This window comes from Micromonospora sp. Llam0, from assembly GCF_003751085.1.
Taxonomy (GTDB): domain Bacteria; phylum Actinomycetota; class Actinomycetes; order Mycobacteriales; family Micromonosporaceae; genus Micromonospora_E.
In genome coordinates, this window is the sequence record NZ_RJJY01000001.1 from 5,636,952 (window position 1) to 5,752,294 (window position 115,343).

General features: G+C 69.3%; 107 protein-coding genes (2 of these 107 cut by a window edge). 42 read left to right on the forward strand and 65 right to left on the reverse strand.

Annotated elements, in window-relative coordinates:
- From EDC02_RS24565 to EDC02_RS40390, 6 genes are all read right to left on the reverse strand, one after another.
- Positions 1–584: the 5' portion of a hypothetical protein gene (locus EDC02_RS24565; protein ID WP_123603979.1), read on the reverse strand. Its footprint begins 457 nt before the window's first position; 584 of the gene's 1,041 nt are visible here — the first part of the coding sequence; the start codon lies at positions 582–584; its stop codon lies off the left edge, out of view.
- 284 nt (positions 585–868) lie between these two features.
- On the reverse strand, positions 869–1,210 hold the full coding sequence (locus tag EDC02_RS24570) for a hypothetical protein (protein WP_148083598.1): 342 nt from the start codon (positions 1,208–1,210) through the stop codon (positions 869–871).
- Between the two features lie 246 nt (positions 1,211–1,456).
- Positions 1,457–1,987 (reverse strand): hypothetical protein, encoded by a 531-nt coding sequence (locus EDC02_RS24575; RefSeq protein WP_123603981.1) that lies wholly within the window; start codon positions 1,985–1,987, stop codon positions 1,457–1,459.
- A gap of 259 nt (positions 1,988–2,246) precedes the next feature.
- Positions 2,247–4,328 carry a hypothetical protein gene (locus EDC02_RS24580; protein WP_123603982.1) on the reverse strand — a complete coding sequence of 694 codons (2,082 nt, stop codon included), beginning with the start codon at positions 4,326–4,328 and terminating at the stop codon, positions 2,247–2,249.
- Positions 4,329–4,481: 153 nt separating this feature from the next.
- Positions 4,482–5,000, reverse strand: a complete 519-nt coding sequence (locus tag EDC02_RS24585; protein WP_123603983.1) for a hypothetical protein — start codon at positions 4,998–5,000, stop codon at positions 4,482–4,484.
- Between the two features lie 219 nt (positions 5,001–5,219).
- Positions 5,220–5,906 carry a GGDEF domain-containing protein gene (locus tag EDC02_RS40390; RefSeq protein WP_158632283.1) on the reverse strand — a complete coding sequence of 229 codons (687 nt, stop codon included), beginning with the start codon at positions 5,904–5,906 and terminating at the stop codon, positions 5,220–5,222.
- Positions 5,907–6,560: 654 nt separating this feature from the next.
- Here EDC02_RS40390 and ltrA point away from each other — a divergent pair.
- A complete protein-coding gene (ltrA, locus tag EDC02_RS24595; protein WP_123603984.1) occupies positions 6,561–8,363 on the forward strand; it encodes a group II intron reverse transcriptase/maturase in 1,803 nt (600 codons plus the stop codon).
- Positions 8,364–8,561: 198 nt separating this feature from the next.
- Here the strand turns inward: ltrA and EDC02_RS24600 are convergent, their stop codons facing one another.
- The 20 genes from EDC02_RS24600 to EDC02_RS24690 form a co-directional block, all read right to left on the reverse strand.
- Positions 8,562–9,380, reverse strand: coding sequence for a MarR family winged helix-turn-helix transcriptional regulator (locus EDC02_RS24600; protein WP_123603985.1), 819 nt, complete (start codon positions 9,378–9,380; stop codon positions 8,562–8,564).
- 340 nt (positions 9,381–9,720) lie between these two features.
- On the reverse strand, positions 9,721–10,356 hold the full coding sequence (locus tag EDC02_RS40970; protein WP_199757751.1) for a hypothetical protein: 636 nt from the start codon (positions 10,354–10,356) through the stop codon (positions 9,721–9,723).
- A 170-nt stretch (positions 10,357–10,526) separates the two neighbouring features.
- Entirely contained in the window at positions 10,527–10,943 is a 417-nt protein-coding gene (locus EDC02_RS24610; RefSeq protein WP_123603986.1) for a hypothetical protein, read from the reverse strand.
- A gap of 103 nt (positions 10,944–11,046) precedes the next feature.
- Positions 11,047–11,481 carry a hypothetical protein gene (locus EDC02_RS24615; RefSeq protein ID WP_123603987.1) on the reverse strand — a complete coding sequence of 145 codons (435 nt, stop codon included), beginning with the start codon at positions 11,479–11,481 and terminating at the stop codon, positions 11,047–11,049.
- Between the two features lie 53 nt (positions 11,482–11,534).
- Positions 11,535–11,876: a histone-like nucleoid-structuring protein Lsr2 gene (locus tag EDC02_RS24620; RefSeq protein WP_158632284.1), complete on the reverse strand. Its 342-nt coding sequence runs from the start codon at positions 11,874–11,876 to the stop codon at positions 11,535–11,537.
- Between the two features lie 111 nt (positions 11,877–11,987).
- Entirely contained in the window at positions 11,988–12,614 is a 627-nt protein-coding gene (locus tag EDC02_RS24625; RefSeq protein ID WP_123603989.1) for a sigma-70 family RNA polymerase sigma factor, read from the reverse strand.
- A 182-nt stretch (positions 12,615–12,796) separates the two neighbouring features.
- Positions 12,797–12,943: a hypothetical protein gene (locus EDC02_RS40395; RefSeq protein WP_158632285.1), complete on the reverse strand. Its 147-nt coding sequence runs from the start codon at positions 12,941–12,943 to the stop codon at positions 12,797–12,799.
- Entirely contained in the window at positions 12,937–13,431 is a 495-nt protein-coding gene (locus EDC02_RS24630; RefSeq protein ID WP_148083600.1) for a hypothetical protein, read from the reverse strand. The genes EDC02_RS40395 and EDC02_RS24630 overlap by 7 nt, the downstream gene beginning before the upstream one ends.
- Before the next feature lie 408 nt (positions 13,432–13,839).
- A complete protein-coding gene (locus EDC02_RS24635) occupies positions 13,840–14,577 on the reverse strand; it encodes a hypothetical protein (protein ID WP_233606267.1) in 738 nt (245 codons plus the stop codon).
- Between the two features lie 417 nt (positions 14,578–14,994).
- Positions 14,995–15,942, reverse strand: coding sequence for a replication-relaxation family protein (locus tag EDC02_RS24640; RefSeq protein ID WP_123605119.1), 948 nt, complete (start codon positions 15,940–15,942; stop codon positions 14,995–14,997).
- A gap of 112 nt (positions 15,943–16,054) precedes the next feature.
- Positions 16,055–18,613 carry a type IV secretory system conjugative DNA transfer family protein gene (locus tag EDC02_RS24645; RefSeq protein WP_370461559.1) on the reverse strand — a complete coding sequence of 853 codons (2,559 nt, stop codon included), beginning with the start codon at positions 18,611–18,613 and terminating at the stop codon, positions 16,055–16,057.
- Positions 18,614–18,684: 71 nt separating this feature from the next.
- Complete coding sequence (locus tag EDC02_RS24650) at positions 18,685–20,505, reverse strand: VirB4 family type IV secretion system protein (protein WP_123603991.1); 1,821 nt, start codon at positions 20,503–20,505, stop codon at positions 18,685–18,687.
- A complete protein-coding gene (locus tag EDC02_RS24655) occupies positions 20,502–21,470 on the reverse strand; it encodes a PrgI family protein (protein WP_123603992.1) in 969 nt (322 codons plus the stop codon). Before EDC02_RS24655 ends, EDC02_RS24650 begins: the two co-directional genes overlap by 4 nt.
- Positions 21,467–22,381, reverse strand: a complete 915-nt coding sequence (locus EDC02_RS24660; RefSeq protein ID WP_123605121.1) for a hypothetical protein — start codon at positions 22,379–22,381, stop codon at positions 21,467–21,469. Before EDC02_RS24660 ends, EDC02_RS24655 begins: the two co-directional genes overlap by 4 nt.
- A gap of 12 nt (positions 22,382–22,393) precedes the next feature.
- Positions 22,394–22,774, reverse strand: coding sequence for a pilin (locus EDC02_RS24665; protein WP_123603993.1), 381 nt, complete (start codon positions 22,772–22,774; stop codon positions 22,394–22,396).
- 675 nt (positions 22,775–23,449) lie between these two features.
- Complete coding sequence (locus EDC02_RS24670) at positions 23,450–24,499, reverse strand: hypothetical protein (protein WP_233606269.1); 1,050 nt, start codon at positions 24,497–24,499, stop codon at positions 23,450–23,452.
- 1,043 nt (positions 24,500–25,542) lie between these two features.
- Complete coding sequence (locus tag EDC02_RS24675; protein ID WP_123603994.1) at positions 25,543–26,361, reverse strand: hypothetical protein; 819 nt, start codon at positions 26,359–26,361, stop codon at positions 25,543–25,545.
- A complete protein-coding gene (locus EDC02_RS24680; RefSeq protein WP_233606444.1) occupies positions 26,358–27,086 on the reverse strand; it encodes an ATP-binding protein in 729 nt (242 codons plus the stop codon). Before EDC02_RS24680 ends, EDC02_RS24675 begins: the two co-directional genes overlap by 4 nt.
- The gene (locus EDC02_RS41860; protein WP_233606270.1) at positions 26,980–29,442 is read right to left on the reverse strand and encodes an integrase; all 2,463 of its coding nucleotides are present in this window, start codon (positions 29,440–29,442) and stop codon (positions 26,980–26,982) included. Before EDC02_RS41860 ends, EDC02_RS24680 begins: the two co-directional genes overlap by 107 nt.
- Positions 29,439–30,203, reverse strand: coding sequence for a TnsA-like heteromeric transposase endonuclease subunit (locus EDC02_RS24690; RefSeq protein WP_199757752.1), 765 nt, complete (start codon positions 30,201–30,203; stop codon positions 29,439–29,441). The genes EDC02_RS41860 and EDC02_RS24690 overlap by 4 nt, the downstream gene beginning before the upstream one ends.
- A 267-nt stretch (positions 30,204–30,470) precedes the next feature.
- Between EDC02_RS24690 and EDC02_RS24695 the strand changes: the two genes are divergently transcribed.
- From EDC02_RS24695 to EDC02_RS39715, 11 genes are all read left to right on the forward strand, one after another.
- Positions 30,471–31,394: a hypothetical protein gene (locus EDC02_RS24695; RefSeq protein WP_123603996.1), complete on the forward strand. Its 924-nt coding sequence runs from the start codon at positions 30,471–30,473 to the stop codon at positions 31,392–31,394.
- A complete protein-coding gene (locus tag EDC02_RS24700; protein ID WP_233606271.1) occupies positions 31,387–32,367 on the forward strand; it encodes a TRM11 family methyltransferase in 981 nt (326 codons plus the stop codon). Before EDC02_RS24695 ends, EDC02_RS24700 begins: the two co-directional genes overlap by 8 nt.
- The gene (locus tag EDC02_RS24705; protein ID WP_123603997.1) at positions 32,364–33,227 is read left to right on the forward strand and encodes a hypothetical protein; all 864 of its coding nucleotides are present in this window, start codon (positions 32,364–32,366) and stop codon (positions 33,225–33,227) included. The genes EDC02_RS24700 and EDC02_RS24705 overlap by 4 nt, the downstream gene beginning before the upstream one ends.
- Positions 33,224–33,769, forward strand: a complete 546-nt coding sequence (locus EDC02_RS24710; RefSeq protein ID WP_123603998.1) for a DNA cytosine methyltransferase — start codon at positions 33,224–33,226, stop codon at positions 33,767–33,769. Before EDC02_RS24705 ends, EDC02_RS24710 begins: the two co-directional genes overlap by 4 nt.
- Positions 33,738–34,511: a hypothetical protein gene (locus EDC02_RS24715; RefSeq protein ID WP_123603999.1), complete on the forward strand. Its 774-nt coding sequence runs from the start codon at positions 33,738–33,740 to the stop codon at positions 34,509–34,511. Before EDC02_RS24710 ends, EDC02_RS24715 begins: the two co-directional genes overlap by 32 nt.
- 184 nt (positions 34,512–34,695) lie before the next feature.
- A complete protein-coding gene (locus EDC02_RS41865) occupies positions 34,696–35,673 on the forward strand; it encodes a site-specific DNA-methyltransferase (RefSeq protein WP_255500593.1) in 978 nt (325 codons plus the stop codon).
- Positions 35,670–36,125: an XF1762 family protein gene (locus EDC02_RS24725; protein WP_233606272.1), complete on the forward strand. Its 456-nt coding sequence runs from the start codon at positions 35,670–35,672 to the stop codon at positions 36,123–36,125. Before EDC02_RS41865 ends, EDC02_RS24725 begins: the two co-directional genes overlap by 4 nt.
- Before the next feature lie 83 nt (positions 36,126–36,208).
- Entirely contained in the window at positions 36,209–36,487 is a 279-nt protein-coding gene (locus tag EDC02_RS24730; RefSeq protein ID WP_123604001.1) for a helix-turn-helix domain-containing protein, read from the forward strand.
- Between the two features lie 94 nt (positions 36,488–36,581).
- Complete coding sequence (locus EDC02_RS24735; RefSeq protein WP_123604002.1) at positions 36,582–38,048, forward strand: tyrosine-type recombinase/integrase; 1,467 nt, start codon at positions 36,582–36,584, stop codon at positions 38,046–38,048.
- A 272-nt stretch (positions 38,049–38,320) separates the two neighbouring features.
- Positions 38,321–39,175 (forward strand): TIGR02391 family protein, encoded by an 855-nt coding sequence (locus EDC02_RS24740; RefSeq protein ID WP_123604003.1) that lies wholly within the window; start codon positions 38,321–38,323, stop codon positions 39,173–39,175.
- Positions 39,176–39,423: 248 nt separating this feature from the next.
- Positions 39,424–41,562 (forward strand): hypothetical protein, encoded by a 2,139-nt coding sequence (locus EDC02_RS39715; protein ID WP_148083601.1) that lies wholly within the window; start codon positions 39,424–39,426, stop codon positions 41,560–41,562.
- 725 nt (positions 41,563–42,287) lie between these two features.
- Here the strand turns inward: EDC02_RS39715 and EDC02_RS24755 are convergent.
- The 17 genes from EDC02_RS24755 to EDC02_RS24835 form a co-directional block, all read right to left on the reverse strand.
- Complete coding sequence (locus tag EDC02_RS24755) at positions 42,288–42,713, reverse strand: Imm1 family immunity protein (RefSeq protein WP_123604006.1); 426 nt, start codon at positions 42,711–42,713, stop codon at positions 42,288–42,290.
- Positions 42,714–42,759: 46 nt separating this feature from the next.
- Positions 42,760–42,993 (reverse strand): helix-turn-helix domain-containing protein, encoded by a 234-nt coding sequence (locus tag EDC02_RS24760; RefSeq protein WP_123604007.1) that lies wholly within the window; start codon positions 42,991–42,993, stop codon positions 42,760–42,762.
- Between the two features lie 108 nt (positions 42,994–43,101).
- Entirely contained in the window at positions 43,102–43,359 is a 258-nt protein-coding gene (locus EDC02_RS24765) for a hypothetical protein (RefSeq protein WP_123604008.1), read from the reverse strand.
- Positions 43,360–43,681: 322 nt separating this feature from the next.
- Positions 43,682–43,933, reverse strand: a complete 252-nt coding sequence (locus EDC02_RS24770) for a hypothetical protein (RefSeq protein ID WP_148083602.1) — start codon at positions 43,931–43,933, stop codon at positions 43,682–43,684.
- 274 nt (positions 43,934–44,207) lie between these two features.
- On the reverse strand, positions 44,208–45,005 hold the full coding sequence (locus EDC02_RS24775) for an SAM-dependent methyltransferase (RefSeq protein WP_370461560.1): 798 nt from the start codon (positions 45,003–45,005) through the stop codon (positions 44,208–44,210).
- A gap of 116 nt (positions 45,006–45,121) precedes the next feature.
- Complete coding sequence (locus tag EDC02_RS24780; RefSeq protein ID WP_123604010.1) at positions 45,122–46,045, reverse strand: hypothetical protein; 924 nt, start codon at positions 46,043–46,045, stop codon at positions 45,122–45,124.
- Positions 46,042–48,612: a DEAD/DEAH box helicase gene (locus tag EDC02_RS24785; protein WP_123604011.1), complete on the reverse strand. Its 2,571-nt coding sequence runs from the start codon at positions 48,610–48,612 to the stop codon at positions 46,042–46,044. The genes EDC02_RS24780 and EDC02_RS24785 overlap by 4 nt, the downstream gene beginning before the upstream one ends.
- 241 nt (positions 48,613–48,853) lie before the next feature.
- Positions 48,854–49,681, reverse strand: a complete 828-nt coding sequence (locus EDC02_RS24790; protein ID WP_158632286.1) for a class I SAM-dependent methyltransferase — start codon at positions 49,679–49,681, stop codon at positions 48,854–48,856.
- A gap of 63 nt (positions 49,682–49,744) precedes the next feature.
- Entirely contained in the window at positions 49,745–50,227 is a 483-nt protein-coding gene (locus EDC02_RS24795) for a hypothetical protein (protein ID WP_123604013.1), read from the reverse strand.
- 367 nt (positions 50,228–50,594) lie between these two features.
- On the reverse strand, positions 50,595–52,115 hold the full coding sequence (locus tag EDC02_RS24800) for an ATP-binding cassette domain-containing protein (protein ID WP_123604014.1): 1,521 nt from the start codon (positions 52,113–52,115) through the stop codon (positions 50,595–50,597).
- Entirely contained in the window at positions 52,112–53,110 is a 999-nt protein-coding gene (locus tag EDC02_RS24805; protein ID WP_123604015.1) for a branched-chain amino acid ABC transporter permease, read from the reverse strand. The genes EDC02_RS24800 and EDC02_RS24805 overlap by 4 nt, the downstream gene beginning before the upstream one ends.
- Positions 53,107–53,967: a branched-chain amino acid ABC transporter permease gene (locus EDC02_RS24810; RefSeq protein ID WP_123605127.1), complete on the reverse strand. Its 861-nt coding sequence runs from the start codon at positions 53,965–53,967 to the stop codon at positions 53,107–53,109. The genes EDC02_RS24805 and EDC02_RS24810 overlap by 4 nt, the downstream gene beginning before the upstream one ends.
- Positions 53,968–54,009: 42 nt before the next feature.
- Positions 54,010–54,828: a class I SAM-dependent methyltransferase gene (locus tag EDC02_RS24815; protein ID WP_158632287.1), complete on the reverse strand. Its 819-nt coding sequence runs from the start codon at positions 54,826–54,828 to the stop codon at positions 54,010–54,012.
- A 14-nt stretch (positions 54,829–54,842) separates the two neighbouring features.
- Positions 54,843–56,027, reverse strand: a complete 1,185-nt coding sequence (locus EDC02_RS24820) for an ABC transporter substrate-binding protein (RefSeq protein ID WP_123604017.1) — start codon at positions 56,025–56,027, stop codon at positions 54,843–54,845.
- 33 nt (positions 56,028–56,060) lie between these two features.
- Positions 56,061–56,660: an ATP/GTP-binding protein gene (locus EDC02_RS24825; RefSeq protein ID WP_233606273.1), complete on the reverse strand. Its 600-nt coding sequence runs from the start codon at positions 56,658–56,660 to the stop codon at positions 56,061–56,063.
- Positions 56,657–57,064: a roadblock/LC7 domain-containing protein gene (locus EDC02_RS24830; RefSeq protein WP_123604019.1), complete on the reverse strand. Its 408-nt coding sequence runs from the start codon at positions 57,062–57,064 to the stop codon at positions 56,657–56,659. Before EDC02_RS24830 ends, EDC02_RS24825 begins: the two co-directional genes overlap by 4 nt.
- Entirely contained in the window at positions 57,061–59,433 is a 2,373-nt protein-coding gene (locus tag EDC02_RS24835) for a sensor histidine kinase (RefSeq protein ID WP_148083603.1), read from the reverse strand. Before EDC02_RS24835 ends, EDC02_RS24830 begins: the two co-directional genes overlap by 4 nt.
- Before the next feature lie 346 nt (positions 59,434–59,779).
- On the opposite strand from EDC02_RS24835, the gene EDC02_RS24840 reads away from it, so the two are divergent.
- The 3 genes from EDC02_RS24840 to EDC02_RS24850 all read left to right on the forward strand — a co-directional run bounded on the left by EDC02_RS24840 (position 59,780) and on the right by EDC02_RS24850 (position 61,762).
- Entirely contained in the window at positions 59,780–60,847 is a 1,068-nt protein-coding gene (locus EDC02_RS24840) for a helix-turn-helix transcriptional regulator (RefSeq protein ID WP_233606274.1), read from the forward strand.
- Positions 60,844–61,050 carry a DUF397 domain-containing protein gene (locus tag EDC02_RS24845; RefSeq protein ID WP_123604022.1) on the forward strand — a complete coding sequence of 69 codons (207 nt, stop codon included), beginning with the start codon at positions 60,844–60,846 and terminating at the stop codon, positions 61,048–61,050. Before EDC02_RS24840 ends, EDC02_RS24845 begins: the two co-directional genes overlap by 4 nt.
- Before the next feature lie 508 nt (positions 61,051–61,558).
- Positions 61,559–61,762 (forward strand): hypothetical protein, encoded by a 204-nt coding sequence (locus EDC02_RS24850; protein WP_148083604.1) that lies wholly within the window; start codon positions 61,559–61,561, stop codon positions 61,760–61,762.
- Positions 61,763–61,827: 65 nt separating this feature from the next.
- On the opposite strand, the gene EDC02_RS24855 is transcribed toward EDC02_RS24850, so the two are convergent.
- Positions 61,828–62,754, reverse strand: a complete 927-nt coding sequence (locus EDC02_RS24855; protein WP_123604024.1) for a bifunctional diaminohydroxyphosphoribosylaminopyrimidine deaminase/5-amino-6-(5-phosphoribosylamino)uracil reductase RibD — start codon at positions 62,752–62,754, stop codon at positions 61,828–61,830.
- The gene (locus EDC02_RS24860; RefSeq protein ID WP_158632288.1) at positions 62,754–63,902 is read right to left on the reverse strand and encodes a hypothetical protein; all 1,149 of its coding nucleotides are present in this window, start codon (positions 63,900–63,902) and stop codon (positions 62,754–62,756) included. The genes EDC02_RS24855 and EDC02_RS24860 overlap by 1 nt, the downstream gene beginning before the upstream one ends.
- Before the next feature lie 662 nt (positions 63,903–64,564).
- Here EDC02_RS24860 and fxlM (EDC02_RS24865) point away from each other — a divergent pair.
- The 7 genes from fxlM (EDC02_RS24865) to EDC02_RS39720 all read left to right on the forward strand — a co-directional run bounded on the left by fxlM (EDC02_RS24865) (position 64,565) and on the right by EDC02_RS39720 (position 73,227).
- A complete protein-coding gene (gene fxlM / locus EDC02_RS24865; protein ID WP_233606275.1) occupies positions 64,565–65,785 on the forward strand; it encodes a methyltransferase, FxLD system in 1,221 nt (406 codons plus the stop codon).
- Positions 65,786–65,831: 46 nt separating this feature from the next.
- The gene (gene fxlA / locus EDC02_RS24870; RefSeq protein ID WP_233606276.1) at positions 65,832–66,026 is read left to right on the forward strand and encodes an FxLD family lanthipeptide; all 195 of its coding nucleotides are present in this window, start codon (positions 65,832–65,834) and stop codon (positions 66,024–66,026) included.
- A gap of 99 nt (positions 66,027–66,125) precedes the next feature.
- Positions 66,126–69,242, forward strand: a complete 3,117-nt coding sequence (locus EDC02_RS24875; RefSeq protein WP_123604028.1) for a lantibiotic dehydratase — start codon at positions 66,126–66,128, stop codon at positions 69,240–69,242.
- Positions 69,239–70,396, forward strand: coding sequence for a lanthionine synthetase C family protein (locus EDC02_RS24880; RefSeq protein WP_123604029.1), 1,158 nt, complete (start codon positions 69,239–69,241; stop codon positions 70,394–70,396). The genes EDC02_RS24875 and EDC02_RS24880 overlap by 4 nt, the downstream gene beginning before the upstream one ends.
- The gene (locus EDC02_RS24885) at positions 70,378–71,337 is read left to right on the forward strand and encodes a thiopeptide-type bacteriocin biosynthesis protein (RefSeq protein ID WP_233606277.1); all 960 of its coding nucleotides are present in this window, start codon (positions 70,378–70,380) and stop codon (positions 71,335–71,337) included. The genes EDC02_RS24880 and EDC02_RS24885 overlap by 19 nt, the downstream gene beginning before the upstream one ends.
- 3 nt (positions 71,338–71,340) lie before the next feature.
- A complete protein-coding gene (locus EDC02_RS24890) occupies positions 71,341–72,495 on the forward strand; it encodes a hypothetical protein (RefSeq protein WP_123604031.1) in 1,155 nt (384 codons plus the stop codon).
- A gap of 246 nt (positions 72,496–72,741) precedes the next feature.
- The gene (locus EDC02_RS39720) at positions 72,742–73,227 is read left to right on the forward strand and encodes a hypothetical protein (RefSeq protein ID WP_148083605.1); all 486 of its coding nucleotides are present in this window, start codon (positions 72,742–72,744) and stop codon (positions 73,225–73,227) included.
- 218 nt (positions 73,228–73,445) lie between these two features.
- Here the strand turns inward: EDC02_RS39720 and EDC02_RS24895 are convergent, their stop codons facing one another.
- The 5 genes from EDC02_RS24895 to EDC02_RS24920 all read right to left on the reverse strand — a co-directional run bounded on the left by EDC02_RS24895 (position 73,446) and on the right by EDC02_RS24920 (position 78,629).
- Positions 73,446–73,931 carry an SAM-dependent methyltransferase gene (locus tag EDC02_RS24895; protein ID WP_233606278.1) on the reverse strand — a complete coding sequence of 162 codons (486 nt, stop codon included), beginning with the start codon at positions 73,929–73,931 and terminating at the stop codon, positions 73,446–73,448.
- Positions 73,932–73,951: 20 nt separating this feature from the next.
- Positions 73,952–75,292, reverse strand: coding sequence for a Tat pathway signal protein (locus EDC02_RS39725; RefSeq protein WP_148083606.1), 1,341 nt, complete (start codon positions 75,290–75,292; stop codon positions 73,952–73,954).
- Between the two features lie 448 nt (positions 75,293–75,740).
- A complete protein-coding gene (locus EDC02_RS24905) occupies positions 75,741–76,220 on the reverse strand; it encodes a GNAT family N-acetyltransferase (RefSeq protein ID WP_123604034.1) in 480 nt (159 codons plus the stop codon).
- The gene (locus EDC02_RS24910) at positions 76,217–77,110 is read right to left on the reverse strand and encodes a phosphotransferase (RefSeq protein ID WP_123604035.1); all 894 of its coding nucleotides are present in this window, start codon (positions 77,108–77,110) and stop codon (positions 76,217–76,219) included. The genes EDC02_RS24905 and EDC02_RS24910 overlap by 4 nt, the downstream gene beginning before the upstream one ends.
- A gap of 931 nt (positions 77,111–78,041) precedes the next feature.
- Complete coding sequence (locus EDC02_RS24920) at positions 78,042–78,629, reverse strand: hypothetical protein (protein WP_158632289.1); 588 nt, start codon at positions 78,627–78,629, stop codon at positions 78,042–78,044.
- A gap of 354 nt (positions 78,630–78,983) precedes the next feature.
- Between EDC02_RS24920 and EDC02_RS24925 the strand changes: the two genes are divergently transcribed.
- The gene (locus EDC02_RS24925; RefSeq protein ID WP_123604037.1) at positions 78,984–79,580 is read left to right on the forward strand and encodes an NUDIX hydrolase; all 597 of its coding nucleotides are present in this window, start codon (positions 78,984–78,986) and stop codon (positions 79,578–79,580) included.
- On the opposite strand, the gene EDC02_RS40400 is transcribed toward EDC02_RS24925, so the two are convergent.
- The 9 genes from EDC02_RS40400 to EDC02_RS24965 form a co-directional block, all read right to left on the reverse strand.
- Positions 79,558–80,445 (reverse strand): carbohydrate kinase family protein, encoded by an 888-nt coding sequence (locus EDC02_RS40400; protein WP_158632290.1) that lies wholly within the window; start codon positions 80,443–80,445, stop codon positions 79,558–79,560. The two genes, EDC02_RS24925 and EDC02_RS40400, sit on opposite strands and share 23 nt — an antisense overlap.
- Before the next feature lie 86 nt (positions 80,446–80,531).
- Positions 80,532–81,344 carry an endonuclease gene (locus EDC02_RS40405; RefSeq protein ID WP_158632291.1) on the reverse strand — a complete coding sequence of 271 codons (813 nt, stop codon included), beginning with the start codon at positions 81,342–81,344 and terminating at the stop codon, positions 80,532–80,534.
- Entirely contained in the window at positions 81,344–82,027 is a 684-nt protein-coding gene (locus tag EDC02_RS24935) for a hypothetical protein (RefSeq protein ID WP_148083607.1), read from the reverse strand. The genes EDC02_RS40405 and EDC02_RS24935 overlap by 1 nt, the downstream gene beginning before the upstream one ends.
- 2 nt (positions 82,028–82,029) lie before the next feature.
- Positions 82,030–83,361 carry a formyltransferase family protein gene (locus EDC02_RS24940; protein ID WP_123604039.1) on the reverse strand — a complete coding sequence of 444 codons (1,332 nt, stop codon included), beginning with the start codon at positions 83,359–83,361 and terminating at the stop codon, positions 82,030–82,032.
- A 4-nt stretch (positions 83,362–83,365) separates the two neighbouring features.
- Entirely contained in the window at positions 83,366–84,598 is a 1,233-nt protein-coding gene (locus EDC02_RS24945; protein ID WP_158632292.1) for a DegT/DnrJ/EryC1/StrS aminotransferase family protein, read from the reverse strand.
- A gap of 19 nt (positions 84,599–84,617) precedes the next feature.
- The gene (locus EDC02_RS24950) at positions 84,618–85,331 is read right to left on the reverse strand and encodes a hypothetical protein (RefSeq protein ID WP_148083608.1); all 714 of its coding nucleotides are present in this window, start codon (positions 85,329–85,331) and stop codon (positions 84,618–84,620) included.
- A 35-nt stretch (positions 85,332–85,366) separates the two neighbouring features.
- On the reverse strand, positions 85,367–87,502 hold the full coding sequence (locus tag EDC02_RS24955; RefSeq protein ID WP_233606279.1) for a radical SAM protein: 2,136 nt from the start codon (positions 87,500–87,502) through the stop codon (positions 85,367–85,369).
- Between the two features lie 132 nt (positions 87,503–87,634).
- Positions 87,635–88,468 carry an endonuclease/exonuclease/phosphatase family protein gene (locus EDC02_RS24960; RefSeq protein ID WP_123604042.1) on the reverse strand — a complete coding sequence of 278 codons (834 nt, stop codon included), beginning with the start codon at positions 88,466–88,468 and terminating at the stop codon, positions 87,635–87,637.
- Positions 88,465–89,568 (reverse strand): aldo/keto reductase, encoded by a 1,104-nt coding sequence (locus EDC02_RS24965; RefSeq protein WP_199757753.1) that lies wholly within the window; start codon positions 89,566–89,568, stop codon positions 88,465–88,467. Before EDC02_RS24965 ends, EDC02_RS24960 begins: the two co-directional genes overlap by 4 nt.
- A 247-nt stretch (positions 89,569–89,815) precedes the next feature.
- Here EDC02_RS24965 and EDC02_RS24970 point away from each other — a divergent pair, with 247 nt between their 5' ends.
- From EDC02_RS24970 to EDC02_RS24980, 3 genes are all read left to right on the forward strand, one after another.
- Positions 89,816–90,877, forward strand: coding sequence for a helix-turn-helix domain-containing protein (locus EDC02_RS24970; RefSeq protein WP_148083609.1), 1,062 nt, complete (start codon positions 89,816–89,818; stop codon positions 90,875–90,877).
- 378 nt (positions 90,878–91,255) lie between these two features.
- Positions 91,256–92,620: an MFS transporter gene (locus EDC02_RS24975; protein ID WP_123604044.1), complete on the forward strand. Its 1,365-nt coding sequence runs from the start codon at positions 91,256–91,258 to the stop codon at positions 92,618–92,620.
- Positions 92,572–93,774: a glycosyltransferase gene (locus EDC02_RS24980; RefSeq protein WP_123604045.1), complete on the forward strand. Its 1,203-nt coding sequence runs from the start codon at positions 92,572–92,574 to the stop codon at positions 93,772–93,774. Before EDC02_RS24975 ends, EDC02_RS24980 begins: the two co-directional genes overlap by 49 nt.
- A gap of 142 nt (positions 93,775–93,916) precedes the next feature.
- Here the strand turns inward: EDC02_RS24980 and EDC02_RS24985 are convergent, their stop codons facing one another.
- Complete coding sequence (locus EDC02_RS24985; RefSeq protein ID WP_233606280.1) at positions 93,917–94,273, reverse strand: hypothetical protein; 357 nt, start codon at positions 94,271–94,273, stop codon at positions 93,917–93,919.
- 683 nt (positions 94,274–94,956) lie between these two features.
- Between EDC02_RS24985 and EDC02_RS24990 the strand changes: the two genes are divergently transcribed.
- Positions 94,957–96,303: a restriction endonuclease gene (locus EDC02_RS24990; protein WP_158632293.1), complete on the forward strand. Its 1,347-nt coding sequence runs from the start codon at positions 94,957–94,959 to the stop codon at positions 96,301–96,303.
- A 200-nt stretch (positions 96,304–96,503) separates the two neighbouring features.
- Here the strand turns inward: EDC02_RS24990 and hemC are convergent, their stop codons facing one another.
- On the reverse strand, positions 96,504–97,427 hold the full coding sequence (hemC, locus tag EDC02_RS24995; RefSeq protein ID WP_123605131.1) for a hydroxymethylbilane synthase: 924 nt from the start codon (positions 97,425–97,427) through the stop codon (positions 96,504–96,506).
- Between the two features lie 253 nt (positions 97,428–97,680).
- On the opposite strand from hemC, the gene EDC02_RS39730 reads away from it, so the two are divergent.
- A complete protein-coding gene (locus EDC02_RS39730) occupies positions 97,681–97,896 on the forward strand; it encodes a hypothetical protein (RefSeq protein ID WP_148083610.1) in 216 nt (71 codons plus the stop codon).
- Between the two features lie 71 nt (positions 97,897–97,967).
- Here the strand turns inward: EDC02_RS39730 and EDC02_RS25005 are convergent, their stop codons facing one another.
- Positions 97,968–98,477: a GNAT family N-acetyltransferase gene (locus tag EDC02_RS25005; RefSeq protein WP_123604048.1), complete on the reverse strand. Its 510-nt coding sequence runs from the start codon at positions 98,475–98,477 to the stop codon at positions 97,968–97,970.
- A gap of 350 nt (positions 98,478–98,827) precedes the next feature.
- Here EDC02_RS25005 and EDC02_RS39735 point away from each other — a divergent pair, with 350 nt between their 5' ends.
- The gene (locus tag EDC02_RS39735) at positions 98,828–99,142 is read left to right on the forward strand and encodes a hypothetical protein (protein WP_148083611.1); all 315 of its coding nucleotides are present in this window, start codon (positions 98,828–98,830) and stop codon (positions 99,140–99,142) included.
- 28 nt (positions 99,143–99,170) lie between these two features.
- Here EDC02_RS39735 and EDC02_RS39740 read toward each other — a convergent pair whose 3' ends face one another.
- The gene (locus EDC02_RS39740) at positions 99,171–99,464 is read right to left on the reverse strand and encodes a hypothetical protein (RefSeq protein WP_148083612.1); all 294 of its coding nucleotides are present in this window, start codon (positions 99,462–99,464) and stop codon (positions 99,171–99,173) included.
- A gap of 610 nt (positions 99,465–100,074) precedes the next feature.
- On the opposite strand from EDC02_RS39740, the gene EDC02_RS25020 reads away from it, so the two are divergent.
- The gene (locus tag EDC02_RS25020) at positions 100,075–100,935 is read left to right on the forward strand and encodes a helix-turn-helix transcriptional regulator (protein WP_123604051.1); all 861 of its coding nucleotides are present in this window, start codon (positions 100,075–100,077) and stop codon (positions 100,933–100,935) included.
- Between the two features lie 104 nt (positions 100,936–101,039).
- Here the strand turns inward: EDC02_RS25020 and EDC02_RS25025 are convergent, their stop codons facing one another.
- On the reverse strand, positions 101,040–101,255 hold the full coding sequence (locus EDC02_RS25025) for a DUF397 domain-containing protein (RefSeq protein ID WP_123604052.1): 216 nt from the start codon (positions 101,253–101,255) through the stop codon (positions 101,040–101,042).
- On the opposite strand from EDC02_RS25025, the gene EDC02_RS41875 reads away from it, so the two are divergent.
- The 7 genes from EDC02_RS41875 (at position 101,254) to EDC02_RS25065 (ending at position 107,638) form a co-directional block, all read left to right on the forward strand.
- Positions 101,254–102,783 carry an NYN domain-containing protein gene (locus EDC02_RS41875; RefSeq protein ID WP_233606281.1) on the forward strand — a complete coding sequence of 510 codons (1,530 nt, stop codon included), beginning with the start codon at positions 101,254–101,256 and terminating at the stop codon, positions 102,781–102,783. The genes EDC02_RS25025 and EDC02_RS41875 overlap by 2 nt on opposite strands.
- A 184-nt stretch (positions 102,784–102,967) precedes the next feature.
- Positions 102,968–103,243 carry a hypothetical protein gene (locus EDC02_RS25040; RefSeq protein ID WP_123604054.1) on the forward strand — a complete coding sequence of 92 codons (276 nt, stop codon included), beginning with the start codon at positions 102,968–102,970 and terminating at the stop codon, positions 103,241–103,243.
- A 316-nt stretch (positions 103,244–103,559) separates the two neighbouring features.
- The gene (gene fxlM, locus EDC02_RS25045; protein ID WP_123604055.1) at positions 103,560–104,801 is read left to right on the forward strand and encodes a methyltransferase, FxLD system; all 1,242 of its coding nucleotides are present in this window, start codon (positions 103,560–103,562) and stop codon (positions 104,799–104,801) included.
- Positions 104,798–105,433 (forward strand): AAA family ATPase, encoded by a 636-nt coding sequence (locus tag EDC02_RS25050; RefSeq protein ID WP_123604056.1) that lies wholly within the window; start codon positions 104,798–104,800, stop codon positions 105,431–105,433. The genes fxlM (EDC02_RS25045) and EDC02_RS25050 overlap by 4 nt, the downstream gene beginning before the upstream one ends.
- A gap of 285 nt (positions 105,434–105,718) precedes the next feature.
- Positions 105,719–106,240 carry a DUF6624 domain-containing protein gene (locus EDC02_RS25055; protein ID WP_123604057.1) on the forward strand — a complete coding sequence of 174 codons (522 nt, stop codon included), beginning with the start codon at positions 105,719–105,721 and terminating at the stop codon, positions 106,238–106,240.
- A gap of 157 nt (positions 106,241–106,397) precedes the next feature.
- Positions 106,398–107,204 carry a DddA-like double-stranded DNA deaminase toxin gene (locus EDC02_RS25060; RefSeq protein ID WP_123604058.1) on the forward strand — a complete coding sequence of 269 codons (807 nt, stop codon included), beginning with the start codon at positions 106,398–106,400 and terminating at the stop codon, positions 107,202–107,204.
- The gene (locus EDC02_RS25065) at positions 107,201–107,638 is read left to right on the forward strand and encodes an Imm1 family immunity protein (RefSeq protein WP_123604059.1); all 438 of its coding nucleotides are present in this window, start codon (positions 107,201–107,203) and stop codon (positions 107,636–107,638) included. The genes EDC02_RS25060 and EDC02_RS25065 overlap by 4 nt, the downstream gene beginning before the upstream one ends.
- 503 nt (positions 107,639–108,141) lie before the next feature.
- Here the strand turns inward: EDC02_RS25065 and EDC02_RS41880 are convergent.
- Entirely contained in the window at positions 108,142–108,771 is a 630-nt protein-coding gene (locus EDC02_RS41880; protein ID WP_233606282.1) for a hypothetical protein, read from the reverse strand.
- A gap of 208 nt (positions 108,772–108,979) precedes the next feature.
- Here EDC02_RS41880 and EDC02_RS25080 point away from each other — a divergent pair, with 208 nt between their 5' ends.
- From EDC02_RS25080 to EDC02_RS25100, 5 genes are all read left to right on the forward strand, one after another.
- Positions 108,980–109,966, forward strand: a complete 987-nt coding sequence (locus EDC02_RS25080; RefSeq protein WP_123604061.1) for a hypothetical protein — start codon at positions 108,980–108,982, stop codon at positions 109,964–109,966.
- 11 nt (positions 109,967–109,977) lie between these two features.
- On the forward strand, positions 109,978–110,646 hold the full coding sequence (locus EDC02_RS25085; RefSeq protein WP_123604062.1) for a hypothetical protein: 669 nt from the start codon (positions 109,978–109,980) through the stop codon (positions 110,644–110,646).
- Between the two features lie 333 nt (positions 110,647–110,979).
- Complete coding sequence (locus EDC02_RS25090) at positions 110,980–112,905, forward strand: ATP-dependent endonuclease (protein WP_123604063.1); 1,926 nt, start codon at positions 110,980–110,982, stop codon at positions 112,903–112,905.
- A 6-nt stretch (positions 112,906–112,911) separates the two neighbouring features.
- Entirely contained in the window at positions 112,912–114,675 is a 1,764-nt protein-coding gene (locus EDC02_RS25095) for a UvrD-helicase domain-containing protein (protein ID WP_123604064.1), read from the forward strand.
- A 221-nt stretch (positions 114,676–114,896) separates the two neighbouring features.
- Positions 114,897–115,343: the 5' end (the start) of a hypothetical protein gene (locus EDC02_RS25100; protein ID WP_148083613.1), read on the forward strand. It continues 939 nt past the right edge of the window; the window shows 447 of its 1,386 coding nt (coding positions 1–447); its start codon is at positions 114,897–114,899; its stop codon lies beyond the right edge, outside the window.

Here is a 115,343-nt window from a genome sequence, read left to right on the forward strand (position 1 = left end):
ATCGGCAGGAGGTCGAAGTCGTTGAGCAGATAGGGGCCGAGGCTCGCGCGCAGGTGCGGTGCGGCGGCGAGGGTGCGGCGCGTGCGGGCGGCGTTCGGGTCGTCGGGGTCGTGCAGCGGCGAGTACGCGCAGATCAGCCAGGACTGCTGGCCGCTGTGGGTGGTGGCCAACGTCCAGGTGAGTGCGCCGACGGCGGCGACGGTGCCGGTGGGGCGGCGGTGGTAGATCGGCTCGGGCAGGAACAGCACGCCGGAGTCGCATGGTGCGGACTCGGCGGTGAGTAGATCGTCGGTGAGGTCGAGTGCTTCGGCGGCGGCGGCCACGATCGCGGTCATCGCCGGGGCGAGTACGAAACTGTCGCCGTGCGCCCAGGCGGCCTTGGTGGCGCGGCCGACCGCGTCGATGACGTCCTCGTGCACGGTGGCCTGGCTGTCGAGCTCGGGCGTGGCCGCAAGCCGGCCGGCGACCAACTCGCGTACGTAGGCGTGGTCGGTCACGGTCTGCGCGACCTCGGCCATACGGATTCGCAGATCGACGGCGGCGCGGGCGTAGCCGGCCAGGGTGTTCTCGGTGTGGAAACTCAACGGGCACCTCCGGGCAGGGTGGTCCGGCGGCGCGAAGAAACGCCGCCGGCGGATCGATGTAGGGCAGCGCTGGGATAGGGGCTCGGTGTGCGGCTGGACGGTGACGGCGGTGGGTTGACCCTCGACGTGGCCGTGGACCTGTGGCCGCTGTTCGTCGCGGCCTGGTGTCGCCGGCCGACCGGCACAGGACAGCTGGACCGGGGTCTGATGACGGCGTTATCCAGGACGCCTGTTTCGACGCAGACCGGCCGCGTGGTGGCGGCACGGATCGGGCATGTGGGGGGTCAGGCGGCCCGCGCGGCGGTGGGGCGGCGCAGGGGCGGCGGCCACACGTCGCGCCGGTAGGTGGCCGTGCCGACCGGCTGCCGGGCGGCCACCGCCGTGCTGATCGGCGCCGCTCGGCCGGGGTCCGGGGCCGGTGGCACCGTGGCGCGGCCCCGCGCGGTCAACGGCCGGAGGCGGGCGGCGTGTGCCGCCCGCCGTGCGGCGGTGGCCGGCGGGCACGGGTAGACCGGCGCGTCGGCGCAGAGCAGGCTGGTGCAGCGTCCGTGGGGTCCGGGTTGGTGTGTGGCGGCGACGTCGACGGACAGCCGCCACAGCAGGACGTCATCGACGTCGGCGGGCACTGGCAGGTGGGTCGATGGATGCGAGCGGGGGTCGCGCATGGCGGTGGCCCTTTCACGGCGGTCGACACGGTCTGCGGCGGTCACCACCCGGGCAGCTACGCGGGGTCCGGGAACGGCCAGGGAGACGTTCGGCGTGCACCCGCCGGGGCGGCGACCAGGACAGATCGACGCTCGACTTTCCGTGATGCGCAAGTCGTTCGCCGGCTGCGGGATGTCAGTCCGGCCCCGAGATCTCGGCGTGTGGTGTCATCGCAGGCCGGGGGGATCATCGGCGGCGGCGGGATCGACGTCACCGGGGATGGCATCGTCGCGGCCGTAGGCGCTCCAGACGATGTGGCTGCCGTGGTCGCTGGCGTTCAGGGCGGCGTCGATGATGGACTCGGCGGTGTCGAACGCGCCGTCGGGGTCGGTGGCGGTGACGCCGATCGTCAGCGGGAGGGTGAGTCGGACCTGCCAGTGGCGTGGCAGGCCGGGTAGGTCCAGGATCTGCAGGATCCTGGTGGCGGCATCGGGGTTGATGTCGTCGTCGCCGACGGCGTCGCGCAGTGTGTGCCACAGCTGCCGGCGTAGCCCTGCTGCCTGTTCGTTGACGGTGGGAGGTGGGGCGGCTGGCGAAGCCGGTGCGGGTTGGTGGGCGCCGAGGTAGTCGTGGATGCGGGTGGCGGTGTGGGTGAGCCAGCCCAGCGGGGCGGGCTGGCCGGGGTGGAAGGCGTCCCAGGCGTCACGCAGGACGGATTCCAGCGCCGGTGGTCGCGGATCGCTGTCGAAGGTAGGCATGTCGATCTCCCGGGGTCGGACGGGCGCCGGCCCCGCTCCCCGGAGGGGAAGGGGCGCGGGTCGGCGGTGTGCAGGGGTGGGTCAGTGGTGGTGGCTGGTGCGGACGACGCCCACGTCGTCGGTGACGGTCAGGCGCGGCCAGCGGTGCCCGGTGGCGTCGGCGTCGAAGGGCAGGTCGATGAGCGGGCACGGCTGGTCGGCGAGCTGCTGGTGTTCGGCGACGGTCGCCGCCCCGGCCGTGATGTGGTGTCGGTGTCGGTCACGCGGGTGCCGTGTCGAGGCCGAGCCGTTGGCGTTCCAGCGCCACCAGGGTGCGGGCGGGGGCGTGCCAGCCGTCTTCGCCGGTCGGGGCGGGTGTCTTGCCGCAGACCAGTGCTTGCAGGGCGGGGATCTGCTGCGCGTAGGCGCCGCCGAGGGCTTCCAGGTCGGCGCAGGCACGGTTGACCGCGTCGCGCATCTTCTTCGCCCACCGCCCGGGCTTTCCCCACTTCGCCCGGCTGCGGCCGTGCATGGCGCCTTCGCACAGGTGGTAGCCCAGCCAGACGACCGGCGGGTGGACGCCGACGGCTTCGGCGAGCAGGGCCACGCTGTCGTAGTCCCAGGGCCCGCCGCCTTGCGTCTTGCGGTAGCCGGCGGTTCTCGGGTGGGTCAGCGTGCGCCAGTAGGCGGGGCTGACCGCGGTGGACGCCACCAGGTCCTTCTCGCTGGTGAACCCGCCGTCGGTCAGCGCGTGCGGGAGCCGGTCGATGAGCAGGTGCGCCAGTTCGCGGCGGACGGCCGGGACGGCGGGATCGTCCGCGGCCGACACCCGAAGCCGCACCGACGGCACCGACGCGGGCGCGAGGTCGGGCAGGGTGCCGCCGTCGGCCAGACGCGCCAGCAGCAGTGCGGCGAAGTCGGTGAGTAGCCGTTCGAATCCGCGGGTGCGGTCGTGGTAGTCGTGGATCGCGACCCAGCGGCCACAGCCGCGGTGCCCGACCCGGTGTGCCGCTTCGTGGACCAGTGTCGCGAGGGTGTCGTGCCGGTCGGCGAGGGCGTCGCGGTGGATGGCCACGTCACCGGTGCGCGGGTTGTAGAAGCCCTGCGCGCAGGGCCCTTCCTCGCTGGCGGAGTACACGCGGATCCGGTCCAGGGCGAACGGCCCGATCGCCCGGCGGACCAGCTGGCTGGCCTCGGCCAGCGCTACCCGTTCCTGGTCGGTCAGGGACCGCTCGGGCACCCAGGTGGTCTTCCCTCGGGTCCGTTCGTAGTGGCGGGTCTGCCGTGTCCTGGCGACCTCGACGCCGAGCAGGTTCATGACCTGCCACTGCTGGTGGTCGGCCAGGCCTCGGGCGGACAGTTCGGTGTAGCCGAGGTCGACCAGGTCGAGGGCGGCTTCCTCGTTGCCGGAGGTGGTGTAGTACGTCTGGGCGGGCAGGTGGGCGCGGGCCCACCCCCGCCACGCGGCGCGAGCCCGGGGCGCGACGACGTGGGTGAAGAACTGTTCCGGCTCGCGTAGGCGTCCCCCGTCGAGCACGTGGCGGGCGAACCGGCCGATGACCTGCTCGTCTTCGCTTGCGGCGAGGATCGCCCGGACCGCGTCGCGCAGCGCGCCGGCCTCGATGACGGTGCGGTCGCGGTTCTGCAACGCCTTGTCGGTCAGCGGCAGGTCGTAGGAGGCGAGGAAGCCGTCGACGGTGCTGACGAGTACGCCGCCGATCCACACCCGGCCGGGTTCGCTGTCCAGCACGCAGGCGCCCGGCGTTGTGGGTGGGCGGTAGTCGGGTTCGGCCAGGGCACGGAACCGTCCGATCGCCTCCTGCGCCATGGCCTGTGGGCAGGCGACGGTGATGACCGTGCCGCGGGCACGGTCGGTGCGGTACAGGTGGTAGACGAGGACCTCGGCGCCCTGCGCGGAGCGCGACGGGATCAGCCCGCCGAGCAGCCGACGCGGCTCGACCGTGGGTGTGAATCCGTAGCCGACGGTGTCGCAGCGCACCGTGCCGACCTCGGTGCTGCGGGCCAGGACGAGGGCGGCGAGTTTCTTACCTTCGCCGAACTGGCCGATCTGCTGCCCGGTTTTGCTGGAGTAGCCGAGGATGAGGCCTTCCTCGGGGATGCCGGGGCCGTCGTCGGCGATGGTGAGCACGCCGTCGGCCCAGCCGACCCGCGCCTGCGGATCCTCGTCGAGGGCGTTGGCGATGAGTTCACACAGCGCCCGCACCGGCGTCCACGACTTCACGTAGTCCGGCGAGATGGGGTAGGCGAGGGTGTCGACGACGGTGGGGTCCGGCGCGGGGACCGTGGCGTCGGGGGCGGACGGGCGGGACGGGTTCCGGTCGGCAGGGCTTGCGGTGTCCACTGCAGTCTCCTTGGGGGTGGTTGTTGCTGGTCGGGAGGGCACGGGTGGGATCCCGCTCTCGCGATGTGGGTGCGGGGGTGGCGGACCGCGCGGGCTGTGGCCGTAGGACCGTCGGGGCGTACGTGTCCGGCGCGCGGCCGGCGGGGTCTCGGGTCAGGACGTGGGCTGGCGGCGTAGGGCGTGCAGCAGCCCGCGCAGGCCCGGGTATGTGGCGGGGGTGTCGCGCGGGTCGGGTCGCTCGTTGACGATGACCACGGCGTTGTCTTCGTCTGGCAGTTGGGAGAGCTGGTAGACGCGGCCGTCGGTGTCGACGGCCTCGACCCGGCGGATCGCCGCGACGAGGGCCGGGGCGGTGACGATGTCGTCGTAGCAGACCGCCACGGCGAGGGTGCGCGCGTCGGGGCCGAAGCTGTCGTCGTCGTGGCGGGTGGGGTGGACCGCGCCGGCGGCGAGGATGTGCAGGACGGCGGCGACCCCGCCGGGGCGTTCGGTCCACAGGCGTTCGGGCAGGTCGATCGGGGTGACGCGCAGGTGTCTCGCGTCGGGGACGGTCGGTTGCGCGGCCGGGCGGTCCTGGATGAGCAGCAGCAGTGGGTGGCCGCGCCAGTGGGCGGAGTGGGTGGCGGCGATCAGCTCACCGGTGATCGCGTGGGTGGTGCGGAATGACAACACGGGGTACTCCCTGCTGAGGGGTGTCGCCGAACGGCGGGGCGACAAGGGCTGAGGCCGGGTTCGCGAGTCACCGCCCGCCTGGTTGCGGGTGAGAGGGGCTCGCCGGACAGGCGGCGGGGCGTGGTGGCCGGGCCGCCGGTGGTCTGTGGTGGCGCACTGGCCGTCCGAGCACCGCTCCCCTGCGGTACCCGGGGGGTGTGAAGGCCGGCGTGCACCCGGTCAGGTGTTCAGCGGTGCGGAGCCGCCGGCGCGCGGTGGCGGGCGGCGGTCACGGCAGCGTCGTGGGGGCCGGTCGATGACCTCGCGGTCGGCGGGCATGTGGTGGTAGGCGACGACGCCGCCTCCGGCGTTCTTCGCGTCGTACATCGCCAGGTCGGCGTAGTGCAGCAGTTTGCGGCCGGTCCAGCCGAGGCGGCTGCTGACATGGCCGACGCTGGCGGCGATGTGGACGTCGTGGCCGGCGATGGTGAACGGCGCGCCGGTGATCAGCGTCCAGATCTGGTGGGCTTCAGCGGCGGTGGTGTCCGCGTCGCCGTCGACGACGATGACGAACTCGTCGCCGCCGAGCCGGGCGGCCAGCCGCACCGGAGCGGGCAGCGCCTGTAGAAGGCGGGCGACCTGCCGCAGCAGGTCGTCGCCGCCGGCATGGCCGAAGGTGTCGTTGACGGACTTGAAGTCGTCGAGGTCGAACAGGATGACGCCGACCCGTTCGGTGCGGCGGGTCGCCTGACACAGGTGGGCGAGGACACCGCGGCGGTTGGTCAGGCCGGTCAACGCGTCGTGGGTGGCGTCGTACTCGGCGGCCGCCGACCTGCGGCGCAGCTGGCGCAGGTACGGGCCGAGCAGGGCGAGGGTGGCCAGGATGCCGCAGACCGCGGCGGCGAGGTGGCTGAGGATGAGAGACACTCTTGGGGCTCCTGTGCGATTCGCGGTCGCACGATTCCAAGTGGACGCACCAGGGAGGATCAGGAGGTTCGTCTGATGGTGTAGTTCCGGGCTTGTGTCCGATGGCCCGTCTCCGCTCCGACGTGCGTCGCTGGCAACGGCGGGGTGCGAAGCTCGGGGTAGAAGCCCAAGGGCTCCCGTGCCGTCCGGGGGCAACAGGCGAGGAGAAGGCCGGACGGGTGAACGCAAGTGAACCTTCGACGATGCCCCGTGACTACAAGCCCCGGTGTGACGGATCGTGTGACCTGGGGATAAGGGCTGGCCGTTGAGAATGCGGCAGGCGGCGGTTGGTGAAGGAGCGCCAGCCGTTGGGACACCGCCGCCCTCGGGGTAAAGGAGGCACCCTCCCCGGCCGTGTCTTGGTCGTGTGGAACGAGGTAATCCCGTTGAGGTCCGGGCCGGTGCCAGGCCCGGTAAGCCGACCGTGAGGAAGGCTGAATTCCTCAGCGGGCTGAGGATGGCCCAAGAAGCAAATGCCGGCAGCCGAAAGGCAGCAGGAAACCGGGAAACAGTGACTGGCTCCTCCGCCGGCCTTCCTGGATAACTGGCCGGATACGGGCGATGCCCGGACCCGAAAGGGTGCCGACGTGGGCCAGGTGAGCCTGTGAAGGACCGATGACGACGACAACCGCACCGACGGGCAAGTTGGACACCGTTGTGCCTGCGGGCACGGTGGTGAACGGACCTGAGGGCGAGCGCTTCGACTGGGAGACCGTTGACTGGTCCTCGGTCGAGGCGTCCGTACGGCGTCTGCGACAACGGATCTTCACGGCGTCGCGGGCAGGGGACCTCAAGAAGGTCCGCAACTTGCAGAAGTTGATGCTGCGGTCGTGGGCGAACACGCTGTTGAGCGTGCGGCGCACGACGCAGGTCAACGCTGGCCGCAAGACCGCCGGGATCGACGGGCGCGTCGCGTTGCACCCGGAAGACCGCGCCGATCTGGCGCGGTGGGTGCACCATGAGGCGGCCTTGTGGACAGCCCGGCCGGTCAAGCGGGTGTTCATCCCGAAGGCCGATGGCCGGCAGCGCCCACTCGGCATCCCGGTCATCGTTGACCGGGTGCTCCAAGCGCAGGTCGTCAATGCGCTGGAACCCGAGTGGGAAGCCAAGTTCGAGCCGAAGTCGTACGGCTTTCGGCCCGGACGCGGTTGCCACGACGCGATCGGCGCCATATACCAGTCCGTGCGAGGGCCCCGAGCCAAGCGGCTGTGGGCGCTGGACGCGGACCTCAAGGCGGCGTTCGATCGCATCGACCACCAGCACCTGCTGACGTCTCTCGGCGATTTCCCAGCGAGGAAAGCAATTGCCGGGTGGCTGAAAGCCGGAGTGGTGGATAAGGGGCGATGGTCCCCGACCGGGGAAGGCACTCCCCAAGGCGGGGTTGTCAGCCCATTGCTGCTGAATATCGCGCTGCACGGGTTAGAGCAAGCCGCAGGTGTCCGATATCGTCAAGTCCGCTCGAACGCGGAAGTGTTGATGGGGCACCCGCTGGTGGTCAGATATGCCGATGACTTCGTCGTCTTATGCCATACACGTGGTGAGGCGGAAGAAGTCAAGGCGCGGCTGGCCGCATGGCTGACGCCGAGAGGGTTGGCTTTCAACGAGGACAAAACGGCGATTGTCCGCCTCGAAGACGGTTTCGACTTTCTCGGATTCAACGTCCGCCGCTATCGCGGCAAGCTGCTGATCAAACCCAGCGACGCGGCCGTGAGACGCATCCGGGGCAGGCTGCGCACCGAGATGAGGGCTCTGCGAGGAGCCAACGTCGCGGTGATCGTCTGCGCGATCAACCCGATCGTGCGCGGCTGGGCGGCCTACTACCGGACGGCGGTGTCCAGTGAGGTTTTCCGCCGGCTGGACCACTACCTGTGGCAGTTGACCTACAGGTGGGCGCTACGCCGCCACCCGAACAAGCCGAAGCGCTGGATCGTTGCCCGCTACTTCGGCAGGTTCAACCCGTCCCGCGGAACGCGGTGGGTGTTCGGCGACCGCGACAGCGGCGTCTACCTGCTCAAGTTCCGCTGGACGAAGATTGTCCGGCACCAGATGGTCATTGGATCGGCGTCCATCGACGACCCGGCCCTGACCGACTACTGGAACGCCCGGCGTCGCCGCAGTCGATCGTCGCTCCCGGTCAACCGCCTCACCCTGAACCTGCTACAGGCACAGGACGGGCGGTGCGGCTACTGCGATGACCTGCTGTTACACGCCGACCGGCAGCCACAGAGCCCACAACAGTGGGAACAATGGCTACGCGGATTCCGCAAGGCGATCAGCCGCAAGGCCATCGTCGCAGGAGACGGCGGTCCGGACGATCAACCGCGTCTCGTCCACGCTTACTGCCGGCGGCGGCGAACGCCCGCCGCCGACGTGAGCCCAGCACCGCGAGAGACCCGCGAGCCCGTTGGGCTTGCTTGAGCCGTGTGCGGTGAAAGTCGCACGCACGGTTCTGAGGGGGCCCTGCCACGGCAACGTGGCGGGGCTACCCGACTGTGTTCGAAGGAGCACCGGAGGCGGGCGTGAGGCGTCCAACTTCGACGCCCGCCTCCGGGCACCGGTGCGGCAGGTGGGGGAAGGTGCCGGCCCGTGTGGGGCCCGCAACGGGGCCGAGTCGTTCTACGGTTTGGCCGCGAACTGGTAGGTGGCCGGCTTCTCGACGACCTTGTGGGCGTCGCCCTGGTCGACGAGCCGGTCGCAGGCGAGCACGACCGCGCCGGGGCTGGCCTTGGGGTAGGTGTGGCCGTCGGCGGCGTCGGCCTGGTCGATCAGCCGGCCCAGTTCGGTCACCTTGTACGGCGTGTCCGGGTTGGTCTGCATGATGCGCAGGGCCGTGCGTCCGAGCGCCCCGGCGGGTCGGCGGGGCTTGCCGTCCGCCGATGCGGGCTCGGGAACCTTGGCGCTGTCGCCGCTGGCCCGGTCGGTCGGTGGTGCCGCATCGGTCGGCTCCGACTCCGGCGCGGTGTCCGGTGTCGGGTCCGGGTCTGGGTCCGGGGCGAGCGGGGCCGTGTGGGCGTCCGCGTCGGCCGGCTGCGCGGTGTCCGGGGTGGGCGTCTCGTCGGTTCCCGCGGCGTGGCCGTGGTCGCCGGTGTCCACGCCGGTCACTGCCGGCACCGCTTGAGTGGGGGTCGGCGTCGCGGTGGTCGTCGGGTCGACGTGGCCGGCGTCGGGTCCGCCGGTGGTGCCGCCGCTGTCGGGTCCGGCGTCGGTGCCTGGTGCGTGCGCTGCCGGTGGCGGGGTCAGACGCCAGAAGGTGCGGCCGTTGGCCTTGAGTCGTTCGGCTCGGCCGGCGTCCTCGAGCGCCCGCAGCTTCGGGGTGACGGTCGAGTACGCCATCGCGGTCTTTTCCGCGACGGCGGCGGCGGTGAGGTCGCCGAACGCCCGCAGCGCCTCGGCGACCACGTCGATCGGGTCAGGCCTGGCAACCTTGGTATCCACTATGGCTTCTCCTTTTCTTTTACGGCAACGGTTTGCCGAAGTCGTGCACTGATGGACGCTTCCGGAGCGCCTGGTGCGCAAGTCGCCGACGGCGTGCGCCTTGCGTGTGGCCGGGCATGCGGCCAGCTGTCGGCTTGCCGGCGGTGCATGGCGGCCCGGCCGCGACGCACGGCCGCGTACGGGGCCGGACGGCGCTGGACAGCGCCGTGGCAGGGCGTGTCGCGCCCGGGCCGGCCGGCGGGGCGACGCGGGAGGCCGTCGGAGAGGGACCCACCGGCTAGCGAGCCCTCACGCGCCGTCGCGCCCGGGTGTGGACTGGTGGGTGCGCGGTGGTGGTGGCTCAGATGTAGTCCCTGGGCGACAGGATGTGTGCGCCGTCCTCGGCCGGGTGGAGCCGTTCACCGAGCCGTGCCCAGGCACGGCCGCACTCGGTGCACGTCCACTCCTGCCCCACGCCTGGTGCGCCGTACTCGGCGACGAAGGTGAGCGTCCCGGCGGCGTGGCAGTCGTGTTCGACGGGCGCGCCGCTCGCGTCCTGGGCGGGGACGCGGTCGGGGCTTGTCGGGAACGGTGGCAGGATCGGGCCGAGGGTGCCGCCGGTGGTGGTGTCGGCGACCGCGCCGCAGGCGATCAGCGCGGTGCCGGCGGCGATGGCCTGGGCCGGGGTGTAGCGGACCCGCACGGCGCGGCTGCCGTCGGCGGCGATGGCGCGGACCTCCACGACGCCTTTGCGCCAGGTGCAGACCGGCAGGCGCGGGTTGGGCACGGCCGTCACGGTGGTGCGGGTCAGGTCGTGGAGGGCGGACATGAGTTCGGCGTGGCGGACGGTCACGGTCGGGTCCGACCGGTCCGGGTCAGCGAGCGTGTGGGTGTCGGCGCGTCGGCGCGCGTCGGCGTATGCCTCGATGCGGGCCAGAAGGTTCGTCGTCCCCGTTCGTAGAGCGTCCTGGGGTACGGCATGGCTGCTGTCGGACATGGGTCACCTTTCTTGCTGGTCCAGGCGCTGGCGCGGACCGGGGGCGGTGTGGGGCTTCGCCACCGGGCCGCGCCAGCAGGGGGTGGAAGGGGTCCGCGGGGCGCGGCGCCGTCGCCGGGCAGATCCGGCGGGGTGCGGGCCAGGCGGCTCGTGGAGTGCAGGTCGCGCGGCTAGGGGTGGTGGTGGCCGACGACGTGGTCGCAGCGGGCCGGGTCGACCGGGCACCAGGGCAGGCCCCAGCCGATGCGGTAGCGGCCGCCCTCGGGTGGCAGGCGCGTGACGCCGACGCCCAGTGACCACGGGGTCCGCACGATCAGGACATCGCCGTCGAACGCCACGGTGCGCCAGTTGCCGCTGACGTACTCGGCTGTCTCGGCGAAGGTGGCGACGATGGCGCGGGCGGTGGCGGCGTCGACGGTGAACTCGGCACCGCCGTTCCACCGCCCGTGCAGCACACCGTGGTAGCCGACGTAGTAGCGGATGTCGGCGCGGTTGCGCCGGTCGGGCAGGTAGCCGAGCCAGTCCCCGCTGAACACCGCGTTCGCGCCGGGGCGCAGCGCGTACAGGTCGTTGTCAGTGGTACGCATCGATGACCCGGTCAGGTCGCGTCGTGCCTGGCACGGCGCGGGCGGGAGTGGTGCGCCGTCCGGTGGGCGGGGCGTCGGCAATGCACCAGCGGCAGGCCGACCATCACCGCGTCCCGGTGGCGGCGGTGACCGGGTCGCCGGCCGAGGTGCCCGGGGTGTTGAGGATGGCCAGCCACGCGGCGTGGGCGAGGGTGATCGCCGGCCGCTGCCGCGGGTGCTCGTCGATGGTGATCTCGTGGTCGTCGACGCGCAGCGCGAATCGCGGCGCCTGCCACAGGGTGGGCCAGCGGACGTCGATGTCGACGCGGTGCCCGGCGACAGTGAACCTGGCTTGCAGCAGGCGTGGCGCGGGCAGGCCGTCGTGCAGGGTCAGCAGGTAGCCGGCGTCGGTGTGGGTGGTGTCGAGGGCGGCGGCGACCGCGTCGGCGATCTCGCGTATCCAGGTCGCGGCGATGGACTCGTGGGCGGGTGGCTGGGCGGGAACGGGTATCGGTGTCGGGTGTCGCCGGTCCGCGGACGCGGCGGAGAAGGTGGTCATGGTGGTGGTCCTCCGGTGGACGGCCAGTGGTCGCGGTGTGAGGGCCGTGGCTGTCAGGCGTCGCGGTAGGCCTGGATGACCGCGGCCGGGATCCGGCCTTTGCTGGCGAAGGCGGGCAGGTCGGCGCGGTCGCGGTTGTCCCGCCACCAGCGGCGTATCGCCGCGGTGGAAGGCCGGTCGCTACCGGTGCGTGTGGTGGCACGGTTGGTGCGGGAGGCGGGTAGCCGGCGTCCGGCCGTCTGGAACGGGCGCAACGCCTCGCGTAGCCGGTCCAGGTTTGTCGCGGACAGGTCGATCTCCCAGGTGACGCCGTCCAGGGCGAACTGGTGGGAGGTGACGCCGTCGGTGGTGGCGTCGAAGTCGTCGAGCAGCACGGTGCTGGTGTGCAGGGCCACGATCGGGGCTCTCTTTCGTCGATTCAGCCGCCGGCGCGGCAGGGGGGCGGGGTCGCTGTGAGCGGGCGGCGCCCGCACCCCTGCCGCGTGGCGATGGGTGGGGGTTGTGGGTCAGGACCGGGCGGTGAAGGTCGCCGGTGCCGGGGCTGGTGTCGTGCCGGGCGCGGCGGGGTCAGCAAGGTGCTCGCGCATCAGCCGGCGTGCCCGCCGCTCCAGGTGGATGACGCTGGGCACGCTGCGGCCCAGCAGCCGTGCGGTCGCCTGCGTGCTGTGCCCGTCGAGGAACCGCAGGTACGCCACCTGCCGCTCACCGGCGGGCAGCGCGGCGAGGGCCTGGACCGGGTCAGGCTCGGCTGCCGGCGGGTCGGCGCGCTGGTCGGCGTAGATGGTGTGGGCGGCGGCCAGGTAGCGCCGCTGCGACCACAGGTACCGGGCGCAGGCCCGGTCGCACAGGCGCCGCAGTGACGCCAGCACGTCGGCGTCGATCAGCGTGGGGTCGGCCAGTGCGTCGGCGAACGCGTCGTGGACCAGGTCGGCCACCGCGTCGAGGTCGCTGCCGGTGAGGCGGGCGGCGACATGCGCGGTCAGCGCGGGCAGGTGGGTCCGGTACGCCGCTGCGAACGGGCTGCTGTCGCGGGTGTGTGGCCCGGTCAGCGGGCCGGGTTGACCGGTTCGGTTCGCGGCGGCGCTCTGCGGGGCCGTCGTCGGGGTGGTGGCGTGCTGGTGCGTGGAGCCCATCGCGGGTTCCTCCCTCGTCGGATCGAGTGGATGGCAACCCGGGCGCGGCCGTACGGCCGCGCCCGGGAGTGCGTGTGCGCGGGGTCGCGCAGGTGGCCGGGCAACGGCCAGGTCGTGCGGTGTGAGCGAAAGGCGGCGCCGCGGGTCAGGGACCTGGGCGCAGGATCGGGAAGCGGTGGCGCCTACCCGGCGGTGCCGTGGTCGGGGCCGGTGTGCCGGGTGATCGGGCGGGCCAGGACGACCTGCGTCGGCGGGTCGGTCACGTCGATGAGTGCGCGGTCGGACCCCGGGGCGGCGGCGAGCGGGGACTGTCCAGCAGGGGTCAGCATGGCTGCAGGTGTCGGTGGCGGCGCTTGACGACGGCGAGGGTGAGGCTGGCGGCGTCGATGGACAGGTGGCTGTAGCCGGCACCGGCGGCGGCGCGCATCACCGCCAGCGGCGACCGGCGGCCGGGCCGGTGCAGCGGCAGGTACCAGCCGCGGGCGACGGGCAGTGGGCGACCGGTGATCGTGCCGGCCGGGACGAGCTCGTTGAGGTCGATGACCTCGTGGGGATCGGCGGGCCAGCCGTCGGGCAGGGTCGGGGTCCACTCGGCGTACAGGGCCACGGGCGCGCCATCGGGCTTGTTCAGGCAGGGCACCCCGGAGCTGAGCAGGTACACGACCGGCCGGTGGCCGGGCACGGTTTCGACGATCAGCTGCAGCGCCGGGGTGTTCGTGAACGGGCCGCCGGGGCGGCGCAGGTTGACCGGTGCGGCGCTGGCGTGTTCGGCCAGGCGCAGCGCGCCGGCGAGGGCGAACGAGAGTCGAACGGTCATGACACGTTCCTCCTTCATGGAGACATGCGATGGTGGCGGCCTGTCAGGTGGGCTGCCGGAAGAGGGAAAGAGCGGCCGTTTCGCCGGCCGCGGCGGTGGTTCTGGCGCCCTGGCCCGGGGCGCCGGGCGTGCTCGTCCGCCGTCGGGGTGCAGCGGCGGGCGGCAGCGGCCGGGATCCGGTACCTGTCCAGGCGTGACGCTCGGGAGAGGCACCGGTGTCGGCAGGTGTGGTGAGCTGGGCCGTGCCCGGTGACGTCGGGCAGCGCCCGGTGAAGGGCGCGCGCATCCGGAGGACTGCGGGTCCCGGTGGGGTAGGTGGAGCCGGTCGGGCCAGTCACACGTGCTTGCCTCGGGAGCCGGGAGCGTGGGTGTGCTGGTCCGACCGGATCCGGGTACGGATACGGGGTGTCAGAGGGTGACCGCGACTAGCCGCTGGGCGTCGTCGAGGGTGCCCAGGTAGCGGTTGGCCTGCTCGAGGAAGGTGACCCGGTGGGCCATGGTGTCGCTCGCGGGTGCCAACTGGTTGCCGTCGAGGGTGAGTAGTGCGTCACCGACGATGGCGGTGCTGGCGCTGTAGTGCTGGTAGGCCATCTGGCCTGCCTGGTACATCTCCAGCTCGGCGAGGGCCAGCGGCGCGCCCGAGTAGAGGGCGTTGTGCATTCGCATCGCGTTGACGCGGGGCTGGTTCCAGAAGTCGGCACTGGCCTTGTCGAGGGGGTACTTGGCCGGGTCGGCCAGGTGCCGGGCCTCGTAGACCGGCCACGGGTTCGCCGGTTTGGTGCCGTGCACGGCCCGCTGCCACCACTGGTGGCGGATGCCCGCGCCCATCCCGGCGGCGTGGCGCATGCCGGTCAGGTCGAGCAGTCGGGCGGGTCCGCCGGCGCAGTAGGCCGGGCGGCCCTTGCGCAGGTCGATCATCGACCGGCGCTGCCAGAGGTGCAGGGTGCCTTTGGCCCAGAAGCGGGCCTGCAGGCTGCCGTGGACGCCGAGGTGCCGGTCGAGTTGGCGGCTCGATAGGGCCTCGCTGGGTAGTTCGTCGGCGACGCAGACGACCATCGTGCGGATGGTCGCGGCGACCGCGGTGGCGGCGTTGCCGTTATTGGCGTTGGTGGCGTTGCCGGGGTTGGGGTTGGGGATTGCGGCCACGACGGGTCCTCCTCGGATCTCGGGGCGTGCGATGGCACGCGGGAGTGGCCGGCCCACTGGGTGCATGGGTCGGTTCGGGAAGGGCAGGGGTGGTGCGAGATGGTGCGGGTGGTGGGGTGCGACCTGCCGGTCGCCGCGCGGCGCGGGTGCCGACCGGCCCGAGGGCGGGTGGGCGTGGCGCGCCGCTGGGTGCGGCGGTGGGTGGTCAGGTGGGACCGAACCGGGGTGGAGATGTATGTAGGGGTGGTGTGTTGCCGAAACGGTAGCGGCCTGATCTGTCAGGGCCGCGTCTGCGCGATCAGCCGCGCGGCGCGTTGACCTGCACTGTCAGACCTTCATCGATGATGGTCGCCGTGTTGTCAGATTCGGAGAATCTGTCAGCGGTGCGTCTGCCGGTGCTGGCAGACGGGTGTCGCTTCAGGTGTCGGCGAACTCGTCGCCGGTGACGCCCACGTCGGGCCATTGCTCGCCGGATGGGTCGGGGTAGTCGTCGGGTCCGGGGTCGCTGGGCAGCTCGTGCAGGTGCCGGCGGTGCGACGGGTCCGAGGTCAGCGCCCAGACCGGTCCGGCGGGGTTGTCGCCGTGCACGGAGACGGCGACCGGCATCCGGGTGGGCACGTCGTGCAGGATTCGCAGCAGGCTGGTTTCCCGGCGCTGGTGGGGTACCCAGAGCAGCACGGGGAATCGGGGTCCCGCGTAGCGGGCCAGGTTCTCGTAGCCGCGTAGTTTGGCCACGACGCGGGCGAGGTCCTCGGTGTCGCGGTCGTGCTCGAGGAAGAACCCGACGGTGCGGCCGGCGGCGTGCCAGATGCCGTGCCCGTCGGGGTACACGTCGATCCTGCGTTGTCCTTCGGGTGTGCGTTTGGTGCCGCTGTAGGCGGCGGTCGCGTGCTGCTCGGACCACCAGCGCAGCAGCCTGCTGTCGGGCTGGGTGCGGGTGTGGGCGTGCAGGTCGACGAAGAACTGGTTGACGCCGAGTAGGTGGGCCAGCCGCCGGCTGTGCACGATCCGTTCGGCGCGGTCGATGCTGGACCGGGGCGCCTTGAGTCCGAGGTTGTCGGGGTCGGCGTACGCGGTCGGGTGGCGGCGCAGCCCGACCGGGCCGAGGGTGTACAGGTAGGAGGTTTCCGGGGTGCCGTCGGCGGCGGCCCAGGCGAAGCGGTGCAGCACCTGCAGCCGGTGCAGGATCGTCAGCCGCTGCTGCGCGGTACGCCTGGCGGTGAACAACGCCCGGTGGATCTGGTCGGTGGACAGCAGGTAGTGCTCGGCCAGCCAGGACATGAGCAGACGGTCACGAGGGGTCAGACGACGGTAGACCGACAGCGGGTCCGGTCTGGTCGACGGGAGTGGAACACGGCGGTACACCACAGATGCTCCTAGGCGGGTGCACGGTGCCCTCCTATCGGAGGGGTGTCTGAGGCGGCGGGAGGCGCCCGGCAGGGCGGAAAGCGGCCACGTGCGGCACTGACAGAGCAGGTCAGGACGGTCTGTCAGGCCCGGATTCGGGGTGGCGACGCGACGGGTCACGCGACGGTGTGCCCGCAGCGGTCCGCGACCGGCCGGAACCGCCGGTGTCGTCACCGCCGGTCGGGGCGGGTCCGCGGCGGCGGGAGCGTTCCTTCTTCTCGCGTTTGGTCAGCCGTTGGACGAGTTCGTCGATGGCGCTGGTGTCCTGCTCGGGCACCGCTTGCGCGGCTGCCTGGCGGATGGCGGTGGCCTCACCGACGATCGGGCGCGGCGGGCGGGTGCGCATCGTGAACGCGGGTGTCTGCCGGCCGGCGACGACGAGGCGGGCGACCGCGGTGTACGCGTCGAGGTGTGACAGGTCGTGCTCGTCGAGTTCCGGCATGGTGTGCCGGGCGAGGACTCGTGCGTCCTCGGGGCTGACGGTGAAGTACACCTTGTTGCGGGCGTTCGCGCTGACCGCGGCCAGCAGGTCGCGAGGAAACTGGGCCAGGTCCTGGTGGGCGAGGGTCATCGCGAGGCGGTATTTACGGGCTTCGGCCAGCATCGTGTCCAGGCTGGAAGCGAGGGTGAGGAAGTTCTGGCACTCGTCGAGCACGATCTGGGCGTCGCGGCGTTTCTCGATCGGGATGCCGGCGCGGGCGGTGGCGGCCTGCCACACCTTGGCCAGGATCAGGGAGCCGAGGAGCCGGCTGGTGTCCTCGCCGAGCACGCCTTTGGGGATGCGCACGAGCAGGACGCCGCCGTCGAGCACCTTGCCCATGTCGAAGCTGGACCTGGGGTAGCGCATCGCCCTTTTCACGAAGTCCCGCAGCAGGAAGGCGCGTAGCCGGGCGAGGACCGGGCCGATGACCTGGGATCGCAGCGCTGGGGTCATCTCGTCGTACCAGCCCCAGAACCCGTCAAGGCCTTCGGGGTCGTCGAGCGTGGCGGTCATTTCGGACCGGAACTGCGCTGAGGTCAGCAGCGGTGGGATGTGCTGCAGGGTCACGTTTGCGTGTTTCAGCAGGGTCAGGCAGGACACCCGCATGACGTCGTCCATGCGCGGCCCCCAGGCTTTGACGAAGATGCTGCCGAAGATGCTGACGAGGTTGTCGGTGATGAGGTCGTGGTCTTGTCCTTCGAGGGGGTTCAGCGTGGGCGGGTTGGGCTGGTCGGGGTCGAACAGCACCACCCGCTGCGCCACGGACGCGGGCAGCCGGTCGAGGATGTCGGTGACGAGGTCGCCGTGCGGGTCGATCACCACGGTGCCCCGTCCGGCGAGGATCCCGTCGATGATCATGGCGGCGAGCAGGGTGGTCTTCCCGGAGCCGGTGGAGCCCACCATGTGCGTGTGGTAGCGGGCGTCCGGGACGGCCAGGGCGACCGGGTGGCCCCCGATCTCGGCGTCGCCGAGCACGGTGACCGAGCGGCCGCCGGTCGGCACCGCGACCGGGGCCGGCATCGACTTCGCCCTCGCGCGGTCGAGGCCGGGCACGGCCAGGTCCTGCGGCAGCGCGGCGAGCGCGGCCAGTTCGGGGGTGGCGGTGAGGAAGCCGGGGCCGAGCCGGCGGGCGGCCAGTACCGCGACCGGGTGCGGCATGCGGGTGCGGTGGGCGAGCCGGTTGCGGCCGGAGTGCACGGCGAAGCTGGACGCGATCGCGTCGGCGATTCCGCGTAGCCGGTTGTCCGGCCGGGAACCCGAGCGGTGGTTGGTGGAGGCGACCGCGTAGCGGATGCCGGTTTCCCACAGCACGTGGCTGGTCTTGTCGAGGATGGCCCGCACGTCGCGCTCCACCGTGGGGTCGCGCCGGGTCGCGGCGCTGTTCGACGTGCCGCGACCCCGCGTGGAGGGTCCCGGCTGGAAGGCCTCGATGAGCCAGAGCAGCGGGGCGGCGGGGTTGAGCGCCGGGATGGCGGTCTTTCCTTGGCGTAGCCGTCCGGCGGCGCGGCGGGCCCGGGTGGTGCGGCGCGGGGAGGCTGGTCGGGCCAGGATCTGCACGCAGGCGTACTCGCCGTGGCGTAGTTGGGCGCCGGCGGCCATCAGGGCGCGCAGCGGGTCGGCGTCGTGGTCGGTGCGCAGTGGCAGCCATTCGGCCGCCGTCGGGGACAGGTAACCGCCGGTGGCCGCGACCGCGTCGGCGGGGACCGGGTTGGCGGCGTCGGTGGTGGTGCAGGCGGCGCCGGGCCAGGCGCCGCGCACGGCGGCCTCGACGGCGCCTTTCGGGACGGTGCCGGGCACCCAGACCGACACCAGCAGGTGCCGGCCGGCCCAGGTGTACTGCCAGGCGACGTGCGGGGTGCCGTACAGCAGCCGCCGCCACCGTGCCGGGGTGAGTGTGCCGGCGAGGTTGGCTAGGAACGACGCCGAGCTGTGCGGGTCCACCTGCGGGGGCGGGGCGATGGTGACCAGGCGGGCGCCGGTGGCGTGGTGGCGGTGCCGCCACGAGGCGAGCAGGTTGCGGCCGGCGATCCACGCCACCAGGGCAGCGGCGGCGACGGCGGCCAGCCAGGGCCGGTGTACGGCCCAGACGCCGGCCTGCCACACCCACAGCGCGGGCGGTGACAGGTCGGGTGCGGGGGCGGCGAGCAGTTCGGCGGCGGCCCCGGGCTGGGCGGGCGCCGCGTCGGTCACCAGGTGCAGCTGTTCCAGGGGTAGGGGTTTCACAGGTCGTCCTCGTCTTCGTGGTCGTCGATGAGATCGGCGGGGTTTGTGGTGCAGACGGCGTGTTCCTGTTCGGAGCTGATCGACTCGAAGCCGGTGCGGGCGATGCCCGAGATGAGTAGTCCCTGTCCGGGGCGGGCGCCGAGGAGGAGCCGTCGTTCGCCGCCGGTGAGGCCGAACGCGTCACCGACCGCGTCGATCGCCTGCGGTGCCTGTTTGAGCAGCACCTGGGTGGCGGCGTTGGACACCACCGCCCGGCCCAGTTCGGTGCCCAGCACGTCCGCCACGTCCTGGGTGACGACGGTGAGTCCGGCGAACCGTTTGCGGCCGGCCTTCGACATGCGGAACAGGAACCGGGCGCCTTCGCCGTCGCGCATGAGGAGCCACGCCTCGTCCACGACGACGATGCGCCGTTCCGGTGGTGTCGCCGGGGACCGGGCCTGCCGTGGCAGGTCGACCTGCCGCCAGATGTGGTCCAGGGCGAGCAGGGTGCCGATGGTGCGTAGCTCGTCGGGCAGGTGCCGCAGGCTCCACACGACGAGGTGTCCGATCGGGGCGTGTGTGGTGGGTCCGTCGAACAGGTCCTTGAATGAGCCGTCGACCCATGGGGCCAGGCGGGCGGCGAGCTGCGCGGCGGCAGGTTCGGGGTCGGCGTGCAGGCAGTCGACCAGGTCCCGCAGCAGGGGTGCGGGCCGGGTGTGGGTGGTCGGGTCGGCGGTGATACCGGCCTGCCGGTACACGGCCAGGATCGCCCGGTCCAGCGCTGCCCGCTCCGCTGGCGGCGGTGGGTGTCCGACCAGTACGGAGATGACGGTGTGCAGGAACAGGCCGCGGCGGGTGAGTACATCCGGGCGGTGGTCCCCGACGGGCAGATCGAGGGGGTTGATCTTCACTCCGGCCATGCCGAGCCGGACCACGGTGCCGCCGACCGTCTCGGCGAGCCGCAGGTATTCGTCCTCGGGGTCCACGATGGCGACCTGGACGCCCTGGTACAGGTTGCGCAGCACCTCCAACTTCACGAAGTAGGACTTGCCTGCGCCGGACCGTGCGAGGACGACGCTGTTGTAGTTCTCGCGGCTCCACCGGTCCCACCAGACGATCCCGTTGGAGGCGGGGTTGACGCCGTAGAGCACGCCACCGGAGACCGGCGGGTCACCCGGCAGCGGCGCCGGCAGGTCAGGGCTGGCGAGGGGGAACGCCGCCGCGAGGGCCTGGGTGTCCATGGTGCGCAGCATCCGCAGCGAATCGGTCGCCAGGGGCAGGGTGGTGGTCCAGCCGGCCAGGTGCCGCCAGGTCGCCGGCTGCACCTCCAGGAGCGTGGATGCGGCGGCGGCCTTCACCTGGGCGCACGCCTCGAGCAGTTCCTGCTCCGTGCGGGCGTGCACGGTCAGGTACAGGCCGACGCGGAACAGTTTCGCCGCGCCGCGGGCGAGCCGGGCGGCCAGGTCGGCGGCGTCCTCGGCCGCGGCCTCGACGTACGGGTCGGACAGCCTGCCCTTCTCACTGTCCGCCCGCCGCGAGGACTCCAGCCGGGCCCGCTGGGTACGCAGCCGGGCGGCGGCTGTCGGGGCGGGCAGCGGGTCGATGTGCAGGGTGACGTCGATCCGTCCGGGGTAGGACAGCAGAGGTTCCAGCCACGCCGGGCCGACTTCGGCCGGATACCCGGTCACCACCAGGGTGGCCGCGTACCCGTCACCGACCCGCAGGAACCGGGGGGTCACCTCCACCGACGCCGGTGCGACCACGGCGGCCACCCCACTGGTGGAGGTGGCCGCCGTATCGGGGTCGCGGGCGGCGCGGCGGTGCAGTAGTCGTCTCATGGCGATGCCTTCCTTCTGCGGGCGGGTGGGGGTGGCGCCCCGGTGATGACCGCGTCGGGGGCGGCCAGGCCGCCGGGCCGGGGCGGTCGGTACGGGTCGGCGCAGGCCGCGATCGCGGCGGTCGCGGCGTCCCCGTCCAGGGCACGGGTGGTCACCCCGAGCCCGGACAGCGACCGGGCCGTGTCATCGGCGCGGCGGCGGGCCGCGTGCCCGCCCGTCCCGCCGGCCGGGGCGCGGGTGACGATGAGGACCTGCCTGCGCAGCGGATCACGTCGGTGCGCGAGGTCATGGAGAAAGCGGGCGTGGTCGGCGCAGGCGGCCTCCAACGCCGGGTGCGGCAACCGGTAGGCCCTCGCCTCCAGACCGGTGGCATGGGAGGCGAGGTCGACAGGCTGCGCGGAGACCACCACCTGCGTCGGCGTCGACAACGAGTTGAGCCAGCGGCCGAATGTGTCCACCAGGGCCTGCTGCTCGCCGGGAGTCCGCAGGGCGAGGTTGACGGTGGTGGCCGCGACGATCGCCGCCCGGGCGCCGCCGACGCTGATCTCACCGTCGTCGCCGATCGCGTCGGCGGGCAGCCGCAGCGGGGCCGGCACCGGGGTCCGTCCCTTCGGCTGCTGCACCCACTCGGGCACCCCGGCCGTGGATTCTCGCGACGACGCCAGCGCCTTCGGGCCGTGGGAGTGGCGGACCGCGTGCAGCAGCCACACATCCATCGGCAGGCCGTCGCGGCGTCCGACCACCAGTCCGAATACGACACCGCCGACCAGCACACCGGCGAAGGCGATGACCTGCGGCGCCACCACGGTCCGCAGACTGGTCCACACGAGGTAGAACAGCGCCCCGGCGACGGCGAGGATGGCCAACTGCCGCCAGGTCAGCCCGTAGGCGACCTTGTCGGGGGCGTCGACGTCGGCGGGCATCCGCGCCCGCTCGGCGGCATCGATCGCATCGTCTTTGCTCATTTCGTTACCTTTCGGATGGTGGTGAGTCCGGGGACGGCGCCCGCGAGGTGCGGGATGACGACGATCCGCGCGACGGCGCCGAGAACGTTGGTGCCGCCGCGTCCGCCCTGACCGACCCACCGGCCGACCAGGCCGGGAATCTTCACCGTCGTCCACAGCAGGACGATCACGATGAACAGGTTCAGCACGCCGCCCGGTTCGAACGGCAGACCGAGCACGGGCAGCATGTGGGAGGCGTCGAGCAGCATCCACTGGCCGGCGGTCAGGGTGAACGCCTGCGCGGACGGGATCGCCAGGCAGGCGCCGTAACCGCGCCACCACATCCGGGCGACGCCCTCCAACGCTGGGACGGCGTGGCAGGCCAGGGGCAGCGGCGCGATCGCGGTCATCACGATCAGGGCGATGAACCGGCCGATGAGCTGGAACGCGGTCATCACGACCAACACGGCGATGACCAGCACGAGGACCAGGAACAGCAGAGGTGCGGTCGGATCCCTGCCGGTCTCGATGTGGTTGCGTACGGCGGCGAACGTGGTGTCGCCGTCGTAGTTGCCGTCGCTGATCGCCCCGGTCACGGCGTTGGCGAGGGTGATGAGTTCGCGGCACAGCAGTTGGGAGAAGTGCGCGGCGACGAACCCGACGACCAGTCGGGGCGTGAGGTCCTTGACCGTGTACCGGGACCGTTCGTCGCCGCCGGAGACCATCATCATGACCGCGGCGGCGACGAACACCAGGACGAACGCGGTGTCGACGATCCAGATCGACCGGCCGGTCAACGCCTGTACCTGGGGCAGCGCCGTGACCTGCGGGGTGGTGAGCAGGACATCGGTGATCAGACCGAAGATCGCGGCCAGGCAGGCCAGGACCGCTTCGATCAGCCAGTCGAGGACCTGGTCGAGGACCGGACCCATCAGAAACATGGCTCAGCCCCCGACAACGCCCTGCAGCAGCTGCAGCAGGATCGGGGAGAGCACCGCCAGGCCGTAGCCAATCAACGCGTTACGTAGCGCGCCCTTTGCCTTCTCGACCTGGCCAGGGTCCCCGCCGGCGGTGGCCCAGTACACCCCCGCGAGGACCAGGAACAGGGTCGCGAGCCCGGCCAGCAGACCCATGATCAGATTCCGGAGGTTGGTGATGACGACCGGCAGGCTGTTCGCCGCCAGGTAGGCGGCACCGCCGGGATCGGCCTGTGCAGCGGCCGGAACGGCGACGACCAGGACGACGGTGGAGACCGCCGCGCACACCCGGGCGACGCGGCGGACCGGGGAGAGTTGGACAGGCTTGTTGATGCGGACGCGGAGCATGGGTGGTCACCTCCCGCCCCGCCGCCGGTCACCGAAACAGGTGCCGTGCGGGGCGATTGCCAGAGACGGTCGAGGGACCGCCGCCGAGCGCGAGGCCAGGCATGCCGCACCGCCCCGGGAGGAGCTCGTCCTCCCTTTTCTGGGTGGTTGCGGTAATCGATGAGGTGTCAGCGCATGCGATGGCGCGGCACCCGGGGCGACACGACAGTCCTCGCCCCGCTACTCGACGGCGGACGGGACCCGGACCAGCACATTCCCGCTGCTTCCGGCTTGTCCCGCACCCACCAATCGGCGTTTGTCAGACGTGGCGAACACCTGCCGAACTGACAGCGCTCTGACAGCAGCTGCGGCGGTGTCGTTTCTCAGTTGACCTGCTCTTTTCTCAGTCGAGGTGATCCGGGGGGCCGGGGACACCGCGCGCAGGCATGTCGAGGACGACGGGTGCCCGCCTGGAGCGGGTGAGCACCGGTGCCCGTGTTCGCGCCTGTCAGATCCTTTGTCAGATTTCTTGTCAGATCCCGCGCCCGGCAGCGGGGTCGCACGCAGCGCCCCCTGGCGCGGGCGGCTCGTGCCCGCCGGACGATGTCGTGGTGGGAGCGACGCCGGATGGTGGCACGGTTCGGGCCCGGCGCGATGGTCACGCCGGGCCCGAGAAGAGGAACGGATGCGGGTCGGTCAGGCCGCCGCCGCGGTGAGGCTCACCCGGTGGCGCGGTCCGGCGCGGCGGGCCGCGGCGGCCTTGCCTGCCCGGGTCCTGGCGCGCATGTCGTGGCGCTTGGCCAGTTCATCGCGCACCTGCGGGGAGAACGGTCCGGTGAGGACGCCGGTGTCGAGCGCCCACGCGAGGCGGGTGTCGGCCCGGTTCAGGCGCATCCGCAGCACGTCCAGGTCGATACCCAGAGCCTCGGCGACCAACTCGGGAGTGCGCCGGCCGAGGCGGATCGCGATGTACGGCTCGACGTCCTCGCCGTCGAGGAGCCCGAGAGCCTCGGCACGGTAGACCAGCAGGTCGACGTGCCCGTACGGGTGCAGCGGCAGGCGGGACTCGGCGGCGGCGTGCTCGATGTCGTCCACGAGCAGATACTCCTGCTGGGCCAGGCGCAGCTCCCGGCCGGCGCGCCAGGCGGCGAAGCACAGACTGGCGTGCGGGGCGTCGCGGGCCGGGTCCACACCGCCACGCAGACCCTCCAGGAACCCGGTGAGGACCTCGGCGTCGATGTCCGCCGGGTCTCCGCGGTACCCGGCGGCCAGCGAGCCGGCCATGGCGACCAGTGCCGGCATGGCCATCCCGACGGCGGCGATCACCCACTCCGGCCTGCCCAGCCGGGCACGGCGGATCAGCTCCCGCCACACAGCGTCACGGGCGGCGTAGGCGCTCGGATGTGCCAACAGCCATTCCCGCAGTGCCGGCAACGGCACCTCGCCGGGCGGCGCATCAAGATCAATGCCGGCAGCCGCCGAAACGCCGGCACCGCCGGCGGCGGCGGTGCCGCCGACTCCAGACACGGAAGCGCCAGGCCCGGCGCTGCCGGACGTTGCGGTGCCGGACGCGGCAGGGCCGGCACCTGCCGATCCGGCGGTGCCGGACGCTGCGGTGCCGGACGCGGTGAGCGCGGCACAGTCGAGGGTCAGCGGCGCAGGGTCGATGGTCAGCGCCATGAACGCTTTGTCGGCGGCCCGCAGCGCGGACGCCGGCCAGTCGTCACGAGGGTCGGACTCGCTCATGAGGAAAGGGCTCCAAACCAGAGGCAGTGGGGATGTGCCGCAGCGCGGCGATCGGCACCCAGTGCGCCACAACCCGCTGACAACGGTCTGGCAGAGCAGGTCAACGGCCGTTTCCGCCACCTGCACGGGACGCCCGACCAACCCGACAAGACATCGACGGATACAGATGTAAATCTGCCAGTCAATCGACTGTCAGAAATCTTTTTGGTCTTGGGGATGGCCCGTGAGCTGCACTGTCAGACTTCACGCCCTGCTCGGCGTCCGCCGCCGACCCCGGGAAGGCAGCCACCGCCGAACGGGCGCGACGGAGTTGACATCACTCCGGGAAGCCCACCGTGACCCGATAGCGGGTTCTGACAAGGCACCGACAACACGCCCTGTCAGAACGTGGGTGCTGGCAACCCACGATCTGCGTCACCCGGTGTCCTGTCGCGGTGTTGTTGCTCCAGTCGCTTGCTGCTCGGACGATCGAAGCTATGGACAGGACCCGGCCTCCAGTGCCGTGACGGTGTCGGCCTCGCTTCGCCGGTGCCCGCGCCACCAGTGTGTGCCGGACTGCCGGGCGGCACTACCGGACACGCCGGAACTGCCACGCGGCAGCGCCAAGGCGTCGAGCCGCCACCGTACTTCCGAGTCGCTGAAAGTGCCGACGGAACGCCAAGTGCCGAACTGCCGCGGCAAAGCCGACCTGACGACGGTGTCGCGGCAGTGCCGAAACTGTCTGAGGCGCGAACTGCCGGGACCGCCCCGGCCGCCCGCCGGCACGCCGGCACCGCCGCGGTGGGCCGCGACACCCTCCGCAGGACGCCCGGTGCCGAACCTGCCGGCACATTCCGCCGCTCGTGCCGCCGGCTACAGAGTGCGACGGCAGGTCGGTACCGAGAGTCCGACAGATCTGACCGTGCAGCTCGGTGATGTGCCCCTCGCCGCCAGCCGGGGCCGCCCTGCGCTCAGGACTCCCACCAATTGTCGGGACACAACCGGGCCATTTTTGTCCGTTCTCAGGAAACCTGCTCCGGTCGCAGCGCGCTGACCTGGGCGGATCAGTTTGATTGAGAAAGCGGGTGGTCGGGTTTTCTCAGTTGATCTGCTCCGCGTTCGCGTTTCGGGCTGGTTTTCTCAGTCTTTCTGCTCCTGGGGAGGCCTTCGTTGCGGATCTTGTTGGTGATGTATTGGCTGACCGAGCCGTAGGACAGCTCGGCGCCGTGCTTGTCGACGAGACACTCCCAGATCGCCCAGCGAGACAGGGGCGGTTTCTGGGTGAGGAGGTCATCGATGATGTGGGCGTAGGCGTCGTAGACGCGGTTGCCTCGGGGTGGTGCGCGTCTGAAGGCCATCGGGTTCGGGTCGGTGGTGAGGGCGAGCAGGACCGTGTCGGCTTGGACTCTGAACTTGCGGGTGATGGCGCGTAGCGACGGGTTGGTCTTCGCCTCTTGGCGGATGGCGTCCAGGAGTTCACGGGCGCCTTGCTGGCCGCGGCGTTTGATCAGGTTGGCGATGCTGCGCGGCCGGCGCGTCGGGCTGTCGGGCTCGGCTTCGGCATCGAGGGGCGCGTCGTCGGGTTCATCGGGTTCGGGGTGGAGGCGGTGGGGTCGGGCTTCGGTTTGCAGGGTGCTGAAGTGGCGGGTCAGGGCGTCGACGCTGCGGCCGGTGACCACGGCCAGGCGCGCGGCGCGTACGGATCCTTGGTAGGTGGGAGGGGCGCAGAGGTATTGGCGTAGGTAGCTGGGTCGTAGGTGGTTGGCATGGGCGAGACGACGGATGTAGGCACCGACGGTCTCGTCGCGGCGTGGGCGGAGTATGAGGGGCAGTGGTTGAGGCCGGTCGGTGAGGACATCGCTGCTGGTGTCGGGGGTGGTCACCGTTTTTTCCTGCGGTTGGTTTCGGCGGCGATGTCGACTTCGATGGCGTCGAGGCTGGCGCGGGTGATGGCTTCGGTGGTGTCGATGACGGCTTGGACGGCGGCGCTGCGGATCAGCCGTAGAAGGCTGCCGATCATGCCGGCGGTGCGTTGGTGCAGATAGCGGTCCAGTTCGGCCAACGTGCCGGGGGTGTGCTGGTGCAGGCGCAGGCTGGTCTCGAGGGCGCCGACCAGGGCGGTCCAGTCGGGTCCCAGTGGGAACGGGCCGGTCGGGACCATGCCGAAGCGGCCGGCGATCTGCTCGCCTCGGGTGCCCGTGAGCAGGCCGTTGCGTTCGACGTTGATGCCCGCGTAGGCGAAAGTCGCGGGGATGCGCTCGGCGAAGTATTTGAGGGTGTCGGACACTTCTGCGCCGTTGCGGGTGGTCAGGCTGATGTTGTGGATCTCATCGACCACGATAAGGCTGGTGCGGGCGTCGATGCAGACCCCGCAGACGGCTTCCATGACCTCGGTGATGTTGGATCGACGCAGCAGCGGAATGCCGAGGAACCGGGCGAACTCGACGGCGATCATCCTGCCGGTCGCGGCGGGTGGGGCGGTGATGTAGACGACCGGGATGTCAGCGCCGTTGTGCGGGTGACGCTGGCGGTGGATGACCTCGAGGGTCTTGGCCATCTGGATGATCGCGGTGGTCTTGCCGGTGCGGGCGGGACCGGAGACGATCAGCCCGCAGCGTCCGGTCTCCGCGCGCCGGTTGAGGTAGGTCAACCGGCGGCCTTCGAGGGTCACCCGGCGGATGGTGGCGGTGGCGATCACCACCAGCTGGGCGTGGTGGCTGAGCCGGGCCTCGTCGTAGGCGAGGCGCTGATCGGCGGTGAGCGCGGCCAGTCGGGCGTCGTCGAGCAGGTCCGGGACCTGCGGGGCGGTCTGCACGAACTGTCGCCATCCCCGCAGCGTGGTCAGCTGCAGATGTTTCGCGTCGGTGTCGGGTTGGGTCGGCTGGGCGGCGGGGGTGCGGGCCGCGGTCACCATCGTTTCGTTGCCTCCAGGTAGGGGTCGAACACGCCCAGCGGGACGACCTCGGGCGATGCGTCCTCGGGTGCGCTGGTGCGGGTCGGGCCGGTTCCGGCCTCCGGTGGGGCCGGGGGTTCGGGGCGTGGCCAGGTCGGTTGGGCGGTGGAGTGGGTGCGGGCGCGAACCCGCCGGTCCGCTTGGACGCCGAAGGCGTCGGGTCGGGGCCACGGTTGGCGCGTCGCAGCAGCGTCTGCACCGCCTCGGCGATCTCGGCTTCCGTGGCGTCGGGCAGCTTCGCGCGGACGTGGTCCCAGGCCAGTTCCCCGAACGGCAGCCCGTCGCGGCGCAGGTGTGTCCAGAATGCGGTGATCCAGCCGCCGGTGCCCGGGTCACGCACCCAGATCCGGGACACGTCGTAGGGGTCGTGGTGGACCTGCCACAGGTTCTTGTGGGCCTTGTTTCCCGACGGCTGCCTGCGCAGCGGGTTGAGCTGATCGGCGTCGTAGGTGCGGCGCCGGTGCTTGATGCCGTAGGCGTTGATCGCCTTCCAGCAGGTCGGCAGCAGGGCGATGTAGTCCTCGCCGGACAACGGAACCGGCAGGTAGCCGGTCGACTCGACCAGCGCGGCGTACTTCTCGTTCGGCGTGAACATCCGTCCCGGCGTCGCGGGGTCACGCAGGCCGTCGTGGGGGCGGTTCTGCCAGCACGCCACGATCCACTCGTCCAGCAGCTCCTGCAGTTCCAGCATCGACCACAGCGCTTTGGCCTCCAGGCCACGGCCCCGGCGTTCGATGTTCGAGCCGGCGTAGCCGGACACGAACTGGGCGAACAGCGTCCCGACCGCCGACATCAGCTTCTCGACGTGTGGTTTCTCTGCCGGCGAGCCGGGATGGGTGGGCTGGAAGTTGATCCCCAGGAGCGCGCAGGACGAGCGGAAGTTCCGCGACAGGAACACGCTGCCCTGGTCGACCACGATCGTCTCCGGGACGATGACCGGCCGGGCCGCGGCGTGTTCGAGCCGCTCGTCGATGCCGGCCAGCCGCCGGTGCGGCAACACCGACCGGGACATCGCCAACGCCTGCGTCCAGCCCGGCCGCATCGGCTCCGGAGTCAGAGTCCGGGCCAGCAGGATGCTGGCGTCGACCGACTTCGTGGTCGGGCGCAACACCGCTGCGGGCACCGTCTTGGTTCCCACGTCGATCACGCCGGTCAGCTCCACCCGCCCCGGCGTGCCGTCGTCGAGCAGGACCAGCACGTCCAGGGGTGTGGAGTCCATCTCCATCAGCTCACCCGGGGCGAACACCCGAGGCCGGTGAAACGGCGCTGTCGGGGCCGCCGCCACTGAGCGGCGGGTGCGTGCCGATCCCGTCGTGTGCAGGCCGACGGTCAGCTTGTCCAACAGCCGATACGACGTCGCCTGCGACGGCATCGCCACCAGGCCGTGGTGACGCTCGTCGAGGATCTGCCGCGCCCGCCACAACACATAGCCGCGGGTGCGGGTCGAGTCGTCGGTGGCCTCGGCGACCGCCGCCTGCACCGCCTCCACGACCCGCTCGTCGATCCGGCCGAACCGCGACGGCTGCCGCAGCAACCGATGATCCACCAGCGCCGCGACCCCGCCGGACTCGTAACGCTGCCGCTGCCGCTTCACCATCGCCCACGTCACCGTGTGTCCGGCCGCCCGCAACTCCGCGGCCTTGGTCTTCTCCCGGCTGGTCACCGTCGTGACCGCCGGGTCGAAGCCAGGCCGGGCCACCGCCCCGGCAGGAGCGTTCGGCGCCAGACCGTGGATGACCTCCAACACCTGCCGCTCCCACCACAACGCCTGCTCGGCCACGTTGTCCGGCAGACGGTCCAGCGTTGCCGCGCCCATCGGCGCGGCGACGCTGCGCTGCCCGAGCACCGCGAAGTCCGCCTCCGACAGCAGGTGCGCCAACCGGACGCCCTCGGTCTGGCCCGTCTCGTCGGTCAACAACACCAGCGTCCCGGACCAACCCACCACCGTCCGCACGGTCCCGGCGGCCCGCACCCGGTCACCCGGACTCAGCCGGGGCAACCGCCCGCTCACCACGGCGGCCTCGACGCGCGCACCACCGTCGCCGGGCCCAACAGCGCACCGGTCAGATCCGCCGCAAGCACCTGCCGCCAGAGCAGGTGAAACAGCACCGGCAGCACCAGCAGCCGATCCCCGGCCCGCTCAGCGCCCTCGAACAACGGTGTGGGCTGGGTGAACACCTCCACCAGACGGGCCACGATGTCCTCGCGCCGGCCGCAGCGCGGATGCCGATACCGCGACAACCAGCGCACGTTCGCCGCGAACACCGACTCCACGACACCGACCCGGCGGAACCGCCACCCCACCGCTGAGCAGGCCGCAGCCGTCACCGCGAACGCGTCCGCGTCACGGGCCTTGATCCGCTCGTCGGGCCGCACGTCGATCACCATCGCGGTGCCGTCCTCGACCCGGGCGAAGTAGTCCGGCAGATGCCGGCGCACCCCATCTCTCGCTGGCCAGGACAGCCAGAACGGCTGCGATGCGATCCCCACCACCGCCGGATCGAAGTCCAGCAGCATCACATGATCCCGCTCCAGCCACGACTCGTAGCCCACATGCGCGGCCACGGTCGACGACCACCACCGGCCCGGGAAGTTCCGCTGACCCTTGAACATCGCGAACGACCGCGCCGGCGCGACGTCCTCGAACCGCACCCCACCGCAGCGCGTCAGCGGCTCACAGCGCAGCTCACCGCCCTCACCCACGAACTCGACCGTGAAGTCGGCCGCGTCGATGACGCCATCAGCGGCGGCGGAATCCGAAAGAGATCTCACGAAGCTGACAAACGAGCGTCAGCCCTGTGAGAAACCGCCTGACGGCCATCGACTCACGAGCAGCCGGAGCACCTCGACTGAGAAAACCCGCCAGTCGGAGCAGAAACATTGAGAAAAGAGCAGGTCAGATGAGAAAGGACAATCTTCTTCCATACGCCTTGTCAGACGCCGAGGACGCTTTGTCAGATCCGGGGGTGTTCGCCACGGCTGACAAACCCCGGTTGGTGGGTGTCAGCGCATCACGGCGCGGCGCGGAGCCGACATCGCATGAGTCGATCCACACCGCACCCCCCACAGCCCCACGGCGACCCGGCCCAGACCGGCAGCGCCGACCCGACCCTCCTGATCGATCTGGTTGCCGGCGACCCGCCGGTGCCGATCACCGTGTGGCGTACCGCCCGCAGCGGCGACGACCCCACCACCACCGTTCCCGCCCGCCTGGCCTACCGACTGGTGTCCGCGTACAGCCGGCCCGGCGAGGCGGTCGTCGACCTCACCGACGGCCATGCCCTGACCGCCGCCTGCCAGCGCGGTGAGCGCCGGCACCACAAGGCGTGGTTCACCGACGCGGCCTCGCTGATCATCGGCCCCGCCACCCCACCGCCGGGCGCTGAACCCGACGACGAGATCGACCCCGACGAGATGAGCATGGCCGAGCCGGACGGGCCGGAGCCCGCCGACCCGGCCGCCTGGTTCGGCGACGACCTCACCGACCCGCCGGATGGCCGGCCAGTCACCGCCCTGCCCCCGGACGCCAGCGTCGCCGGCGTCACCAGCCTCGTGGTCGCCTGCTGGCCTCTGGACCGCTCCGGTGAAGCGGCCAACCGCGTCCGCCTGGCCTGGCTGCTCACCGCGTGCGCGCATCTGCTGCGCCCGGGCGGCTGCCTCGTCCTGGTGGTCGGCACCCCGGTCGGCAAGCCCGCCACACCGGAGGACTTCCGCCCGCTGGTCGCGGCGGCCTCCGCCGCCGGACTCGGCTACCTGCAGCACATCGTCGCCGTCGACGCCGACGTAGACGGCGACCAGTTCACCTACTTCGCCACCGACGAGGAACTCCTCGCCCTCGCCGCCGGCGAGGACGGCCAGCGGTGGGCGGTCGCGCACGTGCGCGTGCACGCCGACTGCTTCGTGTTCAGCCAGACCCGGCCGCCCACGCCGCAGCGCCGACGGGGTGGTGACGCCCGTGCCTAGAACCATCACCCCGATCGGCGCGCCCGACCCGGGCGACAACGACCGTAACCGGAACACCCGGGAGACCGGCAGCGGCCGCAGTCCACGCCGCGACGCCGTCACCGAGCCGGGTCAGCTGTCGGTCTGGGCGACCGCGCAGCTGACCGGACCGGTGCAGCGCCGCGGCCGGTACGTGCCGGACTCGGTCAGGCACCCGGCACGGATGCTGCCGGCCATCGCCGCGCACGCCATCACCTCCTACACCCGACCCGGCGACCTCGTGCTCGACCCGATGTGCGGCATCGGCACCACCCTGGTCGAGGCCGCGCATCTCGGCCGCGACGCCATCGGCGTCGAGTATGAAAGCAAGTGGAGCGACATCGCCGACGCCAACGTCGCCCACGCCCACACCCAAGGTGCCACCGGGCGGGCATCGGTCGTGCGCGGTGACGCCACCCGCATCACCAGCCTTTTGCCGGCCGCGCTGGCCGGACAGGTATCCCTCGTGGTGACCTCGCCGCCGTACGGGCCGACCGTGCACGGACTGGTCCGCCCGCAGGCCGGCGCCGGCGTGCACAAGTCCGACAACACCTACAACGACGGCACCGACAAGGGCAACCTCGCCTACAGGAACCTCCCCGGCCTGGCCGACGGCTTCGCCGAGATCCTCGCCGGCTGCGCCACCCTACTCACGCCCGGCGGGATCGTCGTGGTCACCGCCCGGCCGTGGCGCAAACGCGGCGAACTGGTCGACCTGCCGTCGGCGGTTATCGGCGCAGGAATCGCCGCCGGGCTCGTCCCGGTCGAACGGTGCGTCGCGCTGCTCGCCGCCGTCCGCGGCGGGCGGCTGATCGCCCGGCCGAGCTTCTTCCAACTCACCGCCGTACGCAAAGCACGCCAGGCCGGGGTGCCGATGCACCTCATCGCCCACGAGGACGTCATCGTCCTGGCCAAGCCCCTCCCCCAGACCCCAGGGGAGGGGGAGGCCGGATGACTCCACCGACGATTCGGCTGCTGTCTCTCGGCGCCGGGGTGCAGAGTACGACCCTACTCCTGCTGGCCGTCGAGGGCAGGATCGCACGCTTCGACGCGGCCGTCTTCGCTGACACGTCGTGGGAGCCGACGGCGGTCTACCGGCATCTGGACCGACTGATCGGCATCGCGGAGCGGGCCGGGATCGAGGTCGTGCGCGTCAGCACCGGAGACATCAGGGCCGACGCGCTCGACCCAGAACACCGGTTCGCCTCAATGCCGCTGTTCACGCTCGGCCCGAACGGCGAGCGGGGCATGGCCCGGCGGCAGTGCACCTCCGAATACAAGATCAAACCGATCAAGGCAGAGGTGCGGCGCCGGCTCGGCTATCCGCACCCGACGCGGGTCCCGGCTGGTGTCCGGGCCGACGTCGCGATCGGGATCAGCCTGGACGAGATCGGCCGGGCACGGGACTCCGACGTCGGCTACATCCGCAACGTCTTCCCGCTGCTCGACCTCGGCTGGCGGCGGACCGACTGCCTCCGCTTCCTGGCCGACAACGGCTACGCGGACACCCCCAAGTCGTCGTGCGTGGGATGCCCGTTCCACGACGACCGTTTCTGGGCCGACCTAAAGGCCAACAGCCCGGCGGAGTGGGCAGCCGCGATCGGCTTCGACCGCGCGATCCGAAACGGCTCCGCACGAGCCAACGCCGAGGGGCACCCACTGCGCGGGGAGTTCTTCCTCCACAGAGCCCGGGTGCCGCTCGACGAGGTGGTCCTGCGTCCACGACCGCAGCCGGCGGACGCGCCTGGCTGCGGGCCGTGGACCTGCCCCCACGAGGAGCCAGTGATCGCGGGCACCGGGCAGGGGGTGGCGTGAGCATTGAGCACACCACCGCCCTACGCATCGGTTCCCTCTGCAGCGGATACGGCGGGCTCGACCAGGCCGTCGAGCTGGTGCTCGGCAGCCGACTCGCCTGGTACGCCGAAACCGACCGGCACGCCAGCACCGTCCTCGCCCACCATTGGCCAGAGGTCCCCAACCTTGGCGACATCCGCAACGTCGACTGGCGCACCGTCGAACCGGTCGACGTCGTCACCGCCGGATTCCCCTGCCAGGACATCAGCAACGCCGGGAAACGCGCCGGCATCACCGGCGAGCACTCCAGCGTCTGGAACCACGTCGCCGCAGCGGTTCGCGTACTTCGACCGCAGCTCCTCTTCGTGGAGAACGTCGCCGCCCTCCTCCGGCGAGGGTTCGACGTCGTCCACGCCGATCTGGCCGAGATCGGGTACGACACGAGCTGGCTATGCCTACGCGCATCCGACATCGGCGCAGCCCACCGCAGAGACCGGCTGTTCCTGCTGGCCACTCCCACAGATCGAGGGGGTGCCGACGTTGCCGACACCGTGCGCCCGTGACGGCAAGGGACCCGGTCACCAGTACGGGCTGCCGGATCTGGTCGAGCCGACCGGAACCCGCCACGGCCTGCTACCGACTCCGACCGCCGTGGCATACCGGTCGGACTCGTCCCCGTCGGCCGGAGCAGCCCGCCCGCCGAGCCCGGCCGGCGCCGCCCCACGGCTGCTGCCGACGCCAAGGGCCAGCGACACCGGCACCCCGGGCCGACGGGCCGGGGCCGGGTGGCGACCGCCACTGTCACAGGTGCTGCTACCCACCCCGAGGGCAACCGACGGAACCAAGGGCGCACCTGGGCAGCGCGGGTCGCACGGTGACCTCACCCTCCCGTCAGCGGCAGTACGGGTACCGGCACGGACCCTGCCCACCCCACGCGCCTCCGACGCACGCGGACCCGGCCGACACGGCGACGGCGGCGCCGACCTGCGCACCACCGTCGCCGGGCTGGGCCAGCCCGACACCGACCGGTGGGGTCCCTACGCCGCCGCGGTGGCCCGCTGGGAACTGCTGCTCGGCCGACGCGTGCCGGAGCCGACCCAACCAGGCCGGCACGGCAAACCCGTCCTAGCGCCGCCATTCGTGGAATGGCTCATGGGCCTGAACAGCGGCCACGTCACCGACCCGACGCTCGCGTTACCGCGCACCGGCGCGCTGCGGGTCCTCGGCAACGGCGTCGTCCCCCAGCAGGCCGCCACAGCGTTGCGACTGCTGCTGTGCCCGTACCGGTGGGAAGTGCCGACATGACCGAGCCCACCTCCCTGAACGCCTACCAGTACCGCAAGGTCGGCCCGGTCGAGCTGTATCTCGGCGATACCCGCCAGATGCTTGCCTCGATGCCCGACGCCAGTGTCGACTGCGTCGTCACCAGCCCGCCGTTCTGGGGGCTGCGCGACTACGGCACCGGCGCCTGGAACGGCGGTGACCCGGCCTGCCGCACCCGCTCGGCCGGACCCGCCGCACCCACGGCACCCACGGCACCACCTGCCCGGCCTGCCAGGCACGATGGGTCGACCCGCAGTACGGACTCGAAGCCACCCTGGACGACTACCTCGACCACCTCGTCGCGGTCTTCGACCAGGCCAGACGGGTCCTCGCACCGACAGGTACCTGTTGGGTCAACCTCGGCGGCTCCTACAGCAGCGCCGCGGCCGGCGCACCGAAGGCCGGCCGACCGCAACCCGGTCGCATGCGACCCGCCAGGCCGCGCGTCCAGGACACGCTCCCTCCGAAGAATCTGGTCGGGGTGCCCTGGCGGGTCGCATTCGCGCTGCAAGCCGACGGCTGGTGGCTGCGTAACGCGATCATCTGGGCCAAGAGCAACCCGATGCCCGAGTTCGTCGGCGACCGCCTGTCCACCAGCTACGAACTGCTGTTCCTGCTCACCAGATCCCATTCCTACTACTTCAACCTGGATCCGATCCGGATCCCCCTCGTCAGGCCGGAGACCGCCGACGGGACCCGGATCATCGGCCGATCCCGCAAAGGCCGCACCAGCGGAGTCGACGCCACCGCCCGCCTCCTCGGCGCCACCGCGGCGCCGAGGAGGTCGGGGTCGAGCCTCGGGAAGGGCGCGGCAACCTCGTCCCGCTCGGTCACGCCCACACCGCCGCCCATCCGAAGGGACGCAACCCAGGGATGTTTGGCGGATCGCGACCCGCCCCTACCGAGGGTCCCACGTGGCGCCATTCCCGATCGACCTGCCGCTGCGGGCGATCGCGGCCAGCTGCCCGCCAGGCGGTGTGGGGTTCTGGACCCGTTCTCCGGCGCCGGAACGACCGGACTCGCCGCGCTGCAACTCGGCCGGCGATATCGAGGCGTCGACATCAACGCCGGGTTCCACGACGAAGCCCTGACACGGCTCCGTCCGCACCTACCCGATGACACGGCGAGCGAGGACGGCGGGTGAGCCGCCTGCGACCCGTACCGGTCACCTTCGCCGAAGCCTGCCACTTCGTCGCGGACTGGCATCGGCATCACCGGCCGCCGCGCGGCCACAAGTTCAGCATCGGGGCCGCCGACCAGGACGACGTCCTGGTCGGCGTCGCCGTCGTCGGGCGCCCGGTCGCCCGAATGCTCGACGACGGCCTGACGCTCGAGGTGACCAGGGTCGCCACCGACGGCACCCGCAACGCGAACTCCCTGCTGTACGAGGCGGCGTGGCAGTCCGCCCGGGCGCTCGGCTACCGGCGCCTGGTCACCTACACCCAAGACGGGGAAAGCGGAGCCAGCCTACAAGCAAGCGGGTGGCGGATCGTCGCCTCCCGACCACCGCAACCAGGCTGGTCACTACCCAGCCGCGCCAGGGCTGACCACGGCACCGCCGACATCGCGCGCAGCCGCTGGGAACCATCGAGCTGACCACCACACCAGCGAACCATCCATCCCAAGGGCCCGCCACCACGGTGGCGGGCCCTTCCTCTCTGTGCAAAGGACGAAACCACGTGGACAGCACGGCCATCACTTCCGCAGAAGACGCCCCAGTGCCCGCTTCGGTGTGGACCGTCGAGCGCATCCGCGCGCTCGGGGCGGTCACCGACGTCGCCACCGTCGGCGAGATCTTCGGCCTGTCCCGCAACAGCGCCTACGAACTGGCACGCGGGAACCGACTGCCGGTGCCGGTACTGCGGATCGGATCCCGCTACCGGGTCTCCGTCGCCGCGATCCTCACCGCCCTCGGCGTCCCCACCGAACACCCCGCCCCGCCGCCGCCCGCGACTTGATCACACCGCCGAAACGAGCGGTGATCACCACCCAACGGACACCCGACAATCCGATGGTCGCCAACGGCGACATCGGCGAGGAGAAAGACTCGTCATGGCAGACGGATCCATCACCAAACGCTGCGGCTGCCGCGAGGACGGCAAGCGCCTCGGCGCCAGGTGCCCCAAGCTACGCCGGGGCAACGGCTGGAACCCCCACCACGGCACGTGGCGGTACCAACTCGAACTCCCAGTCGACGCCGCCGGACAGCGGCGGCAGCTACGCCGAACCGGCTTCGACACCCGCGAGGAGGCCGCGCAGGAACGCGACCACGCCCGCACGCTGCTCGACCTCGCCGGACGCGACGAGGTGCTGCGTCGACAAATCGCCGACCTGCTGCAGGCATGCAAGCCGAGCCAGCCTCTTCCCGACACCGACCACGTCGCCCGCCGTATCCGCGCCGACGTGCCCGCCGACAACCGGCTCACCCTCGGCGACTACCTCGCCGAATGGATCAAGGGCCGGACCAAGCTGGCGCCCGCGACCCGGCGCAGCTACCAGGACCACATCGACAAGTACTGGACGCCGCACCTGGGGCAGGTGGCGTTGCAGGAACTCGGCGTCGCGCACATCGAGTCGGTGTTCGCCACGATCGACGCCCGCAACGCCGAGATCCTCGCCGCCAAGGCGAGCCCGGTCAGGGAGATCCGCGACGCGGCCAAGGGGAAACGCACCGTCGGCAACGCCAGCCAGCAGCGGATCCTCGCGACGCTACGTAAGGCGCTCAACGACGCCCGTAGGCTGTACCGCCACAAACTGGTCGAGCACAACCCGGCCGAGTCGGTCGAGCTGAAGTCCGGCAGGCCGCCAAAGCCTCGGCTGTGGACGGATGTGGCGGTCAACCGGTGGCGCCGCACCGGCCAACGGCCCAGCCCGGTCATGGTCTGGACACCAGCGCAGGTGGGCGAGTTCCTGGACTTCACGGAAGCCGAGGATCCCGAGTTGTATGCCCTGTTCGACCTGGCCGTTCACCGTGGGCCACGGCGGGGAGAGTTGTGCGGCCTGCACGACTACGACGTCGACCTGGAAGCAGCAGCGATCACCATCACCACCCAGCGCACCAGCGTCGGCTACAAGATCGTCGAGAAGGCCGTGAAGTCGGCGGCCGGGGACCGGGTCGTCGACCTGAGCGACGAGAGCGTGACGAGCCTCCGCAGGTACCTGTTCCGCCGGGCCGCGTGGAAAGTCGTCGCCGGTGACGCCTGGGCCGACACCGACATCTTCTTCGTCCGCAAACGCGACGGCCAACCCTGGCACCCGGAGACGGTCACCGGCCGATTCGACCGGCTCGTCGAACGCAGCGAGCTGCCGCCGGTCCGGTTCCACGACCTCCGGCACGTCGCCGCGACCCTGATGCTCGCGACCGGGGCAACCATCAAGGAAATCCAGGACACCCTCGGCCACTCCTCCTACAACCTGACCGCCGACACCTACACCTCCGTCCTGGCGGAGCTGAAGAAGACCACGGCCGAGGCGACGACCAAGCTGATCCCACGCCGCAACCGCCCGAAGGCCGCATAACGCCGCGCCGCGACGATCGCTGGCCGGCACTCCGACGTATGTCGATGTGCCGGCCAGCGATCGTCGTTTGGCTGGGGGCCAGCTACCGGCCCTCCAGCTCCCCGCGATGGCGGTGCATCCCGGCAAGTGATCTGGTGTTCGGCAGCATCCGCATCCGCCTCAACCGTCCAACTCAAGATGGTCGTGGGTTGCCTCGGCATACTGACTGGATCTCATCGCCGGCCCCAGCACCCACCGGTACGTGGAAGACCGAGCGATGAAACGCTCTACGCATGCAGGCGCGCAAGAACCCTGAGTATCTGAAGGCCCTGGTGGCGGCGGTTACCGACTTCCGCGAAGCGCTGGTGGCGTTTCTGGAACTCCACGTGAACAACGGCGAGCCTGGTGGGCTCGGAGGTGTAGCGCGGGGCGCTGCCCCGGCTGTACTGCGACGTGACGGTGCGGACCCGCAAGAGATCGCTCGGCGTCATTCCCGTGTTTCCCGGGCCGCGGGGCTGGCCGCCGCTGCCGTGCCGCTGACGCACGTGACTGTCACGGTGCAGGGCTTCGGCGCGGTCGATCCGATCTCCGCTTGGCAGACGATCACGCGCCCCAAGCCGCTGTTGGAAGCGGTTGACGTCTTGGACGCCTGCGATCAGGCCCTCGGGCGGCTGGAGGGCTTGGTCTTGCAAGCGGAGGCGGAGCGTCCTCCGGCCGTCGGCGCCGAGGCAATGCACCCCCTGGTCTGGGGTTCGGCCTCACGCCTGTGGCGGGACGGCCATTTTCGGGAGGCCGTGGCGGCAGCGGCAGAGGCGGTTGTGCTGATGGTCAAGACCCGGACCCGCCGCAACGACATCGCCGAGACCGCGCTGTGGCAGGAGACGTTCTCCATCAAGGAGCCCGAGCCCGGCAAGCCCCGACTGCGCTGGCCAGGAGATCCGGAGAACCGTGACGTCGGCACCATGAACAGCGGCCTGCGATCCTTCGCGCCGGGCGTACAGATGACCATCCGCAATACCGTCTCCCACGGTGTGGGGCAGCTCGGGGAACAAGCCGCAGTAGAGCGGCTCGCCGCGCTGAGTCTGCTGGCTCGATGGGTCGACGAATGCGACTTGATCGAGGTCGCAGCTCAAGAAGGCGGCGGATAGGCCGGAGTCTGCCGGGAGGACCGTCCGAATCGGTACGCGGATGCTCGGTGAGGGTCGGTACGGTACCCGGTATGGCCTCACCCGCTGCTGGCCGCACGCTTCGCCGACCTATGGTACCCGTTGGCTTCCCGCGCTTGACTGGTCCTGAGACGCCCGGCGTGCTGAAGCGGAATGTCAAACCGGCCTCCGTGTGGGCGAGGAACTTGATGGTGAGCGGGACGCAGCCCGCCGGGATGGGAGCGGCAACGATGCAGCTGGAGGTCTCGCCGGCATCCGGGGGGCTGGAAACCCGGCCCGATGTGGTCGGCTACACCTCCGTGCTTCTGGCTCGGAAGGAACATCGCCTTTTTGCTCTTTTTGACCCGGATGATCCAGACGGCGTAGGCCGCGCACACTTCGAGGCGGCCGTGCGGCGTTACCTGCGTCAGCTGGAGTCGGCGGTTTACGACCGGACGGACCGGCTGCTGGGACTTCGCAAGATCGCTCCGCTCAGCGTGTCGGTCCGCAGCGACGACGATGCCCTCATCCAAGGCGCGCAGGTGACGATCCGTCTTCACGCTCATGGTCAGCAACAACTAGTCCAGGCTGATCTTGATGAGGACCTTCTGACGGAGATTCCAATCCCACCGTCTCCTCTCGGCGGCGCAGCCGCGTCCCCACCTCGCAGGCGGGCGGCTACATGCACTCGGGGAGAACGAACAGCGCCGCACTCTGACCACTTCGACCGGGCCGCAGACTCTGTACATCGAGGGCTGCGCAACGTCGTCGAACCGGCTCTCATCATCGCGACCCCGAAAGACGAGCGCCTGATTGAGCTGGTCTACCCCGAGGTCGATCTCCGGCCCGGTCAGATCCTCCTGCTGCCAGATGTCGCGCTTGACCTGCTGGAACCCGTCAATGAATGGTGCGAGGCCGCCTGGACGGTCACCGCCCGCAACCACCCCGGCATCGTCACCGGCCGGTTCGAGTTGTTCACAGTCGCCGACCCGTACGCCCTCGCCCGCACCTGGCCAGCCGCACCTGTGTCGCCCACTCACGGATCCCGCGCACGCTCCGGTTCCGGCTACCCGCCAGGCAGCGGCGCCCGAGAGCCGATCTGCGGAATACTCGACGATGTGAATCCCCTGCTTCTCGCCGCCGCCGGCGAGCTGCCGTCGACGAAACTTCGCCAGCGGCTCTGGAAAGCGGTTCGAGAGATCGGCGCGCTAGACGACGAGGCCCTCGACGACGACCCGCAGGCCGCCGTTGACCGGCTGGTTGCGAAGTACCGCGTACCCGATACGGCGTACCGCGGCGAACCGACGGTCGCGGCCGTGCGCCAGCGCAGGGAACAGGTCCGCGACTTTTCCCATCCCACCCGCATGGTGAACAGGGTCGTGCAGGACTACGAGGTAGCCGTCGACTTCGACGGCGACGCCGGTCTCGTGCGAGCCTCGCTCGCTACCTGTGCCCACGAACCGCAGTGGCAGGTGCAGGGCAGCCAGATCCGGGCGGTGTTCACCGCCGACGTCACCATTCCGGGAAGCAAGTTGGAGCGACAGATCAGGGAGCGTGTCGCCGACGCTGCCGCTCATCTCGACCACGCCCGCCGAGACCTCGCCCGCTACCACGACGAACTCAACGCCGCGGTGGAGGACCTCGTGCCCAAAATGCTGGCTGTCCGGCTCGCCGGTCAACGGCAACGCGAAGAACTCACCCTTACCTTCGCGTCAGCATCCATCAATGAGCGGGACGGCGAGCCCTCCATCGATGCCGACGCGGCCCGGACCCCGCCCGGGCCCAGCACCGATTCGGAGATGCTCTTCGAGGAGGTTCTCAACACGCTGGAGTCCTCGGCAGAGGTTCTGGCGGCTCATACCCCGCTCGTGCAAGCACTCGACACCGAGGACCTGCTGCGCTTCCAGCTCATACTCTTCCTCCAGGGCCGACATCCCGAGCCGTATGTCTTCACCGCAGAGACGTTCCGCGGCCAGGGCAAGGTCGACATCGCGGTGCACTGGAAGGGTCGGCTCATCGGCGTTGTGGAGTGCAAGGTCTGGCACAGCGAGCGGCGGTTCCGCGAGGGCATCGACCAGGTACTGAGCTACCTCACCCCCAACGACACCCGGGTCGCCTACGTCGTGTTCATCAAGCAGCAGACCGTCACCTCGATCGTCGACGTCCTCAAACACACGATGCTCAACCACGCCAACTGCGCCGACACCGAGAGTCCGACCGGCTCCAGAAGGTTCACCTTCGCATTTCACGCCACGGCCGACCCCGGACGGCCTATCACGATGGACCTGCTCCCGATTCCCCTGGCCACCAGCGCCACCGGAAACTCGACCAATCGAGGGCTTCGGCGGCCACACCCATCGGGAGGCCGAGGCCGCGGCGAGACACGCTGACCGAAGCGCATCACCACCAAGCCGGACGCCACAGCCCAGGATCAAGGTCCTGGGCGAGACACGTGTAGCCTCCGACCTGCCGTCGGCAGATCCAGCAGGTGAAGGAGAGAATCTGCCCGACCGGGTGTCGACGATTGCCGCAACTGATTAGGGCAGCGTCCCTGACTGGATCGGGGGCATCGGGACCGCCACCGCGACCACCCTGCTCACCATTCGCTGGTGGCGCGAAAGCCGACACCGACAACACGACCAAGCGCGCCAGTCAGCCCCGCGATCCGGCAACACCTACTGGACGTCCAAGACCTGTACGCGGCGGAGCGCAAGCGGGACGGATCGGGCATTGACCTCGACGCCCCGCAGGCAACGGCGACCGGTGGGATCTCGATGGTGGTGGTGAGCAATGCGACACCAGCGGACCGATCAGCGGGACTGTGCGCCGCCGAGCTGGATCAGCGCGGCTTACCGCATGACGCGGGGCTGGATGCCCGTAGATGTCATGTTCCCGGACAGCATGCAGTGCCGGGGTCGTTGGGATGTCGTGTGGGCGGCGCGGTCGACTCTTGCGGGAGATCGACATGGAGATGCCGCGCCGCCCGGGTGCAGCATATCGGCAGGGTTGATGAAGGCGTCGTGGCCGCGATGCTGGGCAGGGCTCTGGGAAGGTGGCCGCCTTGGTAGTAGTGCGGCTCGTTGGGCGGCTGCCCTTGTCGTGTTCCCGGGGTGCCTCAGCCTGCGACCGTCGGACCTGGCCGTTCGGGCGGCGCTGACGACCAGGTGAGGCAGGCCGGTCGTTGGCCGGTCGACACGTACTCGACAACGGCCTGTCGGGCGGTGTCGACGCTGACCCGGGCCAGCCAGGCGGACACGTCGCGGGTTCCGCTTTCCGGTGATTCCAGCACGGCTATCGGCACGGTCGGATCGAGCTGTACGCCGTAGGAACCGTCTGACCAGCGCAAGGCAGCTCGTCCGACGTCGATGTCCACATCGATTCGTAGCTTCGGCGGTGCCTCCGCTGGTCCAAACCATATGGTCTGGCCGCACCCGCCGTGCGGCATGATCGATGACGCCTGTTCGTCAAACCATTCACCGGCATCGTCAGGGCCGGCCAGCAGCTCTCGATGCCCGTGGTAGTCGGTCATGACGAACTTCATTGGATGATGCCGACGCCGACGCCGACGCCGATGGCCGCGACTTCGGTCATCGGTCGGTCGTCTTGGGGTTGTTGGCGGCTCCCGGCGTGCTCGGTTCGCCGTTTCTGCCTCGCGTGCGGAATGTGACGTTGGCTTCGGTGAGGATCTGGCGTACGAAGCCGTAGGAGCGGTTGGTTTCGCGGGCGATGCGGCGGATGGGGTAGCCGGCGTGGTAGAGCTGGGCGAAGTCGGTCCGGCATTTGGTTCGGTCGTCGCCGGTGATGCGGCGTCCCGGTGTCATCCGTCGGATGGCCGCTGGTACGGGTGGGTGTGCCATGTGGTGTCGTCCTGATTGGGGTGTCGGGTACGGCTTGGTTGTTCAGGTAGGCGGGTTGTCGGTGTTGGTCCGCTACTGGGGTGGCTGGTCGAGGTGGTGGAGGAGGCCGAGGACGAGGAGGGTGTCGTGGGTGGGTGTGGAGCGGTCGACCGCGTCGGCCCATCGATGGTGGGTGCAGGGGTGTGGGATGAGTCGTCCCTCGAAGCGGCACTGGGTGCACATGCCGGTGTCGTCGGGGGTGTGAAGCGCGAGGATGGCGTCGGCGATGGGGGTGAGGTTGGCCGCTGGGCGCGCCTGTGCGGTCGGCGGAGGGGTGGGTGTCATGGTCACGGGGTGCTCCTTTCTGGCTGGGAGGGGGTCTGGGTCGGGCGGCGGTTGTCGGTGTGGGCTGGTGGGTCGCAAGGGGATGGCGTCCGTGGGTGGTGGGTGCGTCGCCGTTGTTTGGTGGCCGCCCGGCGGGGCGGTCGGATGGTTGTCGATGCCCTGGTGGCGCGATACGCGGGGAGGTGTCGCGCCCCCAGGGTTTCCCTGGTAGCCGTGACCTGGCCTGTCGAGCCGAGACACGCCGTGGCGAGCCGAGACCGGCCTTGCCCAGCCGAGACTTGCCCTGGCTGGTCATGGTGTGTCGTTGACCGGCCGTGGTCTGGCCTCCCTACGACCCGGTTCCGGGTGGTAGGAAGCTTGTGTGGGGGACGTGTCCGCCGGGGTGCTGCTGGGTGTGGTGTCCGCTGGTGGTCTTCTCCAGTTCGGCCACCCGTTGCTTGAGGATGGTGAGGTCGTCCTGCGGTGCGTGTATGCGGGCAGCGGTCTCCTCGACGCGGGTGGCGGTGCCGTGTGTGGTCTCGGTCAACGCGGCGATGGTCGTCTCCAGCCTGTTTTGGCGGACGTCGAGTTGGCGCATCATGACGTTTTCCCGGAGACCTCACGGATCTTCTTGGTGATCGTGTCCAGCGGGTCGACCAGCCTGGCGTTGTGCATCAGCAACGGCGACAGGCTTTCGCAACGGATGACGAATTTAAACGACGTCAGTGCTCCTCGTGACAGATTGCTCGGTGAACCGTGTCGGCGGTCGTGCCCGGTCCGAACGGGTGGGGTGGGGGTGGCTGTGCCGTGTGGGCGGTTGCCCGGGAACGGTCATGGCGCGGCCCAGTGGGGGTGGCTCGGGGCCGATGGGTCGGTCAGGGTTTGTGGGCGAGTCCTCCGAAGTCGTCGACATCGACGACGCCGCTGGTGTCGGGTCGCCAGCGGGCGACGGAGACGACGCCGGGTTTCAGGAGTTCGAGTCCGTCGAAGAAGCCGGCGATGCCGTCGGGGGTGCGATTGACGCGGGGGTTTTCGCCTGCAGCGTTCCATTGCCGCACCATCTCGTCCATCGCATCGGGGTGGATGACATTGGTGTCGTCGCACAGGGCGAGGTAGCTGCCGGCGGGGACAGCGTCGACCAGACGACGCACGATGGCGTATGCCTGGGCGTCGTCGGTGAGGTGGGCGGTGACGCCGAGCAGAAGCAGCGCGATGGGCTGGTCGAAGTCGAGGGTGTGGGCGGCCTGGGACAGGATCGAGTCGGGGTCGGTCAGGTCGGCGTCGATGTAGTCGACGGCGCCGTCTGCGCTGCTGGTAAGCAGGGCTCGGGCGTGGACGAGGACCAGCGGGTCGTGGTCGACGTAGACGACGCGGGACTCGGGTGCGAGTGTCTGGGCGACCTGGTGGGTGTTGTTCGCTGTGGGAAGGCCGGTGCCGATGTCCAGGAACTGGCGGATACCGGCGTGGACGAGGTGGGTGACGACCCGGACGAGGAACGCGCGTTGCGCGAGCGCGATCTCGGCGATGTGCGGGTTCGCTGCTGCGATCTGGTCGCCGATGCGGCGGTCGGCGGCGAAGTTGTCCTTGCCGCCGAGCCAGTAGTTCCAGACCCGGGCGGACTGCGGGACGCTGGTGTCGATGTCATGCGCGCCGGTGGGCGGGTTGGTGGTCACGACCGGGGTTGCCTCTCCGGATGGGTCGAACGGGGTGCTCTCGGGTGACGGCGGTGGTGGCTGCGTGGCGGCAGGTCGCGGGGTCATCGACGCGGTCATCTGGCTGGCTGTCGGCGTTACAGGTCGATCGCGGCGGTGACGAGCCGGTGGTCCGACGGCGGCCGCTGGCCGGGGTCGGGTAGGTGGACGCGGTAGGTGTCGGGTAGGACGTGGGGTGTCATGGCGTCGTTGGCCAGGAGCCAGTCGATGAGCAGGCCACCGCCGGGGTCGATGTCGGGGTTGACGGTCGGCAGGATCGGCTGGTTGGGGTCGGTCCGCCAGGCCATTTCGGCGAGGGCGTGCAGGCCGCAGCCGTTCGTGCGCTGCCCGGTGATGTCGTCCCATTCGCCGATGAGGTGGTCGAGCGCGCGGGTGTCCGGCCCCCAGGTGCCGTCGGGTCGCAGCATGCCTTTGTGGGTGCGTTGGTTGGGGGTGGCGGCCATCCAGTCCCGCTCAGGAAAGTGGCTACCGGACGCGGTGCCGTTGAGGTCGCCTCCGCCGATGACCGGCAGCGGCTCGGTGCTGCCGTAGCGGCTGACGCGTCTGGCTTCCTCCAGCCGGGCATCGCCGGAGAGCGGCGCGAAGTGGTGCACGAAGGCCAGGAACTCTCGTCGGTGGTCGCGTACGGCTCCGCTGTCGCGGAGGGCGAACCGGGCGACGTTGCGTTGGTCGTCAAACGCTGCTGGGTCGTCCTGGTTCCACCAGCGGCGTAGCGCCAGCAGGTTCGGGTTGTAGAAGATCGCGGGCGGCATCGGTCCGCGTGGCATCCAGCCCAGCTCGGCGACGTACGGCACGCCGAGTTGGTCCGACAGCGCCTCGGCTGCGGCGTACTTGGCCGCGCCGGCGTTGTCGCTGTAGCGCTTGGCCTCGCAGAGCAGGATCAGGGCGGGTGCTGCGGTGACGTCGGCGAACGCCTGCTGGAGCGGGGCGAAGTCGGGGCCGCCGTCGGGCGTCCAGCCGCCGTCTTGGAAGTTGAACAGGGCGATGTCGATACGGGTCATGGCTGCTCCGCTACCGAGGGGTGGGCAGGTTCGGCTGTGTCGTGGTTAGTGGGTGACGTGGTGGTTGGGCGGTGAGGTGGAGCGTCCTGGCCGGTGCGGGGCGGGTCCGCTGTCGTGTCCGGGCTGGTGAGGGAATCCGGTCTGCCCGGAGGGTCCGGGGCCGGGCAGGGCTCGGCGGGATCGCTGTCGTCAGGGGGTTGGTGGTCGCCGCTTGTTCGGCCGGTTCGGCTGGCGGTGACCTGGTGCACTCCGGTCCAGCCGCTGGCGATCTCCCATTGCATGCCGATCGCGTCGAGGGCTGTGATCCGGTCGTGCGGCAGGGTGCCCGCGCGTCGCGCGGCACGCTGGGCGTTGATCCACCGGGAGAGGTCGATGCCGCCTTCGCGGTGGCCTCTGCGGGGGTGTAGGTGCCCTTCGCGCTCATGGAACGTGGTGGCGGTGGCCAGGTTGCGTTGCCAGGTGGCGTCGCGGATCGACCATTGCATGCCGAGGGCTTCCAGGCTGCGGGTGCGGTCGTCGCTGAGGCGCTCGAGTCGGTGGTCGGTGCGTCGGGCGCCGAGCCAGTCGTAGAGGTTGATGCCGTTGACGATGAGGCCGTTCGGTACCTGGATGTGGCCGTGGGTGGTGTGGAACTGCTGTGCGGCGGTGAAGCCCTCCTGGTAGGAGGGGCGTTTCACGGTCCAGTCGATCCCGAGGGCGGTGAGGGCGGTGACCCTGTCTGGGTCGAGGGTGTTGTTTCGGTGGTAGCCACGTTGTTGCCCTAGCCACTGGGCGAGGTCAAGTCCGTTAACGGGGTGGCCGGTAGGTGCGTCGAGGTGGCCGTGTTCGGCGTGGAACGCCGTGGCGGCTGCGATGCCGCGCTCCCAGGCTCGCGTCGTGGGTGTCCAGTCGAAGCCGATGTCGTTCAGGTGCTTGACCCGGTCCTGTGGAAGCCGTCGGGCCTGGTAGTCGGCGCGTTGCCGGGCGACCCAGCGGTCGAGTCGCAGGCCGTGTCGGACGTGTCCGGCGGGCACTGTCAGGTGTCCGTGGGCGGCGTGGAAGGCCCGCAGGGCGGCGTATCCGACGAGCCACTCCGAGGTGGTCTCCTCCAGCACCCGTACGGTGAGGTCGCGCAGCAGGTCGTCGGAGGAGTAGCCGTCGGGAAGGCGTACGAGCAGGCGGGGTGGTAGCTCTGCGGCGCCTGTGGACATCTTGGTGCGCTGGGTGTCGAGGTCGGCGGCGAGGCCGTTGTCGTGTGCGCGCAACGCGCGCAGTACCTGCAGCAGTGCGGTCCATTCGGTCAGGTCCGCGGCGATGTCGTGGGCTGTCTCGGCCGGGTCGTCGGGTAGCAGGACCGGCAGCAGGATGGTGGCGATGCCGGACCCGGCGGGGTTCCGGCGCAGTGCCCGGCCGACGGCCTGGATGACGTCGGACTCTGACTCCTTGGGCGCGGTGAACACGACGGCGTCGACGGCGGGCACATCGACGCCCTCGCCCAGGCAACGCGCGTTGGAGATGACCGTCCAGCCGTCGTCGGGCGGGTCTGCGAGGTTGGCCAGGTGGAGTTGCCGCTGTGCCATCGTCTGGGTGCCATCGACATGCCCGACCGTGAGGCGTCCTTTGGGACGGTCTTCCTCGGGTAGTGCGGCCACGGTGGCCGGCAGGGTTCGGGCGAATTCCTGGGACTGCGCCACCCGTGGGGTGAACACCAGTACCCGGCGAAGACCGAACTCGACGGCGGCGCGGACGAGGGCGGTCTGCACCACGGCGGTGCGCAGCGGCGCGGCGCCGGCGCTCACGACGGCGTTGGGGTCGAGGCGACGCAGCGTCGACAGCACGTCGGCGGAGGTGACGCCGATCGCCACGATGCGGTAGTCGTCGAGCCAGCCATCGGTGATCGCGTTCGCGAAGGGGTAGTTGTAGTGAACGTGGCCGAAAACGTCGACATCGTCCATTGACAACATGTCCTCACCGCCGCCGCCCGCGCGGCGTCGTGCGCTGAGAACCCGTGGTGTGGCGGTCATGTACAGCCGCCGCGTCGCCGGCAGGTGGTCGTCGCGGTGCACCAGTGCGACGTGTTTGCCGGGCCAGCCGGCCGTGTGGTGGGCTTCATCGATTACCAGCAGGCTGGCTGCGGTGTCGGCCGCGTCGAGTCCTTCGCCTACCAGGGCGACGGAGGCATGGGTGACCAGGATCAGCCGCATGCGGCTGCTCGGAGTTCGCCGTACCCAGTCCGCGATCTCATCCGGCCGGGTAGTGACCGGACAGCGCAGGTCCGCGACGCCCACCGCGGCGTCGGCGACGGTGTCATCGCTACACACCGCGAGTACCTGCGTGGCCGTACCCGCGGTGGCCCATACCGTCAGGGTCTGCGCGAGCAGAGGCAGCGACGGGCAGGCCACGACCACGAGCCCGGTCGGGCAGAGCCGCCCGGCCGCGTGCACCGCGACAAGTGACTTGCCGCTACCGCAGGCCGCCCGGAACTGGCCGCGACCACCAGGGGCCAGACCCCGCACGATCGCCTCGACGGCCTCCTGCTGGTAGTCGCGAAGCGTCGGCAGTTCCTCGGCCGGTCGTGAACCCCTCATCTCGGGCCTCTCCCCTGCTGCGACGAGGCGGTGCCCTGCCAGGGGCGCGAGGACCGGCCAGACAGTCGGCGGTCCGGATGGGGATCCCTCACCGCTCACCGTCACGAGACCAAGCCCTCGCGTGGACAGCGGCTCGACGGCCGGCCCAAGCGGATGCCATGGAACAAGGCATCCCAGTGGTGAAGACGGTGTCGTAGGTGGACAAGGGCGGTGTCGATATGGTCATGGCCGTTCCGAGGGGTCAGTGATGCGGCAGTCGGCTGGTGAGGTAGAGCACGGGGGTGGTGAACGTGATGCCGCCCGGGTCGGTGGCCTGGTCGAGGGCGTGGTGCCAGGCGGTGTTGTACCGGGCTGCGGTGTCAGCGCCCAGGTGGTGGGTGACCTGGTCGATGGGGCTGTCAGCGCCGGGGTGGGGTCGACGGCGCAGGTAGGCGTCGACCTGGGCGTGGCTGGTGAGCCGGTCGGTGACGGTGGTCTGGTGCAGGGTGGGTGCGGTGAAACCGGCGCGCAGGACGGCGGTGGTCATCGGCGCGACGTCGAAGGCCATCATGGGTCCGGCGGTGGGGCTGCTCCGGCTGCGAAGCTCATCGATCGCTTCGATCTCGGCGGCGGTGAGTCCGTCGAGGTGGGCGTCGTGGTGCCGGCGTGCGTTGATGGGTTCGAAGACCGACAGCATTCCCGCTGGTCGCAGGACGCGGGCGATCTCGCCGAGGGCTGCGGGTAGGTCGGGCAGGTAGATCAGGACGCTGCGGGTGACGACGCGGTCGATGGTCGCGGTGGCGATCGGAAGGCGGGACGCGTCGCCGGCCACGGGGTGGATTCGGAAGGCGTTGGTGTCCAGGTGTGTCAGGGCGGTGGCGGACATGTCGAGCGCGATGACTTGTCCGGTCGGCGCGACCGTCCGCGCGGCCGTGTGGGTGAGCAGGCCGGTGCCGGCACCGAGGTCGAGAACGTGGTGGCCGGGGCGCAGCCTTGCCGCGTCCAGTACCCGGTCACGGATCTCGGCGAGCAGGCCGGCGAGGGCAGCCCGGTCCGTGCTGTCTCGACCCGAGTCCCGATCCCGGGACAACCACTGCCCCGCCTGGTCGGGAGGTGTTGCCCGTGTAGCCTGCTCACCCATGAGAGCCCGCCGCTACGCCGTTGCCGCAGTGAGGCGGAAGGCCGGCCCGACAGCGTTGTTCAGCGACGGGAGAAGCTCGGCGAGCCGGGCGTCCTTCTCCGCATGGTAGATGCGGTCGATAGTGGCGATCTGCTCATCGGTGAGCAGTTCGTGTCCGTGCCCGCCGTAGGTGAAGAACAGCTCTTCCTCTGCCCGGAACAGCTCGGCGTGACGGTCGAGAAGCTCCTTACGGCCCACCACCGCCTCGGTATCCAGACGGCCCCGCTTGTGTTCCAGCTCCTCGGTGATCTGGGCGAAGCTCACCCGGATGGCGACCAGTCGCGCCTGGTACTCGGCGTTGATGTCGATCAGACGGCTGATCTGCTCGGCGGTGAGTCCGATCTCCTCGTGGTGGGACAGCATCCGGGTGAACAGGACCTTCGCCGCGATGCTCTCGCAGGCGATATCGATCAGATACCCGGGCCGGGGGAACAGGTTGTGATTGACGCCGCACATGATGGCTACTCCTCCGAAGTCACGTTGAAGTCGGGATGATGTCGGGCACTTTCCGAATCGGACTCCGGCGGCGCACGCGCCACGCCGGGTGATCGAACGCCAGATGTTCGCCGCCACACGGTCCATGGCGGTCGCCCATCCGCGAGAGGGGCGCGGTGGGAGGCATCCTTCAACGCGACAGCGGACACACGTGCCCTGTGCGCCTCCAGCATGGGAGTCGAAGACGTCGCGGGTGCGAGGTCGGTCAACGCGGCCGGACCCCTGGTGGCGTTTGCCGATATGTCAGGCCGTGTCACGGTCGTCACGGGTACTCCGCAGGTCGCCGGATCGGGGTGTGCGGGCACCGGGTTCGGGTGGGAACGCGGTTTCATGGGCTGGTCCCATCGGTGACGCCGAGCAGGCGGTCGAGGTCGTGCCGGGCGGTGGGGTCGGTCAAGGCCCCGCTGGGCAGGTCGAGGGTGATCCGCCCGTGGTGCAGGCCGAGGGCACGGTCGGCGATGCCGACTGCGAGGCGGAGGTTCTGCTCGGCGAGGACGACGGTGACGCCTGCACCGGCGATGCGCCGTAGGGCGGTGGTGAGCTGCGCGATGATGGCGGGTGCCAGTCCTTCGCTGGGTTCGTCGAGCAGGAGCAGGCGGGGGTTGCCGAGCAGGGCACGGGCGATGGCGAGCATCTGCTGTTCACCTCCGGACAGGTCTGCGGCGTGGTGACGCAGGCGGGCGCGCAGTGGTGGCAGGAGGGTGAGGATCTCGTCGCGGGTCCACCGGCGGCCGGCCGCCGTGCGGTGGTGTCGGGCGGCGGCTTCGGCCACGGTGAGGTGGTCGGTGACGGTGAGCGCGCCGAAGAGCCGGCGTCCCTGCGGGACGATCGCCACGCCTGCACGGGCGATGTGGTGCGGTGCGGTGGGCAGCGGGATGCCGGCGAAGTGAATGTGCCCGGCGGTGGTGGGGATCAGCCCGGCAAGGGCACTGAGCAGAGTGGTCTTGCCTGCGCCGTTGCGGCCGAGGACGGCGGTGACGTCCCGGTCGGTGATGGTGAGGTCGACGTCGTGCAGGACCTGGGCGTCGTGGTAGCCGGCCCGCAGGCCGCGAACCCGCAGCAGGGCCGGTCGGTCGGCGGGCCCCGGCTGCCGGGTGTGCGGCCTGATGGCGTCCGTGGTGGCGGGGTTGAGGTAAGCGGCCTGGACCTCAGGGTGGGCGCGAACGGTGTGCGGGGTGCCGGTGGCGATGTGGTGACCGTGGTGCAGGACGGTGACGGTGCCGGCGATCTGCCAGACGAGGTCGAGGTGGTGGTCGATGAACAGCACCGTGACGGTGTCGGGCAGCGCGCCGATGGTGGCTGCCAGCCGTTGGATCTCGTCGGGGTCGAGGCCGGCGGAGGGTTCGTCGAGCAGCAGCAGCCGGGGCCGGGCGGCGAGGGCGACGGCGAGTTCGAGGCGGCGGCGTAACCCGTAGGGCAGGGCACCGGCCGGGGATGTGGCGTGGGCTGTCAGGCCGGCGGCGGCGAGGGCAGCGTGGACGAGCGCGGTGGTGTGACCAGGGTGCAGGAACCGTCGCCGGGTGGTGAGGGTGTGGTGGCGGGTGATGGCCAGGGCGACGTTCGCCGCAGCGGTGAGTCGGTCGAAGACAGCGGGGTGTTGCCAGGTGCGGCCGATACCACGGCGGGCGCGCGACGCGGGACGCGCGCGGGTGACGTCGTGGCCGTCGAACACGATCCGGCCGGTGGTGGGGCGGGTGCTGCCGGCGATGAGGTGGAACAAGGTGCTTTTGCCGGCGCCGTTGGCGCCGATGACGGCGTGCCGCGCGCCGGTGGGGATCGTGAGGGTGAGGGGGTGCAGGGCGGTCAGGCCGCCGTAGCGGCGGGAGACCCGGTCGAGGTGCAGGGTCACGGCAGCCTCCCCAGTCTGGTGCGGACGCGGGCGGCGGCGGGTCGGGCGTAGGCCACGGCGAGGAACAGCAGTCCGAGCAGGGCGAGGCTGTGCCCGCCGGTGGCTTGACCGGCGAGGTCCCGGACGGCGACGACCGTCACCGCGCCGATGACGGCGCCGCTGATGGTGCCGGCGCCGATCGCGGCGGCGAGCAGGACGAGGGCGGCGGTCTCGAAGCCGAGGTCGGCTGGGGAGACGTAGCGGTTGACGGTGATCAGGAGCGCGCCGGCGGCTCCGGCGAGGGCACCGGCGGCGGTGTATCCGGCGGCGAGTCCGACGGTGACGTGGTGGCCGAGGGCGGCCATGCGGGGTTCGTGGTCGGCGCAGCCACGCAGCACGAGACCCAGGCGGGACCGCGCCAGCAGCACGGCTGCCGTGGTGGCGAGCAGGAAGACCGCGAGGGTGTACCAGTAGACGGGCGCGGCGCCGGTCAGTGGGGGGCCGGCGGGCCAGGCGGTGACCGGTGGGGTGTGCAGGCCGTCGTCGCCGCCGGTTACCGGTTTCCACTGGGCGGCGACGGTCGCGGTCAGGGCCTGGATCGCGAAGGTGGTCATGAGGAACGTGGTGCCGCGGGTCCGCAGCACCAGCGGCGCGGTCACCGCCGCCGCGACGGCCCCGGTCGTGGTCGCGGCGGCGAGCAGGACAGGCCCGTCGGTGACGCCGGCGCCGGCGAGCAGGGCGGCGGTGTAGGCGCCGACGCCGAGGTAGGCGGGCTGCCCGAAGGCGGGCAGCCCGGCGACGCCGACGAGCAGCTGGGTGGAGACCGCCAGGACCGCGAAGACCAGGGCGGTCGCGGCGACCGTGACGGTGTACGCGTCGGCGATCAGCGGAAGCCCCGCCGCGACGACAACGGCGGCGGCACCGGCGGCGCGGACGATGACGGTACGGGCGGCGGTGCCCTCCGGCGGGGCCGGCACCATGCTGGTGGTCGCCGACACGCTGGTAGTGGTGGTCATGTTGGGGTCACCGCCGTCGGGCCGGTGGTGCGGCTGCGGACGACCAGGACGGTGAGTAGGGCGCCGAACAGGGCGAACGGCGCCAGCGTCGGGGCGGCGAGCACGCCGACGGTTTGGACCTGGCCGACGAGCAGGGCGGCGGCGAGGGTGCCGGGCACCGAACCGGTGGTGCCGCCGAGGACGACCACGATCAGGGACAGGATGAGCACGGTGGTGTCCACTCCGGGTGCGGGGCCGAGCAGCGGTGCGCCGAGGACGCCGGCGGTGACGGCGAGCGCACCGCCGACGGCGAACGCCGTGGCGCGTAGCCGGCGGACGTTGACGCCGGTCGCGGCGGCCATGCCCGGGTCGGCGACGGTGGCGCGCAGCAGCAGTCCGGCGGTGCTGTGTCGCAGGGTCAGATGCAGGCCGACGGCGATCGCGGCGGCGACGCCGATGAACACCAGCCGGTAGACGGGGTAGCCGTGGCCGAACAGGTCGACCCGCCCCGCGAGTACGGCGGGCGGGTCGGCCGGCAGCGGGGCCGGCCCGAACACCGACCGGAAGGCGTCGGCGGCCAGGAACGCCATCCCGATGGTGACCAGCGCCTGGTCGAGATGCCCGGTCAGCGGGCGTAGCGCGGCGGCCAGGCCGCCGCCCGCGGCGGCGCCGACGACGACGGCGACGGCCACCGCCGTGGCGAGGCCGAGCAGGCTGCCGCCGGTGAGTAGCCAGGCCAGGTAGGCGCCGGCCAGGTAGAGGGTGCCGTGGGCCAGGGTCAGCACGTCCATGACGCCGAAGATCAACGCCAGGCCGGCGGCCACCACGAACAGCAGCAGCCCGTACGCGATCCCGTCGATCGCCGTCGCCGCGTACATCTGTCCCACGACACCCTCCCCTTTTCTTCTCGCGGTCCTTGGTCAGTTGTCGGCGCGGCGGCCGACAGCGGTGACCATCGGGTAGGACCAGGCGAGGGTGTGTGGGTCGCTCATGCCCTCACGCAGGATGTCCAGCTGCGCCCGTGTCACCCCGGCCCTGTACAGCGCGTCCTGCATCTGGCGGCTGTTGCTGGCGTGCAACAGGCAGCCGGCGGTGCCGCCGTCCCAGGTCTCGGTGTGGAGCCTGGCGCGCACATCGGTGAGTCCGGCGCGGCGCATCGCCAGCGGCAGCTCCCGGGCCCAGCCCGCGTCGGCGCCGTTGGCGGTGGCGATACCGACCAGCGCCTGCTGGAAGGCGAGGAACGCCTCGGCGAGCCCGGGTGGGCCGTCGCAGAACATCTCGTCGAGTCGGGTGCAGTCCCAGTCGGAGATCACCAGGACACCACTGGGAGCCAGGGCCGCCACGGCGCGGCGCAGCAGCTGCCGCCGTTGCGGCAGGTGCATGAACAGCAGCCGGGCGTGGACCAGGTCGTAGACGCCGTCGCCGAGGTCGATGGTGGTGACGTCGGCGGCGCGCACCTCGACGAGGTCGTGGCTGCGGATGTGCCGGGGGTCGGCGTCGATGGCGACGACCCGGCCGGTGGGGCTGACCTGTTCGGCCAGCCATGCGGTGACGGTGCCGGCTCCGGCGCCGAGGTCCAGGCACCGCCACCCGGTCGTGACTCCCTCCTGGATCAGCACGTCGGCGGTGTGCTCGTCCAGGATCTCGGCGAGCAGCCGCACCTGCTGGGCGGCCTCGCGGGTGGCGTTGTCGAAGGTGTACCGGCCGACGCTGGTGTCGGCCGACGATGATGCGGTCACGGTCAGCTCCGGTTCTATTCGCCGAGGGTGGTCAGATGGGCGATGACGACGTTCGCGGCGGTCCGGCCGTCGAGCTGGACCTCACGCAGGTACCAGGGCTGGATCGGTGAGTGGTTGACACCGAAGCGCCACTGCCCGCGCGGGCTGTCGATCACCCCGAGTTCACCGATCGCGGTGTTGATCGACGCGCTGGTCGGGCTCTCCCCCGCCGCGGCGATCGCACGGTCCAGGATCAGCGCGGCGTCCCAGCCGGTGACGGCGTAGATGTTCGGGGCGCTCTGATGCTGATCCTCGAAGGCGGGGGCGAACGCCCGGTTCGCCGGGTTGTCCAGGTTGGGCGCGTAGTTCATCACCGTGCGGACACCGGTCGCGGCGTCGCCCTGAGCGGGAAGGACCGCGCCCTCGGTCAGGAACCCGGCCCCGTACAGCGGGATCGTGTCCTTGAGACCGGTCTGCTCGTACTGCTTGACGAAGTCGACCGCGGCGGTGCCGGCGTAGAAGCAGTACACCGCCTTCGCGCCACTGGCGGCGACCTGGTTGAGGTAGGGCAGGAAGTTCGTCGTCGCCGGCCACGGCGTCCACGCCGGCCGGCTGCCGGTGTTGGCGAGCTCACCACCAGCGCCCGTGTAGGCGTCGACGAACCCACCGATCTGGTCATGGCCGCCGACGTAGTCCGGACCGATCACGAACACCGGCCCGTCCACGGTGGTGCGGATGTGCTCGGCCACGGCCTGCCCGGTCTCCCGCGACAGCCACGAGGTGTGCCAGATGTAGGTCAGGTCCGTCAGCGTCGACGGCCGGCCGCCGGTGCCGATGAACGGCACCCCGCGTTCGGTCACGATCGTCTTGATCGACTCCACCGCGTCGGCGGTGCCGGTGCCGACGATCACGCTGACCTTGTCCTGGTCGAGCAGTTTGCGGGCCGCGGTCAACGCGGACTGCTTGCCCTCGGCCTCGTCAGCGGTGACGATCTCCACCTTCTGCCCGCCGAGCATGCCGTCGTGGCTGTCGAGGTACAGCTGCCAGCCGCGTTGCAGGTCGACACCGATGGCCTGGTACGGGCCCGACAGCGGCCAGATCAACCCGATCTTCAACGGACCGTCCGGCGGTCCGGTGTCCACAGCCGAGCCGGAACAGCCCGCCACCGCCAACAGCAGCGCGGTCACGCCAGCCAGCAACCGGGCAGGTCGCAGCACCATACAAAAGCTCCTTCACATCGGGGATTGGGTGGTTCAGCCGCCGGAGCGGCGGCGGGTCAGGACGTGCTCCACCAAGGCGATCAGCACCGCGCGGGCGTCGGCGCGGTCACGGGCGTCGCAGGTCAGCAGCAGCGTCCGGGCGTCGATACCGAGGGCCTGACGTAGTTCGGCCTCGGCGAACACCCGTGCGTCCGGAAACGTGTTGACCGCGACCACGAACGCCACCCGCCGGTGGGTGAAGAAGTCGATCGCGGCGAAGCAGTCGTCCAGACGGCGGGTGTCGGCCAGGACCACCGCCCCGACCGCGCCGCGCGCCAGCTCATCCCACATGAACCAGAACCGGTCCTGCCCCGGCGTGCCGAACAGGTACAGGATCAACGCGTCGTCGATGCTGATCCGGCCGAAGTCCATCGCCACCGTGGTTGTCGTCTTCCCCGGCACCGCCACGGTGTCGTCCACACCGACACCGGCCACCGTCATCACCGCCTCGGTGGTCAACGGCACGATCTCCGACACCGCGCCGACGAACGTGGTCTTCCCGACCCCGAACCCGCCAGCGATCAGGATCTTCACCGACGTGACCCGCCGGTCCACCACCGCGGCGGTGCCCATTTGGACCGCGGTATCGGTCATGCCCGCTGCGGTATACGCGAGTCCGGCGTCAGGACCGCACCGACCCGGTTGATCAGCATCGCCATCTCGTAGGCGACCTGCCCCATGTCGGCGTCCTTACGGGCGAGGACGGTCAGGATCGACCCGTCCCCGATCGCCATCACCACCAGACTGCCGCCGGCCATCTCCACCACGGTCTGCTCCACCGGCGCGGCCGACATCAACCCGGCCACCCCACGGGTCAAGCTCTCCAACCCGCTGGTCACCGCCGCGATCTGATCGGCGGACTCCTTCGGCAACCCCGCGCTCTTGGCGATCAGCAGCCCGTCAGCGGACACCGCCACCGCATGGGTGATCCCACGCGTGGCGCACAACTGGTCAAGCAGATATCCCCAGTCGGGGCGATAGTCGTCAGGGGTGTTCATTGGGAAAACTCCTTCACGGAAACGGGGTGAGAGCGGCGCCCGGCATGGCCGAGCCCCATCTGGAAAGCCGACACCCGTCGGCGCACGTCCTCCGGGTCACGCCGGACAAGTCCCGGCGTCGCGGTGGCGACCGTCGGAATCAGCCGCTGCCCGGCCTGACGCACCGGCAACCCGTTCTCCGTCACACGCACCGGAGCGTCCTGGACTGCCGCCGCAGCCGCCGCAGCGGCCTGCCACTGCGCTGGCATACCCGCCTGGGCAGGGTCACCTTTCGTGGTGAACCAGGGCGACGACCGGCGGACCTGTTCGAAGATCACCAACGGTGGTTCGGGCCTGCGCTGCGCCGGGATCACCGGCCGCGACGGCGGCCGAGCGGTGACGGCGGGCAACTCCTGCGTCCGGTCCGCGTCCACCACCGCCGGCGGCGCCGGCTCGGCGACCGTGAACAGACCAGCCGGCACCGTGATGTCGACCCGGGTACCCGACCCCGACTTCCACTCGGACCGGAAATCCACCCCGACCTGGTGCCGGCGGGCCAGACGCGCCACCACCGACAGACCCATCTGCTGCGCGGCATGATGGTCCACCCGGTGCGGAGCCGCCAACCGGGCACGAATCGCGGTCAGATCCTCCACCCGCAGCCCGACACCCCGGTCACACACCTGCACATGCAGCAGATCACCCACCCGCCGGCCCTCGACCAGCACCGGCGACCCCGGCGGCGAGAACCGGGCAGCGTTATCGATCAACTCCGCCAACAACATGATCAAATCCGCAGCCGCGTCACGGCCGACCACCACCAGCGGATCCACCTCACCCAGATCAACCCGCCGGTAATCGTCGATCTCCGAAACCGCCGCGCGCAGCAGATCCGCCAACGGCACCGGCTCAGACGTCGGCCGCCCTGCGTACCCACCGGACAGCACCTGCAGGCCACCGATCATCCGACGAATCAACGTCGCCACATGGTCGAGTTCAAACAGCTGCCCCAGCCGCTGCGGATCCTGCTCATCGCGCTCCAACCGGTCCAAACTCGCCATCAACCGGTCGGAACGCTGCTGCAACCGCCGCGCCAACGCCTCGATGATCCCCGCCACCGACGCCCGCAACGCCGCCTGCTCCCCCGCCAACCGCACCGCCGAATCCGCGACCGCGTTGAACGCCGCAGCGACCTGCCCCACCTCGTCGCGACCATCGACAGCGATCGGCGCGGCAGCACGATCCATCAGATTCCGCAGCCCCGCCTGGTCGATACCGCCGGAGCCGAGCTGGGCCACCATCCGCGGCAACCGATCCGTGGCCACCTCCTCCGCGTCGGCCCGCAGCCGCGCAAGGGAACCGGTCAGCGACCGGGCCACCCACCAGCCCACCCCCACCATCACCGCCAGACCAACACCGACCAGCCCACCCAGCCCACCGATCCAGCGCCACAACGCATCACGCTGCGCCGTCACCTCCCCCAACAACTCGGCGTCGAACTCCCGCTCCGCCGCGTGCATCAACTCCATCCACGCCCCGACCACCGCCACCCACTGCCCCGCGTCCGCCCCCAGCCGTAGCGGCGTATCCGGCCCGGCCCGGGACACCACCCCGTGCAACCGCTCAGCCGCCACCACCTGCTCCCCGCCCACCCGGGCATCCAGCCGCGCCGGCCACCCCGCCGGCGCCAGCCCACGAAACGTCTGCATCGCCTCGGTGAACCGGGCGTCAGCGGCCACGACCTCCTGCTGCGCCGCCGGCGTCAGCCGGCCCGCGCCCACCGCCCCCACCACCGCGACCTGCATCAACCCCAGCGACTCGACACCCTCGGACAACGCCGCGGCGGCACGCAGACCATTCGCGGTCTCGCCGTCAACGCCGACCTGGCCCAGCCCTTGCCGATAGGCCACCAGGTCCGCCACCACCGCCCGGTACCGGAACACCACCAGACTCGCGGTCACATCCAACGCGCTGTGGACCCGCTCACGCAGCACCGGCAAACCCGCCACCTGACCGTCCACCCGCCGCACCACCGAGTCCAACCCGGCCGGCAGCCGCACACCCACCCTCGCGGCCTGGAAACGGTCAGCCGCCGCGTCCGTCGCCGCAGCCCGAACCCGGAACTCCCGACCCTGCGCCTCACCGCTGCCCCGAGCGAACACCACCGCAGCCGCAGCCCGCTCCTGCTGCAGCCGATCAGCCAGCTCACCAGCGGCACCGCCCAGAGCCACCAACCGACGTGCCTGATCAGCCCGCCCCGCCTCCACCGCCGCGCCGGCGGCGAGCAAACCTGCCAACACCACCACCGCCACCAGCGGCAACGTCAGAATGACCGCCAGCTTGCCTCGAATCCGGCGATCCCGAAGTCGCCACGATGGCCGTAGAATCACCACGCGCTCCTCAGGTCATGGCTTGCGCGGCCGTACTCTGACGGAGTCGGAAGGCGAGCTGCGGATCCTGATCCCGACAGCTTTGTGACGAGATCTTGCAGGCCGATTCCTGAGCACGCCTCGATGTGAGCAGCGATCGGCGCACGCTCCTGCGAGGACCGTCGCTCGGACCACAGGACGCGGAACCACCAACGGCCAACGCGAGCGTTTCTCCAGCTCCTCATTATCAGGTCCCGTCCCTGCATCGGTCAGCGTACGAATCACCAAGCTGTCAACAGCGCAACATCCGGCACAAGAACCAAGCTCGGTGCGAATTAAACGATCACGCAACGGCGCAAAGCTGGGAATGCCGACCTGCGGTCCGACCTCGCATACCGACCTGCGGTCCGACCAGACGACGAGCTGCGCATACACGGCGGACCACCAGCCGTCTCATGATCGTTTACCCGAAAAACTGGGTTACATTGAGAGCACCCCGGCCGGCTCACCCGTCGACCGGGTAAGTGCGGACCATGGGAGGCTGCTGGTGACTCGACCCAGTCCGTACGTCCGCCGCCAATGGCTCGCCCGCGAGATCCGCCGCCTGCGAGAAGAGCATGGCGTGACCGGCGAAGCGATCGCCCGCACCCTCGGCTTCCCCCGACAACAACTCAGCGCGCTGGAGAACGGGCACATCGGCCCCGACATAGACCTGGTCAGCGGGATCTGCGACTACCTTTCCGTCGGGATGAACCGACGGACGGCGATCATGGACGCGGCAGCCGACGGCTGGACCCGCAGCTGGTGGGCAGCCGATGCTGAACAAATGGGCGTGCGGCAGGCCATCTACGCCGACCTGGAAAGCGGCGCCAAGACCATCACCGAATACGCAATGGCCCTGATCCCCGGGCTGCTCCAGACGCCCGCCTTCGCCGACGCGCGGCTGCGCAGCGACCCGGCCCGCCACGGGGCCGGGTTCGATCCGGCCGCAGCGGTCACCGCACGCACCCACCGGCAACGCTTACTACTCGCCACCGGCGGGCCCCGCTACGAGGCCGTCATCGACGAGGTCGCGATCCGCCGCTGCGCCGCCGACCCCACGGTCGTCGCCCAGCAGCTTCGGCACATCGTCGCCACGCACGAAACCTACCCGTCCGCAACCATCCAGGTGCTACCTGTCGAGGCGTCGATCAGAGGACACAGTGCTCCTCGGTCCTCATACTCCATCTACCGCTACCGTGATCCGCAAGGCTCGCAAGCCGTCGCGGTCGACACCCTCACCAGAGATCTGATCCACACTGAGCCGGCCGAGGTCGACCCCTATCTAAACCTGCACAGCAGGCTCAAGGCCGCCGCACTCGCACCCGACGCGAGTATCCGTCTCCTCCGCGCTGCCGCGGACCATCTGGAATCCACCGAAGGAGTCCTGACATGACTACGCCGAAGCACATCTGGCGCAAGTCCAGTCGCAGCGACGACGGCAACTGCGTCGAGGTCGCCCACACCATCGACACAGTCCTGATTCGCGATTCGAAGAACCCCGACGGGCCGATGCTGCGGTTCGGGCCTCAGCAATGGCACTCCTTCGCCAGAGGCTTCCTCGCCAGCGGACTCAATAGCCCAAATGCGCCCGAATGACCAAATAGACAGAAACGCCGAAGCAAAACTAAACAGCGAATGAGCCAGGCTGACATCCCGCCAGATCCGCCCTACCGAATCGCGCAGCATGCGGGCCACGGATAGCAAGATGCGAACGGCGTCAGAAGCGATATCCGGCACGTGCATTCAGAAGGTACGGATGCCTCGTCATCCCGAGACAGCGCCGCTGCCGAACACGCAACTCACCGAGGCATGTCGCGGTGACGGAATTCTTCAAGATCCGGGAGCGCCGACCGGTGACAGCTCTGGCATCGGCAGTCACCGTCACCTATGCTGGCCGACGCGGCGGTGTCGGTGGCCTGTCTCGATCTGCGCTGTACGGCTGGTGGGAATCACTTACGAGCCTGGACGGAAGGGCGGCAGCAGTGATGGCCGAACCGAGGATAGATCCGAACGAGTTGATCCGGCAGGCACGGCTACGCCAGGCGTCGCCGCCACGGGCCAGCCGATGTCGAGGCAGGAACTCGCAGACAGCGTCAACACGCTGATGACGGGTAGCGAAAGCGAGGTACGGCTGGACGCGGCCTACATCGGGAAGCTGGAGCGCGGCGACTATCGCTGGCCGAACCAGCGGTACCGGGAGGCGTTGCGGATAGTGCTACGCGCGGCCAGCGATGCCGACCTCGGCTTCGCCTCGCCTCGCCGCGCCGTAGTCGATCGGCTGATCACCATCAGTAGACACGACCGCTAGCCGATTGACTCAGTTCAGGCAAGGGCATGCATACAACGTCAGTGATCGCAGGGCAGGATTGCTGCTCACATCCCACGATGGCGGACCGTTGGGGCTGCGGGCACGATCGGCGGATCGTGCGGCTGGGAGCGACAGAGGTAGACGCGGACGCCGTTCTTTCCTACATGGACGCGGGCAAGCTGGAACCTCGGTAGCGCCAGTTCAGCAACAACCTTGATGGGGTCTTCCAGCTCGTGGTCGATGGCGATGACGATCTCGTCGACGTGATCAAGTCCGTCGCGGAGCTCGTCGGAGTAGCGGTTGCCGACCGCGAGAATGGTCCTTGAACCGATCGTGTAGCAGGTGGATAGCCATTGCCGCAGGTCACCAGCCGGGGTGCAGTCGGGTAGCGCGAAGTGGTTGGGGGCATGTCCGCCGCGAACGCCTTCTTCGACTGCATCATTTGTAAGTACGAGATCTGTCCCGTGGCGCAGGTCGGCGGTCAGCTGTTGTTCGAGGTCCTGGCCGCCTTCTCCGCTGATTGCGTGGGCCCAGGTCAGGTGGGGGCGACGGCGAAGGGTGGCGGCCAGCCAGGGGCCGAGGACGGTGCTCGTCTCGTCGGGGATCACATGGGTCTCGACGTCGATTCCGTGGGCTGCGAGCACTGCGGCACCGCCGTCACCTCGTGAGGTGGGGTCGATGATGCTGATCACTACGCGGGCTATGCCCGCCTCGATGAGTTCTTGACGGCAGGCAGGGGTGACGCCGATGTGGTTGCAGGGTTCGAGGGTGACCACGGCGGTGCCACCTCGTGCTGCTGCGCCAGCTGCGTCGAGCGCCTTCACCTCGGCGTGTGCCTCTCCTTTGCGCCGGTGGTAGCCGGTGCCGACGACTACTCCGTGACGGTCGAGGACGACGCAGCCCACTGGTGGGTTCGGGCTGGTGGTGCCCAGGCCGAGCGACGACAGGACGATCGCTTGTCGCATCGCGGCCAGTTCGGTGTCGGATGCCATCAGGTGGCCACCGCGAGGTCATCGAGAAAGGCGCGGACGTCCGGAAGGTGCTGGTGCCTGCTCACCGTGGAGCCCAGCTGTGTGAGTTGATGCAGGATTCGCCGTGAGCCTGCGCGACGGGCGATCGGCAGCGCTTGGTGTGCCGTCGCTGCCGCCAGATCGGGTTGGCTCGCTGCGGCATGGGCTGCGGCCTTGTTGAACAGGGCAGAGGCAAAGTCCTGGCGATGCCGGGAGGGGATCACGGGTAGGGCCTTGTCCAGCACTTGGACGGCTTCCTCAGGCTGCTGCGCCAGTCGGAGGCAGATGCCGCGGTGTACCTCGATGTAGCCGCTGGTGCAGTACGAGCCGTGCTCGCCCTCCGGCTGGCCGGAGTGGCGATCCGCCGCCCAGCGGTGGGCGTCGTCGAGTAGGAGCATGGCGACGCGATGCTCGCCCGTGGCTGCGAGGGAGTGGGCATGTTGAACACGCAGTGCCGCCCGCATCGGTCCCGGTAGCTTTTGGTCGAAGAGCAGCGCCGTTGCGGCCTGTTTGACGGCCTGGGTGGGGTTTCCGCTCGTCAGCCACTGCTGGCTGCTGCGGTAGGTGGCCCAGGCTGTCATTGTCGGGTCGCTGATCTGGGTTGCCCAGGTAAGTGCCTGTTGTGTCCAGTGATGGCCTGCGGGGTGGTAGTTCAGGGATTGGTTGAGCCAGGCTGCGGATTCGGCGTACTGGGCGGCGAGGCGGACCAGAGCGGGCCGAAGCGCGTGAGGCACCTCATGCAGGAGGTCGTCGATCAGCGTCAACTGCCGGGTGACGCCCGTCAGCGCGTACTCCGGTCCGAACATCTTGTCGTTTTGGACGAGCAGATGCCACTGATCGCGTAGCAGGTGGATGGTTTCGTCCCAAGTACCCGGTCCGGGGGCGGCTTGCTTTGTCGACAGGAATGTGGAGTCGGCACGCCGAGGGCTGTAGAGCTCAAGATCCGCGTCGTTGTCGGCACCAAGTACCTGACGCAGCGCTGCCCGGCGGGCGTCGCCGGGCCACCGATGCTCGCCACGCTCCAGTTTGCCCACCCACCGGTGGTCGACATAGTGAGCTGCGATATTCCGAGCTGGGTAGATTTGGTCAAGCGCCGCGTTGACGGCATCGGCTAGCTCGCTGCGGGACATGCGCTGGCCAGGCCGCCTTGGCGAGGCAAGGCGCCGCCTGGCGGCGCTGAGCGCGGTGTTCGGACTGATCACTGCGTCTGGATGGCGAGGCACGGTCTCTCCCTTCGGCCTACATGCCAGCGCAGCCGACTATGCCACCAGCCGCCTAAATCATGCGCCTGTCCGACGCGGACACGGGGATGCGACACGGGCTGCAGCGAAGTCGGACCGTAAGTCGGCATTCCCTCACCGCTCACGATGAGTCACCGTATGGGTCATGTCTTGTGACACTCGACGTGAGGAATCACCAGGCGCGATCTTCGCAAAGGGGGTTGAGCTTCCTTGTCGCAGCGTTCTAGGCAGAGACGCGGGCCGTTGCTTCGAGGCGCCCGAGCGAGAGCCGCAAGCTGGCAGGCAGCCGTTAACGGCCTCCTGGCCAGGTTGATCCCTCCTAGGATCCGCGCCCATCGCCGACAGCCGCAGACAGAGGTCCGAGGGTTGCGCCTCGCCGTGAGAGCTCCGCAGCTCGGAGGCGGCTCTGTGAGCAGACTGGCCTCTTCGAGTAGGTCGGTGCCCAGCGCCGGCCCGTCTCCGACTCTCGCTGGCTCCGCGCGGCCCTGGCCGCTGCGGCCCGGTGAGGTGCTTTGACCGATCCGATGAGAAGGAAGTATCGAGTGGTCCAGATGGCTGACACAGGTTTCGACGCTGATCGTGCTGCTGAGTTGCGCGCCGAGCTGGTGGACGAGCTACGTGCCCGGGGGAAGATCGTTACCCGGGCGGTGGAGGATGCGATCCGGCGGGTGCCGCGTGAGCGGTTCATGCCCGACGATACCGATCTGGCCGTTGCCTACGGGTTTGACAACTCGGTGATTACGAAGCGTGATCGGCACGGTGTGGCGATCTCGTCTGTGTCTGCGGCCTACATCCAGGCTCGGATGTTGGAGCAGGCCGAGTTGCGGCCGGGCATGACGGTGCTGGAGGTGGGCTCGGGTGGTCTGAACGCCGCGTACATCGCCGAGATCGTTGGTCCGGAAGGTCGAGTGGTCAGCGTTGACATCGACCCGGACGTCACCGACCGGGCGGCGGGCCTGCTGGAGAAGAACGGCTATGGCAGCAGGGTTCGGGTCCTCGTCGCTGATGCGGAGCACGTGGTGCCGGACGAGGGGCCGTTCGACGCGATCGTCGTCACGGTGGGGGCTTGGGACATCGCTCCGGCTCTACTGGATCAGCTCCGGGACAACGGAACTCTCGTTGTGCCGTTGGTCATGAACGCGGTCACGAGGACGATCGGGTTCCGTCGCGAGGCCGACCACCTGGTCAGCAGCTCGTTGGAAGTCGCCGGGTTCGTGCCGATGCAGGGCGATGGCAGGCACCCGGACCGGGTGTTCCTCTTGCCCGACTCCGAGGGCCGTAACGTCCGCCTGTCGTTCGACTCCGGTGTTCCGGAGGAGATGAGCCGGCTCGACGCCATCCTCGCGACGCAGCGCGCCGAACGGTGGTCCGGCGTGACGATCAAGCACGGGGTGTCGTTCGCCGATCTGCACCTGTGGTTCGCGTGGTTCCTTCCTGGCTTCTGCCGTATCGCCGCCGACGAGGGCACCGAGCTGGCCGCCGAGCGCGGGTGGTTCCCCTTCGGGGTCGTCTGCCGGGCGGGCTTCGCCTACTTGGCGGTCCGGCCTGCGTTGGAGGGCGAAGGTGTCGAGTTCGGTGCTCGCGCCTACGGTCCGGACGGCGAGGAGGCCGCTGCGGCGATGGTCGAGCAGATCCAGGCGTGGGATCGCGGCGGTCGCCACGCCGAGCCCAGATTCGGTTACTGGCCCGCTGATAGCGACCACGCCCGCATCCCTGCTGACGCCGTCGTCATGTCGAAGACGCACGGCGTCGTCTCGATCTCCTGGTCGTAGACCAGGTGGCACCACACAACCCCTTCCAGTGAGGAGAGTGATGTCGATGGCTCCGCCGACTGCGGTCCTCGACGCCCCCACCGTCGACACCGAGGCCGTCACCGATGACGACTTCGTGCTCGACATGCGGGTGATCGAGTCCGCCACGCCGCTGGTCGTCATGGCCTGCAGCACGAGCGACGGCTGCGGAGAGACCTGCAGCACCAGCGCGTGCAGCACCTCGTCCTACGACCCGGCCTGATCGCGCCCTTGCCGTAGCTGAACCCTCCAGCCGCCGGAGCCCGCGTTGCTTCGCGGGCTCCGGCGGCCCGGTCCCACCTCACCCTGCAGGAGGCGTCGTATGCGGCCCGAGCGCACCGGATACCAGCCGGTCGGTCCGGTGCTGGTCCGGGCCAGCACTGATCCTGGCGACCTCGGCCCCGAGCCTGGGGCGGACCTCGTCGACCCTGGGGCGATCAAGCGGGATTCTCTCGTCTGGCTGGCCGAACAGTGGACCCGGCCCGACGTTCGGGAAGCAATCTCGATGGCCAGCCCCGCCCTTGCCGCTCGTGTTGACCAGCTCCTTGTCTCCGGCGCACGTGACGCCACGGCCGCCGCCGTTCGCCGCGCCGTGCTAGCCACAGCCTCCTACCTCCTGCGATGGCAGCGGCGGACGACGCCCTTCGGCTTGTTCGCCGCCGTCACGACGGCGACGGTCGGCCCGGCGTCCGGGAAGATTGGGGATCGGCACCGGGCTATCGCCCGGGTCGACGGTGAATGGCTCACGCTCGTCGTGGACAGTCTCGAAGGGTGCCGCGCGCTGCGGCCCCGGCTGTCAGTGGTGGCCGACAACGCTAGGTTCGTGCGCGACGGTCGAGTCATCGTCGCCGCGCGGCCTCAGCCTGGCCAGCGTTCGCCCGGACTGCCCCGTGAGACGTCCACCAGAGATACCCGGCCCGTGCGGTTGACCCTCACGCACGCGGCCCGGCCGATCCGATTTGATCAGCTCGTCGCGCGGATCGCGGACGAGGTGCCCCGCGTCGCTATGGGCACGATCGCGGCCATGGTGCACGGCCTGGTCGATGGCGGTTTCCTCATCACCGGCCTTCGCCCGCCGATGACGGCCGTGGACGGCCTCGCCCATGTCATCGCTACGCTAGAGGCTGAAGGGGCGGCCGAGTTGAGCGAGGTAGCCCCCACTTTGGATCAGCTCAAATCGGTCCATGAGCAGTTGACGCGGCACAACACGCTGGCAGATCCCTCGGAGGCGACGCGGATCCGTGCTGCGCTGACCGAGTCGATGGCCGCGCTGGCGCCCGCCGCAGAGCATCAGCTTGCCGTTGACCTGCGGCTCGACGCCCAGATCAGCGTTCCGCCTCAGGTACTAGACGAGGCGGTACTCGCCGCAGAGGTGTTGCTGCGCGTGACCACGCAGCCGTTCGGTTCAGTCGCCTGGTTGGACTACCACGCCCGGTTCCGTGACCGCTACGGGCCGGGTGCGCTGGTGCCGGTCCGTGAGCTGGTCGCGGACTCCGGCCTGGGGTACCCGACCGGATTCCTCGGCGCACCGCGCGCACGTCCGGCCTGGCGGACGCTGACCGAACGCGATGTGCGTCTCGGGGCGATGATCCAGAAGGCGGTTCTCAGCGGTGCCGATGAGATCCGCCTGACCGACAGCGATATCGCCGCGCTGACCGTCGGCGACCATGCTTCGGCCGTCCCACCTCCCCGAGTCGAGCTGGGGTTCGCCGTGCATGCGGCCACGACCGAGGCACTGGACGATGGGGACTTCGAGTTGCGGGTGGCGGCAGCGCCCCGGACGCCGACCAGCATGGCCGGGCGGTTCGCGTACCTGCTCGACCCGCCCGAGCGAGCCCAGGCCATCAGGTCCTTCACCGCTGACGAGCGCGGCCCTGGCGAAGCGTTGGCGGTCCAGATATCGTTCCCGCCCCGCCGGACGCACAACCAGAATGTCACCCGCGTCGGCACGTTCCTGCCCGATGTGCTGTCCCTGTCCGAGCATCCAGACGGCCCGGTGATCGATGTGGACGACCTCGCGGTCACCGTCGACAGCGAGCAGATGTACCTCGTCCACCAGCCCACCGGCCGCCGCGTCGTCCCGCACATCCCGCACGCTCTCGACACCGTGGTGCAGACCCCGCCTCTGGCACGGTTCCTCGCTGAAGTCGCCGACGCCCGCAGCGCCGTCTTCGGGCCGTTCGACCACGGCGCAGCCGCACGCAACCTGCCCTACATTCCCCGTATCCGGTACCGCCGGATCATCCTGGCCCCGGCACGCTGGCTGCTAAACGCCGCCGACCTCACCCCTGACAACGCCGGCCAGGCCGACGCGACCGAGGCCCGGTGGGAGGCGTCCCTCGCCTCGTGGCGGCGGCAGTGGCGCGTGCCTGCGCGGGTCGTGGTCTGCCACGGCGAGCTACGCCTTCCCCTGGACCTCGATCGGCCGTTCGACCGTGCCCTCCTGCGTACCCGCCTCGCCCGCGCGGATCGGCTCGAACTCCGCGAAGACGCCCCTGCCCGCGGCTACGGGTGGACCGGAGGTCGCCCGGCCGAGTTCCTCGTCCCACTCGCCTTGACCACTGCGCCGATCCGACGCACGCCGGTCACCCACCCGCCAGGCGACACGCTGTGGCCTGGAGCGTCTACCGTCGTTCACGCCCAGTGGATCGGCAACCCGGCCCGCGCCGACCAGTTGCTCACCGCCCACCTGCCGAGGCTGGCCGACAACCTCGCCGGCCTCGGCGTGGAACGCTGGTGGATCAGGCGGCACCGCGACACGATCAGGCTTGAAGCCGACCAGCACATATCCCTGTTCCTGCGCCTCAGCGAACCCGGCGCCTACATACCCGTGTGCGCGGTCCTGGCTGGTTTCGCCGCCGGCTTGGAGGCTCGCGGACTGCCCGCCGAACTCATCCTCGCCCCGTACCGCCAGCACCTTGCCCGCTACGGTCACGGCCCCGCAGTCCAGGCCGCCGAGGAGGTCTTCGCCACCGACACCGCCGCCGCCATCACGCAGCTGCGGACCGCCGAGCAGGCGGGCATACCCGCGCAAGCGCTCGCGGCTGCGTCCATGGCGCGGCTCGCCGCAGCTTTCGCCCCCGACCACGAGACCGGGTACCGGGCGTTGTTGGCCTGCCTTCACGGGGCGGCCACACCTGCGGAGCGCACGCTTTCCGACCTGGCCCGTCAACTGGCCGAGCCCACCGGCGACTACCGAAACCTGCGGACCATGCCCGGCGGGGGTGCTGTCGCGGACGCCTGGCAGGCACGTGACGTCGCTTTGCGTGCCTACCACGATTGCCTGCTGCCACAGCGCGACCCCGCGAGCGTCCTGCGGACCCTCCTGCACGAACACCACATGCGCGCGGTCGGCGTCGACCCGGACTTCGAGCGCAAGACCAACCACGCCGCGCGAGCGGCGGCAATGCGCTGCCTGGCCCAGGCAGGTGCCCGGTGACGGACACCAACGAGGTCGACAGCGACGCGGACTGGCAGTCGCTCGCCACCAGCATGGTCGGCGTCGCCGTCCTCGCAATCGAGCGAGCGTCCAACGGCACCAGCGACTGGACGGCCGTGCACCACCTCGTCAGGCGAGCCGCGAGCAGCCCGGTCGACGCGGGCAGGCACACGGGCCTGTACTACGGAGCACCAGCCATCCTGTTCATGCTCAACGCGGCCACCTCCGATGGCCGGGACCGGTACACCACTGCCCGGCAGAACCTCACCCACCACGTACGGCGGCTCGTACGCGAACGCCTGACCGCCACAGACGAACGGCTCCGACACGGCCGGCACGCGACGTTCGCCGAGTACGACCTCTTCTCCGGCCTCATCGGCATCGGCGCCCTACTCCTGCGGGACCTGCCCGACAGCGACGAACTCAGCGACCTGCTCAGGCACGTCGTACGGCTGACCGAGCCCCGCAGCGACGACGGACAGCAACTCCCCGGCTGGTGGGTAGACCACGATCCTGACCCACTCCTGCCCACCCCCGGCGGCCACGCCAACCTCGGCATGGCCCACGGCGCCGCCGGACTGCTCTCCCTGCTCGCCCTCGCTACCCGAGCAGACCGGCAGGTCGACGGCCAGACGGAGGCGACCGAGCGCCTGTGCGCCTGGTTCGACCGATGGCGGCAAGAGACACCGCACGGTCCGTGGTGGCCCCAATGGCTCACCCGTGACGAACTGCTCACCGGCCGCCCGATCCAGAAAGGTCCGGGGAGGCCGTCATGGTGCTACGGGGCACCTGGCATCGCCCGCGCACTGCAACTCGCCGCCATCGCCACCCATCACACCGCCCGTCAGGTCGCAGCCGAAGCTGCCCTAGCAGCGTGCCTTCGCAGCCCTCAGGTCGACCGCCTCACCGAGCCCGGGATCTGCCACGGCCTAGCCGGACTCCACGCCACCGCACACCGCGCAGCCACGGATGCCCGAACCCCGGACATCGCCACACAGCTTCCCGCCCTCGCCGAACGCCTCACCCACAGCGAGCCCGGCCTCAACCACGCCGGATTCCTGACCGGCCGCACCGGCTGGTCCCTCGCGATGCAGACCGTGCACCTGAGCACGCAACCCCGAACCAAGTGGGACGCATGCCTACTGATCACCTGACCATCAACCCATACCGCATGGCCGCCCTCGTCGAGGCCACCATCTCGGGAACCTCAGCGGAGGCAACCGCGGCCGAGACAGGCATCGACGTGAACGACCTCGCCGACGCGGTGCAGACCTACAAAGCCGCCGGGCTCGCCGCCCTGCAACGCCAGCACGCCAGCATCTGGTACCACGCACTCATCAGGCCCCACGACTGGACCACCGCCGAAGCCCTGTTCCGGGTCGAGATCGCCCCACACCTGGACCGGCTCGACGGAGAGGGAACCCCATGGTGGTTCCTGCGCAAACACCCGTACTGGCGGATCAGGGTCCGCACCACCGACCACGACGCCGCCAGCACACTCCTCGACGAACTCGCCACCACCGGCGTGATCGCCGACTGGCGGCCAGGCATCTACGAGCCCGAGACAGCCGCGTTCGGTGGAGACACGCCCATGGCCATCGTGCACGAACTGTTCTGCGCCGACAGCCGAGGCATGCTCCACTACACCGGAGCCGACCCCCATTCGACCGGTCGCCGGGAACTGTCCCTACTGCACATCCGGGCACTCCAACACAGCGCGGGACTCGACTGGTTCGAGGCAGCGGACGTGTTCGATCAGGTAGCCCAGATGCGACCCACCCCTCCGACCGCCGACGCGACCCGGGTCCAACGACTCGCCGACCAGATGCGACCCCTGCTCGCCCTCCCGGCCGACGCCCGCACGGCGTTGTTCGCCCCCGATGGCCCACTCACCCCGGCCAACGACTGGCACCTGGCCTTCATACGAGCCGGCGAGCAGTACGCCGAAGCAGCCCGCGCGGGCCACCTCCGCCGTGGCGCCCGAGCCGCCCTCGCCCAGATCGTGATCTTCCACTGGAACCGACTCGACCTGCCCGCCCACACCCAAGCAATCCTCGCCCGCGCCGCGACCGCCGCCATCCTGCCCGGGAGCTGAGCCATGTACCACGCCACCATCGCCGCCGCCGTACGCCGCTTCCCGCTCCTCGGCCGCCCACGCCCCGACTGCCCACCCCTACCCCTACGCATCCAAGAGATCACCGATGCGGCCAACACCGCCACCCACAAGGGCGAACACGGAATCGCCGACGCCGCGCACGCCCTCAACAAGGCCGCCCTCATCGCCAGCGACGCCGGAATGCCAGAACTCGCCCGCCAACTCTGCTGGCAACACATCGACACCTACCGCCGCCTGACCAGACCGCTCACCACCCTCGAAGCCCACTACATGCTCGAACCCGTCCTCAACCTGGCCCGCCTGCAGATCCGCGCCGACCAGGGAACACCAGCACTACGACTCATCGAGGCCATGTACCAGGCGGTCACCCACCGCACCGACCTCACCATCGGCGATCACACCTTGCCCACCGCCAACCTCACCGGCGACCGAGACGAACGCCGCAAGCTGCGACAGTGGGTATGGCTCCAACTCGTCAGCGAAGGCATCCGCATCCTGGCGCTCGGCCACCGATGGCGAGACGCCGCCGACCACGCCCGTATCCACAACGGCATGGGCGACCACCTGATGGAAGGCAGGCAGGCAACCATCATCGCCTCGTGCATTCAGGGCAACCCGCACCAAGGCCGCGCAGTACTCGCAGCCAGCTCAGTCACTGAACCGTGGGAGCATCAGATCGCCGCCTGCCTCGAACTGATATGCGCAGGCCCAGGCAGCCCTCGCGCGATCGATTGCCTATCCACCGCCGTGGAGCGACTCACCATCCCCATAGCCGCATCCAACTACGCGTCCTACCGAGCACGTCTCGGGCTCACCGTCGCCATCCTCGCCAGCGCCATCGAGCCGGAAGTGGCAACCCACGTCCTCCACCAGACCGCGCAACAGGCAATTGAGACCGACGACGGCTACGCCGCCCGCGACGTCCTCGGCTTCCACGAGCCCTTGGCCGGCATCACCCGAGACCAGTACGCCCACCTACGCCGTATCGCAGCCAACGCGGGCCTCGGGGTCGGAGAACTGCCCGCAGCAGTGACCTACAAGATCACTACCACAGCGACGACAGCTGTGAAGGTCCTAGACACGGTGCTTCAGGCGCGGTCTCAGGCGAGTCCCCTTACGAAGCCGATCCCCACGTAGATCGACGGCACCCATCGTCGACTCGGCCGCGCCGTGTTCCGCACCCGCCTTCCTGGCCTGCTTCGGGCAGGAGCAACGCGCGCTGCTGCGAACCGGCCTGCTCGCCGCCGACGAGCAGGCCGATCTCTGTAGACACGCCTGGATCGCGATGTCGGAGCTGGACGCGCTGCCGGACAGGCCGCCATGGGACTACCGATAGGCTGAGTTACCACCCCTGGAACTCCATCTGGTCCAAGAAGGGCGACGGTGCCTCGTCATCCGGAAACGGTGGTCACACCGAACGCGCTGCTCGCCCGCGCACGTAGACAACTGTCGTCGCCGCAGCGAACCGGGCAGCGCCTGTCCCGGTCCGAACTGGCTGACGCCGTCAACGCTGCGCTCGACCGGCTTTATCAGGGCCGAAACCTCGGCGCTCTGTACGTCGACAACCGATGGATCGGCAAGCTGGAGCGCGGTGAACACCGCTGGCCCAGCCCCGAGCGGCGCGCGGCCCTGCGCCACGTCTTGGGTGCTGGTAACGATGCCGAACTCGGCCTATACAGCCCACGACGTACGGCTACAACGAATCCGGTCACCCGCAGCGGCGTCTCTGTGCGCGACAGGGGTTGTTGGGACACGTCCCCAGCAGGTATCGACAACCTCAAGATCAACAACGAGGCGGACGGTGTCCGAGCACTGGATCCGGTCAGCGATCTGACCACTGCGCTATGGGGGGTACTCAGCCCTGCCTGACCCGGAACGTTCCCGACTGAGCGTCGCTTTCTTCGATTGGGCTCGAACCCTCCTTAACACATGAACATTCAAAACCGGCCCATGATCAACACCGGCGGCTCAGGCGATCGACCGTCGAAGGTCCCCACTTCACCGCCCGATCGCACCACCCGCCACAATTCAGGTCGCGACAACGACCAGTTAGTTAGGATGGCCATGACGAATGGCCGCACTCCTGGCTACTTGCCGCCTTCGTCATAGTAATGCCGCAGCATGTCGCCAGTCCATCTCGGTTCGCGAATTTCACCGCGCGGACCCATGGCACTGAACCAGGGCTTGATGTCGATAACGGGCGTACCATCGACAGCATCGAGATCCTCGACGTGCAGGTCGAGCCCATCGACAGCGAGGAGCTTGCAGCGGGAGACACCGAGCCAATTGAGGCGGCGCATGTTGCGGTGGCCGAAAATGCCGACCGGCGGCCACTCCGGGTTGTCCCGTGGCCGGCGTGCGCCAAGGTGCAGGTCTGTGGGATCCGTGAGGTGGAACCGGAAAACCACTTCGAGGTGAGAGAAGTCCTCCAGTCCAGCGGTTGCGTCGGGTGCGAATCTTTCCGAATCGATCCGGATTACTGATCGAGTGCCGCCCCAATAGTCATCGGTTGGCTCCATGCGGCCACCGACGACGACAGCGAGGGTCAGGATGTCGAACCTCTGGGAATCCACGCAGCGTTCCTCTCTGCAGTTCATGCGGTGGTGAGGTAGATTGCCGCTCGTTCGTCTATGCGGCGAACGGCTGGAACGTGGTGGAGCCATGGCCGCAGGGCCATTTGGATATTTGCTGCGGTTTGCCGTGTACGACCGGACCGGACGCCTGACATGGCGTCGAGGGCTGCGGCCCAAGTGTCACCGGCCTGCTCTATCTCGCCCGTCTCAGCGTAGATCGTGCCGAGATATCCGAGGGTGACGGCGTGGGTGCGAGCGAAATGGCTGGCCTGTCGCAGGTGTACGCTTCGCTGAAACTGGTCTCGGGCACCGCTGTAGTCACCGAGCAGATGAAGTGTCCGGGCGGTTTCATGCGCGAGCGCGGCCTCGGTGAAGAAGAACACTCGCGTCGGTTCGTCGTCACCGACCTCGGCGGCTCGGAGGTCGTTCTCGGCGCGGATGAGGGCACCGGCTGCTACCTGGGGACTGCCTGCTGCGGCGAGTGCGCGAGCGTGGACGACACCGATCAGGGCGCGTTCACGCGGACTTGCGGCAGCGTAGCGGGGTGTGTCTATAGCTGCGGTGGCGAGCTCCAGCGCCTGCTGCGGTTGGGAAAGGTCAAGGGCTTGGTGGGCCAGAGCACGGAGAATGTGTCCGGTGAGGGCATGGTCATCGGCTTCGCGTGCCAAGCGTGCCGCGAGGCTGAGGTACCGGCGGGCGGCGGCATGGTCCGAGTCATCAAAAGCCATCCAACCGGTAAGGTAGGCCACTTCTGCCGCAGCGGACAGCAGTCGACGCCGGGTGCGCTCGTCGCTGTCGGCGGCGAGTAGTCCGACGACGTCGGTGTGCAGGTATTGGGTCACCGCGGCTCGTCCGTGACCACCGCCGCGCCGTTGATCGGCCCGAGAGAACATCTGGGCCATCTCGCGGACAGCGTCGGCGTCGTCACTGGTCGCACGGCGGGCTGCCGGCCGTGCCGGCCTGCTGGCGTCGTAAGCGAGGATCCCGACGGCAGTGGAGGCAGCCGCTCGTAGCAGATGCCGCCGAAGTGAGTCCACGTCCACGCTCCCGAGATCGCCCAATGGGTCCAGGGTATCGATCTCGGAGCTGCCGCTGGTTGGCCCATCCCTGCCGTCTGCGAGTACCGACTCGGTGCGCCGTGGGCTGTAGAGGCCGATTTCCGCGTCTGTAGCACCGAGGACGTGTCGTAGGGCGGCACGGCGTTCCGCGCTGGGCCACCGGTGTTCGCCGCGCTCAAGCTTGCCGACCCAGCGGGCATCCACGTACTGGGCGGTCATGTCCCGGGCGGCGTAGAGCCGATCAAGGGCGGCGTTGACCGCATCGGCCAGCTCAGCACGGGACAGGCACTGGGCCGGCCGCATAGGTGATGGGAAGCGCCGACGGGCATCACTGAGCCGGATATTTGGTGTGATCACCGCGTCCTGGCGTCGGGGCATCGGCTCCTCCCTTCACGACGCTCAATCGAACGCCGTCGCCACGACAGACGTACAACCGCGATTGCTTGAGCGATGCCAGCTTATCGGTCAATTCAAGGCGGCTTCGTCCCCACGGCCCCGTCTGCGTTGACGCTTCGGGTGCGCAGTTCGGCGGTCCGGAGTCCCACTGCCCGTCAAACCGTCGCACCCACGCTCGCTTTGTCCCGATCTGACCGGCCGAAGTTGGCGGACGGCTTGTTCGCGCGTTCACTCCGTTCACCGCGGCACGCCAACTGGGGTGGGCGTGGCTGGTCGTATGACGCCCCAACTCCCAACCGCTGACACGCCTAGTGCCAGCCTTGCGGCTCCGGAAACCTACCTGCGGTGTCGGCTCTCAGGTCAGTAGTCGCTGGTAGACCGCGCGATCCTTGCCCGGTCCTTTGAACGCGGTGATCACGTCGATGTCGTTGACCCGCCGGTCGCCGGGCATGTTGGTGAATCCCATCGACAGCCAGGCCGAGTGCGCGGTGGTGTTGTCCGGCTCGGAGGTGAGGTACAGGCGCCGGCATCCCCAGCCGGCGGCGCGGTCGGCCACCACGGTAAGCAACGCGCGGGCGATTCCACGGCCCCGGGCGTCGGGGTGGGTCATGACGTCCTGCACGTAGACATCGTCGGGCTGGTCCTGGCCGCGCAGAGCGATCACCGCACCGCGTACCCGGCCATCCGCGTCCACGGCCAGCGGGCACGTGCTTGAGAACAGGTTCGCGTAGAGCCAGTAGTCGGACAGGTCCCGCGCTCGGATGTAGGGGGCGCCCAGGGCCATCAGCTCGCGGACCGCCGCAAGGTGGTCGACTGTCAGCGCGGTGATGATCATCGCGGTGCCTGACGGATCAGGTCGGCGGCATGGCCTCGCAGGCGGGCCAGCGCGGTGAGGCGGTGTGTCTTCTGCGCGTTGTCGGGCAGCGGGGCATGGAGGCGGACCTCCCTGGCGATGAGCAGGGCCAGGTTGACCGCGAACCCGACGGTGAGGTCGTGGCCGTGGACCCGGCCGCTGATCGCCCGTGCGAGGGTCGGGCTGGCCGGTGCGCCGATGGTGTAGAGCAGGGCAAGGTCGTAGCCGGGAAGATATCGGCCGCAGTGTTCGAAGTCGATGATCGCGCAGCGGCCGTCGGCCAGCAGCAGGTTGGCCGGTAACGGGTCGCCGTGCGCGACCTGCCGGGTGTCGCCGCTGGCGTCCACGAGCTGGTGCAGCGCTGCCCTGCCGGCGTCGTCGAGCTGGCCGGCGGCGTGCTCGGCGTCGACGCGACCGTGGTAGTCGGCGATCGGCTCCGGCAGCGGCGGGTGCGGCAGCCACGCGGCCACCGCATCGAGCGTATCCAGCACGACCTCGACGGATCGGCCGTTCACATCGCCGGTCAGGTGTCGCTCGTCGGCCAGCCGGGCGCCCGGCACGCGCGTGAGGACGGTGAGCCGCACATCGGCGTACCGCAGCCGGGGCGTGACCACCGGGGGTGGGTCTGCGGCGATGCGCCGGTAGACACCAAGTTCATGCTCGCGGCGGCCGATCCAGTACGGATCGTCGGTGGTGAGCAGCTTGACCACCACCGGCTCACCGTCGCGGGACCCGGCGGCCACGATCGCCTTGTCCGTGTGATGCAGCAGCCCTTCGACCATGATCCCGACCCGGGCAGCGTGCTGGCGCAGCGCCGACCAAGCGTCAGGGTCGGTTGGCGCGAACATGGTCTGGGATGCGGAGAAGGACATCAAGTCATCCTGCCCGCCGACGGCGTCACGGCCAACGGCGGCGCGCCAGCCCGAACTGGCGACGGCGCACCTTCGTCACCAGTTGTCGCGCAGGCCAATGACCGTGCCGGGAGAAGAAGAGTGACATCGGACAGCGGTCTTCTTGGCGGGAGGCTCACCAGCAGGCGGGCCGAGACCTCGGATTCCTCGCTGCCGGGCGGCACCGCCACGGCGCCCCGGCGCGCATGACCGCCGCGCCGAGTACGACGCACGGTCAATTGCCATCTGCCGAGGGCACGGACGAACGGAGCAGAGGACACCAATGATCTGCCTCTCGGTCCTGCCTTCGCAGCCCGGTCGTGCTTCGGGCCACGCACGGTGCTATTCCGGCGCCTGGGGCTTGAGCAACGCTGCCGTGCTGACCGGTGCGACGGTGGTTGTCGGGGTACAAGCTCGTCTACATAGGCGCGTACGGCTAGGTGTGCAGAGCTTTGTCGTACCCGATGCATGGACAAATGATCAACAAGTTGGAGGCCCCAGCCGAGGTGCCTGCAGACCTTGCAGAGGCAGCCGGGACCGGCGTGCTTCTGGCAGCGGGCCGTGAGCATGGAGGAGCTTCGGCGCGTAGCCGCAGCCAGGCGCTGTCATCGGTAGCAAGCCGACCCGCTGGAGCTCATCCGTCGGATCGCGACGCTGGTCGACGGGGTGGAGTCGGTGGCATGCGCGACGACGATAGCCACAGGCCGGTTGCACGTCGGTGACTGGACCTGGACGATCCACCTGTGCGCGTGGATCGGCATCGGCGCGCCTCGCAAGGCCGATACGAGGCTGCTCGGGCAACACCTGGCACGGCTACACCTGGCAGTATCCCCAGTTGCTGTTATCCGAGGCCAGGCGCAGGACCAGCCGGCGGATCGACCGGATCGTTCGTGGCCGTCCGGCCTGGTGGGGCCTACGCCGCGCGTACGCCAGGGATGTTGTCGGAGGGGTCGCCGGTCAACGCTCGGAAGTCGGGCCACTGCGCTGGGGTCACCCTGTGGCGTGCAAGCACGTCCGTAGGGGTGATCCGGCGCCGGGCCGGATCGAGGATGGTAACGCTGGGCGCGGCGAGTTGCAGCAGGTCCCGGTCGCCGGTGTAGCAGGTGACCGTGCGGCCACTGTCGACCGCAGCGCGGGCGAGCGTGGCGAGCACGTCGTCACCTTCGTGGTCGTCGAGCTCGAGCCAGGCGATCCCGGCCACGTCGAGGCCGTCCTTGACCATCGGCAGCGATCGGATCGCGCTGTGGTCGGCGTCGGCCCGGTCGGCTTTATAGCCAGCGTCTCGGGTTTGCCGGGTGGCGGCGGCGTTCTCCCCGTCGAACACCACGACGATCTCATGATCGGGCGCCATTTCCAGGTGGGTTTTGCGCAGGATCGCGAGGAATCCGAACACGCCGGTCAAGTCGCGGTCGCCGTCGCGGGAACTGATGCGCCGTTGCGAGAATCCCCACCAGGAGCGGTAGAGCAAGTGGTGGCCATCGACGGTCAGCAACGGTGTCACAGGGTTCCCCTCCGGTGGGCGCGGCACATCATCGCCGGTGACCGGGGCGGATGGGTGCCCACCGTTCCTCTCTCGGGACGGGGACGGGTGTCGAGCCTACCGGGTTGGATCCGGTGTCGGGGTGAAGGCACGGGCGAGTGTCTCGGCGTATGCGGTGACGACGTCTCGCTCGCGCATGACCCTGTGGTAGGCGCCTGCACCTGTCAGGTGGAAGCGGCCCGGCTAGCCTCGCAGCGCGTGCTTCGAGCCTGTGAACCCCAAAACACGCGGGCGGCGGATCCTCGCTCGACGGTGGCGCGGGCGGTAGCGTCGCCACGGTCTCAGCTGGATGTCCGTTCTAGTGCTGGAGGTTCGATGGATCGCACCGATGGGCCACGGATAATCGTCGAGGATCTCGCGTCGCGGGTTGTGCCGCTCGATCCGCGTGAGCGGCAGGATCAGGCTGACATTGTGGCTTGGGTGCGCTCCGGCGCGCCGCTGTTTCGGACTGTTCCTCCAACAACGCCGCCGCAGCATTTGGCCGTTTACTTCGCTCTTTTTGATGAGGCTAGACGGGCTTTAATGATGGTGGACCATGTGAAGGCAGGCTGCTGGCTGTTGCCCGGCGGCCACGTAGACGACGGTGAGGATCCGCGGACAACGGTGGTACGTGAGGCGCGTGAGGAGCTCGGCATCGATGTCCGGTTCCACGGAGGGCTGGGTGATCAGCCCTTCTTCCTGTCGGTGACGCAGACTCGGGGACAGCACAGCCATACCGATGTGACCTTCTGGTTCGTGTTGCACGGTGACCGTGCGGAGGCGATGACGCCTGATCCTGGTGAGTTCCGAGGTACCGCCTGGTTCGACCTGGATGAGCCGGTTGACTGGTCCGCTGCTCATTTCGATCCGCACATGGCGCGGTTCGTGACGAAGCTGAGCGCGGCGCTGGTCACGAGCGCATCAGCGCGCTGATCTCGTCGTCGCGTGGCAAGGGTTCATCGAGGGATCGGGTGCACCAGAGGCTGCCGCTGGCGCATGCGTAGGCGAGGCTGCTGACGGGATCGTCGCCGCGGGCGCGGCTGTGGATCAAAGCTGCGGAGAACGCCGCTCCCGCGCCTTGTACCTGGCGGACCGTTACCGCGATGGCTGGTGCTACCACGACGCCTGTGGTGAGGCTTGCTGCAACCGCTCCTCGGCGGCCGGCGGTGACCACGGTGAGGTCTGCGATCTGCAGGGCTTGCAGGATGGCGAGTTGTCGGTGTGCGGCGGATTCGTCGTTCTCGTCGGCGTTGGTCTGCAGCACGGCTGCTTTGTGGCCGGCGAGTGTGTTGCTGAGCCAGGGCGGTGGGGGTGAGCCGCCGAGGTTGAGGACGAGTTCCGAGCCTTGATCAAGGGCTGCTGCGATGGTGTTTCGCGGCGCGTGGCCGAGGACTTCGTAGCAGTCGATGTAGGTGATGGCGGTGGGGCCGAGGGCGGCGCCGTCCAAGGCGGCGGTGATGTTGCGCAGTCCGGAGAACCATGTGCGGTTGCCCGCTGCGTCGCAGGCGACGATGTTGACCGGCGTACGATCTGGAACCAGCTGTCCTGTCGTGCGTTGGACTCGCCATCGGCGAAGTCGCGTGTTCAGTTGCGCCCCCAGCGCGTCGTCGGCCACCTGATTGGTGGCGAGGGTGACGTCGTGGCCGAGCGCGGCGAGCAGACCGGCGACGAGCGGGCCGTCGCCTGCGATGAACTGGTCGGTGTTGAGGACCTCGACGCCGTAGTTGATGGTCGGGTATTTCTCGACGTGCAGCGTGTGGACGCCGGCAAGGTAGCTGAAGCAACCGATGGTCGCCAACGGGCGCCACTCCTTCTGGCTGGGTATGGCTTTTCGGATATCCAGGTGCCCCGGCCCAGCGTGATCTGGTGGGCGGTCGCGAGTTGCTAGCCGGTGAGGCCGGCGACCAGTTGCAGGGCTGAGTGATCGGTGAGTTCCTGCAGACGCGGAGCGTGGTCGTAGACGCACGAGGACAAAGCGCTGCTGTCGGCTAGGAGGGCATGGTCGAGGCGTTGGGACCCGAATCGCGGGCTGATCCAGCTGTGATCTGTGCCGTCGGGGTGACAGTTGCGGTAGGCGTCCTGTAGTCCGAGGTTGAGCAGGCCTCGATAGAAGGCGTAGTCGTGGTCTTCGAAGTTGGGCAGGTGTGGCCGGTGCCCGGGTTCGACGACGTTGAGATCCCCGGTGACGCACAGTCTCGGGTGGAAGATGTCCGCGAGGTACGCGGTGAACTGTTGTTGGAAGGCGCGGCGACGCTGGCTGCTGTCCGGGGTCATCCCGTTGGTCGGTGCGTATACGCCGACGAGCCGGATGGTTCCGCCGGCCGAGGAGAGGTCTACCGCAGTGATCCGTGGATCGAATCCGGGTGGCTCGACGGCGTCGAGGCGGAAGCCTTTGGCCGCGACGATTGTGTGGAAACGCTGGTCGCGCCAGCCAGGTGCGGTCTGCAGGAGGTAGCCGTGGGCGTCGAGAGTGGTGCGGATCAGGTCGCACGCCGGTCCGGCTTGGACCTCGGTGAGCACGATCGCGTTGCAGCCTGTGGCTGCGAGCCAGTCGGCGAGGCGCTGGGCGCGGCCGGGACTGGGCCTGTTGATGTTGATGGTGCATAGGCGCAGCTCAGTGTCGGCGACACGGTCGTCGACGGCGGGTTGGTCGCCGAACCCGGCGAAGAGCAGTCCCTGCATGACGTCGTCGCTCATCAGTCCTCCGTAGCCGTGGTGGTCGCGGTGGCAAGCTCTCGTACCCGGGCGATCGTCTGATCGAGCTGGTCCGAGTTCATGATCTTGCTGGCGCGGGTGGCCGGCGTCTCCTGGGCGGCGCCGTATACCCAGAACGATCCTGCCGTCTTGTCAAGGATGAGGAAACGTTCTTTGGCGGCTGGCCCGCGCAGCAGGATGGAGATGCTGTCGGCTTCGGCTTGCACGGTGTGGACGCTGGTGTGGTGCAGGGCGTAGGTCGAGCCGGGGCGTTCGACGCGTTCCATGATGGGTGTCAGCGTGTCGGGGTCGGTGTCTTCGGTGAAGTGGTCGTCGCGGCCGTAGAGGCGATGCAGGTAGCTGCCGCGAAGGATGCGGCTGGCAAAGGGCCACCGGTGGTTGTGGGGCCGGTCGAAGTAGCCAGTCCTGTACAGGTGCAGCCGAAGGCGGATCTGGTGGTCGGGGCTGTCGTAGAGGACGAGTTTGTCCATGAAGTCGTAGTCCTCGCACATCGTCCTCAGGTGTGTGTCGGTGGCGAGGTTGTCCAGCAGGGCCGTGAGTAGGCCGGGTTCGTGCGTGATCGCGTCGAAGATGCTTCCTGCGGTGTGCAGGATGGAGCCGGTGTTGTTCCAGTCGACGGTGTCCAGGGCTTGGAAGGTGGGGTGCGGGGTAGCGACGGCGGACATGGTCACTTCCTTCCGGCGGGGTTGCCCTTGCGGGTGTCGAGGACGCGCTTGAGGTGCGGGTGGAGGCGGTAGTACTGGCGGCCGGGGCCTTGGGGGGACCCTTCCGGAAGCCGTCCGGTGGCGGCGGCGTGCAGGGTCACGGCGAGTAGCAGGTCCAGTTGGGTTGCTTTGACGCGGCGGCGCAGGCTGGCGGGTGGCTCGTACGGAACAGGCGCGGTGGCGAGGATGTCGCCCTGGTCGACGGCGGGCGCGGCTAGGTGCAGGGTGCAGATGATGGGGTCGTTGTTCAGCACGGCCCAGCCGACGGCGTCCATCCCGCGGTACTGAGGAAGGGCGCCGTTGTGCGCGTTGATGACGCCGAGGCGGGCCTGGCGCAATACAGGGGTGGGCACGATCGGCATGCCGATCAACACGAGGAGGTCGGTGCGGTGAGAGCGGATGATGCCGGTGACGTCATCCCAGGTTCGCGCGGTGTGATGCCTCAAGTCGGATCGCCGCACACCAGGACGGCCGGGAGGGCCGGAGGCTGCCGGCTCGGGCGGGTACCAGGCGCTGGCGTAGGCCGAGCTGGCTGGGATTGCGTTGCTGGGAGCGTCATACCAGCAGACGGCGTCGACCGGTGACGGATGCGGCAGGTCGGAGAGGAACTGCTGTGCGCCGGCGGATCCGGCGCCGGCGAGGACCACGATGGATGGTGCCTCACCCGGCAGCGTCGGCGGTGTCTGCCAGAACGGGGCGGTGGTTGCCGTGGCCGTAGGCGGCGGGTGGTGGTTGAGCCGGCCTGTGAGGTGGTGCGTGGCGTCGCTGAGCAGGCGCGCGGTGTGGGCGAGTGACCGTGCCAGCGACGGCCATCCATCGCCGGCTGCGGTGTGCCAACGGGTCCAGACCGCGCCGATGAGTTTGCAGGCGGCGTTGAGTAATCGCAGGTCGGCGGAGGTGTGTGACAACAGAATCCACCGGTCGGCGACCGCGAGCCATACGCATGCCCGGGGTGCGCTCAGGCCGTCCAGGTTGTGCGCCACCGGTGGGTGCCAGAGTCCGCAGACCTCGAAGGCGTGCAGCAGCGCCAAGTCCGATGCACTCGGCTCCCCGATGGTGGCCGTCGTGCTCGCCGGTCCTTCCCAGTCGAGCAGGCGGCCGTCATCGATGGGCCGGTCGAGCTGCCATACCTGCTGCTCGTACGCCGCGACGTCGAACCCACGATGCTGGCTTCTCGGTATCGGACCGGGATCGGCGCGGATGCGGGCGAGGTCGGCGAGGGTGAAGTCGGCGTCGAGGTCCTGTTGTACGGGGAATCGGTGTGGCCGCATCGCGGCTGCAGGGAAGGCCGTCATGATGTCATGCCGCGACGGCGGCGCTGACCTTGGTCAGCGCGGCGAGGTAGCCGTCGACGAGCTCGTCGTCGTCGGGGTGTCCCCAGATAGGGATCTTGACGAAGGTGTCCTGGAAACGCCGCACGCCGGGCAGGTTCCTGGGACTCACCGTGACATTCCGATACGGGGCGTGGGGATCGGGCCGGGCGAACAGAGGTTCGGCGCTGATGTCGCGGGTGGAGCCCGGCACGTCGACCTCGGTCGCTCCTTCTGCGAGACAGAGCTTGACGAACTCGTTGCGGGTCACCGTGGCGTTGTCCGGACGGAACCGCAGGCCGATCACGTACAGGCCGTGCCGACCGAGCCGGTCGGGCACGACTGCGGTGGTGATGACCGGGTTGTTGGCGAGGCTGGCGGTGACGCGGCCGAGGATCTGCCGGCGGCGCTGTTCGATCTGGCTTGCCCGTTGGAGTTGATGGACGCCGATGGCGGCGGCGAGTGGATGCATGCGGTGCTTGAGGCCCATGCCGGTGTATGCGAACGGGTAGTAGTCAGCACCTGGGTCGATCTCAACTTGGCAGCGTTTGTTGTAGTGGCCGAACAACAGGGCGAGTTCGCGGTACCGGTTGTCGTTCATGGTGAGAATGCCGCCCTCACCGGTGGTGATCGCCTTCTGGTTGGTCGAGTACACCGCCATATCCGCGAGGCTGCCGACATGTTGCCCGGCCCAGGACGCGAAGTGGGCGTGGGAACAGTCCTCCAGCAGTAGCAGATCACGCGCCCGGCAGAACGCGGCGATGGCGGTCATGTCGCACGGGTTGCCCCACATGTGCGTGACGATGACCGCGCGGACGTTCGGTTGCAGCTGCGCGGCGAGAGTGTCGGCGGTGACATTGCCGTATTCGTCGGCGTCGGCGAACAGCACCTCGACGCCTTCGAACGCGAACGGTGTGGCGGTCGCGGGGAAGGTGTACGCGGGTGCGATGACGGCGTCGCCGGGGCGCAGCCCGGCGATGCGGCTCATGGCGTGGATGGCGGCGGTGCCGCTGGCGAACGACACCACGTGCGGTGCGCCGACGAACGCGGCGAACGCCTGCTCGAATTCGCCGAGCACCCCGGAGGCGTCGCGGTCCGACAGTGAGCGCCGGGTCTGCGCGAGGATGGCCTGCTCGAAGTCGGCGTCGATGGTGGGCCACTGGTAGTGCGGCCCGGGCACGTCGATCGTGGGCGGTCCGCCGTGGGCGGCGAGGATGGACACGGTTACCTCCTGCGAAGGGTCAGGACCGGCTCGTGGCCGGTCGGCGGGCGGCGGCGAGGACCGGGGTGAGGGCGGTGACGCTGTCGTCGACACTGGCGCCGGGGTCGAGCGCGACGGTGTGCCAGTCGTGGCGGGCGGCGTAGAGGCGTAGGTTGTCGAGGCCCTGCTGCTGATAGTCGATGAACGTGTCGCGGCTGAGTTCGGCGTAGCCGGCGTGCATGCCGAGCTCGGCAGGTCGGAAGCGGGCCTGCCGCCGGTCGTAGAGTGCGCCGATGTCGGCGGTCAGCAGCACCACTGCGTCCGGCATGCGGACCCGGCGGAAGATCGCCTGCAGGTCGGTGTCGGGGTAGCCCTGCAACAGCAGCTTGGAAAGGAACTTGTAGGTCCAGCCGTCGACGATCACGTCGTAGCCGGCCGCCAGCAGCGGCTGTACAACGGTGCTGGCGTGGGCGGTGAACCAGGCTGCCTGTACGCCGATCCAGAACGCGTCGGGCAGGTCGAGGGCGTCCCCGCTGTGCCAGAGCACGCTCGACAACTGCTCCATGATGCCGGCGGCGTAGCTGGAGGTCGCTGAGATCTGCCGACGGCTGACGAACACCAGCCCGTGCCCGCCTGCATCGGCGTCGTTGAGGCGGGCAACGGCGGTGGGGTAGTCGAGCTCGCCGAGTCGTTCGGCGAGGGTCGACTTGCCGACGCCGTCCGGGCCCTCCAGCGCGATGAACGTTCCCTGCATCCGTGCCTCCACGTTCCGGTCGTCGTTGTCCAGGTTCAGGTGCTGCACGCTTCGGCGGCGTTGATGAGCCGCCAGCCCTCGGTGTGCTGCCAGCGGTCCAGCTCGTGCCGCAGGACTGCGGCGGAGTCGCTCGTCAAATGCGGCAGCAGCGCCTCGACCGTGCCAGCCATTCGGCTGTCCAGTGCGGTGACCTGCGCGTCCATGACTGCGCGGAGCTGGTGTTCGAACTGGTCGGGGCTGTCGCCGGGGCCGGTGGCGTCGATGAGGCCGAGCATGGCGGTCAGCAGGGTGAAGGCGGCGTCCTTCAGGACGACGCGGGCGCTCCTTATGTGGTGGCGTGGTGCGCCGTCGAGGATCTTTTCGAGGCTCTTGAGGGTGTAGTCGAGCGCGAAGTGCCGGTCGATCCATAACTGGGCGTTGCGGGAGCAGACCCCGATGCGCCAGTCGGCGAACCGGGCGTCGATACGGCCGAGCGCGGGCCGCGCCGCGCCGGCCAGGCCGGCCGCCTGCACCCTGCGGGTGTAGGCGGCGCCGGTCAGGCACTCCATCGACACCAGCATGTAGGAGATCGCGGTGTAGAACGGCCGCCCGGTACTGTGCTCGGCGACGAACGCATCGTCGCGGACCCCATCGACGATATCGGCGACGCTCATCTGCGGCAACGGCCGCAGCAGCAGGTCGGTGCGCGCCTGGAACCGATGCGTCGCGGCGAGCTCACCGGTGTCCATCAACTGGTCGAAGGTGATGTACGTGAATCGGGTCGGCACCCCGAGCGCTGACAGCGTGCGGATGGCCAGGGCGTTCTGTCCGCCGGTGGTTTCCTTGTTGAACCGCTCCAGGATCGAGGTCACGCCCGACTCGACGCCGAACAGCATGCGGCGCAGGCCGTGGTCGATCAGGTGCCGCCACATACCGGCCCGTTCGATGTGCCACCCCCGGTCGTGGGCGGGATCGGCGACCTGGTCCACCCGGCAGGAGGATTCCCACCGAAACCCGGCCCCGTGGATCGTCTCGGCGAGCGTCTGGACGCGCGCGACGGCGTCCGGGCCGGCACCGACAGCTTCCTCGTCGACCAGATACAGCGTGCGGGAGATCCCGGGATGGCGGTCGAACACCTGACCCATCTCCTTCAAGATCCAGTCAAGACGGTCCGGGCTGCCGCCCGCCCACGTTCCCTTGTGCCCGCGCGGGCAGAACGAGCAGAAGTTGGTACAGCCACGAGATGCCTCCAGCTGGGCGACGCCACGGTGGTCCAGGGTCGCGTCAAGAAGGTCGAGCTCAGGAAGGAAGTCGGTCTGCACCCGGTTGGCGACTCCAGCAGTGCGTCGCCGGGCGATCACCATTCCACCGCCGCGGGGCCCGCGGTAGCCGATGCCGCGAATCTCCGGCAACTGCAGGTCGCCGTGGTAGTGGGCAAGTACGTCGGCGATCGTCGGTTCTCCGGCACCCCGGGCCACGATCAACTGCGGGTACCGCTCCAGCAGCAGTGCCTCGTTGCGGGCGGTCAGACTGCCACCGGCGATGACTAACGGCGGGGCGGGAAGGGCATTCAGGTAGTCGATGAGGTCGGTCATCAGATCGTGCTGGCCGAACGTCGCGGAGACGCCGACGATGTCGGGTCGCCAGGACTCGACGGTGGCCCGGACATCGGGCAGCGTGGCGCCGAGTTGCATGTCCATCAGACGGACTTGCCCCAGCAGGCTGGCACGGGCAGCGCGGGCCAGGTCGGAGATCGCCAGCGGGAACCGGGGCAAGGGAAACCACTCGGGGTGATACAGCGCCACCAGCAGCAGCCGCGGCCGAAGCAGCCGGGAGACGGCGTCGTCGGTCAAGGTGGCGGACGACAGCCACTGCTCCGGGCGGTGCACGGTGATGCGGTCGTCCGTCCACACCGGCCACCGCCGGGTGGCGTGCGGCTGCCCGGACAGATCCGCGACAGTCCAGTCGCCACCGGCGGGGTTCTCGGCGATCAGCAGGCGGCGTTCGAGAGTGCCGGTGACCGCGAACCGGCTCGGCAGCAGCGGTGTGAGCGCCGCAGTAACGGCGGTCAGGTCCGTCATCGGCAGGTGGGCCAGCCCGGTGACGACCTCGGCGGCCGGGTGCAGGGCGGTCGTGCGTGTGATCGCCTGCAGCAGCCTGCTGTGAGCGGTCATGGTGGTAGTGGCCAGCATGGCGGACACCTCCTCAGTGAAGCGCGGCAGCAGCCAAGAGTGGTGGCGAGGATGCTCTCCGTAGATGTGGCGGGGCGTGTGGGGGCACGGCGGGACCGCCGTGGCGGTGCCGTCGGATGTGGCGTGCGGGTATCAGGCGGTCGGTGCCGCCCAGACGAGGTCGGCGGAGAGGGCGGAGTGGTCGGACAGGCCCGCGCTGCGCGTGTCGTGCACGTAGCGGCAGTCGGACACGGTCACGTGGTGACCGGTCGTGCAGAACAGATGGTCGAAGCGGTAACCGGCTCCGGAGCGTCCGAACCAGGAATGCTCAGTGCGCTGCGGGTGGTGAATACGGAAGATGTCGGTAAAGCCGCCAGCGGCGAAGCTGCGATAGAACTCGTACTCCCACCTGCCGAACACCGCATGGTGCGGCCGGTGCCCAGGCTCCACCACGTTGAGGTCACCGGCGATGATCACCGGGACGTCGGTCGGGAAGACAGCCGACAGGCTGGGCAGCAGCGCGGTGACCGCGTCCTGAAACGCCCGCTTGTCGACGTTTCGCCGTGCACGGGGCCCGCGCGACGGGACGTACAGCCCCACCAGACCGAGTTGCCAGCCCGCCGGATGACTGACCATCGCCCCTGCGGCGCGGTGCGGCAGGTGAGCAGCGTCGAGGGACACCACCTGGAGATCTCCGACGCGGGTGGCGAGCAACACCCGGTAGTCGCGGCCCCCGGAATCGGGGAGATGCACGCGGTACCCGTGGGTGGCGAGCGACTGCGCCAGGCTGTCCCCGGACGCTGCGCCCGCCACCTCGCTCAGGACGACGACGTCCGCGTCGGGCCGCTCGGCGAGCCAGGCAGCCTGCCGCACGCCACGGGCGGAACTGGCGTGCTGAACGTTCCACGTGAGCACCCCCACCGCAGTTCGCTCCACACGTGGGGCGTTACGGCGTAGCTGCGACGGCAGGACCTCGGCGGCGATCATCGTGCCGTTTTCGTGGGTGCCAGCTCATCGACGAAGACCTCGCCGCCAGCGTCGAGCCTCGACTGCACTCGCGACATGATCTTTCTAGCGGCGGCGATCGTCGTGGCGTCGGGCGGTTCGCGTAGGCACCCGAAGTTCATGTCGGCCTGCTCGGAGCTGGTGAACCCCACCAGGACCGCGGCATGCGCGGACCGGCTCAGGCACGACCACAACGCGATCCGGATCAGATCGGCAGTCTGAGCGCCTGCCACCTCGCGTAGCTCATCGATTCCCGCGGCGATGACCGCCGCCGCTTCCGGCCTGAACCAGCGTTTGCGGCTGCGGTGATCACCCCGTCCGAAGGCGCGCTCCCGGTCCGGCCGGTAGCTGCCCGTCAACAGGCCCTGGCCCAACGCCTTGTTGACCAGAACCCCGCAGCCATGGGAATCGGCGAGCGCGAATATGCCGGCCGACCGGTCGGCCGGCGTCAGCAGGTTGTCCCGCACCGCGAGTACCTCTGGGTTCACGACGTGGAACAACCCGCGAAAGCGCGCGATCTTGTCGCCACGCAGGTGCGGCTCTGTGGTGAGCCGGTCCAACGCGAAGCGGTGCGGACCGCGCATGCCGATCGCCCGCACCAGGCCCTCGGCCTGGAAGTCACGCATGGCCTGGACCGCGCCTTCCAGGTAACGATCGGCCGGCCCGAAGTCCTGATGATGAAGAAAGTAGATGTCCAGGAAGTCGACGCCCAGGTTCTGCATGCTCTGCTCCAACTGATGACGCATGTGGAGCGGATCGTAGGCGTGCGCCGCCGTCCCGGCGAAATATCCGACCTTCGACGTCAACACCACGTCCTCGCGGGGAACCTGTGCGACCAGGCCAGCTAGGCGCCGCTCAGAGCGGCCATGCCCGTAAACATCGGCCGTGTCGAACAATGTCACTCCCCGCTGGAAGGCCCGCTCCAAAGCGGCGAGGGCGCTGGCGTCATCGATCTCGGACCAGCCCATCGGCATACCCAGGTTCTCGTCCGGGCCACCCAGAGGCCAGCACCCCGCACCCAATGCGGACACCTTGATGCCTGTGCGCCCCAGCGTGCGCTGCGGCAACGACTCGACCAGCATCCCGCTCATCGTGGCCCCCGGCGGCTGTAGCGACCACGGGCGCCGCGCGGCGATGACCACCTCACATCAGTTACGAACATCCTCGCCTCCACTTCCGCCGAACGCCCGAGATCCACTAGCCGGGTAATGCCGCGTGCTGCTAATGACATGGGAAACGACCGGGCCACTGTCCGGCAAGCCCATCGGACGTTCCCGACACGGCCCACGGCGACAACCCTGCTCCGGACCGTCACGGTGGCCCGGCGACGTGCCCGCGCCCGGTACACTTCCGGACATCGCCGGACGCCCCCAGCTCCCCAAGACGGACATCAATCCGACCACCGCTGGTTCGATCCCCGAACTCGCCGCCTGCCTGAGCAGACTTCGCGCCCAGGCAGAGATCTCCTATCGCGGCCTTGAACAATGGGGCAGCCGCCACGGCACCCCCATGCCGCGCAGCACGATGGCCGACGTATTCGCCGGCCGCCGCCTGCCGCGCAAACAGGTCCTCCTCACCTACCTACGAGCCTGCGGCATCGACCCGCGAACCGACCCGCGATGGCTCGCCGCGTGGACCCGGCTCGCGGAACAACGAACCGCACCCCGCCCGGCAAGCGAACCGATCGGGCAGCAGGCGGCGACACAGGAGTCCGCACAGCGCATCCTCGACGAAGCACTCGCGATCCGCGCCGCCGCCGAACGAGACGCCGCAGAACTGCGGGCCGCAGCCAGAGAGGACATCGCCTGGCTGCGCGCCAAGGCCGACGTCGAGCCGGACCATCGGCGTGACCTCGACGCCAAACTGGCGGCCGACATAGCGGGTGCCGGACTACTGCGAGTCGGAACCAACTACCTCAACGAGCTGGAATGGGAGCAACTCTTCGCCGGAGTCCGCCAACTCGACATTTTCGTGGCCTACGGACAGACCTGGCGAAACCTCCACGCCCGCCACCTTCACGACCTCGCCGCCCGCCCCGGCAGCAAGATCCGCGTGTTCCTGCCCGATCCCGCCGACGATACGACCATCGCCACGCTTGCCGACCGGTTCGCCATCACCGTCGAGGAGATGCGAAGGCGGATCGAGGCCACGCGCGCCGACTACGAACTCCTACGCCGCCCAGACGGGGCCGATGTCGAGATCCTTTATCGACCCGGCGATCGGCTGTACTCCTTCTACCGACTCGACGACACCGCCGTCCTCGGGTTGTACAGCCACAGCCGCAACCGAATGCCCTCCATCCCGGTCCTCGTCTGTCGCGCTCCCGGAAGTCTCTATCAGTTTATAATGGACGACCTATGCAACATCGAACAGCAAAGCCGGCGGGTCTAGTGCCTCGCCATACAGCCTTGAACGGATAATCCGGATGGCAAAACTTGGAGCCGGTGGCGAATTGCCGAAAACGCAAGCGTCGCACCGCCACCGAGCCGTACTGCCGGACCTGGTCGGAGCCACGTGGGTGAAGTTGATGGGAACCATCGATCCGCCTTCCTGCGAGGCTCGCAACGACGAGAGTCACTACATGCGACTCCACCCATGGCGCGTAACCCCATGATGGGAAACCACTGTAGACGAACACGCTCCCCGTTCCTGCAGTCCTGGGTCCGAGGTCACGGGTGGCGCTGAAGGATGCCTGCCCGATAGAGCGGATGCTCCGACGCTGCGGTGTGGCTGCTTGTTGCCGCCGGCCGTCTCCTTCACGCTCATCGGATGTCAACGTCCGCGTCGGTAGGCTTCACGCTGTCTCCCGATCGGGTTTCCGGCGGCATCTGGCGTCGTGACTTCCGGTGGCTGTGGGCCGCGTTCGGTGCCAGCGAGCTGGGGACGGCTGTCGGCTACTCGGCGCTGTCGATCATCGCGGTGCTGCTCCTGGATGCCTCGGACCTGCGGGTGTCGATGCTGACCGTCCTGTCCGGTGTGGTCGCCGCCGTGGTCGCGCTGCCGCTCGGACCGTGGATCGAGTACCGCTCGAAGCGGCCGGTCATGATCGGGACGGATCTGCTGCGGTTCCTCGCCGTGGCGTCGGTGCCGGCTGCCGCCTATCTGGGCTGGCTCACCTACTGGCATCTGTGTCTGGTGGCCGTGGTGCACACCGTGGCCACCCTGGCGTTCAACTGCGCGAGCGTGGCCAACCTCAAGGCGCTGGTGCCACGCGAACACCGTGCCGAAGCGAACAGCCGCTTCGAGGCCACCCTGTGGACGGCGAACGCCATCGGCCCGCCCGCCGGCGGCCTCCTCATCTCCTGGGTCGGCGTACCGGCCGCGATGGTGGTCGACGCGATCAGCTATCTCGCTTCCGCCGCCGGCATCCGCCGGCTGACCGCTCCCGAACGTCCGCCGCCGCGGCGCGCCGCCGAGCATCACTGGTCCGCTGACGTTCTGGCCGGCTGGCGGTACATCCTGCGCCATCGTGGCCTGACGGCGTTGTTCTTCAACGCGATGGTCTTCGGCGGCTGCATCATGGCCGCATCCCCGCTTTTGACGGTCTTCATGCTGCGCGATCGCGGCTTCGCCCCGTGGCAGTACGGGCTCGTACTCGGCTTCTCGGCGCTCGCCGGCGTCGTCGGTTCGCTCCTGGCGAGGCCGCTCATCGACCGCCTCGGCCACCGCACGGTGCTGCTGGCTGCCGGCGTCGGACGCTGCCTGTGGCTGGGACTGATCCCGTTCGCCCCAGCCACCCTCGGCGGGCTGGCGTTGATCGCCGTGTCCGAATTCATGCTGCTGCTCTTCGTCGGCCTGTTCAACCCCACCTTCGCGACCTACCGAATGAACGCCACCACCGACGAGTACATGTCGCGTGTCGTCATGGCCTGGTCAATCACGTCCAAGACGGTCCAGCCGGTCTTCATCGCCGCAGCCGGTCTCCTCGCCGCCGCCACCACCGCCAGAACCGCCTTGATCGTTACTGCGGCGCTCCTGCTCACCGCGACAGCGCTACTACCCTGGCACGACGACGATGCACGCAAGGACATGAGGTACGTGCCGAGCCAGGACGGACCTGCCGCACCCGATCCACCCGCACGCCGATGGCCGCGGAGGCCATCGACAAGGTCGGCGACGAACGCGAGGAGGTAAGACAGCTGATGCGTGTCGTGGTGACCACCCAACCCGCCCTTGGTCACCTGCATCCACTGGTCCCCCTGGCCCGGGCGATGGCAGACGCCGGCCACGACGTGCTTCTCGTCTCCTCCGCCTCCTTCCAACCTCAGCTGGAACGGACGGGCCTGCCCACCGCCAGCGCGGGTCTGGACTGGCTGGAGTCTGAGGCGACAGCCGCATTTCCCGCGCTCCACACGGTCGTCGGCGACGACGGCAAACGGTTCTTCCTCGACGAGATCTTCTGCGGCACCGCAGAGCACATGGCCGAAGACCTCATCGGCCTGGCAAGCGGTTGGCGGCCCGACGTCATTGTGCGTGAGATCTGGGAGTTCGGAGGGGCCGTCGCCGCGGCGATTCTCGGCGTCCCGTGCGTGGTCCACGGGATCGGCCGCTGGCTCAACGTGGAGGAAGTCGTCGACGCCGGGGCGGCCCGGCTGCGTAGCCTGTGGTCACGCTCAGGGTTCACCGGCGACGACCTGAACTGGGTCGACGGCGACCTCTACCTGGACGTGTGCCCGCCGTCGCTGGATCTGCCCACCCGGCGGCCACGCCCACCGCATACCCGGTCCCTGCGGCCCGTCCCGTTCGACGACACCAGCACACCCGGCCCGTCACCGCCCGCGCGACGTCGTGGACGGCCGCTGATCCATGTCAGCCTGGGAACGGTCAGCAGCCGCGTCGACGTGCTGAACGCCATCCTCCGCGACCTGCGCGATCTCGACGCCGACGTCGTCGCCACCACCGGCAACTGCGATCCGGTCCGAGTCGAACCCCAACCACCGTCGATCACCGTCACCGCCTACGTTCCCCTGACACGGCTACTGCCGTCGTGTGACCTGGTCATCTGCCATGGCGGTTGGGGCACCGTGATCGCCGCGGCCGCCCACGGCGTCCCGGTCGTATGCGTACCTGCTGGCGCCGACCGCCCCGCCAACGCGCACGCCTGCGAGACCGCCGGCATGGGCCTGACCATCCGACCCGACCATCTCCGCCCTGGCCGCGTCCGGGCCGCTGCCACAGCGATCCTGGACGGCGGCACCCACCGGGCCGGTGCCCGACAGGTCCGCGCCGAAGTCGACCGCATGCCCTCACCACAGGAGATCGTGCAGGCCGTGGAAGACCTCGTGTAGCACGCCGGCCGATCACCGCGACGCTGTTCTCCAGCGTCCGCCCCGGCGCGAGGCGGGCCCGACGCGACGGCGACGGCGCCCGCGGAAGGCGCCTGACGACGAGCGATGATACTCACCCCCAGTCCGTGTCAGCCGATCGCCGCTAGTGACCAGCCACGGTCATCTCGCGGGTCGGCGAGCCGGCCGTGACCTTCTCACAGAGACTCAACAGTTCGGGATGCTGACGCAACCTGGTGTATCCCTGCGGCGGCTGAAACGCCCCCAGCTCGACCCTGAGCTGTTCCAACGACATCCCCGGGTGCTCCTCGACGTGCTGAATCGGGATCGCGAACGCCCGCTCCAGGTCCTGCACGTACTCCAACACCGACGCACCGTTGCCGACACGCGCACGCTCGGCGATGTCGGCGATCCGCTGCGGCGTGTCCACGATGGCAGGCCCAAGGTCGATCACCGCTCCGAGACGGCCCACCGGAGCGGACAGGTAGACGTACCAGCGCACCGACGCCCCGTCAGGAACCGACGCCGGAACTCGTGACGCTTCTCGCCGACCCAGATCAGGTCGTAGTAGACCGGTTCAGCGACATGAGCACCGGCTCGCGGAAATCCTCAACCGGATCACCCTCGCCGGAAAGGCTGGACTGCGCGCGACCGAAGCGGTTCATCGTCACCCATCCACACTGCAGCCACTCACGTGCCGTAGCTGGTAGCTCAGGTCAGCGTGTCTCTCCCGCCCTGATGATCCTGCCACGACGAGGTGGTCTTCACCTCGCGCGACTGCGCGATCTCGGGTGCTGTCGATCGATACGAGTGATCGTTCGTAGCTCGGGAGGTCAGGACGTAGCCGGGAGATCGTCACGGTGCGAGGTCCAACGGTCGGCCAGATTGCCAGCGGCGCCACCGAGGTGTCGTCTGAATGCAGCGAGTGGCTCGTCACGGATAGACGATGCAGGCCTCGTCAGCAGACCGCCCACCAGCAGTCCGGTGGACGTGCACGTTCTGCCACGGCCGGCATCACCCGCAGGTGCCCCACCGCGCCGCGCTCGTCGGCGGCCGCCAGGACGACACCGTCGCCTCAGGTGGTGCGGACGGCGCCGACAGCGGGCGTCTTGCGGCTTCCTCCGTCAGGGGGCCGTGCCCGGCGGCTGGGATACTGACGCGGTGCCCACCGATCCCGGACCGCAGATGAACACCAGTCTCGTGAGCCGGTACGCCGACCTGCGCAAGCAGGTCGGCGGGATGACTGAGTCGGTACGCGGGATGCGGTTCAACACCCTGCTCGCCGACGCACTGGTTCGCGACGGAATCGACGCCGAGGCCGATCAGCGGGGGCCGCACGGCGAAGTCGACGTCGCGTTCTGTTACGACGGCACCTGGTGGCTGCTGGAGGCGAAGTGGTACGCCGACCCGATCACCGACGAGCCGCTACGCCACCTGAGGGATGTGCTGACCGAGCGGCGACCGGGCACCATGGGCATCCTTGCCTCGTGGTCGGGATTCGCCGTCAGCGCGCTACGCCGCGCCGAACGATCCCGCGACGTCGTACTGCTCGACCGCACCCACCTGGAAGCGTTGATCAGCGGTGCCGTGTCCGGACCCGAACTGATCGACGCTGTGAACCGGTCGCTGTCGGTGTTCGGCCACCCGAACCTGCCGTTGGCGGCGCTTCTGCGCCCACGACGCCCTGACCCGGAACCGCTACGGTTGGGTGTCCCCGATGGCTTCACCCCGGCTGCCGTCGCAGCACCTGGCGCGGTAGATCCCACCGTGACTGCCTACGGCGCGACGCTCGCCGGCATCACCGCCGACCGCGGCCGACTGCTCATCACCGTGGACGACGGCATCATGGACCTCGCCGTCGGTCGCCGCGCCCAGCCTCGCCGGCGTCTGGAACTCACCGACTGCGTCGGCAGCCCGTTAGCCACGACCGATGGTGACCTCTTCGTGGTCCGCAACGGCGGGGTGCTGCGCCACCGGCAGGACGCCTTGGAAGTGGCCGCAGGCGGCTTTACCCGCCCGCCGATCATCGTCCCCGGCCCACACGGCGAGCCGTGGCTGCTGGACCGCGACACGGTCGGCTGGCCCGGCACCGAGCACGCCAGCCTGGTGCAGGTCGGTGACCACCTCGGCGACCAGCAGCGATGGCCCGCAGGGCTCCCGGCGGGCGTCTGCCAGGCGGCGTGCTGGCTGCACGACCGCACGTTCTTCGTGCTCGGCGACGGGCACAGCGCGATCACCGACGTCGACACCGGCGAGCACCGGTGGATCGAGACCCCGGTCGGCCGGCCGCACGGCCTCATCCGTCTCGACGAGCGCCACGTCCTGATCGTCGGTGCCGATCGCCACGTCCTCATCACGGTCCTCGACACCGCCACCGGGCAGGCGACCGAACCCACGCCGATCAACCTGACCGGCCCGGTGCGCGGAGCGGCGCGTATCCGCGATGCCCTGATCATCCTGGCCGGCGCACCGGTCGACCACGCCACCGTCGTTCCGGTAGTCGCTCGACTTGACCTGCCCAGTCTGGTGTAGTTCCTACCCCGATAACCGGCGCTGATGACTGCACGGTCATGCCCTCGCGAGCGGCCGCCGTCTGTCCGACGGGGCGGGCTGGGTGCGTGCGAGCGGGATCACCGCCCTGCCCGGTGCCGTAGTTCGTGCCCTGCTTTCCCATGTCCTGTGGACAGACCAGGCGGCCCGCAGGGCAGAGATTTCGTGGTCCTGCTTCTGTATCAGCTGGCCGCGGAGGCGATGAGGTCACGCGCCCCGGCCCGCAGCAGGGCGTCGGCGACTCGGCGTCCCAGGTCGTCGGCGTCGCAGTGGGGTCCTCGCATGGTCGCGGTGACCTGCTTGGCGCCGTCGGGGCTGTAGACGGCACCGTGCAGTCGTACCGTGTCGGTCTCGACTTGGGCGAGCCCGCCGATCGGGCTGTGGCAGTGGCCGGTGAGCGCGCGAAGCATGGCGCGTTCGGCGGTGGCCGCCAGCGCGGTGGCCGGGTCGTTCAGCTGGGCGACGAGGCGGGTGGTCGTGGTGTCGCTGGTGCGGGTGGTGACCACGATCGTGCCGGCGCCGACGGCGGGCAGCATGTCCTCGACCGGCAGCACCTGGGTGATCCGGGCGGTCTGGCCGATGCGGCGGAGCCCGGCGACGGCGAGGATCATCGCGTCGTACTCGCCCTGGTCGAGTTTGCGCAGTCTGGTGTTCGTGTTACCGCGTACGGCGGTCACCTGTAGGTGGGGCCAGCGGGTAGCGAGTTGGGCGCGGCGGCGCGGCGAGCTGGTCGCCACGGTCGCGTCGGCGGGCAGGTCGTCGAGCGTGCCGCCGTGGCGGGACACCACCGCGTCGTGCACATCCTCGCGTGGCAGGTAGGCGGCGATCGTCAACCCCTCGGGCAGGGCGACGTCGCCGGGCACGTCCTTGAGGCAGTGCACGGCGATCGTGACCTCCCCGGCGAGTTGGGCGCGGTCCAACTCGCGGACGAACGCGCCCTTGCCGCCGATGACCGCGAGGTCACCGGTCCACCGGTCGCCGCTGGTCGTCATCGGTGCCAACCGGATCTCCACAGCAGGATCGAGCAGCGCCAACACCCCGGCGACCTGCTCCGCCTGCGCGAGCGCCATCGGAGAGGATCGAGTACCGACGGTGATCAGATGCATCGCCACCCAGACAGCGTACGGCCGCACCCCGTCCTGGCCGGAACAGCAGGAGCGACGCGCCGGGGCGACTCAATCCACCACCATGCTTCGCGCCGTCAACCGGCGGCCCGGTCGATGACCGTCACCTTTGCGCAGCCAACGGCTGCCTCTCCGCGATCGTCAGCGACGGAGGTGGTCCCGGTGGTCGGGGCGATGCATCGGAGCGGACGACCAGCCGCTCCCCGCGACCAGTCTCGTCTACACCTTCCGCGACGTGCAGGAAATCCCCGATGTTGTCCCCGACCGCTGCCGCGGTGTCGATGCCACCAGCATGCACGAAGCGCGCCACGTCGATAGCCGCCCGTTCAGCCGCCAGGTCGTTGCCGGGCGAGTACGCCTTCACGAAGAGTCGATCGCCGCCGTGGTGATCGACAGCGAAATTCACGGTCGAAAGGCCACCGGCGTCAGTTGCAGATTCGCCAATCCGTAAGCTGGCGCCAATATCAACTCTACGGATTCACGCACAATAAAGGATATCGAAGTTGGAGTAGTGGCGTCGAGTCAGTCTGGACGCTCATTCGCGTAGAACTCGTAGCGCTCCTGCTCCAGCCCATATTGCTCGAACGCGCCGGTGAACGTCGCACCCGCTCGTGCCAGCAGTCGCCGCGAACGTTCGTTGGCGCGCTGCGTCGTAACGACCAAAGGCTCCTCCGCGATGTTTTCGAAGAACCAGGTACGGATCAGCGTGACTGCTTCACTGGCCATCCCGAGCCCCCAGTATGCGTGCCGTAGTTTGTACGACACCTCCCACGACCCACGCTTGCGCGCAATACTTCCCTGGCCAGCCACCTCCCCACCGGTCAACGCAACCACGACGAACTTGCCCCACTCCGGCGCTTCGACCCTGCGGCGGGCACGCTCCTCGGCGACGCCCAGCTCAACCGGTCCTTTCAAATACCGGCAGACGCGAGGGTCGGTCGCCATCTCGACCAGCGCCGGCTCATCACCCGGCGCAGGCGACCGTAGCAGCACCTTCGTGGCGATCAGCGGATTCACCAGCCAGTCGGTCATAGGTCAAGGATCACAGACAGCCGAGCCAGGCGCGGCCGGTCTGTTCCTCAAACCCCGAGGCTGTGGCGGGATCGGTGTCGCGGGCGCGTCGCGGGCTGGCGTGCGGAGCCTGACCTTGTTCTCTCGGGGCTGTTCCGGTCGGCCGTCCGGGCGAGGGGATCCACTGTTCGTCGGTGTGTCTGCGCGGTAGGAAGATCGACTACCGCTGGTCATCTGGGTCGTGCTCGTCTTTGCAGGTGTTGCCCTGGCCTGCACGTTGGTCGATGTGTTGGAATGAGGGTCGGGGTTAAGCTAGGGGATCATCGGTCGTGAGCAGGCGTTCTGGCTCCTCAAGCCACAAACTCGCAAAGATGATCGTCGATCACGATGCGATGGGTGAGTACATGGACGTGGATCGCGGTGAGCGGCGGCGCGGCCGTGTGGCGGCACGACGACGGGTGGTAGGTGTTGTTGTCGTCGTTGGTGCGGGCATGGCCGTGGCGAGCGTGCTGCTGGTCGTGGTGGCCTTGCTGGTGCGGGTCTTCGCCGACGGTCTGAGTTTGGGTGTTCGTGTGGTGCTTGTCCTGGTCGGGACGGTGGTCGGGACCGGGTTGGTCGGCTGGTGGCTGCAGCCGGTGCTGGGTCCGGCCGTCGAGCGGCTTGTTCGTGTCCGGGATGAACGGTAGACACACCTGTTTCTTGTAACGTCGACGCTCATCCCCGCGGTGGACGCTTGCGCCACCATGCTCGGATCCGCTGCGCAAGTCCGAACAGGGCGCCGCCTGCGGGTACCGCCAGCAGCACGGCGATGTTCGGGACGAGGACCACCGTGATGAGGCATGCCGTCACGATGAACGCGAGCAGGCAGGCCAGGACCAGGACGGTTCGTTGCCAGGGCTTCACGATCATGGTGTAGAGCTTCGCCGCCTCCTCGGTGGTGTGCCCGTTTGTGATGAGGCGTTCGAGGAAGTCGAGTATCGCGACGACGGGCGCGGGGCCGCGAGGCACCGAGTCTGTGGTGCGGGTGGCCGGTGGCCGTATCGCAGGGACGTTGCTGTCGCCACCTCGGGTGGGGGCGTCTGGGTGTCGCGGGGGTGGCTGCGGCGCGGGTCGGGCGGAGCCGGTCGTGAGCTCGTCGACCGGCGCGGTGGCGGAGTGGTCCGCGCCGGTGAGGGTGTCGGTGGTGTCGCCGCCTGTGTGTGCGTCGCCGGCGTCGTCGTTGCCAGACTCCGTGGCCTGGCCGTGCGGGTGGGACGCCGATGTGGTGGGTGCTGCCGTCGTTGTGCTCCGAGACCCGCCGTTGTCTGCGGAGGGGGGCGTGCTGCTGGGCACCGAGCTCGTCCTTCTGTATGGGCTGTGCGTGCTGGGGGGTGGTGCGGAGGCGGCGTTGCCTCGGTACGGCTCAGCGCGGTGGCGACTCCCCGTCGTAGATGGCCGTCTCAGGTACCTAGTTGCTCGTCGCTAGGAGCGACTAGCTAGGTTACCGTGGGATCCTACCGGGGTAGCTACTAGCTTATGGCAAGTTGCAGACAACTACCCACAGTGGTCGCGCCTGCACCTTTGGTCATTGCAGTGGGTGCCCCGAACGAACTCGCGAAACGGGGAGGAAGAGGCACCAATGACAACAGGCACGGACCCCGCGGTGCAGCGACGACGGCTGCGGGTGGAGCTACGTCGGCTCAGGCTGGACAGACAACTGACCCAGAAGGAGGTGGCGGAGCAGCTGGGATGGTCGCTGTCCAAGATGATCCGCATCGAAACCGGGCAGGTCGGCATCTCCCGCAGCGACCTACGCACGCTCCTGGAGGAGTACAACGTCTCGGACCCCGCCACGGTCAATGAACTGGCGGCCATGGCCAAGGACGGCCGCAGACAGCAATGGGGTCCATACCGGGACATCCTGAACTCGGACTTCCTGACCTACCTCAACGTCGAAGGATCAGCATCGGTCATACGTCAGGGAGAGCCACAGGTCCTTCCTGGACTCCTGCAGACCGAGGAGTACGCCCGGGCCGTCATCACCGGCGTCGGTGGCGCTGAACTCTCCGCTCAGACGATCGAGCGACAGGTCGAGGTCCGAATGAAACGACAGGAGATCATCGAGAGACCCGACCCGCCCCAGATACACTTCATCATCGACGAGTCCGCTCTCCGCCGACCCGCCGGCGGCGTCAAGGTCATGAGATCGCAACTCAGACGCCTCGAAGAGATCGCCGCGCTCAAACACGTCCACCTCAGGGCGATCTTCCTGCGCGCCGGAGTGCACCCCGGACTACGAGGGTCATTCGTCATTCTGGAGTTCCCCGACCCCGCCGACGACGACCTGCTCTTCCTCGAAAGCGGCCAGAGCAGCCTGGCCACAAAAGACAGCCCGGAGGACATCGCCAGATACAGACAGGACTTCGACACCCTCGAAACCATCGCGGCCAGCGAAGACGACACCCTCCGCCTGATTACCGCCGCACAATCAGAACTGTAACAACACGTAGCCGGCGAGGCCCGCCCGTGACCCCACCATCGCACCGTAGGAGAACCCCTCTTCCCGCGGCGGGGCGGGCACCGTCGACAACACCCACAGAACTGTCAAGAGGCGCCATTCGGGCTGATGTCAGCCTTCAGCGAGGAGACGAACGATGCCCACCCCGCTGTCGGGAAACTCAGCCGGCACCCATCGGGATCCTTCGAGTCACGGACGAGAACACGCCCCGTCCCGGACGACACCTCCACACAATTGTTGTCACCCGCCATACTCGCCTTACTCTTCCTCCAGCTACTCTCGACCACCACTCCTCCTATCATGATCCGACCGCAGCAACAGATCACACCGCAAGGTCAACACCACCAGCGGCACGACCAGAAAATCATCGACGCTGATGAACATACGTCGAGTGTATGCAGCTGCGGCAACCGATGGCCAGCGCCACAGCAGCAGAACAGCGCGACGCTCTCGACGTCACCCGCAGGATGCGCGGGTACTCGTACCGGCGCAAACCGTCCACGCCGCGCCAGCGGTGGAAATTCCACTCTTGCAGGATCCCTGCTGGCCCGAAAACCTGCCCAGGAGTGCACACCTCAACAGAGTGGCGCAGATACTTACGCCGCGGATGGCTTCTTTGTCCCGAAGTTGACCGGCTCGTATAAGCGAATGCCAGGCAACCAGGTCCGCAACTACCACTCTGCAAGCTGCCATTCAAAATTCCGCGCAGATGCCTTCGCTCGGTCCCACCTGCCGTCGCTGGTCAAGCGACATGATCGTATGTTCGGGCAGCTCACTGGAGTCGGCACCGGACTTCCGGCGTCGATCGCCGTGAGCCTGGTTCCAGATCAGGATCCGGTCGAGGGTTCGTGGCGGCACTCCTGGATCCAGCGTCCCATGATCGAGTTCATTCTGGGCATCCGGACTCCGCTGAGCACGACGTCGGTGCCGCTGTCGGCGAGCCATCTGCCAGGATGGGAGCGTTGGGCGGGTGGTAGCCAGACCCAACGAGTCTCCAGAACAGAGGACGTGATGGACACCGCCGCCAAACTCGCTGTCTTGATCGACGCGGACAACGCACAACCGTCGGCGATCGAGGCGCTGCTGGCCGAGGTCGCCAAATACGGCACCGCCCACGTCAAACGCGCCTACGGAGACTGGACCGGCACCGGCCTTCGAGGTTGGAAGGAACTGCTGCTCGCCCAGTCGATCCAACCCATCCAGCAGTTCGCCTACACCACCGGCAAGAACGCCACCGACTCGGCGTTGATCATCGACGCGATGGACCTGCTGTACTCCGGGCGCTTCGACGGATTCTGCATCGTGTCCAGCGACAGCGACTTCACGCGCCTGGCGTCCCGGCTGCGTGAGTCCGGGCTCACCGTGTACGGCTTCGGCGAACGCAAGACCCCGAAACCGTTCGTCGCCGCCTGCGACAAGTTCGTCTACACCGAGAACCTGAACTACACCGGCGACCCCTCCCCAGAGGACATCACGCCGACGAGAGCCGCCCCGACCATCGCCCCACCCAAGAACGACACCGCACTCGTCGCTCTCCTGCGCAACGCCGTCGAGGCCGCCTCCGACGACGACGGCTGGGCATCCTTGGCCAACGTCGGCAACATCATCCTCAAGCAGCGCCCAGACTTCGACCCGCGAAGCTACGGCTACGGCAAACTCAGCGACCTTGTCACCGCGACCACCTTGTTCGACACGGAGCGACGCAACCCCGGAGGCGGCAAGCCCGGCGTCATCTACGTCCGCGACAAACGCCAGTCACCAACACGGACTCCGAAGTCCCGCGTAGCCCCAGCGGCCGACAGAGCCCCAGGCTCGACGACCGCCGGCTGAACGCGAAACTGGCACAGCAAGCGCGTGCGTTGGCGGCAACGAACCCGTTCGATGCCATCCCGCTGACGCCGAATGTCGCGCAACAGACGGCGAGCACGGCGTGTACCGTTCGGAAAGTCGGCCACGCCCGGTGACGTGCGACTTTGTCCGCGTGGGATCGATGGATGGCGTCAGGCTGACGGTCATGATCCTGTCGTTCGGCTACCTGATTCTTCGTCAGGCACTGCGGTTGATCATCCTGTTGAATCGCGGCGGGCACGCCAACGCGGTCGAGGTGCTCGTGCTGCGGCACCAAGTCGCGGTCCTGCGTCGGCAGGTACGCCGGCTGGATCTGGCGGCCGCCGAATCATCAACCCCGCCGCGACATCGTCGACGCGATCCGCCACCTCGACCGCAGCTTGCCGCCCTTGGTCGGGGCGTGCTCCTCGGTCCACACGGCCTGCTGCACGCGCGGTGCTGATGGCGGTGCGGCGTTCGGGTTCGGTGCGGCCGTGCCACGAAGTGGGCAGACGAAGCCGATGATAGCCCACCGCCTGCACAACGTCACCTCGATCGCGTCGACCTTGCACCAAAATGGTCGATACATACCGATCACCACCACTCCTTGGACTTGCCCAAAAGACAAATCTCGACCCTGCATAACCACTGCCCGGAAGGGCGACGGGCGGGAGTCCGAGGACCTCCCCACGAGGCGACTCCAGGGGGCGCGTTTTGTCATATGCGCCCGATATCGTCGCCACGCATCCGCATCACCTGCTCACGGAGGGTCAAAACATATGGTTGGTTCCGCGCTTGACACCGTCTCTGCGGATGAGGCCCGTGCCCGGCTCGCCGACCAGCTGATCGCCAACGGGTGGATCAGTTCGCCGGCGGTGGAGGCGGCGTTTCGCCGGGTGCCGCGACATCTGTTCGCGACCGACGGCGTCAGCGTCGAGGCCGCATACGCCGATAACGTCGTCGTCACCAGACCCGGCCCGGACGGACGCGCGACGAGTTCGATCTCCGCGCCGTGGCTGCAGGCCTACATGCTGGAGCAAGCCAGGCTGGCACCCGGTGCCCGGGTCCTTGAAGTCGGCTCCGGCGGCTACAACGCCGCGCTGGTCGCCGACGTCGTCGGCCCGGACGGCACGGTCGTCACCGTCGACATCGACGCCGACGTCGTCGACCGCGCCCGTACCGGCTTGGACCGTGCCGGCTACCCGCAGGTGACGGTGGTACACGGCGACGGCGAGTACGCACACCAGCCCAGCGCCCCGTACGACGCCATCATCGTCACCGTGGAGACACCGGACCTTCCCCCGGCCTGGCTCGACCAACTCACCCCAGAGGGTGTTCTCATCGTGCCGCTGCGGATACGCGGCATGACCCGGTGCCTCACCCTGCGACGCCACGAGGATCATCTTCTCGCCACCGCGGCCCTGCAATGCGGGTTCGTACCGATGCAGGGCAACGGACGCCAGCCCACCTGCCGCCCGGCCCTGCACGGCGACGACGTCGTCCTGATCCTGGACGACACCACCACCGAGGTGAACCCGGACGCACTCGCCGCGGCGCTGCACTCCCCGCGGCGGGAGACCTGGTCGCCGGTCACCATCACGATGCAGGAAGGCTCATCCTTCGAGTCACTGCACCTGTGGCTGGCCAGCCAACCCCGGCCCTTCGGCACCCTCGCCGTCGACCGCGAACGCGCCGCCGGCCTGGTCGACCCGCAAGACCGGTTCTTCTGCCCGACCCTACTCACGGCCGACAGCTTCGCCTACCTCGCGATGCGCAAGCTCGACGACACCACCTGGCAGTTCGGCGTCCACGGCTTCGGACCCGACGCCGACACCCTCACCGCCGACATGCTCGACCTCATCACGGTCTGGGAACACGACCACCGGCACCACCCCGGTCCGACGATCACCGTGCACCCCACCGGCACACACCCGCCGAAACCCGATGGACCCCAGCTGCTCGTGACCCGCCGCCACGCCACGACCGCCGTCACCTGGCCCGCCCCAGGCAACCCGCGATGACCACCGACCCGCCGCACGTCGAACGACTCTCGCCCCAGTTCCCGGCCATCGTCATCGTGCGCGGAAACTCGGCAAGCGGAAAGACGACCGCAGCCCGAGAAGCACGACACCGCTACGGGCGCGGCTGCGCCCTGCTGGAACAGGACTACCTACGCAGAACCATCCTGAGGGAGCACGACAGCACCCACATCCAGCCGGTCGCCCCAGCGTTCATCACCGCGACCGCCCGCACCGCCCTCGACCTGGGCTACCACGTCATCCTCGAAGGCATCCTGCACACCGAACGCTACGCCACGGTCCTGCTCCAACTCATCGACAGTCATCCCGGACCGGTCGCCGTGTTCTACCTGGACGTCTCATTCGACGAAACCGCCCGCCGCCACCTCAACCGCACCGAGCCCATCCCCGTGACCCCTGACGAGATGCGCCGCTGGTACGCCCATCGCGACCTGCTCGGCGGCCCCGGCGAAACGGTCATCGGCGAAACCAGCACCTTCGAGCAAACGGTCACCACCATCCTGCACGCCAGCGGCCTCACCGCCGTGACACCGCAGACGCCATGCCCACGGCGGTGCCGGCGCTGCGCCCACGAATCCGACCAGGCCGCTGCCACCACCGCAGCAGGCAGGTGACCCATCGTGCGGACGGGCGGCGCGTGAACCGACGATGAAGCCGAGGTAGTCGTCGTCGAGATCGCGCAGGTTGATCGAGGCTCGACGTGGACGCTAACCGGTTCACAGTGGCCCACCACCCGCCTGCCCCTGTCCGCCCCCGGACGACCTGGCCATGTCGCAGGCCAAATCCTCAGTGTCTGCCAGCGACTCACCGCGACCAGCCCACCGCCGCCACTGCCCTACCCGTAGCACAATGTGACTCAGCGGAACGAGGGCCGACCACAACGATTGTTGGGGCGAACCATGGTGAACGACGAGCTGCGGCATGAGCTGCTAGCCCGTGCGGATGAGGACCAGCGTGTCCGGAAGGCCGCAGGTGAGCGGGCAGGGCCCGGCGGGGAGATCCCCGACGACCTCGCCCGGGAGTGGACGCGGGTCGACGAACGTAACACCGCCCGGTTGGCCGAGATCGTCAGCGAGCACGGGTGGCCCACCCGCAGTCTTATCGGCGACGACGGTGCCAACGCCGCCTGGCTGCTGGCCCAACACGCCGACCACGACCTGGACCAGCAGAAGCGCTTCCTCGACCTCATGCGCGCCGCCGTAGCCGCGAACGAGGCCAGCGCCGTCGACCTGGCCTACCTGACTGACCGGGTAGCCACACACGCCGGCCAGCCGCAAATCTACGGCACCCAACTGCGCCCCGGCCCAGACGGCCGGCTGACGGCATACCCGATCGCCGACTCCGACACGGTTGACCAGCGGCGAGCCGCACTCGGCCTTGACCCATTGGTCGACTACATCGCGGCCAGCCTGCAAAGGTAGGCAGGGCGCCAGGTGGGCACGCGAACCCCGCAGACGCGACGGCCAAGCGGGCAGACGACGGAACGCCAACACCACCAACGCATCCAGCAGACGCACCGCTCGTCCTGCCGACAGGGCTGCGGCAAGGCCTCGTGGGACGTGGCGAAGGACGGTAAGGGTGAGTCTTGACGAGGTCGCTGCCGGGCTGCAGACCGTGCTCGAACAGATCGCTCGGCAACGCGCCTGCCTGGCCGCCACCGTTTCCTCGGTCAACGCCGCATCGAACCGGCTACAAGCCGTCACCGCCGGCAGCGATCACATCCTCGTACGACAGGCCCTCGCGGCGGCGGCAGCCTCCACCACGCGACTGAGTGAGGCAGACCGTCACCTTGCCGAAGCAACGATGGCGATCATCGAGTACGGGAAGGCCATCGGCGTCGTCCTCGCCCTGCCCCGGGACAGTGCACCGCCGGCGGCGGCAGCGGCATCAACGCGGCCTGAAGCAGCGGGTAGCCGGCGTGAGGTCAGCCCGCAGCCGCGGGCGGCGGCTGAGACTGCGTCCGGCCAGTCAACACCGGCGGGTGACGCCGCGCCGGCTCCATACGTGCCGGGGTTCCTGGAATCCTTGCCCGTGCGCCGGTCGGCGGACGCCCCGACCAACGGGGTAATCACCACGACGGACGGCGAGAGGATCAGTGATGTGCACAGCGGCAAGGGCGGGCCGGGTAAGGGCGGCCCCGGCCTCCGTCCGCCGTTCAAGCACTACGTGTCCGCCCTCGACCATGCCGAAGGCCACGCGGCAGCGCTGATGCGCACCCGTGGCCTCACAGCAGCCACCCTGTACCTGAACAACACGCCATGCGTGGAACCGATGGGCTGTGACCGGGTTCTACCGTATGTGCTGCCGAAAGACACGACACTCACCGTCTACGGCCCGAACCGGTATGTCACCGTGTACCAGGGCAACGGAAAGGGGTTGGCATGAGCAGCGAGCCGGTCACGGTCTCCTACGATCGCGCCGAGCCGGTGGCCATCGACCGGCTCGACGACCTCGACACGCTACTCGACCGGATAGCCGCCACCCCCGAGTACCAGCGGTTCCCCGTCATGGTGTCACTGGAGACCAGCGACAAGGAACACGTCCTGGAAGTCTGCCTAGGCCGGCACGACCTCAGCGTCCTGGTCTGGCATCACACGTTCGTCGAGATCGCCGCCAGCAAAGGCACGCTCGACCAGCCCGCCGATCTTGCCTACAACTTCGGCGGTTCCCGCACCGACGCCTACGACAATTCGGCCATTCCCGTGACCACCGCGCGGCAGGCCGTGCAGGAGTTCTTCACCACCAACGGCCAACGGCCCACCTGCCTCGACTGGCAGACACCCAGCTACGACGAGCAGGACGAGCCAGCCAAGGGCTGACGCTCCTCCCCACTGGCAGCCATCACCGAGGCGAACTGCCTCCTGCAGGTGCCGGACATCGCATACCCGGAGAACGGCAGCAGGTGGTGGGCACACACCGAGGTGAACGAGATGTCGCGCGACAACCACCTGGTCACCGCCCTGCGTCTCGCCAAAGCACACGGCGACAGACACTTCGGCTCGCCTACATCGTCGCTCTGCTCACCGCCCCAAGCCCTCGACCTTGAAGAACGCCGCCTCGTCATCCAGCTTCTCCGCGATCGATGGGTCCACGTTGCTACCGCCGACGTCGAGCTACCCGAAGGACGCCATCTCGACCATCGCATCCTCCGCACCGCAGCCCTTGGCACCGCCTACTCGGCCTCATGGCGAATTGACCGAATCGGCGCCCGTGTGGGTGGCGAGCGGAAGGGATTTCGCTGCGCACAGGCGGAGACGCCCTGGCGACGGTCCTTCAGGGCTCAACTGGGGCGTACGGCGGCTTTCAGCACTGGTACCGGGCGTCAGTCCTGCGGGAGTTTCTGTAGATCCGTGGTCATTCGGGTGGCCACGCCAGCGTCCATTTCCGCTCCGAACCCAAACGACCACGCGCCGCTGCGTAGGTTCTCAACGGTTCGTGTCAGGGCGCGTCGCGCGTGGACGACGCTCTCGTCGCTCCAGAGGACGGAGACACCGTGAGGTGCCGGGTGGTGCTTCTCCAATGCCTCACCGACGAGGGTCAGCCCGTTGCTCGCATCGTCGAGGACTCCGATCGCATCCCACTTGTCGCTGTCTCCGCGCATAAGCTGCTCGTGGTTCAGGCTTACGCAGCGGACCGCTTGGGCGAGTGACGCCACGAGCTGACCAGTGGCTTCGAGGCTGATCACTGCGGGTGAAGCGTCTGCAACTTCTCGTTTCTGCGCCTCGTCTGCTCGCGCGAGGTCCTTTACCATAGCGGCGACATCGATGGTATCGAGGTAGGTGCGTACGATCGTCTCCTCACGCACGCCGAGACCACTCGCCATGATCTGAACCATGTCGGCCACAGCGTCCTCCGCAGCGGCCGGTGCCAGGGTGAGTCCCTGCGCCCGGCATTCATCTCGAAGTCGTTCGACCATCTGCCGGAACTGCGCACGCTTACGCACCTGCTCCACCCTTCTGAGTGTCCACCGGCGCACGCGATCCCGAGTCGAGGAAACGATCGCCGGTGGCAGTCTGTGGTTTGTCGGCCGTCCCGCCGCCCCTCGCATCAGGACGATCGTCGACACCCCGCGCGGGGGGCCGTAGCTCGGGGTGTCGACCAGGATAATGCTCGACGGGGTCCGACGGGGACCCACCGGCAGGACTCGAGAGGACCGGCCCATGCCGAAAAAGCGCACGCCTCGCCAGCGCCTCGCCGCCCAGCAGCGAGCACGTCTACAACGACGTGAACTGGCCAGGCAGGAGGAGTTCCGGGAGCAACACGCCCGGAAGATCCTGGAGCGCCAGGGAGACCCCCGGTTCGTCCAGCGCACACGGCACCCGGACGGCACCGCAACTCTCACCTGGGACAGCGAATCCGGCCTGGGCCAGGAGATGCGCGAAGGGTTCCAGGCCCAGCGCGAGGCGTTCCGCGCGAAGTTCGGCCGAGACCCGGGACCGGAAGATCCGGTGTTCTTCGACCCGGACGCGGACGAGCCCACCCCGATGGGCAAGCGGCACTGGGACGAGGACCCGACCGCGATGATCGCCGCCGCCGAGGAAACCGGGGTCGATCCGGCGTTCATCCACGCCTGGCGGGAGGTCGGCTACATCGTCACCAGCGAAAACGAGCACCTGTTCAGCGCGACCGAGGTACAGGCCTACCACGACGCCGTCGCCCGACACCAAGACGACGATGACGATGAGATCGACTTCTTCGACAGCGTCGAGTTCGGCGCCGAGGGCCTCCGTGAACTCGTCAACGAGACAATCAGCACTCCGTCCGACGAGCCCGCCTGGCGGATCCCGGAGGCGCTCGAAGCCGCCGACGACCCGGAGGCCGCAGGCCTGGCAGCCAGCACCATGATCGCGGTGCTGATGATGTGGCTGACCGGCGCGAAGGAGAGGGCGAACGGCGACCTGGCTGGTCCGGCGATGGAGTGGATCCGGGAGCATCTGGGAGGCGAGGCGGCCGACTATGCCTTCCAACTCGCCGGCCTCCTGGGCAGTCCTCTCGCCCCGAATACCACGTTCGATGAAGCTTTCAAGCGGTTGGGCGACGCGTTCCTGCCCGCGTTGGTGTGGCTCGTGGCGGGCATGGTCGCTACACAGGCGAACGGCGAGGTGGAGTGGCTCAGCCAGTTCGATCCCGAGCCGAATGCGGATTGAAGCGACACCGTGTGGAGGACCGGCTGATGGTCAACAGCCCGTACGACGGCGGGGCCGACCGCGACGATCGTGAGGATCAGGCCGAGGCGGTTGCGGCGGTCGAGTCCGTTCTGGGTGGCGCGCAGGTTGAGATCCGAACCGCCGGGGGACTGGCGGCGCTGATGGCGAGGCTGCCGGCGGAGACTCCGATCAGCGTGGCCACCCACGCCCGCATCGATCGCGACCTGACGCTCGACGAGGTGGAGGACCGAGCCGCCGCCGTGGCGACAGCCCTTCCCGTCCTCGTGCCCCAGAACGGCGGCCCTACGGCGCACGTTGGAGAGCACCAAGGTGGGCTGCGGCCCGCGGCCGGCGTCGAACTCGGCGCGGTCATCGTGGCCGAGGACGCGCAGGTGCCGGACCGGACCAGAGCCTTCTGCCCGTACTGGCAGGCCGTGGAGGCCAAGCATGACGACGACGCCGTAGGCCTGTTCGACGCGCACAACGAGCTGCTCACCTTCGTCGCCGAAACGTTGGAAGGCGACGTCCAGGCCATCCTGCACGAGCGGGTCCCCGACGACGACCTGCGCGAGCAGATGCGGATTGAGGGGCAGCGGCTCCGCCACACCATCGACCGCCTGACCGCGCTCGGCAACAGGGTCAACACCTACCTGCGCGGCGAACGGAGGGAAGCGCGCTGAGCCGACAGAACGGGAAAGGCGGCAAACAGCGATGAGGACCAAACCAGGCTCCGCACCTTATCCATCCTCGCGGTCACCGCATGGCATGTTGCTCGTCGAGTACGGGTGGCGAACCCGCTCGTCCGGCCGTGCCGTTCGGCCTGCGGTCAGGTGTCCTCGATCGGGACATGCCCGCGAACATGTACGCCTCATCGCGAACCCGTACTGATCGCGTACCCCGCAGTAGACCGGGCGCAAACACGACGGGTCGGCAAGGCATTGCCCTCTTCCGCATTGCGCTCGTCTGACGCTCATGCAAACTATATCCCATTTTAGGCGGGAGTTCCGGCCACCATGTCCACAGCGCCGACCGCGCTCAGCGCGCCGACCACGGGGGACGGCATGTATCTCGCCGGCCTGCGGCTCACGAACTTTCGCTCGTGTCGCGACGTGGAGATCAAGCTCCAGCCCGGCCTGACGCTACTCGTCGGCGACAACAACTCCGGCAAATCCAACGTCATCGACGCGATACGGCTGCTCACCACGCCACTGAGCGGGCGACGGGTCCGCTACCTGGAGGCCGACGACGTCTCCACCGGCGCGGACGGACCCATCGAGATCGTGGGCGAGTTCGATGGCCTGACGCGGTTCCAGCAAGGCCAGTACATCGGCGCGCTCGATCTCGCGACGAACAAGGCGTACTACATGACCCGATTCCGGCCGGACATGGACGTACCCCGCCGGTCCAAGGTGGAAAACCTAGTCGGCCGGGCCGCCGGGTCCGACGCCGAACCCGAGAAGCGGGACCAGATCAGGCACGTCTACCTGGCGCCGCTGCGCGACGCCAAGCGTGAGCTGGACTCCGCCACCGGCAACCGCATGGCGCTCATCATCAAGTACCTGACGAGCGAGGCGTCCCGCACGGACTTCCTCGACCAGGCGATCGACGGACTGCGCAAGCTCGAGGAACACGACGTCATCACCGGCACCCAGAAGCGGCTGCAGGAGCACGTCAGCGACCTCACCGATCCGGTCCGGGGACAGGTCATCGGTCTGAGCTTCCGCGATGTCCGGCTGCAGCGGCTCGCCCGTGGCCTTCGCCTGAAGATGGCCGAGCACGGCGTCGACCTCGCCGACATCGAGGACTCGGGCCTCGGCTACGCCAACCTGCTCTACATGGCGTCGGTCATCATCGAGCTACGTAACGCCCAGGACGCCGAGCTCACGCTCTTCCTCGTGGAGGAGCCGGAGGCCCACCTCCACCCGCAACTGCAGGCCGTGCTCCTGGACTACCTCCAAGAGCAGTCCGCCAAGTCGCTGCGCGACGACACCGACGGCCCGGCGGGTCGCATCCAGGTGGTCGCCACGACCCACTCGCCGAACCTGGCCAGCGCGGTGGGCATCCGCAGTATCGTGGTCCTGCGTACCCAGGAGACCCAGACCACCAAAGGGTCCCCGGTAGCTGAGGCCGAGGAAGCGCCGACCGGCGTCCAGCGCGGCACCGCCGCGATTGCCCTGTGCGACATCGACCTGACCGACGAGGAACGCCGCAAGATCGACCAGTATCTCGACGTCAGCCGCGCCGAGTTGCTGTTCACCCGGCGCGCGATCCTTGTGGAGGGTGTCTCCGAGGCCGTCATCCTGCCGCCGCTCGCACGCCACTGCGTCTTCGACAGGGCGGCGGCCGACTACGGGGCGAAGTGCCGCGAATTCCGGGCTGTGTCGATCATCAGCATCGGCAGCGTCGACTTCGGCCCCTACCTTAAGCTCCTCCTACAGCAGGTCAACGGCGTTCGGCTCGTCGACCGGCTGGTGGTCATCACCGACGGCGACCCCGACATCGATGACGAGGTCGACCAAGACGACGGTCTCGACGATGAGCCCGAGGCCGTCGAGCCGGAGACGGAGGACGAGCCGGCCGCCACACTCAGCCGCAAGGACCGGCTGGAAGAGATCGCCACCCAACTGGGCGCCGACTCAATCCTCGCCGTTTTCGCCGCCGAGTTCACCCTCGAGGCCGACCTGATGAACCCGTTCACGGTCAACGGCCCGCTGCTGGAGACCGCGTTCAAGCGACAGAAGCCCAGGTCGGGCAGATTCTGGAACACGCTCGCGATGAGCACGAACCCGGCGGAGGTCTTCTACCGCAAACTGCGCACCACCAAGCGGTACATCGGCAAGGGCGAGTTCGCTCATGACGTCGCCGAGCTGATCCAGAGCGGCGGCACGCTCAAGTGCCCCGCCTACCTCGCACAGGCCATCCAGTCGGCGATGCGGTAGGCGGGCATGGACGAGATCGACTTCTCGCCGGCGCAGCGCGCCCTCATCGACAAGCCGGGCAGCGTCTTCGTCCCGGCGTGCCCGGGCGCCGGGAAGACTCAGAGCATCGTCGAGCGCTTCACCCAGCGCCCCGGCGTTCCCGCCCGGCAGGGCGTCGCCCTGTTGTCGTTCACCAACGCGGCGATCAACGAGGCGCGTCAGCGGTGCGCCCAGCGGCCAGACCTCCTCACGGCCCCGAACTACGTCGGCACCATCGACGGCTTCATCAACCGGTTCATCGTCACGCCCCTGTACAAGGCGTTGACGGGCACGGTCCCCACGTTCAAGGACTCGTGGCACACCGTCCAGGGCACCACGTTCGGGGTGGCTGGGGTGCCGCTGGAGTTCCAGCTCGGCTGGTTCGCCTTCGACCACGACGGCGGCAACGCCCGGCTGGTCAGCCACCAGGTCCCGTACGCCCAGCGCAGCATCGTCACCAACCTCTCGGACTGGCAGCGGAATACGGCCAACACCAATGCCTCACGCCTGGCTCGCCGGTTCCTCGCGAATGGGGTGATGGACTGCGCGGCGACGCGGGTGCTGATGGAGCACTACCTCACCGACCCGACCAACCGGGCCCGGTTGGGCCAGCTGATGAGCGCCCGGTTCGGGTCGGTCATCGTCGACGAGGTACAGGACTGCGACAGCAGCGACATCTTCCTCATCAACTTCCTGCTGGACTTCGGCATCGAGACCGTCATGGTGGGCGACCTCGACCAGTCCATCTACGGCTTCCGCGGCTCCACCATCGAGGCGGTCCAGAACCTCGTCGGCCGAGTCCCCGAAGGAAGCCGGTTCGACGGCAACTACCGAAGCTCCCCGGCGATCTGCGCCGTCGTCAACAGCTTGCGCGCCGATACAGGCAGCGACATCCCGCTCGGGAAATGGAAGGACGACCAGTACCCCGTCGTGGTCCTGCCCGTGAGCGGGTTCGACCACGCTCGCTCGAAGATCATCGAGGTCGCCGGGTCGATGGGCTTCACCCACGAGGAAATCAGGGTGCTCGCCTACGGTGAGAAGGACGCCCGCGAGTGCGCCGGCGCCTCACCGCCGGGCGACAAAAGCGGCGGCAAACTCGTCCAGCTCGCCCAGGCCGCAGCGACCCTTCAAGATCTGCGCGCCAGCGCCTGGGCCCGGGCCCGGGCCCAGGCCATGCAGACGATCGAAGGCATCCTCCGCGGGCTCGGCCGCGACGACGACCGTGTGCTCGCCGACGCCGAGTTCCTCGGCTCCGTCGGACTCACCCCACGCACGTTCCGGGACGGTTGCCTGCGGCTCGTCAGCAGGGCCTCGCCCTTCGACGGCCCACCCAGCGCGTTCCGCGCCGAGATGCGCAACGGCATCAAGGCGTTGGGGTGGGACGGCTGGATCAACACCGGCGGCCTCCGCTCCCCGAACGGCGACACCTGGCCCGTCCTCATGATTGACGAACCCGATGCGCTCGACTGGTCGACGGTCCACGGCTTCAAGGGCCTCCAGGCAACGGTCACCGCAGTCGCGATCCCGCCGCTGCCGAGACGCGCCACCTCCGCCGACGGGGTCGGGCTCTGGAGCAAGGGCGATCCCGGCGAAAGCCGGCGGGTGCTGTACGTCGGCGCATCCCGCGCCCAGCGCCTTCTCATCCTGGTTACCGCCGACCTGCAAGTGCCCGCCGTAACGTCCTGCCTTCAACGGGATGCGGTGCCGTTCATGGTTGTCCAGAACACCCGAGACGCCAGGGCACGAGCCTGACACCCCAGCCTCAGCGCCGCAGTTTCATGGCCTCGACCGCGGGCAGATCGCGGGCCGCCGCGTTCCGCATCAGGTGCGGCCGAACCGCGACGCACCGGTTCTTCGCACACCATACGAAGGCCTCCACATCGCGCCGTCGGGCAAGCCTGGGCTTGAACCGCTTGGACGGCGAACTGACAGGCGGTGGTTACCCTCGAATTCGTGCCCGAGCCTTCCCTAGCATGTTCATGGTGACGATGCGCCCATCGGCCGGTTCCGGATTCTGGTCTTCGCCTGAGGCATGGCGGTACCGATCGTTCGTACGCCGCCGGCGTGTCAGGCGCATCGACGTGGGCGGGGAGCCCGAGGGTAAGGGCGAGCGGGGCCGCCGAGCGGCCCAGGAGTTCCAGCGGCAGGTGGCCGCACAACAGCGAGCTGCCGGCCACCGAGCGATGACCGGGCCAGTCGCGTTGGAACTTCGGTTCGTCTCGACGCGGCCGACACCGCCCGCGATTCACCGGATGGCGAAGTGGGCACTCGATGTCCTTGAACAGCCCGGTCCTACCGTCGCGCTGAGCGCCGATCGCCGGCCGCTGGTGTATCGCAACGACCGTCAGGTCAAGCTGCTGCACGTCTCTCTTGACCAGGCTTGGCCAGGAGATGGGCACCGGCCCGGACCCGAGGGCCCC

Excerpts from the sequence above, each read along its gene's own strand:
- EDC02_RS24885 (WP_233606277.1), top strand. The coding sequence starts at position 70,378 with ATGCCTACTGATCACCTGACCATCAACCCATACCGCATGGCCGCCCTC.
- EDC02_RS24890 (WP_123604031.1), top strand. The coding sequence starts at position 71,341 with ATGTACCACGCCACCATCGCCGCCGCCGTACGCCGCTTCCCGCTCCTC.
- EDC02_RS25080 (WP_123604061.1), top strand. The coding sequence starts at position 108,980 with ATGCCGAAAAAGCGCACGCCTCGCCAGCGCCTCGCCGCCCAGCAGCGA.
- fxlM (WP_233606275.1), top strand. The coding sequence starts at position 64,565 with ATGGCTGACACAGGTTTCGACGCTGATCGTGCTGCTGAGTTGCGCGCC.
- EDC02_RS24630 (WP_148083600.1), bottom strand. The coding sequence starts at position 13,431 with ATGACCGTTCGACTCTCGTTCGCCCTCGCCGGCGCGCTGCGCCTGGCC.
- EDC02_RS40970 (WP_199757751.1), bottom strand. The coding sequence starts at position 10,356 with ATGTCCGACAGCAGCCATGCCGTACCCCAGGACGCTCTACGAACGGGG.
- EDC02_RS24965 (WP_199757753.1), bottom strand. The coding sequence starts at position 89,568 with ATGCTGGTCGAGTCGTTGCCGCAGCGCACGCTGGGGCGCACAGGCATC.
- fxlM (WP_123604055.1), top strand. The coding sequence starts at position 103,560 with ATGGTTGGTTCCGCGCTTGACACCGTCTCTGCGGATGAGGCCCGTGCC.
- EDC02_RS24825 (WP_233606273.1), bottom strand. The coding sequence starts at position 56,660 with ATGACCGATACCGCGGTCCAAATGGGCACCGCCGCGGTGGTGGACCGG.
- EDC02_RS40405 (WP_158632291.1), bottom strand. The coding sequence starts at position 81,344 with ATGAGCGACGACGTCATGCAGGGACTGCTCTTCGCCGGGTTCGGCGAC.
- EDC02_RS39715 (WP_148083601.1), top strand. The coding sequence starts at position 39,424 with ATGCAGCTGGAGGTCTCGCCGGCATCCGGGGGGCTGGAAACCCGGCCC.
- EDC02_RS25025 (WP_123604052.1), bottom strand. The coding sequence starts at position 101,255 with ATGATAGGAGGAGTGGTGGTCGAGAGTAGCTGGAGGAAGAGTAAGGCG.
- EDC02_RS24660 (WP_123605121.1), bottom strand. The coding sequence starts at position 22,381 with ATGGGTCCGGTCCTCGACCAGGTCCTCGACTGGCTGATCGAAGCGGTC.
- EDC02_RS24980 (WP_123604045.1), top strand. The coding sequence starts at position 92,572 with ATGGCCGCGGAGGCCATCGACAAGGTCGGCGACGAACGCGAGGAGGTA.
- EDC02_RS25095 (WP_123604064.1), top strand. The coding sequence starts at position 112,912 with ATGGACGAGATCGACTTCTCGCCGGCGCAGCGCGCCCTCATCGACAAG.
- EDC02_RS24695 (WP_123603996.1), top strand. The coding sequence starts at position 30,471 with ATGAGTCGATCCACACCGCACCCCCCACAGCCCCACGGCGACCCGGCC.
- EDC02_RS24650 (WP_123603991.1), bottom strand. The coding sequence starts at position 20,505 with ATGAGACGACTACTGCACCGCCGCGCCGCCCGCGACCCCGATACGGCG.
- EDC02_RS24785 (WP_123604011.1), bottom strand. The coding sequence starts at position 48,612 with ATGAGGGGTTCACGACCGGCCGAGGAACTGCCGACGCTTCGCGACTAC.
- EDC02_RS24755 (WP_123604006.1), bottom strand. The coding sequence starts at position 42,713 with ATGAAGTTCGTCATGACCGACTACCACGGGCATCGAGAGCTGCTGGCC.
- EDC02_RS24860 (WP_158632288.1), bottom strand. The coding sequence starts at position 63,902 with ATGTCCCGCAGCGAGCTAGCCGATGCCGTCAACGCGGCGCTTGACCAA.
- EDC02_RS24830 (WP_123604019.1), bottom strand. The coding sequence starts at position 57,064 with ATGAACACCCCTGACGACTATCGCCCCGACTGGGGATATCTGCTTGAC.
- EDC02_RS39725 (WP_148083606.1), bottom strand. The coding sequence starts at position 75,292 with ATGCGGCCGGCCCAGTGCCTGTCCCGTGCTGAGCTGGCCGATGCGGTC.
- EDC02_RS25020 (WP_123604051.1), top strand. The coding sequence starts at position 100,075 with ATGACAACAGGCACGGACCCCGCGGTGCAGCGACGACGGCTGCGGGTG.
- EDC02_RS24935 (WP_148083607.1), bottom strand. The coding sequence starts at position 82,027 with ATGTCCGCCGTCGCTACCCCGCACCCCACCTTCCAAGCCCTGGACACC.
- EDC02_RS24625 (WP_123603989.1), bottom strand. The coding sequence starts at position 12,614 with ATGGGCTCCACGCACCAGCACGCCACCACCCCGACGACGGCCCCGCAG.
- EDC02_RS24855 (WP_123604024.1), bottom strand. The coding sequence starts at position 62,754 with ATGGCATCCGACACCGAACTGGCCGCGATGCGACAAGCGATCGTCCTG.
- hemC (WP_123605131.1), bottom strand. The coding sequence starts at position 97,427 with ATGCATCTGATCACCGTCGGTACTCGATCCTCTCCGATGGCGCTCGCG.
- EDC02_RS24950 (WP_148083608.1), bottom strand. The coding sequence starts at position 85,331 with ATGCAGGGAACGTTCATCGCGCTGGAGGGCCCGGACGGCGTCGGCAAG.
- EDC02_RS24840 (WP_233606274.1), top strand. The coding sequence starts at position 59,780 with ATGCCGACCTGCGGTCCGACCTCGCATACCGACCTGCGGTCCGACCAG.
- EDC02_RS25040 (WP_123604054.1), top strand. The coding sequence starts at position 102,968 with ATGATCCTGTCGTTCGGCTACCTGATTCTTCGTCAGGCACTGCGGTTG.
- EDC02_RS24955 (WP_233606279.1), bottom strand. The coding sequence starts at position 87,502 with ATGCTGGCCACTACCACCATGACCGCTCACAGCAGGCTGCTGCAGGCG.
- EDC02_RS25065 (WP_123604059.1), top strand. The coding sequence starts at position 107,201 with ATGAGCAGCGAGCCGGTCACGGTCTCCTACGATCGCGCCGAGCCGGTG.
- EDC02_RS24665 (WP_123603993.1), bottom strand. The coding sequence starts at position 22,774 with ATGCTCCGCGTCCGCATCAACAAGCCTGTCCAACTCTCCCCGGTCCGC.
- EDC02_RS24735 (WP_123604002.1), top strand. The coding sequence starts at position 36,582 with ATGGCAGACGGATCCATCACCAAACGCTGCGGCTGCCGCGAGGACGGC.
- EDC02_RS25090 (WP_123604063.1), top strand. The coding sequence starts at position 110,980 with ATGTCCACAGCGCCGACCGCGCTCAGCGCGCCGACCACGGGGGACGGC.
- EDC02_RS24770 (WP_148083602.1), bottom strand. The coding sequence starts at position 43,933 with ATGATGCGCCAACTCGACGTCCGCCAAAACAGGCTGGAGACGACCATC.
- EDC02_RS24805 (WP_123604015.1), bottom strand. The coding sequence starts at position 53,110 with ATGACCACCACTACCAGCGTGTCGGCGACCACCAGCATGGTGCCGGCC.
- EDC02_RS24615 (WP_123603987.1), bottom strand. The coding sequence starts at position 11,481 with ATGACCACCTTCTCCGCCGCGTCCGCGGACCGGCGACACCCGACACCG.
- ltrA (WP_123603984.1), top strand. The coding sequence starts at position 6,561 with ATGACGACGACAACCGCACCGACGGGCAAGTTGGACACCGTTGTGCCT.
- EDC02_RS24820 (WP_123604017.1), bottom strand. The coding sequence starts at position 56,027 with ATGGTGCTGCGACCTGCCCGGTTGCTGGCTGGCGTGACCGCGCTGCTG.
- EDC02_RS39735 (WP_148083611.1), top strand. The coding sequence starts at position 98,828 with ATGATCGTCGATCACGATGCGATGGGTGAGTACATGGACGTGGATCGC.
- EDC02_RS40395 (WP_158632285.1), bottom strand. The coding sequence starts at position 12,943 with ATGCTGACCCCTGCTGGACAGTCCCCGCTCGCCGCCGCCCCGGGGTCC.
- EDC02_RS25055 (WP_123604057.1), top strand. The coding sequence starts at position 105,719 with ATGGTGAACGACGAGCTGCGGCATGAGCTGCTAGCCCGTGCGGATGAG.
- EDC02_RS24905 (WP_123604034.1), bottom strand. The coding sequence starts at position 76,220 with ATGATCATCACCGCGCTGACAGTCGACCACCTTGCGGCGGTCCGCGAG.
- EDC02_RS24705 (WP_123603997.1), top strand. The coding sequence starts at position 32,364 with ATGACTCCACCGACGATTCGGCTGCTGTCTCTCGGCGCCGGGGTGCAG.
- EDC02_RS24795 (WP_123604013.1), bottom strand. The coding sequence starts at position 50,227 with ATGTGCGGCGTCAATCACAACCTGTTCCCCCGGCCCGGGTATCTGATC.
- EDC02_RS24780 (WP_123604010.1), bottom strand. The coding sequence starts at position 46,045 with ATGACCCGTATCGACATCGCCCTGTTCAACTTCCAAGACGGCGGCTGG.
- EDC02_RS24850 (WP_148083604.1), top strand. The coding sequence starts at position 61,559 with ATGACGGGTAGCGAAAGCGAGGTACGGCTGGACGCGGCCTACATCGGG.
- EDC02_RS24990 (WP_158632293.1), top strand. The coding sequence starts at position 94,957 with ATGAACACCAGTCTCGTGAGCCGGTACGCCGACCTGCGCAAGCAGGTC.
- EDC02_RS24975 (WP_123604044.1), top strand. The coding sequence starts at position 91,256 with ATGTCAACGTCCGCGTCGGTAGGCTTCACGCTGTCTCCCGATCGGGTT.
- EDC02_RS24655 (WP_123603992.1), bottom strand. The coding sequence starts at position 21,470 with ATGAGCAAAGACGATGCGATCGATGCCGCCGAGCGGGCGCGGATGCCC.
- EDC02_RS24670 (WP_233606269.1), bottom strand. The coding sequence starts at position 24,499 with ATGAGCGAGTCCGACCCTCGTGACGACTGGCCGGCGTCCGCGCTGCGG.
- EDC02_RS24740 (WP_123604003.1), top strand. The coding sequence starts at position 38,321 with ATGCAGGCGCGCAAGAACCCTGAGTATCTGAAGGCCCTGGTGGCGGCG.
- EDC02_RS24845 (WP_123604022.1), top strand. The coding sequence starts at position 60,844 with ATGACTACGCCGAAGCACATCTGGCGCAAGTCCAGTCGCAGCGACGAC.
- EDC02_RS24810 (WP_123605127.1), bottom strand. The coding sequence starts at position 53,967 with ATGTACGCGGCGACGGCGATCGACGGGATCGCGTACGGGCTGCTGCTG.
- EDC02_RS24925 (WP_123604037.1), top strand. The coding sequence starts at position 78,984 with ATGGATCGCACCGATGGGCCACGGATAATCGTCGAGGATCTCGCGTCG.
- fxlA (WP_233606276.1), top strand. The coding sequence starts at position 65,832 with ATGGCTCCGCCGACTGCGGTCCTCGACGCCCCCACCGTCGACACCGAG.
- EDC02_RS24910 (WP_123604035.1), bottom strand. The coding sequence starts at position 77,110 with ATGTCCTTCTCCGCATCCCAGACCATGTTCGCGCCAACCGACCCTGAC.
- EDC02_RS41875 (WP_233606281.1), top strand. The coding sequence starts at position 101,254 with ATGATCCGACCGCAGCAACAGATCACACCGCAAGGTCAACACCACCAG.
- EDC02_RS24610 (WP_123603986.1), bottom strand. The coding sequence starts at position 10,943 with ATGCGTACCACTGACAACGACCTGTACGCGCTGCGCCCCGGCGCGAAC.
- EDC02_RS25050 (WP_123604056.1), top strand. The coding sequence starts at position 104,798 with ATGACCACCGACCCGCCGCACGTCGAACGACTCTCGCCCCAGTTCCCG.
- EDC02_RS24575 (WP_123603981.1), bottom strand. The coding sequence starts at position 1,987 with ATGCCTACCTTCGACAGCGATCCGCGACCACCGGCGCTGGAATCCGTC.
- EDC02_RS24940 (WP_123604039.1), bottom strand. The coding sequence starts at position 83,361 with ATGACGGCCTTCCCTGCAGCCGCGATGCGGCCACACCGATTCCCCGTA.
- EDC02_RS25005 (WP_123604048.1), bottom strand. The coding sequence starts at position 98,477 with ATGACCGACTGGCTGGTGAATCCGCTGATCGCCACGAAGGTGCTGCTA.
- EDC02_RS24875 (WP_123604028.1), top strand. The coding sequence starts at position 66,126 with ATGCGGCCCGAGCGCACCGGATACCAGCCGGTCGGTCCGGTGCTGGTC.
- EDC02_RS24760 (WP_123604007.1), bottom strand. The coding sequence starts at position 42,993 with ATGACACCGGGACGCCGCATCACCGGCGACGACCGAACCAAATGCCGG.
- EDC02_RS24960 (WP_123604042.1), bottom strand. The coding sequence starts at position 88,468 with ATGATCGCCGCCGAGGTCCTGCCGTCGCAGCTACGCCGTAACGCCCCA.